Below are 115343 nucleotides of genomic sequence, written 5' to 3'. Positions count from 1 at the left end.
ATAATCCGCAAGCATGTGTTCCGCTGTTTCAATGAGCAGGATGTCGGATGGCTCTCTCTGTCCTCCGGGTGAAGGGGCAACGCCGCCGCAGTATTTGTGGAGCATGGCCAGGGACCGGCTGAAAAGATTGCCGAGGTCATTGGCCAGGTCGGAATTCTTCCGGGCGATAACGGCATCATGTCCGAAAGAGGAATCGAGGCCGAAGGACATTTCCCGCAGAACAAAATAGCGAAGCTCATCACGACCGTACTGCTCAACCAACTCTGCGGGCCGGATGACATTGCCGATGCTTTTTGACATTTTGGTATCATCGACGTTCCAGTAACCGTGAACATGAAGTTTGGCATAGGGTTTCAGGCCTATGGCCATCAGCATAGTGGGCCAGTATATGGCATGGGGCTTCAGTATATCCTTGGCGATCAGATGTTCGGCCACCTCCCAGTATTGCTGAAAATCCTCTCCGTCGGGATAACCTATTCCGGTAAGATAGTTGATCAGCGCATCAAACCAGACATAGGTAACGAAATCCCGGTCAAAGGGCAAGGGAATTCCCCATGTCAACCTGCTGGTCGGCCTCGAAATGCAAAGATCTTCGAGCGGCTCGCTGAGGAAGGAGAGGACTTCGTTGCGATATCTTTCCGGTGTAATAAACTCCGGGTTTTCCTGGATATGGTCGATCAGCTGCTGCTGATATTTGGACATCCTGAAGAAATAATTCTGCTCAGTTATCTCACGGGGCGCGGTCTGGTGGTCAGGGCAGTTGCCGTCCACCAGCTCTTTTTCGGTGAGAAACCTTTCGCACCCCTTGCAGTAGAGTCCGGAATATTCATCGAAATAGATATCACCTTGCTCATATACCTTCTGCAAAATGTGCTGAACCGTACGAATATGCACAGGATCGGTGGTTCTAATAAAATTATCTGGCGATATCTTCAACAACTCCCAGGTTTGCCTGAACATTGCGCTTACGGCATCGACATATTCCTGAGGCTGCTTGTTTTCCTTCTCAGCCGCCTCTACAATTTTATCCCCGTGTTCATCGGTTCCAGTCTGGAAACGGACGGTATCTCCGCAGAGCCTGCGGTATCTGCTGTAGGTATCGGCGACTATGGTGGTATAGGCATGGCCTAAATGAGGCTGCGCATTAACATAGTAAATCGGGGTTGTAATATATGCTGTCATGATATGTTTTGTTTATTTGGGCCGGGAACATTCCCTTTTTCTCTGCTACCAATGGGGCTTGGGGAAACGCCCGATCACCCGCGCGTTGCAGGTTCTTGGCAAGGCCTGCAAGGCAGGGGACCAAAATTTCCCGGAGCTTAAATCACTGGTTATTTTTTCTTCTTTGCCGAACCAGCACCCTTCACCTTTTCCAAAGCAAGCCACTTCTGTTCTTCCAGAACAAGCTCCTCTCCGCTCTGCGAGACAACGACCACAAGTTGCTGCAGGGGGATCTGCCGTTTTACCTTATAATCCACGCCGTCCATCTTAACTCTGCTGCCGACCTTGGGCATTTTTTTTCGCTGCTCATGATAGGTAGCAAACTCATAGGTAAGGCAGCACAGCAATCTATTGCAGACTCCTGATATTTTGGAAGGATTAAGTGGAAGATCCTGCTCTTTTGCCATTTTTATGGAAACAGAATCAAATTTCTTCATAAACGAGGAACAGCAGAGCTCCCTTCCACAGGTTCCCAGGCCACCGATCATCTTCGTCTCGTGACGTACGCCGACCTGCCTCATTTCCACCCGAGTGCGGAATTCCTGCACCAGGTCCTTGACCAGTTCCCGGAAATCAACCCTGTTATCAGCAGTAAAATAGAATATCATCTTGCTGCCGTTAAAGAACTTTTCCACCTTGACCAGGCTCATATCAAGTGAATGCTTAGCTATCTGAGCGGAGCAAACCTTGAAGGCATGATCTTCGGCCGCCGGAAGATTGGCGAATCTGTCAATCTCTTCATCGGTCAGGTATCTTGCAATGCAGTAACTGGCGCCGCGTTTTCCTTTAGAGCAACTGCATGATGGGGCCGTACCGATGATCAGCGCCGGTTCCAGTCCATGGTCGGTTTTAACCATGATCAGGTCATCCCGCGATAATCCGGCAATAGTTGCTTCCGCAGTAAACTCCTGAGAGTTTCTGCGAAAGCGGATCCTGTAATAAACCTTCGCTTCCTCAAGATCATCGGGGAGGAGGTCCGGTCGGTGTTCTGTTTCAGACATCAATACTACCTTTTCTCAATATATTATAAAATGATGGGGAAAGCTCTACCGAGGGCGCCGAAATACCTTGCGTCTGCTCAGTATATCATCAGTCAAAAAGCCGAAATGACATAAACGTTACAAGCCTGACCCGATGACCTTCCATCAGCCATCATATGTTTTCAGTGTTCACAAAATTGTCAATGAATTATTGTAACCGAAATAGTAGAATTTCGCACACCAATGAACGATTGCAGTTCCGGGCAAGTTCCTGCTCCGCCCTGTCTATCGCCTGCAATTTAGAGAATAGAGTCATAGGCCCGGCTCGCCCGGCCCCTTTCTCACCTTTATCCAGACGGGAAACCAGAAGATCCCGCAACCGAATGCGCAACAGACCAAGCAGCGGCAAGAGATTTTCCTTCAATTCCGCCATCTGCCGGGCTACATCTAAAATAAGGCCACCGTACCGGTCTTCCCTGAACTTCGGATCATCCAAAACCTCCTCAACTTTCCTCCAGGTCTCCAGCACATTGGCGTGGTGGAGCAGAAGCGCCTGCCCGGGGCTGCCCTCGGAGAGCCTTGCCAGAAGAGAGCTCTGTTCTTCATCCAGATGCGATCCATTCTGCAGAATGGACATGGTCTCTGCAGAGCTGAGCGGGAAAAAAGGTATTATCTGACATCGGGAGCTGATAGTCGGCAATATATTCTTCGAAGCTTCCGCAGTCAGAATCAGAACATTGCCCGGCGGAGGCTCTTCCAGCGTCTTGAGCAGATTATTGGCAGCCTCGGCCCGCATTGTGTGAATATCCTCGATGACGACAATGCGTCTTTCCGACTCGTAGGGGGGGTAGGAGAGCGACTTGCACAGCTGCCGCACCCGCTCAATCTTTATGGATCCCTTTTCAGGGGATTCAACAGTGTAATCAGGATGATTTCCTGAAAGAAATTTCCTGCAGGAAAGGCAGTGACCACAAGATTCTGCAGGGCCCGATGTCCGGCAATTCAGTGCTTTGGCCATGGCCTCGGCAAAAAGTTTCTTGCCCACACCGTCCGGCCCCCTGAAAAGGTAGGCATGGCCGATTCTGCCGGAAGAGAGCGACCTGCCAAGTAGCGATTTGGCCCTCTGCTGTCCAAGAAGCTCTGTAAACGGGGAGTTCACAATAATTCCGCCCTAAAAAAGCGTTTTTTGAATGTGCTGTTGTACGGCATCGTTCTTCTCCTGCCCGGCTTCCTGCTCATCAAGCGGACCAAGGAAGAGAAACCTTTCCAGCGATCTCTGATATTCGGTCCACTGCACTCCCTTGTCCTTCCGCTTTCGACGCAGTTGCTCGATGAGGTTCATTTTAGAATCAAGATCGTCGATAAAACTTAACACAAAGGCCTCCGGAGTCATGGGAACGGCCGGCGAGCCGAACTCCAGCCTACCGTGGTGACTGAGGATAAGATGTTGAATCTGGAGGAGCAACTCTTCGGGAAAATCGTTGATTTTGGCTGCTTCCTGTGCCACCATTTCGCTGCCCATCACCAGATGACCCTTCAGCCTTCCGGGGGAAGTATAGTCCACCAGCCCCACCTGCTCCTTCAGTTCCATGATTTTACCGATATCATGAAGCAGCACGCCGGCCAGTAAAATTGATCTGTCTACTCCGGGATAATGAGCCGCCAGCATGTCGGCTACCTTGGCCATGGACAGACAGTGTTCCATCAATCCGCCGGCATAGGCATGATGGATGCCTTTAGCTGCCGGCGCCGTCTGAAATTTCTCCCAGATATCGCCTTTTTTAAAAAACCTGTTAAGCAGTTTCCGCACCCAGCTATTGTCAACAGAGGCTACAGTTTTCTGGATTTGCCGGGACATCTCCTCCAGATCCAGGTTGGTGGCCGGAACAAAATCCGTCAGCGAGATATCCTCTTTGGCGACGGCAGCAACATCTTCAATGCGAAGCTGCAGTTTATCGCGATAGGACTGTACCTGTCCCTTGAGGCGAATGAAGCAGCCTGTCCGGCAGATTTCAGCAATCTCTTCAGCATTGTCCCAGACCGGACCGCCAATTTCTCCGCTCTTATCCGTCAAGTCAAGAAGGAGATAGGCCTTACCCGCCCGGGTCTCCGCCAGCCTCGAGGATTTTACCAGAAATATGTCTTCGATTCTCTCCCCTTCCTGCAGACTATCTATATATTTAATTTTCCTCATTGAATATTTCCATAAGTGCTCTTTGTCGATACTACTCCCTTCGCCGGTTCGGGCACCTTGAAAAGAAATGTAGGCCGTCAAAACCCGGGCACTTATATCCTGCTCAAGAAGCCCGGCTCCATTCGCGATTCAATCCAGCCGGAGTCAAAGTCCTGTAATATACTCTGCAGCTACCAAAAATGCCCTTTTTTTTCAACAGATTCCCCTTCCAGAGAAACGAAGAGGGCTATATCCCCAACAATACTGATACGTCGCTGCACTATTGTCAAGTATGGGTCCTTTCGTTCTAGACTTATTTATGAATGCTTCGACACTCTGGTATATTGTCAGAAATCATCTCGCAATTGACACATCTAACAATCTATAACTTCTATTTCCATATTTATCTTTGCCGCGGCTGGCTATTTTGCTGGAATATTTTTTTCAGTACAATGTCCACGATGTTTTGTTGACATTAATGTCTATCAATAAGTTATTCCATTTTATTTTTTCATATATCGAAACCTGAATGAGTTATGTTATTGACATTTAGTCAACTTACAATTTTATGCCTGACACTATTCAAGCATCGCTGGCTTTACTGCGCCAAAAAAATATGGAACAAGCCCGTTTAACCGCTTCTTTCTTCCTGAAACAGACTTCCCCACTCACATACCTTTTCGTAACAGAAAATGTATTCGGTTAACTGTTGACACCTGCCCGGCATCAAAAATAACAGTCTCCATGGAACAATCAACCGATCTGCAAAATTATCAGGGAAAGGATCGAGTAGGAGAGTTCAGCTCATCCGATTAACGGACATTTCTAAGGCTAAATTCATCAAATGAGAGGACCGCTGAAAATTTCCCGAGGAGTTGGATGATTTTTCCTCTGAGGTGGTGTATTAGTAAGCTATAGGGAAGGTATATTGATCTCGTAAAAGTCATTGAAGGTTCCCGGAATTGACTGTTCTTGCGAGTCCATCAAGTTCTGAATAATTTTTTTAAAGAGAGTTGCCGATGGACCTGGAAAGCTGGCTCCTTTTTTCATCAATTGCGCTGGTGGCTACCATAACTCCGGGCCCTGCCGTTCTGCTGGTCGCCACCCACAGTATCAGTTGTGGCCGCCAACGCACAATCTATACCATTCTCGGCAACATAAGCGGCCTCTTCATAATGTCGCTGCTCTCGGTTCTGGGGGTCGGTGCCCTGGTTCTCTACTCAGCCACGGCCTTTACCATTATCAAAGGAGCGGGCGCACTCTACCTCATCTATCTCGGAATCAGACTATGGAAACGGGGTTTCGCGACCCCCGTGGCATATGGGTGGAAGAGCTCTGCTGCAAAAAGAGCAAGCGGCATAAAGATGTACAGCCAGGGACTGATGGTCGCTCTCAGTAATCCCAAGGCCATAGCTTTCACCACAGCACTTTTTCCGCAATTTATCGATCATAACTTTGCCCTTGTGCCTCAGTTCGCCATCCTGGTGGTGACCTTCATGACCTATTCTTTTATCTGCCTCTCCGTCTATGCGCGGTTAAGTGCCGGAAGCGGGGCCGGAAGGCGGAATAGCAGGACGCAAATAATAATGAGCCGTATCTTCGCCTCACTGTTTATCGGTTCGGGTATCGGTCTCGGCCTCAGCTCATAAGGATCCCCGCTATGAATGACGTCAGCGACACCGAGCTCAAGAAGGTGATCGGCGATTTTCTCGAAATGGGCCATGCAGACAATATCGCGGCCATGTTTAGAAGAGAGCCCCGCTATTTATCCTGGACAGGAGAGTTGCTGCAGGATGAAAGATTCAACGTTCGTCTGGGACTCACCATCGTCTTTGAAGATCTTCAAGCCACCGGCAGAGAATTGATCGCCCGGGCAATTCCTTCTCTTTGCCACGCCCTCGACAGTACTTCGCCGCTGATCAGAGGAGAAGCCGTTGGAATCCTGGGAATAATCGGGACCGCAGAGGCCAAAGAGCTTATAATGAAAATGAAAAACGATGATAATTCCCAGGTAAGGGAAATGGTGGAACTGGCTCTGGCCGAATACTGATCAGGCTGCACCGGCAGACAGGTTTCTAGGAAAATATTTTAACCCAGCTGAGCTGGCAAGAACCTTTAGACAGCTTGTTTTCTGCAAAAAAAACAAGAAAACAAGCTGCAAGGTACTAAAAGAGGTACCATGTCCATACGAGCCATCGCCCAGGAAGTATACAAAAGCCAAAGCAAAGTGTATAAGCTTGAAGAACAGCTGAAGAATGCGGACTATGAGGATAAGGAAAAAATCAAGGAAGAACTCAGACATGCACAAGCCGAGCTGAATATTCTTAGAAAAATGCTGGATGGAAGGAAAGCGCAGGCGACCGTGGCAAAGCGACAGTTCCCTTTTGCCCGCTGATCGGCAAGAAAGTCTTCATCCCTCATCCCACCGCCTACCAGCTAATTTCCCCGCCAATGATCGCTATTGTTGTTTACAAGTATCACAGAGCGTGATTATAATGCCGTTCTTTTTACCTTCAACTCTTCAACACCGCAAAGATAAAGGAGAAGCACAGTATGGAGAGACAGATGATTGTATCTGTTATGTCTAAAGACAGACCCGGAATAATAGCCGACGTTACCGGAGCGATATTTGAGCTCAACGGCGATCTGGCCAATCTCGAACAGTCTATTCTCTGCGGCTATCTGACCATGATCCTGATCGCCACTTTTGACGAGGCCGTTACCCCGGAGGATGTCATCGCCAAACTCTCCCATATCAAAGCGGAGAACAAGTTTGACGTCATCGTCAAACTGATGACTTCACCTATTGAAGTCTGCCAGACCTCTTTGCCTCCAAAAACATACATCGTCACGGCTCAAGGGAAAAATCAAAGCGGTTTGGTCTTCGGCATCAGCTCCTTCTGCTATGCACGAAACATCAACATCCTCGATTTATCGACGACCCTCACAGACGGCAAATACACCATGGTCCTGCAGCTTGACCTCAGTGAGATCGAATCCATCAAGGATATGCGGGAGGAGCTAGACCGTTACGCCGAGGAAGCCGGGCTGCATGTCATGATGCAGCACTACGATATATTCAGGGTGACCCATGAAGTGACCTTGGTCTAAGACACTTACCAGCACGATACTTTTTACAGCTTTACCGGTCTCACTTATCAGGAGGATGTAGATGTTACGTTCGGATCAGATCCTTGCAACAGTTGAAATGATACAGAAGGAAAACCTCGATGTGCGTACGGTCACCATGGGCATCAACCTCCTCGACTGCCGAAGCGGTGACGTCACCACGACCTGTGCGAATATTGAAAAGAAAATCAGGTTGCTGGCCCAGGATTTTGTACCCACTTGCGACAGGATCGGCAGGAAATTGGGCATTCCGGTGGTCAACAAGCGCATCTCCGTCACTCCCATAGCCCTGGTCGGCGCCGGTTTCAACCGTGGCGGTTTTATCGAGCTGGCATTATCTCTGGAGAGGGCGGCGGGAGCGGCGGGTGTTGATATTCTCGGCGGATTTTCAGCCCAGGTGGAAAAGGGCCTCACCGAATCCGACAGAGAGTACATCCTCTCTATTCCGGAAGCACTGGCGATCACAGACAAGGTATGCGCCTCCATCAATATCGCCAGCAGCCGCAAGGGGATCAACATGGATGCCCTGGCCATGGTTGGACAGACCGTCAAGGATCTGGCCGAGGGAACCCGTGACGCAGACGGTTTTGGGGCGGCAAAATTTGTAGTGTTCTGCAATCAGCCGGGAGACAATCCCTTCATGGCCGGAGCTATTCATGGAACTGGTGAAGCCGACGCCGTTCTTAACGTCGGAGTCAGCGGCCCCGGCGTTATCGCCCGTTCTCTGGAGCGGCTCATTGCCAACAAGGGCGCGACAAATCTGCTTCTCGACGACATTGCCGAAGAAATCAAACAGACGACCTTCAGGGTGACCCGCTGCGGAGAACTCGTCGGCAGACAGGTCTCCAGAGAGCTGGGGATCGAGTTCGGCGTCGTCGATCTCTCGCTGGCCCCTACTCCAACAGTCGGCGACAGCGTCGGTGAAATCCTCCATATTCTCGGGGTCGATGCCATTGGTGCTCCGGGCTCCACTGCCATCGTCGCCATGCTCAACGACGCTGTAAAAAAAGGTGGTATCTTCGCCAGCAAATCCGTGGGGGGGCTTAGCGGCGCCTTTATTCCCGTGATGGAAGATGCAGTACTGGCCGAAGCGGTCGGGCGAGGCGAACTCTGTCTGGAAAAACTGGAAGCCATGACCTGCGTCTGCTCCGTGGGATTGGACATGATCGCCATTCCCGGATCCGTCGATGCCGATACCATTTCTGCAATAATTGCCGATGAGATGGCAATCGGCATGGTTAACAACAAAACCACGGCGGCACGCCTCATTCCGGTGCCCGGCAAGGAAGCCGGGGAACACGTCAGTTTCGGCGGATTGTTCGGCGCCAGTCCCATTATGGAAGTGCGCAATGTCGGCAAGTCGAGCCGGTTCGTGGCTTGGGGCGGCAGAATCCCGGCACCGATTCACAGCTTCAAAAACTGATAACGTCGTAAAAAGCCCGACCTCAATGCTGAAGCTGCTGGCCGCCCGAATAAAAATCCTGAAGGCCGAAGCCGCTCCCGCAAAAAGTCATCGAAGTTATCAAGATGGACTCTGCGATAAAGATTGTATCCAGCTGATTACGAGTACATCATCAATACAGCCAAGACCAGGGAAACCTCATGCTGCTGCTTCTCTCACCCTCCAAAACCCAGGAATCGGGATATCACCATGCCCTGGCAACCCAGCCGGAAATGCTCGACAGGACAGATGCTCTGGCGGCGCAGCTGAAACGACTCGATGCCGCGGAAATCGGCAAGGTGATGAAGATTAGCGAACAGCTGGCGAAAAAGACCCGTGAGCGTTACTCGCAATTCAAGATTGCGGCCGGGATGGAGAGCGGCAGCCCCGCCCTGCTCGCCTTTCGCGGCGATGTGTTCTCTGAAATCGATGCCGATGGCTACAGCGATGACGACTTTCAATTTGCTCAACAACATCTCCGCATTTTCTCGGCTCTCTACGGCATCCTCAGGCCGCTCGACCTCATTCAACCCTACAGACTGGAGATGGGCGGCAAATTTCGTCCGGAGGAAAAAAGAAGTCTCTATGACTACTGGCGTGATGATATCAACATGTTACTGAAACGCCATCTTGCCGGGACAAAGATTACTGAAATTGTCAATCTCGCTTCAAATGAATATTTCAAGGCGGTCACACCTGCAGAACTGCCTGCCTCCATCATTCATGTTTCTTTTAAACAGCAGAGAAAAGGCACCCTGAAAACCATTGCCATCCATGCCAAAAAGGCCCGCGGCGCTATGGCGAACTACATAATCAGGAACAGGTTGCAGAGCAGCGCCGAACTGAAACAATTCCACTATCGGGACTATAGATTCGCAGAAGAGCTTTCCACTGCCGGTGAATTGGTCTTTGTCGATAGAAGTACAGGCTAGAGGAGATATTTAATCGCCGCAAATCCTCCAATCAGCAGCACCAGGAAAACAACCGAGAGAATATTGAAGTAGCGGTCTATATACACTTTTACCGGTGCACCAAGATAATAGATAAAAATGGCAACCAGGAAAAATCTGGCGGACCGGGCCAGCAGTGAAACCAGCATAAACCTGAGAAAGTCCAGCTCGAACGCTCCGGCGGTGATGGTGAAAAGCTTATAGGGCAATGGGGTAAAGCCGGCAGCGAAAATTGCCAGGACATCATACTCTTTATAGAGAAACTGCACCTCATCATATTTATTGGCAAGGCCATACCAGTCAATGATCGGCCGACCGACACCCTCCATGGCCCACATGCCAAGACCATAGCCGAAGGCGCCGCCCAAAACTGAACCGACCGCACAGATTGCCGCATATTTGAGAGATTTCTTTGGCAGTGCTATGCAGAGCGCTATCAGAAAGACGTCAGGCGGCAGAGGGAAAAAGGAGGATTCGACAAAGGCAATGGCAAACAGCACATAGACGCCGTAGGGCCCCTCCAGCCACTCCATACAGACATCATACAACCGTCTTAAAACCCCTCTGCTTCTCATCTCAATCCGACCAGCCATATTTTCCTATCAAATCAACAAAACGAACCTTGTCCCGCCGTTCTATCTTGATTCCGTCTTCATTTTTGGTAAGAAGCTGAAGTTCCTGGACCTCTTGGTTGCCCACGGGGATCACCATCCTGCCGGAGTCCGCCAGCTGGTCGACTAAAGGTGATGGAATCTCAGGGCCTCCGGCTGTTATGATAATGGCATCGTAGGGTCCGTTCTCCGGCCATCCCATGGTGCCGTCATCCAGCTTGGCGATAATATTGTAATAGCGCAGAATATCGAAGACCTTGCGGGAGGAGGCGAGAAGCTGATTAATCCTCTCAACAGTATAGACGCGTGCGCACATTCGTGACAAAACAGCAGCCTGGTATCCCGATCCCGTTCCGACTTCAAGCACTTTTTCCGTACCGGAAAGACCCAGCATCTGCGTCATCAGGGCCACGATATAAGGCTGGGAGATGGTCTGTCCTGCAGAGATAGGCAGGGGATAGTCACCGTATGCCCGCGCACGCATGGCATCTTCAACAAACAGATGCCGCGGCACCTCACTCATGGCCTGCAGGGTCGGTGCATCGGTAATACCTCGGGAGACCAGCTGTTCCTGCACCATACGCTGGCGGATGGTACCATAACAGTCAATCACTCGGTTTTCTCTTGCGGGGAATAGGTATCGGACCAATCAAATTCATCTGTCCCGAATTCCCTGAATTCACAGGATTGCACGATATCATTGCTCAGAACAATTAATATCCTCTCTTGGCCCTTGCCTTTGAAATAACCACCGGCCAGTGGGACTCTCTGAAGATCAGAGGTCATTTCCTCAATATAGATCCACTCTTCTTCGCCGCTCGGCAACCGCCGCTGAATATCAGGTTCACCGAGGTAGGTGAGAACGTCATTACGGGTTGAACTGCCGGCCTCGATAAGAACGGCATCGGAAGCCAGGTGACGCACGGGCTTGTTGTAGCATCCAGTGGTGAACAGCAAAAGTCCAAGGGTGAGGATAATTGCGAATCGCGGGACAAAAGGCATATCGTACTCCAGACGAGTTTTCATGAAATCCATATACTCCTCCAGCTCTATAAACTGAAGGACCTTCTTTTTCAACCTCTAAAAGCAAAAATGGGAGAGAACATTTCGCTCTCTCCCACTGTCTTCACCTCTTATCTGATTTTGCCGACTGAAATTTCCGCAGCCGCTTATGCCTTGGTGACACGTCCGAGGATTCTGTAGTTCCGCTCCACCATTTCAAGATGGTTGACGTAAAGACCGGCCTGGATCATGGCATTGTCATATATCTGTCCGGCCACCTCCCGAGCGAAATCCTCGTCTTCCTTAATGAGCGCGGCAAGACGCCTGATCAATGGATTGGCTGGATTAATTTCCAGATTCTTCTTACTCTTTTCTTCGGGAACGCCTTTCTCCCGGCGGCTCATGGCAATCACTCTCTCCATGGAGGAGCTCATGTGCCCGTCTGGATTGACGATCATTGCAGGGGAGTCCACCAGTCTCCTGGAGACAATGACATCGGCAACCTTATCTTCCAGGGCCTTCTTCAGCCAGCTCAACAGTGATTCTTTCTGTTCCTTGTCGAGGCTTGCTTCGTCTTCCGGCTTTTCCTCAGCATCTGCTTCCGTTCCTTTCGGCAGGGAAAGATCGGCCCGGTCGGCGGAGACCAGCTTTTTACCCTCAAACTCACCCAGATGACTCAAGACAAAGTCATCGATGGGCTCCATGGTGTAGAGGATTTCGATGTCGTTCTTGGTGAACATCTCGACATATGGCCCTGATTCGATTGCCGTTCTCGAAGGACCGTTAATATAATAAATCTCTTCCTGATCCGGGTTCATTCGCGCCAGATACTCGGCAAGCCCGATAGGTTTGCCCGCCTCGGATTTGGAAGATTCAAAACGAATGAGTCTGGACAGCTCCTTCTGGAATTCATAGTCGCTGGTGGCTCCTTCCTTGAAATAGATGCCGAAGGTATTCCAGAACTCAAGGTACTTTTCCGGATCCTTTTTGGCCTCCTCATCCATATATTTGAGGAAACGTTTGGTTATCACCTTACGCAGCTTGGAAACCAGGGCATTATCCTGCAGTGCCTGTCGGGAAATATTGAGCGGCAGATCCTCACTGTCGACTACCCCCTTGAGGAAGCGGAGCCATTCGGGCAGGATATTTTCGGAGTGCTGATCAATCAGAATCCGTTGGCAGTAGAGGTTCACGCCCGGATCGACACGGCCGAATCCCATTATTTCAAAATTTTCTTTGGGAACAAAGAGCAGGGCATTGATCGCCAGAGGTGCATCGGCTGAAAAATGGAGACGGTAAGTCGGTTCGTCAAAGGCATTGGCAATGAACTTGTAAAACTCGGTATACTCCTCCTCCTTGATCTCCGCTTTATTGCGCATCCACAAGGCTTGAACGGTGTTGACTACTTCTCCTTCGAGCTTAATGGGGAAAGAGACGAAGGCTGAGTATTGTTTGATAATCGATTCCACCCGCCATTTCTGGGCATATTCATGGGCATCCTCCTTCAACTCGACGATTATGCGCGTTCCCCTGTGAAGTCCTTCTTTCTCGGTGATGGTAAAGGTTCCCGAGCCATCCGATTCCCATTCATGCCCTTCGCTGCCGTCCCACGACCTGCTCTGCACCCTGACCTTGGCGCCCGCCATGAAGGCCGCATAAAAACCTACTCCGAACTGACCTATCAAGTTGATATCCTTCTTGGCGGCCTCGGCCAGTTCCAGCAGAAAAGTATTAGATCCCGAATGGGCGATTGTGCCCAGATTGGACTCGAGTTCAACCCGGCTCATGCCGATGCCGGTATCGGTAATAGTAAAAGTATGCGCCTTTTCATCAAGAGATATGTCTATCTCAAGAGGAACATGTGCATCAAAGACATCCTCCCTGGTAAGACTCTCATGGCGCATCTTTTCCAGGGCATCGGCACTGTTGGAAATGAGCTCCCGAATAAAGACATCACGTTCGGTATAGAGCGAGTTGATTACAATATCTAAGAGTTTTTTGGTTTCAGCCTGGAATTCATGTTGTGTTGTGGTCATCTATTTCACCTCAGCTTTTTTTCATACAGAAAGTTCCGGATTTTACACCCTTTCCATTGATTTTTTTCATCAAGTCGGCGAAAATGGTAAGCACATATCATCGTATGTCAAGTATACCTCGGATGTACAATCCTTTGCCGGCAGCCAGGAGATAAGGCTATGAAAATAAAGATATACGACAGAAATCATGGCCATCTCCGCACTCTCGAGCAGATCACTGCGGCAGCGGTCAAATCGACGAATACAAGAGGGGAGAAATACCCCGGCAAAAATCACAAACATCAATCCGGGCAGGTCGATGAACTGCGGCCGGGTCACCACCAAAATCGAGAAAGCCGATACATGATGAGCTGAAATGACGCATCACACCGATACTATAATAATAGGTGCCGGCCTTTCCGGCCTGACCGTGGCTCATAAGCTGCGCACCACCTGCTATGGGCACCGTTACGTTATTCTGGAAAAGTCGGAAAGCACCGGCGGTGTAATCCGTAGCCACCATGAAAATGGATTCACCGCTGAGATAGGACCTCACGGATTTCTGGATAACTGCAAAGAAAGCAGGGAAATTCTCGAGGAATGTGGACTGGCCGGCGAATCGGTAAAGGCGCCGCTGATAAACTTTGTCCGTTATGTCCTGCTCGATGGAGAATTACGGATGATCCCGCAGACACCCCTGAAGATTCTGCTGGCACCGCTGGTGCCGTGGAGTGCCAAACTCCGGGTGCTCGCCGAATTGTGGCAGGAACCGCTCGCCGGAGAGCCGACGGTGGCCAAATGGGTTAATCACCGTTTCGGAAAAGCCCTGCTGCCTTTTGCCGATGCGGTTTTCACCGGTACCTATGCAGGCGATATCGACAGGCTCACCATCGACAGTGTCATGCCCGCCATTCGCCATCTTGAGCAGGAACATGGTTCTGTCATTCGCGGAATGCTGGCAAAAGCCCGGAGCAGCAGGAAAAACAGGAAAAAGGAACCTGCTGGCTTCTCCATGCCCGCCATGACCAGCTTTCCAGAAGGCATGGCAAGGCTGCCGCAGAAACTGAGTCAATACCTCACCGAAGATGCCGATCTCTTCCTGAACTGTGAAGTTCAGTCCCTCTCAAGGCTTGATGGCGGCTGGCGGGTGGTCACCAGCCGCGGTCGATTCGAGGCGGACAACCTCGTTCTTGCCGTGCCGACAAATACCGCCATTTCTCTGCTCCGGGAGCTTGTTCCACCACCGCTTCCCGCAGTTGCCGAAGCGGATATCCTCACCGTGGTATTCGGCTACGGTCCGGGCTCCAGCCTGCCTCCGGGGTTCGGTTATCTCATTCCGGAACAGGAGCAGCGCTTCACCCTTGGCACGCTCTTCTCTTCCAACATGTTCCCGGGACGAGCTCCTGCCGGCCACATCCTCTTCGAGACGTTGGTCGGCGGACGCAGACATCCCGAACGGCTTACACTCAGCGACGAGGAGTTGATCCGCAGAGCCCTTGATGACGTCAGGGATATTCTACCGCTTCATGGCGAACCGGTTTACACCAAAGTTCTGCGGCCCTGGGGAAGCATTCCCCAGCTGGAGCAGCACTATCCTGAACTGCTCAGCTGGCGTAATCATCTCAGGGAACATTTTCCCGGTCTTTACATCTGCGGTTTCGGCTGGGAAGGCATCGGCCTCAACGATATGATGAAGCACGGAGTTCGTACAGCCGAGGCCATTGCCACGGGTGCCGGCGCTAAAAGTCAGGAAGCGGCTGTCAAGGGAGTATATTTTTGACGGTGTCGCAAACATAGAGCTAAAGACATGGTCTAAAGGAGTCTCCATGTATTTTCCAGATGATACTCTGGCCTACCTGCAGGGCGAAGAATACTCAAACACCCTGCGGACCCGGTTTATATTTGATGAAGAAGATCATAGCTACCGAACCCGGATTGATCTCCTCTGCGAAATGGTCGCGGGGAAGAAGGTCATTCATGTCGGCTGTGTCGATCATAATATCGAAACGGTGCGCCAGAGGATAAAACGCAGAAAATGGCTGCACAGCAGACTTTGTGAAAGCGCCCTGCGTTGTCACGGTATCGACACCCAGGAAGCCGGTATCCGCTACATTAAGGACAAACTCGGTTTTCAGGACACCTCCTGTACCGATATTTTCAGCGATCAGTTTGCCGGAATCACTAGAAGTGACAACTGGGATTATCTCCTGATTCCAGAAGTTCTCGAGCATATCGAGGCCCCCACTGCTTTTCTTCGCGCCATAGCGCGGAAATATAAAAACGACTTCACCAAACTCATCCTCACTGTTCACAATGGAGTCAGCCGAGACAACTACCTGCTTGCCAGAGACGGCTGCGAGACCATTAACAGCGACCATCGTTTCTGGTTTTCGCCCTATACAACAGCGAAGATGATAATTGCCTCCGGACTGGATTTAGAAAAGATCCTGATGTGCAGGCACGGAACCATCAACCGCCGCGCCCTGTGGAGAAATCGCTTCTTTCGCAAGCATCCCCTGCTCCGCAATGATATTCTCTGCATCGCATCGTTCCGCTGAGTTGAAAACTCTGAATCGATAATAAACTGTATCGCCTGCTACTGGAAAAGTACCGCCCTAAAAAGAATTGAAAGAGAGCACAAAAACAATTTACTAACCCAGTTGAGTTGGAAAGGAACCTTTAGACAGATTATTTTCTCGCAAAATACAAGAAAAAAACCTGTAAGGGTATTTAAAGGGTCTTTAACTTCTTACTGAGAAGATTTATCTGCTCCCCTACGGAGATATTCCTGTTGGTCAGGCCGGTAACCACTTTTATGGAGTGGAGGACCGTGGAATGATCCCGGTTGAACTCTTTGCCGATTTCATTGAGAGAATTCTCGGTATGTTTGCGGCAAAGATACATGGCCACCTGACGGGGAAAGGTCAGCGCTTTTTTTCTGGAGCGGGACTGTAGTTCGTCACAGCTTACCTTATACTGTTTGCAGATGAATTCCCTGATCAGGGCGGGGGAGAGGGATTTGGGCAAGCCCACAAGCGCGGCGATAACCTGTTCGACCAGGGACATATCGACCACGCCTTCCTGTAAATGTGCCTTGGCCCGAATGCCGACTATTGCCGATTCAACCTGGCGGATATCTCCCTTGATATGTTGGGCCAGATAATCAATGTGTTCCTCTTCCAGCTTCAGATTATGCTGTTGTGCCTTATTCTTGACGATTCTGGTCCGAGTCGATATATCCGGAGGCTGGATGGCGGTCACCAGACCTGCAGCCATTCGTGAACGGAACTCCTCATCGATGCCGATAAGATCACGGGGCGGCCGGTTTGCGGTGAAGACGATCCTCTTGCCGCACTTGATCAGGGAGTCCAATAATTCATTGAGCTCCTCCTGGGTCTTCTTTTTACCGGTCAGGGAATGAACATCCTCCACCAGAAGAATATCGCATTGCTCGTGATATTTCTGTTTGAAGCTGTCCATGGTATTGGCCTTGATATTGTTCACCATCTCATAGGAAAATTGTTGCGCCGTGAGATAATGCAGCCTCGTCATTGGCGCCTCGGCCAGGATCTGATGGGCTACGGCATGTGTCAAATGGCTCTTTCCCAGTCCCGTGGAACTGTTAATATACAGGCAGGGCCCAATGGAATCATCGGCCAGGGTAATCGATCGACAGGCAGACTGTGCTAAAATGTTGCTCTCTCCCACCATAAATTCGGCGAAGGTGTAGCGGGGATGCAGGGCTCGCACCGAGGAGGAGTTGCGAGGTACGTTGGGCAGACGCAACTGCGCACTTTTGCCGCCAGCCGGAGCCTGTGCAGCCCCCCGTCCCAATGTCAGGATCACTTCCCTTCTTTGGGGGTCGACATCGCTCAGCTTTGCCTGAATGATTTCCAGATAATTTCTTGCTACATAGGCGCTGAAAAAGCGATCGGGACAGCACAGGGAAATTTTATCCTCCTGAAGCCCTGAACACTCAAGCGGATCTATCCAGAGACTATAGACGCTCTCACTTAATTCATCCCGCAATATTTCCTTCGCCTTTTGCCATACCATGTGCATGCCCCCGACTCTAAAATAGAGAGTGCCCCCTCAATAGCCCAGAGGATTATTCTCCGGACCTTACCTATCGTATTTCTCGTAAATATTCTAAGGAAACTGCCTAGCCGGAGGCCATACGCTCTTCTCTCTTCTCTCCTAACCCGGTTGAGTCGGGTTATCAATGGCTGGCTAGCGATTATATGTACGTTGATAAACTCCATTTTAAGATTTTCGTCAAAGACGATATCCTGATATTTTTCAAGATTCAGCTCATTACCCGGTGAGGCCTTCCAAATAAGCAAGGCTCGGTCTTTCCATCATCCCACCCTCTGCAAAGCCCACAAAAACATAGTCCTAACATTTTTTTAACTAAAATGTATTATTTCATGCTCTTAAACAGTTTATCAACAGGTTATTAACAAATTAAGCTTTTCGTTTATCTCAAATTTATTGAATATTTTTACATATAATTCTATTTATCTCCACTTTACTCAAAAATATGTCTTGAAACCTGCATAAATAAAGGCTTTCGGTATAGATTTGCTTTTCTCATTTTTTAGTTTTATTTTTTTTACCAGCATGATCCAGCCTCCGTTTTTTTTATCTAAATTCTCTTACCCTGGCAAACGTCAGTACCCTAACCTCAGATGCGCCGGCCCTCATCAAAGTAGCCGCACATTCCGACACGGTCGTACCTGTTGTATAGACGTCATCGACAAGACATATCTTCTTATTTATAATTATTTCAGAATGTTCTACGGAAAAAGCCGACCTTAGATTTTGCTTTCTGCCGATCGCGTCAAGTTCAGTTTGCGAACGGGTGTGATGTCTTTTGCGGAGTATCTGGGGAAAAATACAGTCGTTTCTCCCCGGGAACAACAGCTTGGCGAGAAACAGCGCCTGATTGAAGCCCCTCCTTTTCAGTCGCTGCCTGTGGAGAGGAACCGGCAGAAATATTTCGCACGAATCAAAAGCCGAAAAATCAAAGCTTCGCGCGATTTTCAGCAACGGATCGGCAGCAGCCGTGTCGTAGGAGTATTTAAGGTTATGCAGAAGCGAGCGCACCGGTTCTTCATAATAAATAATCCCTCTGGCCATGGAATATGGGGGCCTGTGACGCAAACAGCATTCACAAATATGATTTTCCGGCTGAGAGGTTATAAAATTCCCTCCGCAGATCCGGCAGATCGGTGCGACGATATAGAGGACACCGGCCAGGCATTCACAACATAGCCCTTCGGATATGGAGATTGCCCTGGCCCCGCAGCAATAGCAGCGCGGCGGGAAGAGTAACTCTACCAGAGCTTTTATCCATTTCTTGAGTTGTCTCTTGCCCGTCATTATTCTAACGTGGTATATTAAAAATTAACGCAGCACCTCTGCCTCTCCGAGATCGGGGCAGGATATTGTGAATTACCAAATACAACCCGGTCAAATACGTTTTCATGAATACTCCAAATCCCGGCAGAAAAAAATTAGGCGTTCTCATCGGCGGCTCCGGTCTTATCGGCGGTACGCTGGTCCACTATTTCAAAACCAAAATGCCTCAAGCCGTAGAAATCAGGGCACCAAGCAGCAAGAAACTCTCCATCAGGTCAGAAGAGGATATTCGCTCGTACATAGATGAAGTACAGCCCGATTTTCTCATCAACACAGCTATAACCAATTTGAATTCCAACAGCCGACTGGCTCTGGAGGTCAATTATCTTGGAGCCCTCAATCTGGCTAAGGCGGCGGCAGCACAGCAGATACCCTATATACATATCACTACGGCGGCTGTATTGCCATATGGAGATAACCTCAAGGAACATGATACCTTGCCGATAACGGCGGATTTGAATAATTACGCCAAATCGAAACTTCTGGCGGAAAAATCGCTGCACCATCTGCAAAAAACTGCGGGGCTCGATTACTCTTCCCTGCGGCTGGCCATAGTCTATGGCGACCACGATCATAAGATCCAGGGTTTTCACCGGCTTTTTTTCAGCATAGTCGAACAGTCAATGCCCTTTCTCTTTACCTCCAGAGGAGTGCAGCACTCTTACTCCAACTGCCGCAAGATTCCCTACTTTGTACACCATATGCTGGAGAACAGGGAAGAATTTTCCGGACAAACCTATAATTTTGTCGACCAGGACCCGGTCGAACTCGCCAAACTCATTCTGACCATCAAGAAATCCCTGCAGCTGAAATCGCCCAAGGAAATATATTTGCCTTATAAAGTGACACGATCGAGTAAGAAACTGCTCTCTATCCTTTTGCGCTTCTTTGCCAAAGCGGGCCTTGTTGCCAGAATGCCCCAGGAGCTCATGTTTCTAGAGAGTTTTTACAGGAATCAGACTCTTTCTTCTGAAAAACTGCGCAGCTCCAGTTTTGTCGATCCCTACCCATCGGAAACGATTTTCTCTCTTTTACCTGATCTCACCTCCTATTATCTGACACGCTGGAGTGAACAAAATCTTATCCAGGGATATCGCGACGAGCTTTGCCACAACCGGGATTATGACTGCGTCTTCCGCGAAACCCCCTCCCAACTGCTCGATATGATTCATTGCCGTTCCGAAGACACATCCCATACGGTTGCTACGCCGGAAGAATAATCAGCGGCCTTCGTTCTTGCCTTAGGAATGTAAAAACACTCAAGCCCCGGATAACTCCGACTCACAACAGGTAATATTCCCTTACTGTCCTCTTTTGCGTAGTGTTTTGATCTTCGTGCTGTTTTTCGCAGTTACTTCCTTTTCATTTTTGTTCAAACATGTCATAATGGCTGTTATTTTCAGCAGCCGAAACGGTTATCTTATATATAAACAGTAATTTAAACTACATTACACGGCGATCGGCTTTACCGTACCACGAGAAGCAGATCTTTGCTTTGTAACGCAAAGGAATTACCAGATGCAATTATTGAAGAAAAATTTAATTTTACCGCACCGGGAATTTCTCGCTTCGGCTCTTCTCCTCCTCGGTCTGCTGATTGCTTCATCCACCGTGTGGGCGGCGCAACCGCAGAAGACATTGTTTCTCCCATTCAAAGTCACTTCTCTGTCTCAAAGCATAACCCCAGCCGAGGCCGATAGAGCTTTGTCAAAGATCCTTGCCGAGAAAGGGTATTCTTTTCTCGAGAGAGAGAGGGCTGAATCGTTACTCGACTATGGAGCCGAATGGCCGCCTGATACTCAAACACTCGGAGAGATTGATTCCTTCAAAAACTATGACATTCTGGTAGCCGGCAGTATCACGGAAATAGCCGGAAATATCAGTCTGGACGCCAGGCTGGTCGACCTGCTTTCTCCAGTTGAATCGAAATATTTCTCCTTCCAGGGAGACAGTAAGCAGATAAATGCACTGTATAATGATCTGATCAGGGAAACTACGGCATTTACCTCCAGGGATGAGGTTATCGCTTCCATAGCTCCGCTGGGAAATGAAAAAATCGACTCCGGCGCCATCCTGAAAAATATTTCGACCCAGCCGGGTGATCCATACGATCCTGCCGCCCTCAGGGAGGATCTAAAGTCTATTTTCAGAATGGGATACTTCGATGATGTTCAAATTGAAGTGAGTCAGCAGCAGGATGGCAAGGCCGTGGTTTTCAGAATCGATGAGAAACCGGTGATCAGCTCCATTATTTTCGAAGGAATCGAGGAGCAAAAGGAAGAAAATGTCAAAGAAGTGGTAACCACCAGAGAACAGTCCATCCTCAACCCAACTCAATTGAACAGAGACAGTGAAGCCATTCAGCTTCTCTATAAATCAAAGGGGTTCTATAATACCGAGGTTACTCCCGAAGTAAGTCAGCCTACACAGGACACCGCCGAGGTCCGTTTTGTCATAGATGAAGGAGAGAAAATCTATATCAGGGAAATTTCCTTTGAAGGCAATACCACCTTCGACGACGATGAGCTCGAAGATGAGATAGAAACCAGTACCAAAGGCTGGTTTTCCTGGATTACCGAATCGGGTCTGCTCGACTACGATAAACTTAACCAGGATGCAGGCAGAATTTTAAATTTTTACGGCAACCATGGTTTTCTCGAGGCTAAAATCGGCGACCCCATCGTCAATCAGGAAGAAGAATGGCTGTATATCACCTTTGTCATTGAGGAGGGCACCCGTTTCAGGGTCGGCGAGGTAAATCTGGAAGGTGACACCATCGCTGACAGGGAAAAACTGCTCGCCATGCTCGATATTCCCCATGAAACGTATGTCAGCCGAAAAGTGCTCCGGGAAGATATCCTCAAAATCACCGACTACTATGCCGAAAGAGGATACGCCAACGCCAATACCCGCCCAGAGATCAAACCAGCAGAGACAGAAGATACCCTGGATATAACACTCGATATAGATAAGGGCGAATTGGTCTATATCAACAGGATCTCGATTACCGGAAATGATCGGACCCGTGACAATGTCATTCGCAGGGAACTTGAGGTTAAGGAGGGCGGCATTTTTAATGCCAAGGCCCTGCGCGAGAGCCTGCAAAACCTGCAGTATCTCGATTTTTTTGAAGAAGTCAATATCAGCCCGGAAAAATCATTCGACACCTCAACCGTGGATCTTTCCGTTGAGGTCAAGGAGAAAAGCACCGGAATGTTCACCATAGGCGCCGGTTACAGTTCTGTTGACGACCTCATCCTGATGGGCCAGATAGCTGAAAACAACTTCCTCGGACGTGGTGATACCCTGGCACTTTCCGGTAATATCGGCGGCGAGAGCAATAAGTACAACCTGCAATATAAAAATCCACGACTCTATGACTCCGAACTTTCCTGGGGAATTGACCTTTTCGATATGGAGCGTGAGTATGATGACTATACCAAGGATTCCACGGGAGGCGCGCTCAGTTTCGGCTACCCGATATGGGAAAAATGGAGAGGCTACGGCAGTTACAGTTATACCGATACAACCCTTTCGGATGTCGCCGAAGATGCCTCCTTTATCATTCAGAATTCCGTGGATATCCATATAACCAGCGCGGTCAAATTTACACTGCAGCGAGATACCCGGAACCGCCGATTCGGCGCCAGCAAAGGTTCACGCCACAGCCTGAGCCTGGGCTATGCCGGTGGGCCGCTGGGCGGAGATTCGGAATTCACCAAAATAGAAGGGTATACCTCATGGTTTTTCCCGATGTTCCTGGATACAGTCTTTCATGTCCACGGTGCTGCCGGACAGGCATTTGAAAACTCAGACAACGCACTGCCAGTATATGAGCGCTTCTACCTTGGCGGCCTGCGAAGTATTCGCGGCTTTGACTATGGCAAGGTAAGCCCTATAGATCCTGAAACCGGGGACCGTATCGGCGGTGATAAAATGTGGTTTACCAATTTTGAGTATATCTTCCCTCTGCTTGCCGAACAGGGCATCACCGGCGTACTCTTCTACGATATGGGCAATGTCCTCAATGATGATGAGGACTGGGGGTTTGACAGCTACAAGAAATCCGTCGGTGTAGGGATCAGGTGGTTTTCCCCGATGGGGCCGCTCCGGCTCGAATGGGGCTACAATCTTGATCCCGAGCCCGATGAAGATGATTCGGTCTGGGACTTTTCCATAGGCGGCGTTTTTTAGTGCCTCGGGACAGCCATAAGAATGGATATTTTCTTTAAAACTGTGACTTGGACTCCCATAACCATGGCATTTATCATGCTCAGCGGGGTTAGAACCGACCAGGAAAATACATTCAATTGACCATCCGGAGCGAAAAGAGAGGCGCTTGATGAAATGCATCGGCATGCATATACTTAATTCGGTCCTCGTTACTTTGGAGAATTGAATTTCAGGAACAATGGCAAGCGAGGTCTTTCACTTCCCACTTCTCCTCATTAACAATCAAAGTTAAAGCGGCTGCTTATTCGGCAACCGCGCGTGTTTCATGTCAACAGATTTTGTAACCTCCATCAGGCAGTCAACTGAGAAAGAATTTTTTCTCTCCGGTCTGCGAGGCAGCAGCCATGCCTGGTTCAGCTCACAACTTGCCCAAGGCACAACCTGCTGCTGCATTGTTCCGGACGAACATAGTGTTCCGCTGCTTGAGGAAGACCTGCGGCTTTTTTCCTCGGTAGAGGTACTAACCTATCCGGGATATGAAATTCCACCTTACACCCCGATCTCCCCGGACCAAAGAACAACCGCAGCCCGTCTCTCCACCCTTTTCTCCCTTCAGGAAAACCGCGCCCCATCACTGGTTGTCACCTCTATCGAGGCATTGATGCGCAGAGTTCTTCCCCGTCACATCCTTACCGACAGGGCGGAACTTATCATGACGGGAGAAGATGTCGATCAACAGGATCTGATTGCTCTGTTGATCAGCTCTGGCTATGAGCAGGCCGCATTGGTCCGCGGCGTTGGCGATTTTTCGATCCGGGGTGGCATTATAGATATTTTTCCACCACCATTCCTTCAGGAAACCGGAGAATTTCACATAGGTCCCTTGCGGCTTGACTTTTTCGGCGACACAATAGAATCATTGCGTTCTTTTGATATTTACAGCCAGAGATCGCAGGAAGAGCTCAGTGAAGCCATTCTTCTGCCGGTAAGCGATATTCTCTATGAAAGCCGCAGGTCCCACTGCTCTCCCGCAATTTTCAAGAGTTTCCGTGAGGAAGGGGAGAACCGCTCCTGGGATGAGGAACAGGCGGAATCCCTCTTTGAGAGGTTAAAGAGCATTGGTCGCTTTGCCGGTGCGGAATTTTTCCTGCCCCTGTTTTACCGGGAGAGCGATCGGAGTACCGACACCGTCTTTGACTTTCTCCCCCAGGACTCCACCGTTGTTGTTGTTGACCCCGGAGCCTGCAGACATAATGCCGAACTCGTCCATGAACGCATCCTCTCCAATTTTCGTGAAGCTGAAAGCAGTGGACAACCGGCCCTGCCGCCTGAACAGCTTTTCCTTGACAGCAATGGCATCGACGACCGTCTGCAGTCCTTCAAAAAAGTATATATTTCAGACTTTCAGGAGGATTCTCCCCGGCACATTCGCCAGACCACCGTCAATCATCGCCTCTTGAAGCAGGATATCGAACTGCAGCGGCGTCAACGGGGACTGCTTGCCCCTCTGACAGATCAGCTTCATGAATGGCAGGAGCAACGGGACCGAATTGTCATCTGCTGCCGATCAACCAGACACACCAAAAATCTTGCCGAACTGCTGAGCAAGCGTGGTTATGACATCGAAAAAATCAGTCCTCCCCTGCAGCTTGATACTATCGAGGTGAATGATCGCCTGCTGATCTGTGATCATCCCCTGCAGCGCGGCTTCAGTCTACCCGACAAGCATATCCACCTCCTTTCCGAGAGTGAGCTTTTCGGCGAGCTGCGGCTGGGTACCAAGGCCAAAAAACGGCCCAAGACTACTGATGTCCTGAACTTTGCCGAGCTCAATCATGGTGATATCGTTGTTCACCGCGACCATGGACTCGGGGTTTATGTCGACCTGGTCACCATGGAATATCAGGGCACCAAAAACGACTTCATGCTGATAGAATATCGGGATGGGGACAGACTCTACCTCCCCGTTGATCGCATGAACCTGGTCAGCAAATACGAGGGGCTTTCCGACAGAAAACCGCGTATCGACAAACTCGGTACCCAGGCCTGGAAAACGACCAAGTCCAAAATCAAGGAAGAGGTCTGGAAGGTCGCCCAGGAACTGCTCGATATATATGCCACCAGGGAGTTGAGAGAGGGCAAACGTTTCTCTCCACCCGGCGAACTCTACCATGAACTTGAAGAGTCATTTCCTTATGATGAAACTTCAGGCCAGGATCGCGCCATCTCCGAACTGATAGGCGATCTAACCTCGGATAGGCCCATGGACAGGCTGGTATGCGGAGATGTGGGCTACGGCAAAACCGAAGTAGCCATCCGCGGCGCCTTCAAGGTAGTCGAGGATGGCTTCCAGGTCGCCGTACTGGTGCCGACCACGGTGCTCTCCGAGCAGCATCTGCATACATTCCGGGAACGACTGCAGGGTTTTCCCGTGGCCATCGATTGTATCAATCGTTTCCGAACATCGGCCCAACAGCGAAAAATACTCAAAGATCTCGCCGAGGGAAAAATAGATATCATCATCGGCACCCACCGTCTTCTCTCCAAGGATGTTAAATATAGAAACCTTGGTCTTCTCATTGTCGATGAAGAACATCGATTCGGGGTTAGTCATAAGGAAAAAATCAAAAAGATCAAATCCGAGGTGGACATACTCACCCTGACCGCCACGCCAATTCCCAGAACGTTACAGATGTCGCTCCTGGGTATTCGGGACCTCTCGGTCATCTCTTCTCCACCCGAGCACCGCCAACCCATCAAGACTTTTGTGGCGCGCTTTGATGATCTGGTAATTAAAGAGGCTATCTCAAAAGAGATGCGTAGAGAGGGGCAGACCTTTTTCGTCCATAACAGGGTTAAATCGATCCAGAAGATGGCCGCTAAAATCCAGAAACTCGTACCCGGGGCACGCCTTGCCGTGGCCCATGGTCAGATGGCCGGCAAGGAGCTGGAACAGATCATGGTGCAGTTCGTCAACAAGGAGATCGATGTTCTGGTCAGCACCACCATCATTGAATCCGGTCTCGATATTCCCACAGCAAACACTATCATCATCAATCGTGCCGACATGTTGGGTCTTGCCGAAATATACCAGCTGCGCGGCAGAGTCGGCCGCTCTGCACGTCAGTCCTTTGCCTATCTCCTGGTCCCCTCCGTTGACGCACTTTCGCGTGATTCCAAAGAGAGATTACGATCACTGATGGATTACAATGAACTGGGCGGCGGCTTCAAACTTGCCATGAGCGATCTGCAGATCCGTGGCGGCGGCAATCTTCTGGGAGTGTCTCAAAGCGGCCATATAGCCGCCATCGGCTATGACCTCTATCTTGATCTGCTGCAGAGAACAGTGGCCGATCTCAAAACCAGGACAGAACTCGGCGATGAAAGTCAACGACAGGATGATATCGATCCCGAAATTAACCTGCAGGTGTCTGCCTATATCCCTGAGAGCTACATCCCCGATATCGGCCAGCGCTACATTGCCTATCGCCGCATTTCGGCTCTTGCACATCAAACGGATGAGCAATTCGAAGACCTCAAAGATGAGTTGACCGACCGATACGGCAGGCTGCCGCAGGAGACCGACCATCTCTTTGCCATCATGGCCTTGAAAAAATCTCTGTGTTTCCTCCGGGTCGGAAAACTGGAGAAAGGCAAGGACAGTCTGGTGCTGTCATTTCTGCAAGACACTCCCTTGCAGCCTCAGGCTTTATTGAGGTATATTGAGAAGCGCGCGGCCAAGGAAAAAAAATCACCTTCGAGACTGCTGCCGGACGGCAGGCTTATCGCGTCCACGGCAAAAACTGGAGAAGACGATATCTTCAAAACATGCCACAACCTGCTCACAGAACTACAACAGCTCACTCATGAATAAATCAGCCTCATACTCCGCACTGGATACACCTTATCCCTGGGACGCCATTGACACGGTCCTGCTCGATTTGGACGGCACGCTTCTGGATAAATATTTCGATGATTATTTCTGGGAAAAACATGTGCCCCAGGTTTTTGCCCGCAAGCACGGCCTTTCCTCAGCGGAGGCGGAAGAGTCCCTGCTCGCCAGATATCGCAGCGTTGAGAGCACCCTGCAGTGGACCGACCTCAACTACTGGACCCAGCAGCTCGATCTTGATATCGCCGAACTGAAGCGTGAGATCGACCATCTCATCAACGTGCACGATCATGTTCTCGATTTCTTTGATTTTGTCAAATCATTGGATAAACGACTCTGCCTCATAACAAATGCCCATTCCACCACCCTTGAGATAAAACTCGCCAAAACTGATATAGGATCTTTTTTCGACAGGATAATATGTGCAGAGGAAGTCGGAGAGGCCAAGGAACAACTGCAGTTCTGGCATGGCCTGGAAAATCTGCTGGATTTTGATAAAACACGAACTTTCTTTGCCGATGACACCGAGAAGGTTCTCCATGCCGCCAGGCAGTATGGTATTACACACCTGGTCCATGTCGCCAGACCAAGTTCGAAACTTGCCGCCCGTTACTCGCCTGACTATCACTCCATCGGCGATTTCAGCGAACTGATGACGCCATAGGTGATTGTGTCTTCAAACACCGGGGCGAGGCGAAATTATGCAAATGAGGAAAACAAAAATGAGGGACCGTGTCCTGCTGATAGCAGCTCTGCTTTTTTTTCTCCACTCCCCCCTCTGGGCAAGTCAGGAAAAACAGATTATCTACCACGGCAACCGGGGCAGCTCCTATTCCCTGCCGTCTCTGGTTATTGCCGCACTGCAGCGCCCCGATTTCATTGAGCTGCCATTGCTGCTCACCAGAGATAATATCCCTGTGGTCTTCGATGATCTCTTCCTTGATCCGCAGACCAATGTAGCCGATATATTTCCCGGACGCAGCAGACAGGACGGCAATTTCTACCTCATTGACTTTACACTTTCAGAAATACAGCAGCTTTCACTGCGCAGGCATGAGGGTGACCGAGGTGCCACAACTCATCTGACCAGTTTCGATGATGCCCTGGGTCTGCTGTCGCATCTGGGTTCGAGCTTCGGAGTCGCCCCTCGGATTTTGCCGGTTATCAAATATCCTTGGTTTCACGCCAATGAAGCCAGAGATATAAGTTCAATTGTACTTGATGCCGTTATCGCCAATTCCAACTCCGATACCGTCATCTTTCTCAAGTGTTTTGATCCGGATGAACTGCAGCGAATCAACCAGGACCTCCTGCCTGGATTGCCGTTAGAGGTCAAGCTGATCCAGGGTATAGAGGCTGCCGGCGGCCGTGAGACCATGCGCCGTGAAAAAGAGAGGTGGTCAGGTTATAGTTACGAGTGGCTCTTCACTCGCTTGGGCCTTCGGGTAGCTGTTGAATATGCCTATGCACTTATGCTCGATGATGTCGATGTGGTGGAAGAGGAAAATCTCAAACGCCTCATCGTCGACAGTCAGGGGTTGAGAATGAAAATCTTCATCACTGTACCGCAAGATTCTGTAATATCCCCTGAATCCTTTTACGAAAAGATTCTTTTTGAGTTGAATGCAGATGGCCTGGCACTTGAACATCCGGCAGGGCTACGTTCTTTCCTCAAGCAAAAGGCCTCTTCTGTGGAAAAACCACGGGATACCCCTTCGCCACAAGAAAAAAATGATGCTTCAGGCATTCTTAGCGATCCGGACGCACTCCTGGAAAGACTAAAAAGGGTTCAATAAGGACACCGGGATACAGCATAGTGGCAGAGAAATTCTTTTCCTTCGACAACACCGAAAGTCAGCTTAACGGCAGACAAACCTGCTCCCCCCGCTGGAACAACCACAGCTTCAGGGTGAAATTCCTGCATAGAGGACTGGAGAGAGGCAATTCCGCCGCCGGCCTTCTTCGTCAGTTTCCCGGATGTTTTCCGCAATGGGGCAACTGCCTCTTTACCTTTGATGTCGACGACCGGGAGTATGACTGGCTCGTTGTCTATCAGGATCTGCCACGCTCAAAGAGCTTCTTCACCGAAGAAAAACTGTGCTGCCCCCGGGAAAAAACCATTCTGATCACCGGCGAGCCATCCTCAATTTCAATCTTCGGCACCGATTATCTGAAGCAGTTCGGCCGCATTTTGAGTTTTCAGGAGCCATGGGCAATGCGGCACCCCAATGTCTTTTTTCATCATCCCGGCCTGATCTGGTATTATGGGCTCCCTTTTGGAGAGGAAGGCCGGTTCATTACCTGGGATGAATTGTCAGACACAGCGCCATTGCGAAAAAGCAGATCACTCTCCACGGTCTGCTCCCAGCGGCGCGGCGAAGTCACGCTACATTCTGCCAGGGTCGACTTCACCAAGGCCCTCAAAGCTGATATCCCCGAGCTGGATATATACGGACACGGGGTCCTGCCTATGCAGGACAAGGCCGAGGCCATTGCCCCTTACAGGTTTCATCTGGTTATTGAAAATCATGTCTATCAGCATCATCTGACCGAAAAAATGCCGGATGCCTTCCTTGGATACGCCCTGCCCTTTTATCACGGAGCGCCGAATGGTTCCGCCTACTTTCCCAAGGACAGCTTCATCCCCATAGATATCGGCAACTACCGCAAGTCTTTGGAAATCATCCGCTATCACCTTGCTAACAACGAATACCAGGATCGGCTTCCCGCCATCATCGAGGCACGAAGGCGCGTTCTCGAAGAACAGAACCTGTTCGCCATACTGCACCGTCTCATCAATGACACAAACGGGAAAATTACCAAGACCACGATGGGAAAAGTGATCCGCAACCGCTCGACTATGCGCATAAAAAATCCTGTCGCTGGTATCCGCAGCCTCAGTCAAAAGGGCGCCATAATAGCCTATCACCGTTTTCTGGCCCGCAAGCGCCGGAAGTCTCCGTAAGAGTTTTTTCCAGTACCTTTCCTTCACATCAGGTCGACCTGGACTTATGTTTCTTCACAGGGCACCGACCAAGACTTACAGCTGAAGTTGCGCCATTCATAACCGGCTTAGCCGTAGTTGCACTATCTCATCTGATATTTTATCAACCTATTCTCTCCGGGAAAGGGGTAAAATTAAAGAAATGACACCTGCGAGCATTCTCATTTACATTATTCTCACGGTAGCCTTGTTCTTTTTTATCACCGAGTGGATAAGAGCAGATGTGGTAGCAGTCCTGGTGCTGGTCACTTTAGTCATTACCAAGGTCCTGACACCTGAAGAAGCCCTTGCCGGTTTCAGCAGCAATGCGGTAATTACGATAGCTGCTCTGCTCGTCATCAGCTCTGGTCTGGTGCGCAGCGGAGTGGTCAAATGGGTGGCCGACCGGCTGATCACCATCAGCAGGGACAGCAGGTTTCTGCTGGTATTGGTTGGTACCGGGATCCCCGGTCTTCTATCCGGCTTTATCAATATCGTGGCAGCGGTGTCAATCTTCATTCCCGCAGCACTCCGCCTGGCCCGTCAAAATGGAATTGATGGTTCAAGGCTGTTGCTGCCCATGGCCGTAACCTCTCTGATGGGAGCAAACCTCTCCCTGATAGGAGCCTCCCATAACCTGGTGGTAGACAGCCTGCTGCAAAAATCCACTTCGGAAAGCTTCGGCCTTTTTGAATTTACCGCGATCGGTGCAATCCTCGTGGCACTGACCATCGGCTACACCCTGCTCGTCGGCAAAAAGATTCTGCCCGACCGCAGCAGCACCCAGGAAAAGCAGCATGAATCCGACGACGATCTTGTCAAAATCTACGATCTCAATGAACGCCTTTGGGAACTTCTGGTCAAGCCCGGATCTTCGGTGGCAGGTCAGCCGCTGCATGATCTTGGCATTGGCAGAAAATACGGCCTGAGTATCATTGCCGTTTTTCGAGGCGGCGCAGAGCTCTCAGTGGAAGATGGTGATTTTCGATTCCTGGAAAAGGACATTCTGGCCATCGGCGGCAGCAGGGAAATGATCATGCAGCTTGCCGGTGAGCACAGTGGACTGACCATTTTGGGCCAGCCCGATGCCCATGAAGAATTTTCATGGAGCCTTTTTGAGATGATTGAGGTGGTGGTTCCACCGCGCTCTACTGTAATCGGTAAGACCCTCCGGGATATTCATATGCGCGAAGAGACGGGCCTGACCTGCGTCGCCCTGTGGCGTGAGAAGCGCCCCTATCGCACCGATGCCAGAGATCGCCCTCTGCGGGAAGGCGATGGCCTCATGCTGTTCGGTACACGGGATCGGGTTCGGGAATTTGAACCGGCACCCGACTTTTTGTGGCTGCATCCTCCTCGCAGGGAAGAAGCGCCTCGGAAACTCCGGCACCTTGCCCCTGTTGCCGCTCTTCTCTTCCTGGCGGTTATTCTTAGTACCTTCTTTAACCTTTTGCCCATTGCCATTGCCGCCCTGCTGGGTGCAGCGGGGATGATTATTATCGGCACTGTCTCTCCCGGGCAGGCCTATGCAAGCATCGACTGGAGAACCATCGTCCTGATCGGCGGCATGTATCCTGTTGGTGCAGCGCTGGAAAAAAGCGGGGCAGCCTCTCAAATGTCAGAGATGATTGTCAGCACCGCAGGTGTTTTAGGCCCCCTCTACGCCTTGATTGCAGTAACACTTCTTACGGTGATCCTTACTCAGCCGCTGCATAATGCGGTAGTAGCTGTAATCATGACCCCTGTGGCAATCCAGGTGGCCAATTCTCTTGGCGCCAATCCCAAAGCATTCGCCGTTGCTGTAATCGTCGGTGCCTCGGCAAGTTTTCTCATGGCCGTGGGCCACCCCGCCCCCATGCTGGTGAAGAAGCCGGGTGGGTATACAAACGGTGATTACCTCAAGTTCGGTGTCGCTCTCATTCCGCTCATTGTAGTGGTGGTCGCCATAATGGTTCCCTTGATCTGGGGGCTGTAGGGAGGAGTCTTCCGGTGGTATCAGCGAGTGCTGCAGGCAGGGAACAGTGAAGAGCTGTCAGTTTTCTCCTCACCTTATCGGCGAATCAATTTCGCTGCTGCGAATACTTTCTAGTCCTTGTTCTTTGAGTTTATGCATGGCTTTTTCATAAGCCGGTGGATCAATGGGTTTGGTGCCGTCTTCAACCAATACTGCATTAAAGCCCAGCATCAAAGCATCGTTGAGCGTGTAGTTCACACAGAAATCTCCTGCGAGCCCTGAAACATATACTGTATCAACATTTCTTCCTTTCAGGTAGTCGCCCATACCGGTTGATTTCTTATGACCGTTATCAAAGAAACCACTATAGCTGTCTATGGCGGGCTCCATACCTTTACGGAAGATAGCTTCCACTTTGTTCATCTGCAGCTCTTTTGAGAAAGCAGCTCCTGCAGAGCCCTGTACGCAATGATCGGGCCAGAGGATCTGTGGTATTCCGTCAAGTTCGATCTCTTCCATGGCCTTTTTACCCGGATGATTCGAGGCAAAACTGGCATGATCAGGAGGATGCCAATCCTGGGTAGCGACAACCAGCTCAAAAAAATCCTGCAATCTGTTGGCTACCGGAATTACAACATCCCCCTGCGGAACTTCCAGGGCGCCTCCAGGCAGAAAATCATACTGAATGTCTACTATAAGCAGTGCTTTCATGTGGATTTCCGTTGTTTGAAGTTTCGAATCAACGTGTTGCGCATCTCATTAAGCTTTGTGCTCAAGCCCACTTTGTAGATATGCGGGTTCTCAAATCTTTTGTATTCGCCGGGCAGTCTTTTCAATCTGTTTTTTAAGTATTCATAGGACTCGGCGGGATGCTGTACCCGGTGCAGCGCTTTTCCTTTTTCCATCATTTTTTCCAGTAGTGGTTCGGATAACCAGGCCTGCAACTTCAGTGATTTACCCCCTTCGAAAGGATGATGTATCTCGCTGATCTCTCCCGGATCTTCCTCTGCCAAAGCGACGGCATCCGCCATGAACTCGCCATGATGATCGCTGAAGCGGTGTACCTGCTTCAATCCAGGAAAGGTCACTTTATGTACGGACTCCGAGAGCTTGAGCCGTGGCCTGTCCGAGGCCATTGCCAGTTTATAGACTCCGTCCAGGGCAGCATCCGGCTGCCCGGTCAGCACAGCCGTACCAATGCCGTATATATCGACCGGAGCATCCTGGTCCCGCAGACTTCTGATGACATGCTCGTCCACTTTGTTGGATGCCACGATTTTGACATAGCCAAGTCCGGCCTTATCAAGCATCTGCCGGGCATTTTTGGCCATATAGGCCAGATCCCCGCTGTCCAGTCTTATCCCGGCCAGCCGATCTCCCCTCTCCTCCATTTCATGAGCCAACCGAATTGCATTGGGAATGCCGGAGTACAGGGTATCGTAGGTATCGACCAGAACTATGCAGTTGTCTGGCCGTGCTTCTGCAAAGTGGCGAAAGGCGGTAATTTCATCATTGTAGCTCTGAATAAAGGAATGCGCCATGGTGCCGCTGGCTTTAAGGTCATACATAAAGGCCGAGTACACGTTGGAAGTGGAATCGAAGCCCCCCACGATGGTGGCGCGTGAAGCATGAATAGCCCCCAACCCATGCGCCCTTCTCATCCCAAAATCGGTCAGAATCTTGTTGTCTCCGGCAACAAGCCGCATTCGGACCGCCTTGGAGGCGATCAGCGAGGAGAGGTTAAGCATATTGAGCAACAGCGTTTCGCTAAGCTGTGCCTCTATGATGTTTCCGCGCACCTCGACAACAGGCATATTGGGGAAAACAATTTCCCCTTCCTTGACAGAGTAGATGTCGGCCCGGTACCGAAAATCCTTGAGATATGCTAGAAATTTCTTATCGAAACCATTCTCCTCAAGGTATTCAATATCATCCACCTCGAAATGCAGCCCCTCCAGGATCTGCAGCAGATCATCAAGGCCTGCAAAGACCGCGTATGCTCCCTTGAAAGGATTCTTGCGGTAGAAGTAATAGAAGGCGGCAGAATCGTCTTTTCTGCCATCCAGAAAATACGCCTGGGCCATGGATAGCTGGTACATATCGGTGTACAGGCCTGCATGTTTTTCTAAAATCCTCATCCGCTCATATCCAGTAAGGGTTGACAGTAAATATCCGGAAGATTGCTCCAGGTCTGGCAGCAGAAAGATTTTTTATTCTTAATAAAGTATAGCAGTCGGGGAGCTTTTATTCAAAAATCAGTAAGGAGTATTGCAGAAATCAATACACATCCGTGGAGTCCGGAGAGGAAAGGAAGTATCTTATAGCTGAGACCAGATTCTCTCCGAGCCAGACCCTTTTTTCCTGCCATACCCTTTTTTCCTGCCATACTTGAGGTAAGGCACGATTACATCGTTTTTCCCCCCGCCCGTACCGTCATAGATTACTGAAACCACCGGCACGCCGGTCTTCTCAGCGATTTTGCCTTTCATGGCTTCAGTTATCAACGAAGCGCAGCAGAGTGCCGGGCTGGCCTGCACAAAGAGCGAGACATCGCCGTAGTGTTTTTTGATGTAATGAATCTTGAGGATATTATCCATGGATTCACCGGTATTCTCTACGGAGATCCCATACTCCGCAAGGATGTCTTCCGCATTGTCTTCGTAACTGTGCAGCGAATGCTCAAGAATACGGTCGAAAATCATGCTGTATTTTTTTTCAAGGTGCAGCATGGTGGCCAGAATAGCCCTGTTGGACAAGAGATCGAGATATTTTCCTTCATTGAACCACTTCCTGAAATAGGTTCCGGCAATCATTTTGGCATATTCACTGTAGGGCGTTGTGATGACTTCGCCCCCGTGGCTCTCGATAAATCGGGTCAGATCCTGGTTCATCACCCTGTTGTCCCTTACATAAATATCACCGAAGATTGCCACCTTGGGACGCCGTTCATCCCTGGTTTCAATCCACTGAAACTGGGTAATGATCTCACTCAATGCCTCTTCCTTGGAACGTTTTCCCCGAAAGGCGTCGCAGAGAATGCGAATGCTCTTCTCCAGCACCCTGTCGGTTTTGCCTTTGTCCAATTCGTAAGGTCGTACGGCGCAAGCCACACGCCGCAGGAGTCCCCCGAACATGTGGGCAAAATATCCGTTCATAGCCGCACGCAAAGAGATATCGGCAAAGCTCAAATCGCCGACATAGATGCCGGCGCCCTCCATGCCGCGTTCATGCAGAATGGTTTTGATATGATGGGGATAGAGCCTGATATTGCAGGCGAGGGTAGAGCGGTTGAGCCAGAGAACAGTCTTCTCAGGTGCCAGATCATAATGATGCATGGTCGCCACGAATCCCTCGGCAACGGCATTGAGAGGGATACATTGGCCACTGTTATATTTCAGGCTCTGCCGGATAGTTTCATCCGATTCCTTCATGGCATAGGCGGTATGGCCTTCCCGCTCCAGTACCGCCGCCAGAAAAGCACAGGTTATCCTGTCCCAGTTAGGCAGGACAATGGTTTTACCTCTGAGATCATTCTCGTGCCGGGGATTGATATAGCGATAGTCCGGCAGAGCAAGGGATACAATGTCATTCGCCTGCTGATGATGATTACGAAAAGAACGGACAGCAGCCTCTATCCGCGTCTCATACCCGACACTCGAATCATGTTCGTCCAACTCGAGAATGAGATAGGGCTTATTGTTTTGCTCCATCAGCGCCTTGAAATATTCCAGGGTGAAGGAGTCCGGCGAGCATTTAAATGAAGTAACAAAAACAGGGTAGATGCCTTTTTTCTGAGCGACAACCTCGGCGACTTCCAGAATTTTTGCAGAATGCTGCCAATGAATTTCCTCCAGCAGTGGCGCTATCTTCTCAACATCAGCTTCGCTATAGGGGATCATATCCTGGAAGAAGGTATTGATGCCCTGTGATGCAAATATCTCCGGAATACCGCAGTTCATCGAGGGAGACAGAACGGAGTAGGGCCGACCCAGAAGGACCACGTCGACATCGCCGCTTTTGCCGGTGTTTTCCAGAAAAAACTCCTGTAGAGCCTGACGGTACTGTCGGTTCTGTTCCATTGCATGATCATACGCTTGGGATATCTCGATAAACCCTGGAGAATCCTTCAGGATGCCTTTAAGCATTCTGTAAATCTGGATTTTGGCATGAAAAGAGGTATAGAGATAGCGGATGACCGGCGACAGAATCCTTCCCGTGGTCCGCTCACCTATGGTGGCGATGATGCCCGGCAGGAACTGGGTATAATAGCAGAACTGCCGGCGTGCCTCACTGTTTCTGTTTTCAAGATAAAAAGGCAGAAATATGTAATCGCTGCGCTCCAGCAGGTAATCAACATGACCGTGCATCGCGGTAATGGGTACACAAAACTCCGAGAGACTTATTTTCTTACCTGCCGGCACTCTGCCTTTCTGGGCCGAACTGGAAATTGTCCGAATACCGAGAGTGGCAAAAAAATTCTGCCAGAACGGCAGATCCTCTACCATATGCACCGCTGCCGGCAGGCCGATGACCAGGTCTTCACGCGGTGGTGCCGGTTTTTGCTGAGGTAGCAGTTTTCTCCTGTGGCGCAGCAAATCCATGGCGCCGGTATCCTTGTGCACAAACGAGGTATCCTCATATTCCCTGCCGCAGAGGAATCCGTAGGCAACCTTGCCTGATGGTGTATCGGCAATGGAGATTTTGCAGCTGTTGTTACACAGCTCACAGACCTCAGAGGTCACCGGAATTTCTTTGCGGTAGAGTTCGAGTCCCTTGAAGGCGGTACTCTCGCCGGCCATCTCTTCGCGGGCGACAAGTGCTGCTCCGAGTGCGCCGGTAAGGTGGCAGAACTTCGAGACCATGATCGGCTTTCTGAGCCGTTGTTCGAATGCCGCAACCAGCGGCCTGTTTTTCGCTGTGGCGCCCTGGAAGAAAATAGTATTGCCGATATTCTTCTCCGAGGCCACCTTCATCAGATAATTTTCCCGCACCGAATGCAGAGCCGAAGCCAGTACCTCGTCGACGGTGAACCCTTCGCTGAGATGATGGTTGATGTCGCGTTCCATGAAAACTGTGCATCTGTCGCTTGCCATGGGAGCCTGAACACCTTCGGCACGGACTCCATATTCCTCGACACTACAACCCAGGCGGGTGGCCTGCTCTTCGATGAAAGAACCGGTGCCGGCAGCGCAGACATTGTTCATGGTCGAAGAAGTCACCCTACCGTTTCGCAGGGTGGTGAATTTGGCATCCTGTCCGCCGATTTCAATGATGGTGTCCACCTCCGGATCAAGCTGTATAGCCGCCCTTGCATGAGCGGTAATCTCATCGAGAATGATGTCGGCGCCGATAATCTTGCCGATGAATTTCCTTCCCGAACCGGTGGTGGAACACTGCATGATTTGAAAACGAATGTTCTTGTCCTGTTCAATCCCCGCTATGGCCTCAAAGATATGCTGCACCGCCGGCAATGGCCGTCCGGCCGTGCGGGTATAGAGGCCGACCAGCACCTCCTCCTGGTCGTTAAGCAGCACCGCCTTGGTGCTGGTTGAGCCGATGTCGACACCCAGGTAGACCTGCTCTGCCTGGTCCGGCATCCGATAGATATCAACCTCCACCGGGTTGTTCCATTGGGTGCCATGCTCATACCTCTCCAGGCTGGAGAAATCCGGATACGTCGACAGCGAAAGCTGCAGGGGCGGATAAAAATATTTTTTCTCCACCGCGGAGGAACGCAGAATATCCGCGGCCGAGTCAATAGTGATTGCGGGAAACTCCTGCTCCTCAGCAAGGAAACACAAGGCAGCCCCCAGAGCCCCATAAAGGTTTCCCTGTTCGGGCACCTTAAGTGAGACCGAGGCCAGTTTCTCGATATGATCGACAACTGCTCTGTTTCTCGAGACTCCTCCACAGAAGAGGATCTCCTGCGGCAGTCTGCCGGCGGAAAAGAGGGTATCGACTATATTTTTTGCCAGTCCGCGGCAGAGTCCGTCGCTGATCTCTTCATACTGATAGCCTTCCTGCTGGGCATGAATCAGATCGGTCTTGGCGAATACCGCACAGCGCGAAGCGATCCGGGGACAGCGACCGCTGTTACGGTTGGCGGTAAGACTGAGCTCCTCAATATCTTTCATTTTCAGCCGGGAAGCCTGCTGGTCGAGAAAGCTTCCGGTTCCTGCGGCACAGGAGGTATTACAGGTGGAACCGGCGTAATGCCCCTGATCATCGAAGGTGGAGTAAAAGAATTTTTCCCCCCCGACAACCAGCACTGCCCGCTGTTCACGATGATACTGTCTGACCGTCTCAATCACAGCTATCTGATTGTCGTACCTTTGCTGCGCTTGAACCACAGCAGGGGTAGAGCCGGTGGCGACCACATGCGTCACACCCTCAAGACCTAATTCCTCCACCATCTGCTGCAGGGTATTTTTGATGTCACCCTTATGAAAGCGGTAGTCGCTGGCCAGGAGCCTTTTGTCACCATCGAGTTTGACAACACTTACGGCAACCGATCCTGCATCTATGGAAAGAATGATTTTTGCAACAGACATCAGATCCTCTTTCTGTATCGACAATTGTGGAAAGCCAGGCCAGTACTAAAGCTTGTCTTTTATCTCTTCCCAGAATTCATGCAAACCCCTTTTCCAGCCATGGATATACATGCGGGCATAATCGTTCACGGTATCGTCATGCAGGGCCATCAGCTTGCTGCCTTCGATCTTTTCAGAAAAATAGGGCCCGAGAATCCTGTCCCAGGGTCCGTTGTCAAGATCTTTCCAGGCCAGGGCATACATGATATCATCATAAACGGCACTTTTGCTCCAGAGCACGCCGTCACGCTTGCCGGTATCAAAAAAATCTCCCTCGGATTGTGCCTTTTCCTTGCGCAACCGCTCTATGACTTCGCTAAGATCGAGATCTTCCTGAATTCTTCTCTGGAAATCCTCTTTTTTCTGGATCGCCTCCGCCACAGCATCCTGAAACATCTTCGAAAGATTGAAAGATCTTCTCCACCTTTCCATCTTTTCGTACAACATATCCGGGATGCTGACAGTCACCTTCCTTGCCATCACAATACCTCCCCTGTTACTAAGTACGTATTGCTCAATTATATACGTATCGCACCTGAAGTCAAGCATCACTTCCCGTTATTCATAGCAAGGGAGAAGGGTTTTTTCTTATGATTTTTCCAATAGATCGGCAGTCGCAGAATTCAACCGCAAGGGGAGTACGGAACAGGAGGTAAATACGGCCTCGGTTTGAAATGGCAGGAAGAGTTAAAGCTGATGGGAGTTGATCGCCAACAGACAATGCAGGGTTATAGCGGACCCGATGGCGTCATCATTGAAGTCGAATCGCGGATTATGCAGGGGGAAATCCTCCTCACCCGGCATGCCAAGTCCGAGCCACCAGAAGGCACCTGGAACATGTTCAAGATAGAAAGAAAAATCTTCCGCTCCAAGAGAAGGCGGATAGTCACATCGAATATTTTCCCGGTTGATGGTCTGCGCCGCGGTTGCGGCGACATATTCACAGCAGTGCCGGTCATTTTCGAGGAGGGGATAGCCCCCATAGAATTCTATTGTTCCCTTGGCGCCATGGGCACGTGCAGTCCCGGTGACAACCTCTCTCAGCCGCTTTTCCAAAAAGTCTCTGGTTTCACGGGAAAGAGCTCGCAGGGTTCCTTGCAGGTTCACCTCTTCCGGTAAGACATTAGGTGCCTTGGAGGCCTCAAAGGTGGGAATAGATATCAGAGCTGCTTCCAGCGGGTTGATGTTTCTTGAAACTATCGTATGGGCTGCACAGATGATCTGGCTGGCTGCCAGTACGGTGTCTATTCCCTTATGAGGCATAGCCGCATGGGTCCCCCTGCCTCTGATCCTGATGCTGAAATATCGTGAGGCCGCCATCATCGGGCCGTTGCGTAAGCCAATCGTTCCAAGAGGCAGGGAGGGGGTGCCGTGCAGCCCGAAGATGGCTCGGGGCACCGGATCTTTAAGGGCGCCGTCTTTTATCATTTCCCTGGCGCCGGCTCCATTCTCCTCTCCCGGCTGAAAGATAAATTTCACCGGTCCCGGCAGCTTCTCCACGATTTCGCCAAGGACGAGAGCCGCACCGGCGAGACAGGCGATATGACCGTCATGGCCGCAACCGTGCATCAACCCTTTTTTTCGGGAGGCGTGGGAAAAACGGTTTTGCTCCTCCATTCTCAGGCAGTCCATATCGGCACGAAGGGCGATACATGGCCCCTTCTTTTCCCTGCCCAACAGGGCAACGACTCCGGTGGTGCCCACTGCTGTCCTTAGCTCCATCCCCTTTATCTTTTCAAGATGTTCAACGATGGCAGCTGCCGTCTCAAATTCTTCATAAGCCGGTTCGGGATTCCGGTGAATCTGTCTGCGCAGTTCTTTCATTCGCGGGATAATCTTATCTATTCTGCTTTTTAGATCTTTCATTATTGTCGGATTACTGATTAATTTTTATCCTGATTACTCTTAATCCTCAGCTGCAGGCCATAAGATGCTGTTTTCTGCGGTAATCAGATTTTTTTACCGCATTAAATGACTGACCGCCTTCTCCAGCCCATCGAGTGAGAGCTCAAACATGGGAAAGATAGAACGGATAACACCGATGGTATGGGTGTAATGCCACACACTTTCTTCGACCGGATTGAGCCATACGGCATGCGGAAAGATTTTTGCTAAAAAGCGGAGACGCTCCACACTGGGTCTGCCGCTTCGTTCAAAGGCATAGATAGAACCGTCCGTTGACATCAACTCGTAGGGCGCCATGCTGGCATCCCCGACGATAATGAGCCGGGTGTCCGGATCCCTTGCCCCGATTTCATCAACGGTAACCGGCCTTCTGTAGCGTGCCGGATCCTCCCAGAGAAGATCATAGATAGTGTTATGGAAGAAATATGTCTTCACATCCTTGAACTGGCTGATCGAATGGGCAAAAAGCGCCTGGACCAGATCGACATGGGGCTCCATTGACCAGCCGCCATTGTCGATGGCCAGTATCACCTTAAGCCTGTCCACCACCGCCCGCTGATAAACAAGTTCTATCTCACCGCCGTTCTTCATGGTCTGGTCGATGGTGGCATCGATATCCAGCAGATCCCTGGCGCCACGGGGCACCAGATTGCGCAGCCGCTTCAAGGCTTCACCCATCGAGACGCGGCTTAAAGGAGCATGCATTGAATAGTTTTTATAGCGCCTCTCATTGGCAACCTTAATCGCGGTTTTGCCGCGGGACACCCCTCCCACCCGCATTCCACCTGGATGATAGCCTGCGTGTCCCACAGGTGAGGTTCCTCCGGTACCGATCCATTTTGAACCGCCATCGTGGCGGCCCTCCTGATCTTTGAGCCGCTTCTTGAAATAATCGAGCAGTTCCTCGGGAGACATGCGTTTTAATTCATTTTCATCCAGGCCCAGACTGTCGGCCAGCTCTTTGGGGTTTTTCAGCCACTCGTCCAGCATGCCCATGGCGATAAGGTCAAACTCTTCCTCTTCCCTCCCGGGGATATCGACGCCCTCGAAAATATGGGCAAACACCTGATCATAGAGATCAAAATATTTTTCACTTTTGACCAGAACCGTCCTGGCCGTAGCATAAAAATCCTCAACGGAGCCTACCAGCCCATAGGCCAGTGCTCTATGGAAGGTAAGAAAGGAGGTGGGACTTACCGGAATTCCCACTTCTTTCAGGGTATAGAAGAATTGAAGAAACATAAATTATCTAAAGAGGCTTCTTTTGGTCAATGAGTTGCCCGCACGCTGATAATCACCGCTCTTCTTGAAGAGCACACCGAGATAGGGCAGCTCCCTGGCCAGCTTTTTGCCGCTGTTAAAATCGGGATCAGCCTGCAGAGCGCGTATCCAGTTGATCAGTTCCCTGGTAGCGGGTCTTTTTTCGACCCCATCTATATTTCTCAGCTCATAAAAGGCAGCTATGGCATTTTGGGCCAGCACATCGGAAATATCACCAAAGTGAGCATCTATAATTTTACGCATCATCTTCGGTTCCGGAAAGGCTATATGGTGGAAATTGCAGCGGCCGAGAAAGGGATCTGAGAGATCTTTTTTCGCATTTGAGGTGATGATAATCACCGGTCTGTGCTGTGCCCTGACCACTTCATCGGTCTCCAGTATATCAAATTCCATCTGATCAAGTACATCAAGCATATCATCCTGGAATTCCGTTTCGGCCTTATCGATCTCGTCGATCAGCAAAACGCATCTCTTCGGGGCGACAAAGGACTGGCCTATTTTGCCCATGCGAATGTACTCGGTGATTTCACTGACGTTTCGTGTTGAATCGCCGAAACGGCTGTCATTGAGCCGGGTCAGCGTGTCATATTGATAGAGAGCCTCTATCAGTTTCATATTCGACTTGACGTTCAGAACAATCAGCTCCATGCCCAAACTGCCGGCCACGGCATGAGCCAGCATGGTCTTTCCCGTCCCGGGCTCTCCCTTGAGAAGCAGGGGCATCTCCAGTGCCATTGAGATATTAACGATTTTGGAAAGTTCCTCATCGAGGACATAATTCCGCGATCCTTCAAACCTGGTCATATCCATAATACTCATTACCTCATTTTAATACGTTTCAATATGATTCTTATGTATCTTACCGGTAAATAACACCGGAATGTTTCTTCCATAGAAAAGAGAAAGGTTCTTCAATCATTTTGCCGCATTTATACATATTTTCTCAAAATAAAGAAGAGATTACCTGCAAAAAAACTGCAGGTCGTCCGGAATTTTTTGGCATCTCCCCCCTTTTCTCCTCTCCATCGATATGGTATAAGCGACTGATATCTTGAAAATGGCTGCATGCTTTTTTCATCGCGGCATCTTCAGGAAAAGGGTACATTACATGAAGAAGAAAAACCACTCATGTAAAGTGCCAGATTGTTTTTTAGTAATTTTTCAGCTAGCCAGGGAGAAGAGTAATCCATGAAGATTTTGATAGCCGAAGATGATTATACCTCGCGTTTAATGCTGCAGGTTATTCTGGAAAAATGGAAATACAAGGTCGAAACAGCTGAAAATGGCACTGAAGCATGGGACTTGCTGCAGCACAAGGAACCACCCCAGATAGCTATCCTGGACTGGGAGATGCCCGAAATGGACGGTCTTGAAGTCTGCCAGAGGGCCAGAGCCCTGGAACTGGACACCCCCATCTACATCATCATGCTTACCGGCCGCAACACTACGGACGATATTGTCTATGGCCTTGATGCCGGTGCCGACGACTACATCACCAAACCTTTCGACGAAAATGAGCTCAGGGCGAGGGTAAGGGTAGCGGAGCGAATGGTGACCATACAGCATTCACTGAGCAGCACTGTGGAAGAGTTGCGCAGGGCGCTGGATCATGTCGATACCCTTCAGGGAATCCTGCCCATCTGCATGCATTGCCACGGCATACGAAGTGATGATGAAGCCTGGTATAAACTGGAAAAGTATATCGAAAACAACACCATGGCAAAATTCAGCCACAGCATATGTCCGGACTGCCTCTCGAAACATTACTCCGAGGAAGACTGAAGCCGGGTTCCGCCCCGTTTATTGTTCGGGTTGAGATGCTTCGGAGTGCTCTCTTTCAACACCGGAGAGCACGCCATAATTACGACTTCAAGTAGCTTATACGCGCAGCATGTCCAGGTACGTGCTGCTGCTCATCAGTTCCTCCAGCTCACTTAAATCCGCAGGTTCTATCGCAACTATCCAGTTCTCGTTGGGATCTTCATTGAGAAGCTCCGGCTCGTCCTCGAGTTTTTCATTAACTGCGACTATAGTACCGCTTATAGGGAGATACAGTTCGGAAACAGCCTTAACCGATTCCAGCCCGCCGAATTCATCACCTTTCCTGAATTCATCGCCGACGTCAGGCAACTCAACAAAGACGATATCTCCAAGCTGGTCCTGGGCATAATCACTTATGCCGATCTTGATGTGCTCCCCATCCTCCATTGCCCACTCATGGTCTTCCGTATAGCTCCGATCACCCGGAACGTGCAGCTCGCGTATTTCCTTCATAACCTTTTCCTTATAAAATATTTCTCTGGATAAAGTCCACTGCCCAACACGACAACCGTCACGAAACCTGGATTTGACCGGCAACTCCCAGGAATTTCATGCAGAGGTAAAACTATCATGGCAAACTCACAGCTCCTTTTCAAGATAATTACACCATCTATTCATTACTCAGGCACTGGAGTGTCCTCAATAGCTATTAAGCTTCCGACAACACGTATAATAATTTATCTCAGGCTTTTCGTTTTTTAGCGAAAAAAACAATCGGCCGCAAAAAAATTTGCCCCCCGACTCCTTCCCCGGATCCGCTTATTTTATCTTTTTATTTCGGCGATAAAGGCATTCGACGATTCTATAGCTGCATTCATCTGCTCGATTAAAGTTTCTATCTCTCCCTCGAGATGTGCAAATTCCCCCTGCAATGATCCTATGGCCTGTGCATTTAAATTGTGCTTGAGAAAAAGAACGTTGTCACGAAATATTCTCAAAACCGGCTCCATGCTTTTTTCGGCGCGGTGCATGCTTTGCAGCATCTGAGAATAGCGCGATTTCGTTAGGTTGAGCTGCTCTCTGCTGCTGCTCCGCAACTCCCTGTTCTGATAGAGTTCCAGTTCCTCAGCCCATTCCTCGAAAAGCGCCTCCGACACTGCTTCAACCTTATCTATTCTGTCCGAGACCTGGTCAGCCGCTTCACGGCTTGCCTCATATTCGGCATTGAGTTTGTCATAGGCCTTTTTCAAATCGGTCTCTTGCAGAGAGACCACGGCATCGAATTGTTCCAGGGCCGAGGCGAACTGCTCCTGGACGTCCTCCTGTGAATCCCTGGCTTTTTCCACGCGGTCCACCATAATGTCACGCTTGTGGATACCCACCTTTTCCATGGCGTTATAATATGTCCCGGAACAGCCGCCACTTAGCACCAGAACGACCGCCACTATGGCAGCATAGGACAATATCAGCGATACTCGCATTTCGTTCTCCTTTTTTTCTTTTTCGAGCCCGGCCAATTCAGGGGATAAGTAGAATCTTTCCGGAATTTCCGGATTCCAGAATCTGCCGGTGCGCTTTTCGAGCCTCTTCCAATGGCAACTGCTGGGCAATCTGCGGCACCAGCCTGCCGCTGCTCATCAGCTGATAGAGCCCCACCTGCGCTTCCTTCATTTCCTCATCGGAGCTGTTAAAAAGCGACATGCCCAGGATTTCGGTTTCCTTGGCCATAGTCGCTCGCGGGTCTATGGTGATCTCACCGCGGCTGCCGATGACAACGACCCTGCCCCTGGTACCGAGCAGCGCTAAATCATTAGCCAGATTCACATTAGCGAGCATCTCCAGGATGATATCGTAGCCTTTCTCACCGCAGTCGGCCACAATTTCTTCCAGATAACGCGGGTCGCTGTGCTTGTAGGTCTTTTTCGCACCGGCCTGTCTGATCTGCGCCAACCCCTTCTCGGTTCCTGCTGTACCGGATACTTCAAGGCCGGTCGAGACCGCAAGCTGGATGGCGATCATACCAACGCTGCCGCTGGCGCCATGGACCAGCAGCCGGTCGCCATTTTTACCACGGGCCCGGGTAAAGAGCGCTCTCCAGGCAGCGGCTCCGGGAATACCGATAGCCGCTCCATGGGTAAAATCCATATTCGCCGGCAAGGAGAAGACCTGGGAATGTCGGCAGACAGCATATTCTGCATAGCCTCCGCTCAGAGTCCCGGCGCTGTATACTCTGTCACCTTCCTTCCATTTTTTTACATCCTCTCCAACCTTGACGATAATGCCCGACACATCTTTTCCCGGAGTAAACGGCAGCGCAGGTATAATTGGATAATTGCCCGCACGGATATAGGCATCTACCGGATTAACTCCTATTGCCTCCACTTTTACCAGAACATCGTCACTGCCGGGTTCCGGAATGTCCAGATCAACCAGCTTCAATACCTCAGGTTCTCCAAAGGTACGTACCCGAATAGCCTTCATTATCTCCTCCATGCTATATTATAGGATAGCAGAAAAACCTCCGACCAGACCATATTGTTCCTGTAATCATTTGAGAGATATTCCGCCATTGATCCCGGAAAAATCAAGAAGTAAACAGATTGTTTCTTTTTTCAGGGGATGGCCGGTGCCGGCGGCGGATACGTTATTTTTTCTTCCAGCTTTTTTCTTCGCCTCTGAGCAGCCTGCCGATATTTTCATGATGCTTGACCCAAATCAGGCCGGCAATCACCGCGGCACAGATGATTATCAAACGGGATCCATTGAAAAGATAGAGCCACAGGGGGAAAAGTCCCGAAGCAAGAAGGGAGCCTGCGGAAACATATCCGGATACAGCAACGACAGCAACGAAGATAACCAGACTTATCAAGATTGCCAGTGGAGAAAGATACAGAAAAACACCCAGCCCGGTGGCCACTCCTTTACCGCCCTTGAAGCCCAGGTAGACTGGAAACATGTGGCCGAGAACGCTCATGATGCCGCAGCCATAGACAACTATTGCAGAAGAGGGTTCAGTGCCAAGAACTGAAGAAGCAACGGCCATGGGAATAAAACCTTTGCAAACATCAAGAATCAGAGTGACGGCGCCGAGCTTCTTGCCCAGTGTTCTGCTGACATTTGTTGCTCCGATATTTTTGCTGCCATGTTGCCGAACATCAACTCCTGCCATTTTACCAACCACCAGCCCGAAGGGGATCGCCCCGACAAGATAACTGCAAAGCAGTAAAACTATTTCCATAAACGTTTTCCCCTGATATTATCACCTGCGGCCAATCAAGATATTCCTGCGCGAATTTCTATAAAACGATGTGCTCCGGCAGGTTTCACTTGCACTTTTATGAGGATAGCACAATTGTATACTCTATGGTAGAGTAACGTGCCACCACATTTACAAGAAATTCACTACAAAATAGTACCGATATGAGTATACGAAGAATTTATCAATATCCGGAGCCGGTCCTCCGTGTAAAAGCCAAGAGAATAGAAGTTTTTAACGATGATCTGAAAGAGCTGATAGCCGACATGGCCGAGACCATGTACGATGCTCCCGGCATCGGGCTTGCCGCTCCGCAGATCGGAGAATCGATCCAGCTGCTGATCACCGATATCGGCGACGAACGGGAGGAGCAGCGCTATAAGGCTTTCATCAATCCGCAAATCATCCTGAGCGAAGGAAGCCAGATAGATGAAGAAGGCTGCCTCAGCGTCCCGGAACTGACCGCGAACGTGAAGCGCTTCAAAAAAATTACACTCGTCTATCAGGACGAGGAGGGGAACGAACACGAGCTTGAGGCGGAAGACCGTTTCGCCGTGGTCCTGCAGCATGAAATCGATCACCTCAACGGCATCCTCTTCATCGATCATCTCACCCCACTGAAGAGGAACCTGTACAAGAAGAAAATGAAAAAAACCATGGTCGCCGGAAAGGAACCGGCATGAGGACGGACGGCTTCCGCGTTATCTTCATGGGCACTCCCGATTTTGCCGTATCGTCTCTGAATGCGCTGCGGGTAAGCGAACATCAGGTCGTTGCCGTGGTGACCCAGCCCGACAAAAGAAAAGGACGCGGCAAGAAACTCTCGCCTCCTCCGGTCAAGCTGGTTGCCGAAGCGCAGGGAATTACCGTGCTGCAGCCGCAAAAGATAAAAACCGCTGAATTCCTCGCCGAACTCGCCGGCTTCAACGCCGATCTTATCGTGGTAGCAGCCTATGGCAGAATTCTGCCGGTCTCCATTCTGGAGCTCTGCCCGCTGGGCTGCATCAATGTCCATGCCTCCCTGCTGCCGCGCCATCGCGGTGCCGCGCCTATCCAATGGGCCATAATCGAAGGCGACAGCAGAGCCGGTGTCACCATCATGCAGATGAATGAAGGCATGGATACCGGCGATATCCTCCTTACTTCTGTCATCGAAATGGACGAGGACGAGACGGCAGGTTCGCTTTTTGCCAAATTATCAAAGCTGGGAGGGGAAACCCTTATTACCGCCCTGGCCAGGTTGAAAAACCGTGACATCACCCCTGTATCTCAGGATAATGACCAGGCCACCATGGCACCACCGCTGAAAAAGGAGATGGGATGCATCGACTGGAACCTGCCGGCCGTCAGGCTCCACCGCCTGGTCCGCGGGCTGGATCCGTGGCCGAGCGCCTACACATTTCTGGAGGGAAAACGATACCGGCTTTTTTCCCCCCGGATGATCCACAAGCAGGTGGATGCACCGCCTGGAACAATTCTGCTGGCAGACAGGGAAGGTGTACTCATCGCCACCGGCAGGGATGCTCTCCTTCTCCGGGAACTGCAGCCTGAAGGAAAAAAGAGGCTCAGCGTCGAAGCCTTTCTCTGCGGTCATTCACTGAAACCGGGAAGCCGGTTTAGCGACGGCTGATCACATGACATCCTCTTGCATAGCCTATGCCGACTGCTTTTCCGGGATCAGCGGAGACATGTTTCTCGGAGCCCTGATCCACTGCGGCCTCTCGGAAGAACTCCTCAACGACGAATTGGTAAAGCTTAATCTGGAAGGTTACTCCCTGACCATAGATCACACCCGGACAAACGGCATCGGCGGGATCAAGGTAGATGTCCATGGTACGCCGCAGCAGCAGTTCCGTCACCTTTCCTCCATCAAGACAATTTTGCAGAACTCCTCACTGGATCAGAGGATAATCGCCAGTTCCATCGAAGTCTTCAATGAGATCGCCAGGGCGGAAGCCAAAGTACACGACATCGATATTGAAAAGGTGCATTTTCATGAAGTAGGCGCCATCGACACCATCATAGATGTGGTCGGCACTGTTGCCGGACTCCATCACCTTGGCGTCCGCAAACTTTATTGTTCACCGGTTCCCTCTCCCAGGGGGTTTGTCGAGTGCGCTCATGGCAGGCTGCCTCTGCCGGCCCCGGCTGTCTGTGAGATCCTCACCGGCGTTCCCTGCTACGGGGTGGCGCACAGCCAGGAGCTTGTCACGCCTACAGGAGCCGCCCTGCTCAAGGTCCTGACCACGGAATTCAGAAGTATGCCGCCGATGATTATCACCTCAACCGGGTATGGCGCCGGCAGCCATATTCTGCCCGGCAATCAGCCCAATCTCTTCAGGCTCATCCTCGGCACCTCTGTGCAGCCCGAGGAACATCAGGAGGTCGAGATCATCGAAACTCACCTTGATGACTGGAGCCCGGAATCCTTTCCCTATCTCTGCGATCAACTCTTCAGGGACGGAGCTCTCGACGTCAGCCTGGCACCCATCCAGATGAAGAAAGGCCGGCCCGGTTTCCTGCTGAAAATCATCTGTCCGCTCCACCTCGCCGCCGTCCTGCGCCGATTGGTTTTTGAGGAAACCACCTCCATCGGCCTGCGCTACCACAGAGAATACCGGCAGACCCTGCCGCGCCGGATTGTGCAAGTTAAGACTCCCTGGGGAAAACTTGCCGCCAAGGAGGTCGAAACTCCCGGAGGAACGCGAGTTTATCCCGAGTATGAGGAATGCCGCAGGATCGCCGAAAAGTTCAATATCCCCCTCCAGCAGGTCTACGACCAGGTAAAAAAAGAAACGACGCCCTCATGACCCAGCTGATTATGGCCGTGGCCACCGGCATGTATGTGGGACTGCTGCCGAAATCTCCTGCCACCTGGGGCTCCCTCGCCGCCTTTTTCCCCTGGCTGCTGCTCAAGGACCTCTCTTTGCCGCTCTATCTCGCTGTCCTGCTCTTCCTCTTTATCGTCGGCTTTTTTGCCGTCGGTTCAGCGGAAAAAATTCTCGATATCCCCGATGCCGATCCTATCGTCATAGACGAGATTGTCGGAATGCTGGTTACCCTCACTCTCGCTCCCCCCCACCCTGCAGCCTGGCTTCTGGGCTTCATCCTCTTCCGAGTCTTTGCCACACTCAAACCTTTCCCGGTATCCTGGTTTAAAAACCATATTCACGGCAGCACTGGCATAATGATGGATGATGTCACGGCCGGCATCTATGCCTGTATCAGCCTGCAGCTTTTCTGGTATCTTTCAGCTCCTATTCGATAAAAACTCTATTGGGGAGGGAAAACCTTAACCCATTAGCAGCAGTCTTATATGGGAGGCACAATCATTGCATCCCCCTAATTAATCGGCAAGTAAGTAAAAATTGCATTTTTTTCAGGAGCAGCGATAGTTCCCATCTCTCCAACATCAAGGGATTATAGTTATGGAAACCCTGCATGCCTACACATCTTATTCAGCTGTAATTGTTGAGATAATTGGCGTTGTTACTATTATGATCGCCACCTTTCTTGGACTCTACAGATATTTTCACAGGACCAGGAAAGGCAGAGAAAATGCCTACCACCTTCTTCGTGTGGAACTTGGCAAAGGTATTCTTCTCGGCCTGGAGATTCTGGTGGCAGGAGATATAATCGCCACCGTGGTCACCGACGCCACCATGGACCGGGTCCTTGCGCTTGGGGTTATCGTGCTCATACGGACCTTTCTCAGCTGGTCTATAGAATTGGAAATAGAAGGACATTTCCCATGGCAGAGAGAATCGAAGAAAACCAGCTAACCCAGCTGAACTGAGTGGCAGTTTTTTTGTACCATGAGAGAGTTGTCAGCCATGAAAAATACCGGTAGGAGTCTGGAGACATACCTGAAAAGATACGTTGGCTGGTTAAAGAACCTTGAGATTACCGTACTCTTTACCCTGCTCTGTCTTGTAGCGGGTTCCTGGGTTTTTATCGAGATTGCTGACGAGATCAGGGAAACCGACCAGCTGCACTTCGACACAATACTGCTGGATTACATCCGGGCAACGTCCGCAGCAGGAGAGATAAAAGGACCTGACTGGCTGCCCGCCAGTATGGAAGAGATCACCGCACTTGGCGGAATTACTATCATCTGTGTCGCCGCAACTATAACCATAATTTTCCTTCTGGTCCTCGGCCGCTATCAAACGGCAATGGTGATGTTCTGTTCATCGTTTGGCGGCATTGGTCTTTCTTTTGCCTTAAAATATCTGTTTGCGCGGCCTCGCCCGGACGAAAGCCTTCACATGGTTATGACGGAGACCTTCAGTTTTCCCAGCGGGCACGCCATGTCATCCGCAGTTGTTTACCTCTCGTTGGCTGGATTGCTGGCCAAGGTACAGCGGCAGAGAAACGTCAAGATTTTCACCTTGGCCGTTGCCGTCTTGCTGGTTTTTCTTATCGGCATCAGCAGGATATATCTTGGCGTCCATTACCCCACAGACGTTTTAGGAGGATGGAGCGTCGGTCTGGCCTGGGCCAGTTTCTGGCTGCTCATCGACAAGATTTTCACAAAGGAACAGTAAAGCACTATCTATCGAGCTGCTCTTGTCATTTCATAAAGCTGATCATTCCCTGAGACTCTCCGTCGTAAAGTATACCAGGCTGAAATATGAGCAAATTCTTTTCTTCGATATCGAAATTCTGAAGCAGATAGGATTTTACCCTCCGTGCCCTTCTCTCTCCCAGCTCATAGAGCTCCTGCCGCTGCTTCTCGTCGAGGAGAGAGGCCTCGCCGGATTCGGAAACTTCTCCTGGCGCCACCCTCGGATATATATAGTAGGAAGCATCTTCCTGTTCTCTGACTCTTTCCGCAAGCCTCTCTCCCACCTCATTCAACGCTCTCTTATGCTCATCGGTAAGTTCGGCATTATTCTGCTCATAGATCAGCTCGGGGAGTTCGGTATTGATCAGTTTCTGCCCTATCTGGAGGCCAAGATACGCCAGAACTCCTCCTGGCCCCAGTACGGAATAAGCAAGCAGCGGCTGTACTGCCGTAGCGATGGAGTTGCTTAATGCCGTCACGATTATGTCGTTGTAATTGATATCGAGTTCGGAGAGGCTGCCTTCAATTGGAATTGTGAGCGTAACGATTCCATCTTCCTGCATAAAGCTCAAGGCTGTATCCAGTGGAATCGGTAATCTTCTGTTGAATTGCCGCAGCCGATCAGCTTCTACCGTTTTTGTGGAAATCTCGTCAATAATCAGCCTGTTGTCCATGTTGATGAAATCGCCTTGTATCTCCAGTTGCGATTCAAGTTCGAGCTTTCCGCCGGTCAGTCTGGCGCCGATAAGCTCAATGGAAAACGATGAAAGATTCTCCACCGGGTAACCCCGCAGATGCAGCTGCTGCTCCCATAACCGCGGTTCAGCCCATGGGGCTGCACTTCCGGAGGCAGTCAGTGGAGAATATTTATCGACGGAGCCAACTACTTCATAGGTCAGGGACTGCCCGGGATCAGCCAGATTTATATCGGCGATTTCCAGAGAATCAATGGTGAGCACCGCAGTAAAGGGATCAGCTTTGGTAGAATCCGAATACTTCAGCTCATTGGATCCGTTGAGCGTAACGCTGTCAATCCGCAGGGGGATCTCTGTGGGGCCCTGATCTTCCTCAGTTTTCTCCTGCTCGCCAGGGGCTTCTTCCCCAGCTTCCTCTTTCCTGGTATATTCGCCCTGCAGGCTCTCCCCGACAACCGATTGGATATGTGTTCCCTGCTCCTGAGACCAGCTCAACTCCGATACTTCAATACCGGCCAGTGAGGCCAGAGGCGCGTCATTTTCCAGTAATGGATCTGTTAGAAAACCAGCCTGCCCTCCGATGATTTGCGCAACTCTCACCTCCCTGCCTCCCTGGCCCGAAATCTGCCTTGCGGTTATATCCTCCATGGCAATGAGCCTTTCCCCGTTCAGGCTCTTGCTCAGCAGCGGCTGCTCGAACTGCACCACCTCAACGGTATACTCCTGAAGGTTTCCGCTGTTTATGGGGCCGATACTGAGTGAATCCAGGGCAAGTGCAAGCTCGCGGTCCCCTGAAGCCGGAAGGGCTATCTCCTGCATGGTGATGCCGGCAACGGCAAGATTTTCCAGATTAGTGACAATATCTGATATCTCCAGGACAGATGCCGAAAGATCAAGCCGCACTTCTCCCACAGATGGCAGGGATATATCCTCCACCCGGACAGCGCCGACCTCAATCCCCTCGAGATTCTCGCTGGCAACTTGAGATATTTCCAGCACAGAGGCGGAAAGATCGAGCCGTTCTCCACCCACAGATGGCAGGGATACATCTACCGCCCGGACAGCATCAATTGCCAGATCCTTCTGGTTTGAACCGGCAACTTCCGACACAACCACTGCAGAGGCGGCAAGGCCCAACTGCTGAGATCCCGCGGCGGGGAGATTTAATTCCTGTAAAAGGATAGAACCGATCTTGAAATTCTCCATCCTGGTGACAGTAATCTCCTCAAGACGCACAGTCTCGAGATTAAGGGAGAAGGGAATACGCTCGGAGGAATTTATGGCAAGGGGACCGCTGTCAACAGCAGGGATGCGGAGATTCCCCGAATCATCGCTCTTGATCTGCTCAATGATCAATGAATCCAGAGTAACGGCGATTTCTTCATCTTCCAGCAGTCTGCCATCTTCCATAGTCAGGGCGGCAGTGCCGGCAAAAAACTGCTCGGATTTCAATTCCACCGTAAAATCGCCGTCAACAGTTATGTTCCCCTGATTCCATCGTAGCTGCTGAGCTTTGAACCCGGTTCCTGTTTTTTCAGCAGCAAGTGAACCATCGATATACACAACAGCCGCTCCTTCCTCTGAAACTTCATAGCCGGCCACCCCCCTATACGTCATATCTGCGCTGCTCAGGGAATACTCTCCGGCTGTCAAATCAGTCTCCTCTGCTGTAGTTTCTCCATCATAGGCGACGGTAAAACCATCAGCCATAACGATCTCGGATTTGCCGACGCTGGTAAAATGCGGCAGGATTACTTCAACAGTGCCGGGCACAGCAAGAAAGAGTTCATCAACAACAATATTTCCGTCGGTGGAGAACTTTTGTTCCTTGCCATCGCCGCTGCCGCTATAATCTGCGATGCCCTGCCAGGATGCCGCGCTGCTGCTCAATCTTCCTTTTTCACCGGCAGCATCCACTTCAGAGAACGAAAGAGAGATGTCTGAGGAGATGGATACCTTTTCTGTCATTTCCAGTTGTACAGCTCCCTCTGCCGAAAATGCCTGCAAGCCGGCAGCAAGAGCCGTTTTTTTATCCCGGTAGCGCAGGGAACGAGCGGCAGCTACTCCCTTTATCCCGATTGCCGTCTTTTCTGCGGAGAATTTTTCATGGCTGATTTTTCCGTTCCAGCCGAGATCCCCCGAAACAGACAGGCCTTCACCTCCCAAGGCAGTTTCAAGAGCTTCGGCAGTGCCGTCAAAACGCCAGGAAAATCGCTCGTTATCTCTATTTTCAAAGGAAAACGAACCGGCGGTTGAGAGAGTACCATCTAATGCCGAAAGCTGTCGGCTCAGGAAACCTTCGAGGTCCTGCAGTGAGAATTCACTCAGCTTCAGCTTTCCGGAAAGCGAGAAAAAGGGTTCAAGCAAAAACCCGGAGAGTTCAACTTCCAGCGGAGCACCGTTAAGGTGCCCTGAGAGTGTGACCCGGCTTGATTCCTCGTTCGTACTGCTGCTGAATCCCCTGGCGCTGCCATTGTCGATAACCAACTGCAGATCGACCTCGTCCTGCCTGTAGCTGATGATTACATTGCTCAGGTCCACCTCTTCCGCCTGCAATGTCCATGGCGAAAAATCCTCCTCCGTTTTTTGTTTTTCCCCCGACTGGAGCCGGTATGAACCTATACTCAGAACTCCGCTGTCATCTCTATGAATGTCTATCAGCATATCCCGAAGAACGGCTTGCTCAACATGAATGTCTCTGTCGAAGAGAGAGGACATGCTGATATTGAGATGAAAGATATCATCGGAGTAAACGATTTCGCCACTCTTCTCTATGTCCACTCCGTTAAGGGTTAACCTGCCGGTAAATGGATTCAGATACATCTTCTCAATGGCAACACTGTTGGCACCATTCTCCAACAGCCATTGTCTCAAGAGATATTTCGAGCTCATCTGTAAAATGATAAAAAGCAGAGCGGCAACGGCTGCAACCAACAGAGAATAGCGGACAGTGCGTCCGAGAAGTGCTTGAACAAAAGAAGGCTTGTGCGTATCGCCCATAAATCTCCTTCGCCTGGAAAAATGACCGGATGAAAAAGGATTACTCAAGAAACGTGCCAATACCGCCATACAGGAGCACCCCGGCCTTTCCATAATCGATTTCCGGAATTTTCAGTGCAGCTATTAACGGCTGCACAACTGGCCTTGTTTATGCGTCGTGCCGACTTAATGTAGCGGAAGTAAGATGACGAATTTTTTGCAGGAGTGGAAATGAAGATGAACGAAATGCTGGAGCATCTTAAATCATGGTACAGGTTTATTTCATCCCGCATACCGCCCCTGGAATCGGCAATACTTTTGACTTCATTTCTTGCCGCGGCTGGAATCTGGGGATTTGTCGAACTTGCTGATGAAATGCTGGAGGGTGAGACTCACCATATTGATAAAGAAATTATCCTGGCGCTCCGCAATCCTGCCGATCTGTCCGATCCTGTCGGACCTCTATGGTTCGAAGAAATGATGCGGGATTTCACGGCACTGGGCGGCATCACCGTCTTAACCGCACTTTGCCTTGCCGCGGCAGGTTTTCTGATGCTGCAGAACAAAAAAGGAATGGCCCTCTTTATGACGGTTTCGGTTTTAAGTGGATTGCTGCTCAGCACAGTCCTTAAGTTCGGTTTCGACAGGCCCCGGCCCGACCTTGTTCCCCATGACCTCTATGTTTTCAGCGCCAGCTTTCCCAGTGGCCATTCGATGCTTTCCGCCATTGTGTTCCTCACCCTGGGAGGACTGCTGGCGCGCTACACCAGCCAAAAAAGATTAAAGCTGTATATTCTGGTTCTTTCGCTAATCACGACATTGCTGGTTGGCTTCAGCCGCATCTATCTCGGCGTCCACTGGCCTAGTGATGTGCTTGCCGGCTGGACGGCCGGCTCCTCCTGGGCTCTGATCAGCTGGATGCTGGCAATCCTGCTGCAGAGTCGGGGCCAAATAGAGCAGGAAAATTGATCAGGTAAAAAAGGGAGGCTTCACAAGGCTGACTAACTCGTCCGTAGCTATTATTGTATCAGTTCCCCGGCTCACCCTGTGCTGATCAATTTTGAGGCTGACTCTCCTGCACTTGATCGCTCTGTACCTGACCAGCGGATTTATCTGCCTCTACCGGCTCTGCTTCCTGCCAAACTGCCTGCGCATCTCCCGACTGTGTCTGCGTATCTTCCTGCTGCTTTACCGGCTCTTCCTCCACTATTCCCTGCATCTCCTCAACAGCCTGCCCGCGTTCCTGCCTGGCCTTTTCCAGCTCTGCCTGGGCTACCTCCTTTTCTTCCCTGGCCCTGGCCAGCTCTTCCTTAAGTCCGCGAATCTCCTCCCGTGCCGCGGAAATTTCGTCTTCGGCTTCCTGTATCCTCTGTTTTTGTTTTTCTACAACCTCATCGACCTTTTCACCTGCTTCTTCAGCCGGACCGTCGCACCCGCTTAAAGGGAAAAGCAGCAGACAGAGAAAGAGAAAACTTATAAATTTTTTGGGTCTCATCCGGACTCTCCTTTTGAATATACTTCCGTGTATTTGACATAACTGTTCATTTTCCTGATATCGTCTTTGGCAGGGATCGCCCGAAGTATGCTCAACCTTATTTTTTCAAAAGATGTCCTTGTCTTCGGCCCTAATAAGCGATGACCTGACGGTGCCTTCACTCAAGAGGCTCAGGGACAAAATTGTGACTCTTTTCTCACTACTTCAGGTCCGCTCTGGCTTTTTCAATTTCCTCCCGGCCTTGCTCGAACCGCTCTTTACTTGCGGCGATGACCTCTTCTTTGGTCCTGCCGACACTGCTGCCTACTCTGTCAATGGTGTCAGCAGCCCTGGTCGTCAGAATAGTCCGGGTTTCCTTCCCTGAACGAGGCGCCGTAAGAAATCCTGCCGTCAACCCCGCGGCAATGCCGGCCAGAGTTCCCATGACAATTTTCCCTCGCCCATTGGTCTTTTTGTGCCATCTCATATAGTTCTTATAATTTTTCATTTTTCCTCCTAACACTGTAGATTGCCATGCCGACGCTGCCTATTGTTCTCATTATTGAGCCGGTTGTCTATAGACATGTTTTTTAGTGGTTTTATTCAGGGGAGTGCGAAAAGCATGCCAGCCATGATTTACCGGAAATTCACCAATATTTTAAGAATATTAACCTTCTTGTTGAAAAACATAAAAGTTTAGAACTGCTTTCAAAGTCCGGTTCTGCTGGATATTTCCTGTTTTATCAGACAGGAGCATAATACCCGGTATTTTTCCGAGCAATCAGAATTGCCAATATACGTGACCGCATCAAAAAGACAGGAAAATAAGCTGAAAAAACTGTGCTCATTCTTCACCTGGTTTTCATTTTTTACAAACTGCCTATGGCAAAAGACAATAATCTGCATACCTTGTCCTGAAGAAGATAATGATTCATCCCAATCCTGGTAACCGATTGCGTTGAGAAAACTGCTTGCTGGAAAAAGATCTTTCGTATGGCAACGGGGACAATGAGGAGAAAAAATATGAATGATGCCCCACTTGTTATTCTAAATGGTAATGCCGGAGACAGAAATCATGATCAGATCAGGAAAGCTGCAGCACAGCGCGGCTATCGACTTGAGGAGACCAAATACGCAGGTCACGGAAAAGAAATTGCCCGCCGCGCTGCTTCCAGCGGTAACATTCTGATAGTGGCAGCCGGCGGAGACGGCACTGTCTGGGAGGTCGCCAACGGTATCATGAAAGCCGGGAAACCCGCGACCCTGGGTATCATCCCGCTGGGAACAGGCAATGACCTTTGCCGCAGCCTCGATATCGAACACGATATTGAGGCTGCTTTGCGAACCATCGAAACCGGCAGGGAGACAGATATCGACGTGGGCGAACTCACCGCCGGGAGTAGTAAAATTCTCTTTTTCAATGTTTCCTCATGCGGATTTGCAGGTGCGGTCGACAAACATCTGGAAGAGACAGATAAAGCAAACTGGAGGACACTTTCTTATATTAAATCAGGATTTACTGCTCTTAGCGAACTGGAACCCTTTCATGTCGACGTATTCTGCGAAGGCCAAAGCTGCGAAGAAGAAAAGATTAGCGCCGACGCCCTTAACGTGGTTGTGGGCAACGGCAGATTTGCGGCTTCGGGTATTCCGGTGGCCCCGAGGGCCAACCTGACCGACGGCAACCTGGATCTGGTACTTTATCTTGGACAGGGAATCTCTGATCAAATCTTTAACTCCAGGCTGATACTCAGCGGCGAGCAGGATCGTTCCGATACTATTTTATCGCTTCGTACACCGAAATTTGCTATGAAGTTTTCAAGGCCTCTCTCCATCAATTATGACGGTGAACTTCATGACGTAGAAGTCGATGAAGTTCATTACACTATTTATTCCAGACGCTTGAGGGTTATCGTTGGCAGAAATTTTTCCTGATACAGCCATAGAAGATTACCATAGACCACCGCCATACGCGGATGTGCTCATGGCACGATTCATCCGGAAACTGAAAAAGTATTCCGGTCGTCTACGTCCTTTTACCATACTGCCTTTCCACAGTTACGGCTGTGACGATACGGTGGTGATATGCGGCAGAGTCATCGAGAACCTGGAAAGCGGCTCCCCCAGGAAGGATGACCCCTGGTGGCGGAATCTTCGCAATATGACCAGGGTCTTCCTGCGCGCCAGAGCTGAAAAGGCGCACCTGACCGCAACTGTTAACGGCCAGTCCGTTTCCATAACAACCGATGACATCGGCTATTTCTGGGAAATAGTCACATTGCGGGAAAAACTGGAAAAGCCCGGTTGGGTAGATGTGCATTTTGTTCTTGAGCCGGTGAAGGGATATAGCGAAATCATGAATCAGAGCGGCGCCATCTTAAGCATGCCCTCCTCGGCGCCACTCTCGCCCGGTATCATAAGCGATATTGATGATACTATCCTGGAAACCTACGCTACTGATTTGCTCTTGAGCGCCAGGATGACCTTTATCAATAATTCCACGACACGCATCGCCATTGCAGGAATGGCGGAGTTATATAAGACCATTGTCCGTACAACTCCTCTGCTCTCTCCTGTTTTTTATATAACCAGTTCGAGCTGGAGTCTCTATGGCCTCATGAATGATTTTCTGGAACTGCAGGATTTTCCCAAGGGTCCTCTGCTGATGCAGAAAATCGGAATGGCCAACAACAAACTGATCCGCAGAGGTCATGGCCACAAAACTCAAAAAATCGAAACTGTTTTAAAAATTGCCAAAGATCTGCCCTTTTTTCTTTTCGGTGATAATGGGCAGGCCGACCGGCAAATCTACTTTGAGATTGCCAGCCGCTATCCAGAAAGAATAGCGGCCGTCTGTATCCGGGTGGCCCGGGAGAAGTCGAAGCCTTTTACGGCAGATTACAAGAGCCTGGGCATACCCTACTTCGAGTTTGAAGACGGCTTTTCCCTGCGGGAAAAATTATTTGAGAAAGGATTGCTCACTCGACCGTAGATTCCAAAATACCACCGCCTCTTCGACAGGCACTTGCTGCAGAATTTTCTTTTTCTGCTGATGAAGAAAACGTGCTTCGAGGACAGACAGCGTTTTCCGGTCCGCAGGAAAAAAGTTCTTCATCCGCCTCTTTCTCATCAGATCATACAACCAATGCGCGGCAAAGCCGAACTCGGCTTCGGTATGCATAGCTTTGGTCCTGAACTGTACCTCGAACACACCAGGCGGAGCTGTTACAGTAGTGTGCAGAGACTGATAGCCATTGCGCTTTGGCCGTAGGATATAGTCTTTCACACGTCCGGTCACCGGCTTGTATTTTTTATGCAGAACGCTTAGGGCCTGATAGCATGAGTCGATGTCGTCTACAAGAACACGCACGGCAATGAGATCATAGACTCGGGTGATATCCATGTCGTACTTACGCAGCTTCCGGTAAGTACTGTGAATTCCTTTTGACCTGCCCTGAATACCAAGAATTCCGATATTTTCCTCCTTCAGCACCTGCTCTACCGCGGCGATAATTTTAGAGACATCCATGCCGGTATCGTTCAGCAATGACTCCCGGATTTTTTTTGTGCGGCGGAATTCGATGGGGCGAAGATAGCGAAAACACATATCATCCAGTCGTCGGGACCTGAACCTGGCCAGTTCTACATTACTCTCACTGGACTGAGGCAGATGTATTCCCCGTGAATGTTTCTCCTGTATTTTTACAGGAATTTCCGCCGGCAAATGATGGAATGATGATTTTTGCATATCCTCCAACCTCTTTCAATAGGGATTGATCTTTTTTTCTATCCTAATCAAGACTGCCAGGGATACCTTGAAAAACATCGGTATGAAGGCAAGTGCCATACCGATAGCAAGATGCATACCACAGCGCAACAGAGGATGGTACATGAAGTTATAATTCTGAATATACAGCTCATTTTCAATAAAATAAAAATTTCCGCTCTGGAATCACTGGAAGTTCGATCCGCATTTTCCTGTTGATTGAGATGGTAAACGAGGTATGGGAATGAACACATTCTGTAGGCAGCAGGATAGATGCATCCCTTCGCAATAAAGAAAAAATAAAGCATCAGCAACGGGTAGTGACATTAGCCAGCTTGTCCTCCTCGGTAGGACGTATTCCTGCGGGACAGTAAAAGCGGTCACCCATCAACCAGATGGATTCCGGCAGCTCGCCAGCTTTGCGGTATCCCGGGTTGGGGATGAAGACAGTGCCGCTCCCAGTGCTGCCGGATCAGAAAGATTGACGGACCTGCGACCACGATCGGCCCGAAAAAGTAAGGTGGCGAAAGTGTGTGCCGACTAAGCGTGCTCATTTCCGGAAGAGAGACTGTTTATTACCTCGGCCAGTTCCTGCGGAGTCTTCGCAATCCTGTCAGCGCCGTTCTCCTGCAGTTCAGCCGCACCACGGAAGCCCCAGAGAATCCCAATGGTATACATGCCGGCAGATTTTCCAGTCTGCATGTCGATACTGGTATCACCGATATAAATGCACTCATCGGGAGTGCTTCCGAATCGTCCGGCAATTTCCAGCGCCCCGGCAGGATCGGGTTTTCTCGGAATTTCCGACCGTTGCCCGAAAACCTGTCCAAAGGTCCCTTCCGGGAAGAAATAATCGACACACATCAGGGTAAAATCATGCGGTTTGTTGGAAAGAATGCCAAGTTGAAAACCTTTCTTTTCCAGAAGGGCAAGAAGCTGCATCACACCTTCATAGGGTCTGGTCCTGCGGTTCCAATATCGGGAATACAAGGTTTTAAAACGATTGAAGCAGGCCTGCTTCTCTGAATCGGTTGCCGAATCCGGAGTTATCCTTTCAACCAAGGTCTGCATCCCTTCTCCTACAAAAAATTTATAGGCATCCGGCGGGTGAACCGGATAGCCTTGTTCCTCAAGTACCTGGTTGCCTGTCTCGGCCAGATCATCCAGGGTATCGAGAAGTGTGCCGTCGAGATCAAAAATCACTGCGGAATATAACATGGTCGTTTTCTCAAAGTTGAAGGTTTGCTGAAGTACCGCATGGCTGCAGAAAAACACCTGACTCTCTTCATGTATAGGGTATACAGAAACACTTTGCACTGAAAAAATACTCCGCTCTCCGGCGGAACACGCCGCGCTATCATGCAACATTAATATTGCACCTTGCGGCCTTTCCCTGGACACCATGAGCTATTCAATAATCTGAAATTATACCATTTTTACGAAATGCCTCAAATGGGTTGCAGCCTTCCGAAAATACTTTACCGAAACGGCAAGGATCATATCATAAGGAACAGCCGATTCTCCCCGGTATTGTGTACGAACTCAGCCGCATAACATGCAACACAATCGTTGCACGAAGCTGATCGAGCGTCACACCAGGGAAAACAGCTCTTCTGCACAGATGAACATATATCCCTTATACTATTCACATAAATTCAAAAAATGTTCGATATATTTGGCCCGGGCATGATTTCTGCTATTAGTGATCACATGAAGAATACGGGAAGAACATATGGATCCTTGAGATCATGCGGCGACTTCTGTAAATGCAACCCCGGCCTGCCGAGGACCTCGCGGGCGATACCGCTAAATTTATTAAAACTTTAGGAGAAACAATGACACGTGAAAAGATATACAGCGTGTGCGGCATGTGCACCGTTCGATGTCCCATAGTTGCGGAGGTGGAAAACGGAAACATCGCTTTTCTGCAGGGAAACCCTCATGCACCTAATGTCGATGGTGGCCTGTGCGCCCGCGGTGCTGCGGCGCCGGGACTGATATATGACCGAGAAAGACCCCAGACGCCGATGATCCGTGCCGGTAATCGCGGCGAGGGAAAATGGCGAAAAGTGAGCTGGGACGAAGCATTCGATTATGTCGCTGAAAAACTGCAGAAGATCATCGACGCCCATGGAGCCAGAAGCATCCTTCTCACCGATCGTGGCGGACCTTTCAGAGATCTGCACCGAGCATTCCTCAAGGGCCTGGGCTCACCGAACTACTGCAATCATGATGGTTCCTGCGCCCGAAACGTGCAGCATGCCGCACTATCCTCATACGGCTTCGGCCGCAAGGGAGTGGTTTACGATCTTAAAAACGCCAAACACGTGGTCCTCCAGTCCCGCAACATGCTTGAAGCTATCAACGTGCGCGAGGTCAGCGAACTCACCGATGCCCTGGAAGACGGCTGCAAACTCACCGTCATCGACATTCGTACCAATGTTTCGGCCACTAAGGCAGATACCTTTTTCCAAGTGCGCCCCGGCTCTGATTACGCATTCAATCTTGCCGTTCTTCATGAGATCATCACCCACAATCTCTACGATCGGGAGTATGTCCAAAGACATTTCAAAGATTTTGAACACCTTGAAAACTTCATTCAACCGTACAGTCCGGAATGGGCCGAGAATGAAACAGGAGTAAGCGCGGCATCTCTAAAAACCTTCGTACGCGACCTGGTCGAGGCGGCACCCGCCGTCATCTGGCACCCGGGATGGATGACTGCCCGTTATAAAGATTCTTTTTATATGTCCCGAGCAGCGTATCTGATCAATGCCCTGCTTGGATCAGTGGGCGCCGAGGGGGGACTGCCCATCGTCAACAAACCTGGCGATTTCGGACGGAAGGGTCTTAAGTCATTCATGGATCTTTTTGAAAAACCAGTGGACAAGCGGGCCGATGGAGTTGGCTGGAAGTATCCTCATTTCGAGGCCGGTCCCGGCATCGCTCAACTTGCCTACAAGGCCATAGAAACACAGGATCCTTATCCGCTGAAGGCGTATATCGCCTATCGCCACGATCCGCTGATGGGTTTTGCCGATCCGGACCGCCAGATAAAGGTTTTCGAAAATCTTGATCTTCTTGTGGCTGTGACCTTCTCATGGTCTGACACAGCCTGGTATTCCGATGTTGTCCTGCCGTTGTCCCCCTTTCTTGAACGCGAAAGCACCATTGCCACCAAAGGCGACCTGGTCCCCTATATGTTTGTCCGCAAAAGAGCCCTGGCGCCGCGCTACAACACCCTGGCCGACTGGGAAATCATTTCCGGGCTCTCCAAAAGAATGGGGCTCGACCAGTTGGTGTTCGACAATATCGAAGATATCTGGAAGTTCCAGCTTGAAGGAAGCGGCGTTTCCATAGAAGATTTCGATAAAACCGGGCTGGTCTACCTGGGCGAAAAGTCGAAATATCGGAATGTTGAAACCGACAAAATCTTCAAAACCGCTTCAGGCAAGGTTGAAGTCATCGACGAAAAGCTGGAGAGCCAGGGAATTCCCTCCCTGGCGCCCTATGTCGGCCCTGACAAACCTGGCAAAGGCCAGTTTCGCATAACCTTCGGTCGCGTAGCCGTTCACACCCAGGGCCACACCGTCAACAACCCCCTGCTTTTTGAATTGATGCCGGAAAACACTCTGGTGATCAATGACAAAAAAGCCGCAGAGCTGGACATCGCCAGCGGCGACCTGGTGGAAGTTTCCAACAACGGATATTCCGAGCGTATTCGCGCCGAGGTTACAGATCAGATTCACCCCGAAGCGGTATTTGTCGTTCATGGCTTTGGTCACCGTCTGCCCGTGGAGAGCCTGGCATACGGCAGAGGTCTTGCCGATAACCGCTTCATGCCCGACGGCAACGAAATCTACGACAAGGCAGGTGGAGCTGTGGCCTTTCAGGAACATTTTGTCACGGTCAGGAAAGTATCTGTCGAAGAAACTGAAGAAAACAAGGCATAGCGCATACCAGATCGTTTAAGGAGAATATCAATGAGTCAATATCATATATTTCAAGATACCAAGCGCTGCATCAATTGCCGTGCCTGTGAAGTACAGTGTAAAGTCAACAAACAGCTTCCTCCGGGTCCGAAGCCTACCCGGGTGATAACAGTCGGTCCGAAGATGGTGGGAAACCTGCCGCGGGCCTCCTATATTTTCATGCCATGCTTTCACTGCGCCAAGCCTTGGTGTGTGGCCGCATGTCCGACAGGCGCCATGCAGAAACGGTCGGAAGACGGCATCGTCTTTGTCGACCAGGAGGCCTGTGTCGGCTGCAAGGCCTGCATCCGGGCCTGTCCCTGGGGTGCTCCTCAATGGAGCAAAGAGACTCGCAAGGTGGTCAAATGCGACTACTGCATGGACCGTATCGACCAGGGACTGAAGCCCGCCTGCGTCACCATCTGCATGACCAAAGCCCTCTCCTTCGGAGATGATGTCACATCCCTCACGGCCATCCGCAGAGAGCGCTACGCCCGGGCGGTGGCTGAACTCAATTGATGGAGTCGATGAACACTGCTGAACAGGCACTGACCGGACAGCTTGATATTTAAAAACAGCCTCCTGCTGCACGGCAGGAGTGCATTCAGATATATTGGATAGACAATGAAGCAACCAACATGCCCTGTTACTGCGAGTCTTCAAGCAGTCGAACAGGCGCTGGCGGGAAACGGACTCACAACTCCCCGCGGCCGGCGCCTTACAGAAGACATCCAGTTGTTGTTAAGAGACATTGCCTCAGGACGGGCAAGTGCGGATCATCTGGCCACCGTGGATTCCCTGGTGGGAGAACTCCTCGAGTTCAGTCAAGACTCCGATATTGCCCGGCTTGGAACCCTGCTGCATGCAACCCTGGAAAACTCCCGGGAAACGTTCATCAGCCACATAGACACCCATAACTGCGCCACCGGCGACTGTCTGAAACTGGTGCCGGCCCCCTGCCAGATGACATGCCCGGCCGGAATCGACATCCCCTCGTACGTCAACCTGATTGCCATGGGTCGTGACATGGAGGCTATCGAACTCATCCGCCGGGACAACCCTTTTCCATGGGTATGCGGGCTGGTCTGTACCCGTCCCTGTGAACTGATGTGCGTTCGTGGACGGATCGACAGTCCTGTATCCATCAAGTTTCTCAAGGCCTTTTCCGCAGAAAAGGCACTTTCGGACAGACGGTATCATAATCCGAAAAAGGCGCCCGATACAAAGCACAAGGTGGCGATCGTAGGGGCAGGTCCAGCCGGCCTGACCGCCGCCTATTATCTGGCACTCAAGGGCCATGGCGTCCGAATAATCGAATCGCTTCCCATGGCAGGAGGCATGACCATGGTTGGCATTCCCCGCTACCGCCTGCCGCGCGAGGTTATCGATCTTGAAGTTGCGATGCTGCAGCAGCTGGGAATCGAATTTTGTTTCAACACCCGTTTCGGCACCGATATTGATATGGAGTCACTGAAGAAGGAAGGTTTCGATGCCTTCCTGTTTGCCATAGGTGCACATGGCAGCTATCAGTTGAATATTACCGGAGAAAAGGAATATAATGGTGTACACAGCTCCATCGATTTCCTGCGCAGGGTCGCTCTTGGAGACAGGCAACCTGTGGGACGAAACGTCATTATCGTCGGCGGAGGGAATGTAGCCATAGACGCTGCACGTACGGCTATCCGGCTGGGAGCAGAAAATGTCACCCTCGCCTATCGGCGGACGCGCCATGAAATGCCCGCCGACGAGGAAGAAGTAGAGCAGGCAGAGGAGGAAGGCGTTCATCTCTCATTCTTGACAATACCCATTGAGATTCTGGGAGAAGACGGCAAGGTTACCGCCATTAAATGCCTGCGTGCAAGAATGGAAAAACGCGAGGGGAGCGACCGCCTCTCACCCGTACCGGTGGAGGGCAGTGATTTCCTCATCCAGACCGATGCGGTCATCGCCGCCATTGGCCAGCAGATAGAGAGGGAGTGCCTGCAATCAATAGATGAACTGCAGTGGTCTCGCCGCAATACCATTATGGCCGAAATGGTAACCATGGGGACCGGCATAGCGGGAGTTTTCGCAGCCGGCGACGCCGTCACCGGACCGGCTACTGTTGTCGAGGCCATCGGTGGCGGAAAACGAGCCGCCGAGGCCATCAACCGGTATTTCGAGGGCATTCCGCAACCCACTCTGCTGCCCGTTCCCAAACGCCGCGCCCGCACGAAATGGCTTGAGGTCCCGGCAACCTCACGGATGACCCTGCGCCGCCCGGAAATGCCCTTGCTCAATATGGAACGAAGACGCATCACCTTTCAGCAGGTGGAGCTCGGCTATTCAGAGAATGCGGCCCGTGAGGAAGCACGTCGCTGCCTGCGCTGCGACATCTGCCTGCGCTGCGGAAAATGTGTGCGCACCTGCAGGGACCAGATGGGAATCGATGCCCTGCAGTTTGGCTATTTCGACTTCGACAATCCCGGACCAAGTGATTTCCGCATTACCGAAGAACGCTGCATTCTTTGCGGAGCATGCGCCGCCAACTGTCCGAATGACGCAATCCGCATCGAGGACCGGGGGAATGAACGAATCCTGTCGCTATGCGGCACCATTCTCAATCGTCAGCCGTTGGTATCGTGCAGCGGCTGCGGCACCGTTCTGGGACCTGCGCGATATCTTGATTTTGTAAAAGAAAAAACAAAATCCATTGCTCAGGTGAATCAGGTTACCGGTGCTCTGTGCAACGATTGTGCACGCAGCGAAGCAGCCCATTCCAAGGCTGACAATATCGCATTGCGCTAAAAACAAGGGAGAGCAACCATGACACAATTCAGACGTGGTCAGCATGTCGAGGTATATCGCAGCAGCGCAGATGAAAACTGGCAACCGTACATGGAGACATATATCGGCTGTCATGGGATAGTAACAGATCCAGATACCGTCATTAATGATCCGGATGCAATGATCGAAGTCAGCCTTGACGGACATGGGACGCACAGACTTCCCCAAGACTGCCTTCGTTCTATTTAGCGTCTGTCAGGAAATGATCATTTTGGGAATCTCTACGCTTTCTTGTCATGAGAGAAAACGGCAAGGGAAGTTATGAGGCTCCGACTAGTCAAAGGACCAGTGCCATTCAGGACAGGACCCTTTTTCATAATACTCAAGCAACAGGGCAGCCATGCAATTCAGGAATCTCGATGAAGCCATTGACTTCGCCATAGAGAAAGAAAGAGAAGCGGCCGACTTCTACCGCCGGATAAGTGAACAGGAATCATTGAATAATAAAGAAATGTTTTTGGAGTTTTGTCGGGAAGAAGAAAAACACGAAGAACTCCTGAAGCAGCTCAAATCTGGCAAGACAACAGGAGAGCTCGACAATTACAAATGGAAATGGATTATAGATATCAAGCGCAGCAATTATGTGGAGAAAATCGAATATAAAGCAGGCATGACCTACAGGGAAATTTTGATGCTTGCCTCCAAGCGTGAGGAACAGGCGCTGGCCATGTATAACCAATTTCTCAAGGGAGCTGAAAACGACCACGAGAAAAAGCTCTTCAAAATGCTTTGTCAGGAGGAAGCCCGCCACAAACTGGCAATCGAAGGCATGTTGGATGACTTCATGGCTGAAATGGGCGACTGAAAGCGAAAATGGCTCCGGGGAGCACCAGTGATCGCTGTCCTATTTTTGCTGCCCCCCATGCTTCTGGTATAATAATTGCTCCTTTTATGTACGTTGAGGTTTTAGCCCCGTGCCGCTGACGGGGCTATGGACCTAACCGACAGTAAAAGGAGGAGCACCATGACGGAATTGAAAGCAAGCCCGGTTCTGGATAAAATGGTTCAATCCGCCCATATCTGGGTAAAGGACATAATGTATGAACTTAATCTGAGTGATCCTGATCAGGCGTACCATGTGCTGCGCACCACACTGCAGGCTCTGCGGGACCGTCTGCCGCCTGCCGAGGCAGTGCATCTTGGAGCTCAATTGCCCACATTAATCCGCGGGGTATATTACGAAGGCTGGAAGATTGCAGACAAGCCGCTGAAGATTCGCAAAAAAGAAGAATTCTACGAACATATCTCCGAACTCTACAATGCACCGCTGGCAGTGGAACAGGAAACCGCCGCTCGTGCGGTGTTCAAACTGCTGTACCACCACCTTTCCGAGGGAGAAGTTAAAAAGATTAAAGAAATAACTCCCGTAAAACTACAGGAATTATGGCCACATAAGGTGTGACATCACGGAGAGAACAGTTGAACTATTGCTCTTCAGCTTTTGCATTCTTTCTGCACCCTGCGTTCCGTTCAGATCAAAGATGCCGGTAGCAAACGAAAAAGACTTGCCCGATTGCTGTTCTCTTCTAAACATATCCATAGCCTCACACGTCCTGTCCTGACAAGCAGGATTTGTCTCATATCGCAGGACGCCGGAATCTGTTGGCAGATTCCGGCGTAATATAAAAGAGAGCTGCCGGCTCCTTTTGCACCCTCACCTGTTATATTACCGGTCCTACGGCACAATGAGAAAAAAGATCGCAATAATACTCTCTCTTGTTCTGATGGGTTTTACTCAGAATCTGCAGGGAGAAATAATTGAAAACGGTGAAATTAACGGCCTGATTTCGGAATTTTTTCTCTTTATATCGCAGGAAAATTATACCTCTGCTGCTGAGCTTTTCCACTATCCACCTGAATATTCCCCTGAACAGCGTCAACACGACCTTGAGGGGGTAGCGCTATTGCTTAGTGCTTTTACCGGAAGCTTTGGTCAAATAAACAGAACGAGCATCAACACCAAAGAAGCGGAGATTTTCGGCCTTCAGGTAGGGGGTGGCAATCTGCAATATTGGCAAAAACATCGGCAGACTTTATCGCTTGTTTATCAGGTTGATTTTTCTAATTATGGTAACGGCTTTATAACCTTCACCATTTGCCATCTGCACCAAAAATATGAGATACGCGAGGTCAACTATGGGCTGTCTGCCTCCCAGGACAGTTCCACTCTCTTGTTTAAAGACGCATTTAATTATATTCATTTTGAACTTGGAAATTAGCTCTGAGTGATTGCCTCTTGTTTCTTTTGATTTAAATACGTTCCGGTCTGATATTTGCTCTACCTCTTATAAGATTATCAGATATTACAACCACGACAGGAGGAAAAACATGAATCGAATACAAGCATTCTTTTTCACATTTATTCTTTGTACAGTGATACCTGTTCCCGGCTTAGCCCAGCAGGATCAGAACGAAACAACAAAGAGCGTCAAGGCTTCTTTCAAAAAAACGGTAGCGGTTCTGCATCCAACCGAAGGCAATACTTCATCGGGAACAGTGACATTCACCAAAGTAGAAGAGGGAATTCGTATAGAGGCAGATCTCTCCGGACTCCGCGAAGGAATGCATGGCTTTCATATTCATGAGTATGGTGACTGCACCGCTGCCGACGGAACTTCTGCCGGAGGGCATTTCAATCCCGCAGGCAGCCCACATGCAGGCCCCGAGGACAGCCCAAGACATGCCGGCGATTTAGGGAATGTTACAGTGGGTGCCGATGGCACTGCCTCATATAGTCGTGTAGATGACATTATCTCTTTCCAAGGGGATCACAATATTCTTGGGCACGCGGTCATAGTCCATGAAAAGAAAGACGATCTCTCTTCGCAGCCGACAGGAGATGCGGGAGGTCGTCTCAGTTGCGGAGTTATCGGCATCGCCAACACTGAAAAAGAGTAAAAGACCTGCTTTTCATCATCTCCAATGGGTCATGAAATCAACCCCATCCGGTGAGTTAACCACTGTCCTCCGGAAAAATTCTTCTGCACATGTGCATGGTTAATGTGTTCGTTGATGGTGCCGCTTTCCAATTATTCCCTCTGCGGCACCATCCCGCCACCCACAGCGCGACAGCCGAAAAGATGCCGGTACGGGATACGGGAGCAGCCGAAACTCGGGTTGGAGCGAAAAAGAAATGACTCAAATTCTTCTTCTTTGCCTGCTGACTCTGGCAGCCTCCATTATCGGGACAGCGACGGGATTCGGGACATCTACGGTCATGATTCCGCTCATGGTGTTGTTGGTGCCACCCCCTGTCGCTCTGCTTTTTGTGGGCATTATACACCTCTGCGGTGATATCTGGAAGATGCTTCTCTTCAGACGGGGGTTTGACTGGAAGCTGATCATTGCCTTCGGCCTGCCCGGTATAGCGGCCAGTTTTCTCGGCGCCTCACTCTCCCTGCAGACAGAGATCATTCCGCTGCAGCGCATTTTGGGGTTTTTTCTGATTCTCTACGTTGGTTTTCTCCTGGTCAATCATCGGTGGTCCTTACCTAAGACCAGCATTACTGCTGTTAGCGGAGGCCTGCTCTCCGGTCTCTTCGCTGGTTTTTTCGGGGTTGGTGGTGCCGTTCGGGGCGCCTTCCTTACCGCTTTCAACCTCGACAAGGAGGTGTATATTTTCACTTCCGGCCTAATTGCCATGTTTATTGATCTTACTCGTGTCACTCTATATATTTCAGGAGGTACGCGGCTGCAGGAAGACTTAACGACAGCCCTTTTTCTGAGTATTCCGATTTCATTTGGCGGTGCATATCTTGCCAAAAGTTTTCTGGACAGAATGCCGCAGAGGTTTTTTCGAATATTCATTGGAATTTTTCTCGCCCTTGTCGGTCTCAAACTATTGATCTGGAATTGATATGATTTCCTGGAAGAATTGAAGTTGCAGAGATGCTAGATGAGAATCAATGAAAAGCCTGCTTTTTTGTCAGAAGGTGAAGTTGAAGCATCTGAGACACCCACGCATGCAACCTTTATGTTGCATTAAACCGCATCTTAAATGTTCATTACCTATTCGTCATCCTTTATTATCAGTAGCTTTCGCCTATCGATACATAAATGCTGCACCTTGATTTTCAGGATTAAATATTCCCTTATAGCCTTGAGCAGGCTGTTTGTCTTAGAATTATATTTTCCCAGATTTAGTATTCCGTAAACGGAGTGCAACTTTTACGTTGCCCCAGTATCTCAAAAGCTGATCCGTTGCCATGGAAAAATTACCCCAACCTCGGATACCTCTAGAGACAATATCCTGAAAATATAGAAATTATATTATTTCCTGTCCGGAGACAGGAAGAGCAGGCACGGTTACTGCTATATCCATCAACAAATGAGGACTTTATGAGAAAAATTCAAATTATACATATCAGCACATTTTTTCTGCTCATGGTTATCAGCGGTCCGGACAACGCCTGGGCATTGCAGTCTCATGGTGCACCCGAAGGTAATTATGTCCATCAGATGGCCCACCTTCTTTTCATGGTCGCACTTCTCTATCTCTATTGGCACACGAGGCGCACCACGGCATTGTCAAGCAGGGGCTGGAAATTTCTGCAGACATTCTGCCTTGTTTTTGCCTGCTGGAATATCGTCGCTTTTCTTGGACATGAAGCTTTTGAATCTTTATCTTCAGCTGATTTTCAGCAAACCGGTACGTTGAATGAACAAATTGCCGGACCAATAACCCCCGTGAAGGTTATCTATTTTTTAACAAAAATGGACCACCTCCTCTTCGTTCCCGCATTATGGGCATTGGTTATAAGTCTCAGAACATTTTATCATGACGCCCTTCGTGAGGAGAAAAGATGAGCACTCTTCCTCTTTTCCCTGCAGTCATTATTGACTTCCTGGGTTCGGCAACGGCAATTGCGCTCTCCTTTCTGGCTTTACGCTATTCCTGGTCGCTGATCAGATTGCAGCCAAACAACTTCATATGGGGCTTTCTTTTCTATTTCTGTATTGCCATGGCGGCCTTTTCTCTGTCTCGAGGTGTAGGCCATATTATCAAAATTTTACTGATCTTTGGAAATCGTAATGATATCTGGCATCTTCTTTCTCCTTTTTCCGGAGGAATCAATACCATGCTTATGATATCGGCGGCTGCGGTAACTATATATTATCACAAGGGACTACAAGCATATAAAGCCATCAGATCGGAAGCGGAAAAACTCTCAGAGGCTAACACCAGACTTTCCAACAGTGCGGAGCAGCTGCAGATGCTCAATACTCACCTGGAAGAGATGGTGGAAAAACGAACCAAAAATCTCTCCGAGTCGGAAAAGAAATTCCGCAACTTCTTCGAGAACTCAAAAGATATCATATATTTCTGCGACAATGACGGCGACATCACCAGCATCAATACCAGCGGCAGAAATCTGCTTGGTTTAGATCCAGGAACAACGAAAGTCAATTTTTATGATCTATTCTGCCATGACAGTGACTTACTGAAATATTTAGACGAATTGCACCACAATGGCTTTGTCAGCGATCTGGAAATGGAATGTAAAGGAAAAGATGGTCCCACACGTCACATTCTACTCACAGCAAACGCCATTTATAACGAGAAGGGCCAAATGATCGGTTGCGAAGGCATAGGCAAGGATATGACCCGCCTGAAAACCATCACCGAGCAGCTCATCAATCACGAGAAAATGGCGTCGGTCGGACAAATGGCGGCAGGCGTTGCCCATGAGATCAATACGCCATTGGGCATCATCCTCGGCTATACCCAGCTTTTGATGGATGATTTTGATGAAAACTCAGAGGATTACAGCAACCTCAAGGTTGTTGAACGTCAAACCAGGGCTTGCCGGAGAATTGTTGCTGATCTTCTTAAATTCTCCCGCCAGGCGGAAAGTTTCAAGACCTCCCTGGATATTAATCTCATCATCCAGGAAGTACTGGCAGTCACCGAGCATACTTTGAACATCCATGGGGTCACGGTACTTAGAAAATTTGACCAGAATCTACCGATGGTCTTTGGTGATTCCGAAAAGCTGCACCAGGTCTTTATAAATCTCTTCAACAACGCCCAATATGCCATGGTTGAAGGGGGGAAAATTATCATCATTACTTCCGCATCCAAGGAGGAAGTGGTGATCACGGTAATGGATAGTGGATCCGGTATCCCGGATGCCATTAAAAACAAAATCTTTGATCCATTCTTTACCACCAAGGATGTCGGCAAGGGGACAGGACTCGGGCTGTCGGTGTCCTACGGTATTATTCAGGAACACGGCGGCACCATCAGCGTCAAAAGTCCGGTGGAGCATCCCGAGACGAGGGAGCCGATGCAGGGAAGCGCTTTTTATATCAGGTTGCCCGCTACCGGCGTTGCCAACCATGAAAACGAGGAGAACCTATACAATGGCGGAAATACTGGCATTAGATGACGTACTGGATGCAGTTATCCTGGTCAAGAAAATACTTTCACGACAAGGTCATAATGTCCGGACCTTCACAGAGGAAGATGAGGCGATTGATTATGTTCGCGATCACCATGTCGATCTTGCTATCCTTGACATAAAACTCAAAAAAATGAGCGGCGTTCAAGTGCTCGCCGAAATGATAAAAATTCGTCCCGATATCAAGGTCATCATGCTGACGGGATATCCTACCATCGAGACGGCACGGGAGGCAATGGAACTCGGCGCCGGTGAATATTGCGTGAAACCCATTGATAAAAAGGAACTGGAAGACAAAGCGGCGGAGGTTCTGGCCCGTTGATTAACCTGTTTCAATTCTTTGAATCTGTAACCAGAGTAAGGACGCTGGCGCACCGCACCTGTCCGTCAACCCCTTCCTCTGGGATATCAACTGCACTCCGTTACGCTAGGATCGCTGGGTACCCAAGGTTGAGATCACCTTCAGCAGGGATAGTCTTGATCAGGATCTTGCACCGGCATGTGCCGCCAAGTGCTCCACCCATGTAAAACCTGTAGCATTGCAGCCTGTACACTACCATTGCAAAGAACCCGTTTAATATATTTCTACAAAAAAACATATAGATGAGCAAACAGCAACGACAGAAAGAGAAAGACTACCTGGAGGTTTTCCAGGAAGTCACCCGGCTTATCAGCAGTGTCCATGACCCCCAGGAGGTCATGGATCTGGTGGTCCGGCGTCTCCCGGTTCTGCTCGAAGTAGATGCTGCAACGATCAGGCTTCTTGATGGCGGCACCAACAGATTTGTTCTGGGTGCGGCCTGGGGAGTCTCTGATGAATACCTCTCGAGATCAACCATAGATACATCAGAGGTGATGAATGCCCTGATGAAGGGTGAACCTACGGCGCGAACGGACATAGACATAAGTTGCGATCATGACAGCTGTGCTTTTATATCCCGGGAAGGAGTGAAGAGCGCCATGTCTCTTCCTATACTTTACAAGGGCCAGGTTACCGGTCTGATGCGGCTTTTGACCAAAGATACCAGAGAATTTTCCCAATCGGAAGTAGCCTTTGCCATGTCGCTTGCGGAACAGGTCGGGATGGCAATCTCAAACAGCAGGATGTTCCAGGAGCTGAACAACCAGGTGGCTTTTTTTCGTGCCCAGCACGAAATCTCTAAACTGGTGAATTCAACTCTGGACCTGGATCGGATACTCAGTACAATCGTCGATAAGCTACCAGGAATTCTTGGAGTTACCGGCTGTACTATCCGCCTGCTCCACCCTGCCACCAACCGGCTTGAGCTGGTGGCGGCATCAGGCCTTTCCCAACAGTACCTCAACCGGGGCAGTATCAGCCGGGAAGATTCCATCTTCAAGGTGTTGAAGGGCGAACCGGTGGCGATTTACGATGCCGCCAGTGATCCGCGGGTCGACTATCACCAGGCTATTCAGGCTGAAGGAATAAAATCAATTCTGGCTATTCCCATAAAAAATCATCAGGAGATTATCGGGGTGCTGCGCCTGCTCAGCAACAGGCACCGCATATTCTCTCCAGGCGACATCAATTTTGCGGTCAACGCAGCGAAGGAGGGTGGTAATGCCATCGAAAAGGCCAGAACCCATCGCCAAACGACCCTGCTTTTCAACCAGATTGAAGAGCATGAACGTTTTCTGCAGACCATCCTCGATTCAATGTGGATGCAGCTTCTGGTCGTCGATCCGGACAAACGGGTGATAATGGCAAATAAGCATTTTCTCTCCACCCAGGGTTATAGCGAAGGTGATGTTCTCGGTAAACTGTATACCATGATTTCACCATGGCAGACCGAGGATTACGAAAACAGCCTCCTGGATCAGGTGCTTTGCAGCCTTAAGCCCATAAAGGTTGAAGAAGAAAACCGTCATGGAGACCGGGACACCTGGTATGAACGGTATCTCGCTCCCATCCTTGATGAAAAAGGCAACGTAGAATTCATTATCGAGGCGGTGCGTGACATCACCGACCAAATGCTGCTCGAAAAGGAAAAAATGGAGCGCATGAAACTTCAGGGAGTGATTGAGATGGCAGGCACCGCGGCCCATGAACTTAACACTCCGCTCTTTACCGCACTCGGCATGTCCGAACTAGTTCGTGATGAGCTGACCTCCGCGGAAACACTCAATGATATGGATATGATCATTCGCAACATGAGAAAGATGAAGAATCTTATCCAGACAATGACGGCTGTAACCGGATATGAATCACAGGAGTATGTTGGGAAAACCAAGATAGTAACTTTAAGAACCAACAATCACAGCAGAAACAAAAAGACATCACATAGAGAGGGAGTTGAAAAAGATGATTGAAATGGGCATTTCCGCAGCACAGACGACAGTTGAAAAGATGAAACATTTTGCGGCATCTCCATTAGGAATTTTCTTCTATGCCGCTGTACCCGGTATGGTAGGCATCATCATCCTGCTGGGCTTTATGGCTGCAGTGATATTTCCTTCCGATTTACCCAATACCCTGCCTTTTATCATCGCCTTCAATAGTGCCGCGAGTGGCTACGGTCTGGTTGACAAAGGCGGAGACAATTACCCCGGCAAGCGACCAACTCTGTTCATCATCGCCTTGGTAATGACGGTAACCGGCTGCAGTGCTATTACCATCTTTTGCCCGTGGGAAAGTCTGGTGGAAGGAGAGCGTTATTTCATCTGCGCCTCATCGGCGATAATATTTACCTTTTTCGGCGCCTGGCTCGGCTCTAAGAGCAAGAAGCTAAGTAAACCATCATGATCATTAATTCAAGGAGAGGAGGTATTCATTAAAAATCTTCGGTATTAGCATGTATGCACAAATCGAACACATTTAATTTTAGGGAGGAAAACAGCATGAAATTTGTGCGCATTCCATTTATTGCAGTTTTGACAAGTCTTACATTTTTATTGTTAGCAAGCTACACCTTTGCTCAAGTTGAAGTAACAACGGACGGTAAAGCCGGTGATATCGTAACTATAAAGGGCAGCATACAACCAGGGGAGGAATTGTATTTAGCCGTAGCACAGCAGGACGAGTTTCAACCCTCGGAAGCGAATATGCCTCACGAAGAAAGCAAGTTCGCGAAAGAAACACAGAAGGGAAAGTTTGGCATGGAGACATCCATTCCTCCGCTCTATTACATTCTTACCACCAACCCCACTGCCTTTGGCAAGAGAGTTGATGATACCAGATTCGGCGGCCCTTCGGTTTTTCTCGGCAAGGGAAGGACTAAAGGACTTTATTCAACTTACAGCTATCTGCTTAAAGACGATTTCGATACAATCGATGAAACAGCCAGAGCTGGCCTAGGACCTATAAGCTCCTCAGATCAGTGGAATTTTTTAAAATGGGCCAACGAAACCGCATACGGTATAAATACTATCGTCAAGGAAGGAAACCGGGTGGGCAAGATCGTTATCTTCTCCAGAACCGTTCTTCAGGACGAGTCCAGCGGCAACTACTGGGATAAAGGCACGTCTATTGATCTCGACAAATCAACCGGTAATTTTACCGCATCATTCAAGAGCTTTCGTCACACCCCTCCGGGGACCGGCTTCGACGTCTATGTTAACGGGACCAAAGCAGAATCTTTTTCACTTGAAGGCAAGGGATTCTGGCTGAAAAAAGGGTATCGCTACATGAATCCGCTGTGGATTGTCATCGGTGCAATTCTGGTCGGAACCTACTTCTCCATGATCGGCGCCGCCGGTGGTATGCTGATGGCTGCCTTCCAGGTATTGGTCGTCAATACCATGGGTCCCGTGGGAGTCAATGCCGCCAATGTGCTCAAGCCCTCCAATATGGCCTTGACTCTTTTTTCTCCCCTCGGATCGTTTTATCGCTTCGCGGTCGTTGAAAAACGGGTAGCCTGGCCGGTAGGAATCTCCTTCGGTGTGGGTATTTTCATTGGTAGCATCTGGCTCGGCAAATATGTTTCAGCATTATTGCCGATGCAGGCCTACAAGGAATGGCTGGCGGTCCTGGTGGTCATAATGGGCATCAAAACCCTGACCGAAATGACACCAAAGGCCATGAACAAGCGAAAGAACATCAAGGCCATGACCCAAAAGTTTAACGCTGCAGTGAAAAAGGCCAAAGAAACCGGCGAAGCCATGGAAATGGGCTCTATTGAGCCGGTCAAAACCGGGTTGATGGATTACCGATTCAAGTTCTGGGGCGAAGAATTTAGAATTAACCCGCTGCTCTTTGCCTTTCTCGGTATCTTAATAGGTATTGTTTCACGGTCCTTTGGTATCGGCGGCGGTTTTCTGCTGGTGCCGGCGATGACAACCCTTGGGGCACTGCCCATGTATGTCGCCGTACCTATTTCTCTGATCGGTACATGCTTTTCCAGCATCGGTTCCTTCGTGGGCTACGCCATGATCGGCTATTGGCCTGACTGGGTGCTTGCCGGAGCAATCATTATCGGCGGATTTGCCGGAGGTATGCTCGGTAGCCGCGCTCAGAAGCTGTTCAGTGAAATGCAGCTGAAGGTCGTTCTGGCCCTTACCCTATTCTTCCTGTTCTTCCGTTTCTTCAAGATTGAAGTTTGGATTTAAGGTAGTATAGGATTACAAGGTTAAGCCGGGAAAGTTTCTCTCCCGGTTTAACCGTAAAAACACCAAAAGAATGAGTTTATCACCATGGAAGCATTTCTTGACACATTGTGGGAATATCTGGCAGCTGCTATGCAGTTCGTGGGCCAGACGCTTTTTGCCCTACTGCAGAATCTGCATTTTCTCGGCCCGCTTGTGGTCATCTCCCTGCTGGCTTTGTGCACGGTTGCTATCACCAAACTTCTCAACCGGCTGATCATCACCAAACGCTATATCATGCTCGAGAAGGAATATCGCCAATGGTTTGAATTGCGGCAGGAAGCCATGAAATGGGAGGATCGGGAAAAAGGCCGAAAGCTTGCCCGAAATATCGATCAGGCTGAACTCAACCGGGCCTATTACGACTATTTTTTTGAAGGTTTCCTTCTTGGTATAGCCCGCAAGATACTGCCGATATTTTTTGTTTTCGCGTTTATCAACGAGTTTTACAGGCCAAGCCGGATGATTGAAATCTTCGGCAGAGACTATATCCTGCAGGCGGGAACAAGCAACGGGGAACCGATCCTGATCGGCGCTGTCTTCTGGTACTTTATTTCTTTGATTGGAGGTTATCTGCTCTGGTCTGTTGCGGCCCGACTGTTAAGGAACTTCGGTTGCGAGAAGCATACATCACTTTACAGACAGGCCGAGGAAACCAACTGTTAATTCGATGACCTGCCAAAAACCTGTGCCTTGTAAATCGAGCTTTTTAGCTTGTCATCTGAGAGCCTTCGCGGCAACTTTTTATGAGATTATCAGCTCAATACGTATCATTTCCTGCAAATGCGTTATACCTTATGAGATAAAAGATGCTGCTCAACACTCTTTTCAAGCACTGGAGTTATCGGATCTTTGCGCCCGGGACACTTCTACGTGAAAAATATGAGGCCCTGAAAAGACTGCTGCGCTATGACATCGACTGTCATGAACAAATGGCTGATTTCCAGGAACTTCTTCATGGCGAGCAATACCTGGATTTAGCCGGTATCCGGCTGCGATTCACCCGTTTTTCCGCAGAGGTCGCCGGTATGATCGATGCCCTCGACACCATGGCTCCCGGACGCTTTCCATCACTCAAGGACTACCATCGAAAGTTTGATTTTTATACTCGCTTTTTACTCGCTCCCCCGAAAATTGATGCCGGCCCACCTTTTGTCCTCTCCCTGCAGGAAGTAAATACCAACAGCAAAAACATTGGCAACAAAGCCAGACATCTCGGCATAGTGCAGCACAATCTCGACTGCCCCGTCCCACCGGGATTTGCCATTACCACCAATGGTTATCACTACTTTATCGAGAATAATGACCTGCGTCCTCAAATTGACACTCTGTTGGCCCAAGTTGATATAGAATCACACCACTCGCTGCAGCACGTTTCGAAAAGCCTTATGGAATTGATTCGCAAGGCCGAAGTGCCGCGCGATCTGGAAAGCGAGATCCACAATGCTGTTGATGCCTGGCAGCAAAACAACCGCCGGATCGAAGTTGCTGTGCGCAGCAGCGCCGTCAATGAGGATGCTGAATTCTCTTTTGCAGGGCAATATGACACGCTGCTTCACATCACCCGTGACAATATCACCTCAGCCTATAAAGAGGTTCTCGCCTCGAAATATTCACCGGAATCTATTTCATACCGCATCCGCAGGGGACTCGGCGATGAAGAGACAGCCATGTCTGTTCTGGTACAGGAGATGGTCAACGCCGAATACAGCGGTGTCCTATACACCAGCGGCATAATTCATGATGCGGACCAGGATCATCTCCATCTTCACGTCACCAAAGGGCTTGGTGAGCAGCTGGTTGGCGGCGCTGTGATCCCGGAGCACTATGTGATAAGCAGACACACTCCCCCGGTAATTCGCTGCCCGGAAACAGAGTCTCCATCTCTTACCGATGATCAGGTCTGCGAAATTACCCGCTGGGGCTTGGCTATCGAGAAATTGTTTGGTCACCTACAGGACATAGAATGGGCTTTGGATGGTAGCGGACAGCTCTATATCCTTCAAGCCCGACAACTGCATAATGCCACCCCCAATGAGGGTACCGCCGCCGATATCATAGAGCACGGGCATCATGAAATTATACTTGAAGGCTGTGAGCGAGGTTCATCCGGAGTAGGAAGCGGCAGGATATATCTTTTGAGCAACGGACGTCGCCTTGAGGATATGCCGATGGGTGCTGTGCTGGTTACGGATAATACTCCCGCCGATCTCGCCGGAATACTTCATCGGGTTGCTGCCGTGCTTTCCCAAAAAGGCAGCAGGGCCAGCCACTTCGCCACGGTTGCCCGTGAGTCACGCATTCCTTTTCTTACCGGTATCACCGATGCAAATAGCCGCTTTGAACATGACAGCACTGTTACCGTGGACGGCAGCCGAGGGGTAGTATACCATGGAAAGGTTGACTCACTGCTGCGGCAGGATTCAAGTTCATCATCAAAAAACACATATAACAAAACCCTTAAGGACGTATTGAAGTTTATAACTCCCCTTGAACTCATAGATCCGCAAGATGAAAACTTCTCGCCGGAAGGCTGCCGCTCAATGCACGACATTATTAGATTCTGTCATGAAAAGGCACTGCTTTCCATGTTTTCTGCTGGTCGGCCGGTCACCGGGCGCGGCGCTTTAAGACTTATAGCAGACATATCGCTCGATGTATTTCTATTTGATGTGGATGGTGGTCTTGACTTGGAAAAATTAACGAAACAGGGAGCACCGTTGGCGGCGGTAACCTGCCTGCCGTTTCAAGCACTTTGGCAGGGCTTGAGCCATCCGGACGTGCATTGGAAGCAAAAGCCTTTTGACTGGGAAGCCTATGATAAAATCGAACTTGCCGGTGGTGTGCCACCACGCAAAGACAGTTTTGCTTTTGCCAGTTATGCGGTGATAGGCTCCGACTACCTGCATTTCAATATCCGTTTCGGCTATCACTTCACTATAGTTGACGTATTGTGCGGTGAAGATAGCGATAAAAATCACTGTATGTTGCGTTTTGCCGGCGGCGGTGGTGATTATCACCAGCGATCTTTGCGCATAAATTTCCTCACCCAAATTCTTGAACAGCTTGATTTTCTGGTTGAAAAAAAAGGCGATCTGCTTGAGGCGAGGATCCTGAAAATCGAAAATGTTCTTCTCAGACGGAAGCTCGACATGCTCGGCCGTCTTCTTGGAGCTACAAAGCTTATGGACATGGTGCTCAGGGACGAAGAGATGGTTTCACAATGCGTCGATGAATTTTTTAAAGGAAACTACTCATTTTCCCAGGAAGGTTGAGAGTTGCTTGCCATTTTTCCTAAAATTATTAGAATCATATCATGTCTCATTATCCTGTCACCTGGATCACCGCAAATATAGGCGCAGGGCGAGCCCCTCAGTCCTTTGATGAACTGAAATCCATCAGGGAACAGGGGATAGGCGCCATAATCAATCTATGCGGAGAATATAGTGATCTACATGAACTGGAAGAACAATCCGGTCTTGAGGTATTGTGGATACCCGTTGCCGATGAAACTGCCCCCACCATGTCAGAAATGGAGAGGGGACTTGAATGGCTCGATGAAGCTGTCTATCTAGATAAAAAAGTGCTGATTCACTGCCGTCACGGTATTGGCAGGACCGGTACTTTTATCACCGCCTACCTCCTTCGACGCGGTTTTGATTTAAAGAAAGCCGGCAAAATCCTTAAAGCCACACAGGCAAACCCCACCAACTTTTCACAATGGTGGCTGTTGAGAAAGTTCGGTAAAAAGGAAGGACAGCTGCTATATGGGGAGCCAACTCCTGAAAACCGAAGTGGTCTGGATCTAAGCGAATTTTATGACCGTTATGAGCGCCTCATCGAAAAGGCAGAGGCTTTGTCTGCAGCAGGTTCTGCATTCCAATCTTCCCCCACATATTGCTCCGCTGCCTGCCCGCAAAACTGCCGGCCCTCTTTTTCTCTTGAACTTATCGAGGCGCTGTACCTTCATCACAAGGTAAATACCATCCTCACGACTTTGCAGCGGCAAACTGTGCTCCAAAGAACTGAGATAATGCGTAAATTCACAGACAAGAGCAGGGAGAGGACCGATACAGAGGCAGACTCTGCTGAAGATGCAGAGTTACATACCAACTGCCCTCTACTGGAAGACAAAACCTGTCTGCTTTACCGCTATAGGCCGTTACATTGTCGCCTCCAGCATTCGGACGCAAGCCCGAATGAGATTTCCGCAATGAAAGAAGAGCTGTCCCGCTTATCGAAGGAGGTGTTCTTGAATATTTTTGGTAAGTACAATGACAAAAATCCTCCCGCCGTACCTATTCAGGACAGTATATCAGGAAGATTTATCCAAAACTATTTCAGGCTACTGGTTTCAAATGGAAAAAGCGGGAAATAATATATCTCCAGATCTTACAATCATAGAGAAATCTGAAAGATTGGTAATGATCGTTGATGACGAGCCGGACATGCTCTCCATGCTGCGTCTCGTCATAGGCAAAAAATGTGCCTGTGACATAATAACAGCTCAATCTGGTCTTACCGCTCTGCAGCTTTTGGAAAAATACCGGCCGGATGTAGTTGTTACGGATATAAAAATGCCTGACCTTAACGGCCTTGAACTTCTCAAAAAAATCAGGAAGCGCGACGGAACAATCTCCATTGTTGTTATGACCGGATACGGCACTATCGACATGGCCGTTCAGGCTCTGAAAGACGGTGCTTTCGATTTTCTGGAGAAGCCGTTCGACAAAGATCGCATCGTCAGGGTCATTAATAACTGTCTGGAGCGAACCGCATTATTGCGCACCAACTTGCAGCTTCGGGAAAAACTCAACAATCTGGACCAGCCCGAAGGTTTTGTGGGCCAAAGTCCAGCTCTTAAAAAGGCTCTGGATCTGCTCGCCAGGGTGGCCGATACCGATGCCACCGTGCTTATTCGAGGCGAGAGCGGCACAGGTAAAGAACTCGCAGCCCGGGCGCTGCATAATCTCAGCAGACGCCGAGAGCAGCGGATGATCACCGTCAACTGTCCGGCTCTGCCTGAAAATGTCCTGGAAAGTGAGCTATTCGGCTACAGCAGAGGGGCCTTCACTGGAGCGATGCAGGAAAAAAAGGGGCTGTTTCTTGAAGCTCACGGCTCAACCATTCTCCTCGATGAAATCGCCGACATACCGGTATCGATACAGACAAAACTCCTACGCGTCCTGCAGGAGAAGGAAATTCAGGCACTGGGGCAGAACAAGACGATCAAGGTTGACGTCAGGGTGGTTGCCACCACCAATCAGGATCTGGAGGCTAAAATAAAGGCAGGTGAATTCCGTGAAGACCTTTTCTATCGCCTCAATGTGGTTTCCGTGGTGATGCCGGGATTGAAGGAAATGAAGGAGGATATTCCCCTGCTCATTCACCACTTTCTTGCCAAGTTTCAAAAACACTATGAACGACAGGATCTCACCTTGCCTCCGGAGATACTTCACTATCTTTATCAGCGGGAATGGCAGGGCAATATCCGGGAGTTGCAGAATATCATAAAGCGGCTCGTTCTTGTGGCCCCGCAGGGCAGGATGCAGCTCTCCGATCTGGGAATAATGGAAGAGTTCCAGGATACCTCTGCAGAAAAAAACCATTCTGCCGGGTTCAGGGATCTTCATGATTATAACTTCAATGAAGCAAAGGCTAAAATCATTCAACGATTTTCAGAAGACTATCTGCGCAACATCCTCACCATCCATGGCGGTAATGTAACTGCCGCCGCGGCCGCCTGCGGTTTGGAGCGGCAGGCTCTGCAGCGCATCATGCGCCGCTACGGCATTGCCTCCGCAGACTTCAAACAGCCCGGAAAATCCAGGTAACCAGAAAAGCCTCATACTGCACCGCGGAGGCATCCGCGGTGCATATCATTTATCCTTGAGCTGCCCGAAGAGATTGAGTAAAAAGGCCGTTTTTCAAGGTGGTCTTACAGCTTTCCTGCTTTATTCAAGGCCCAGACGCTCCCTATGTAGGACACATAGATCAGCACCGGCCAGAATATCAAAAGGACCAGATCCATTGCTATCTCCTTAAAAATCAATAGTAGTAGGTATTATCGCCGCTGACATCTTCAACGCCGATCTTCCTGGAGGCCATCTGCTTCCAGACGTAGGTGATGTAGGCGAGCACCAGCGGAATCATCAGGGCCACATAGGTCATAACCGTCAGGGTATAATGAGTCGAAGAGGCATTATAAATGGTCAGACCCGATTGCAGATCGACATTTGAGGGATAAAAGGCGGTAGCGTTGAAGCCGGCAAGGAAGAATACCGCCAGACCGACAAGAACAGTGCCGAGACCGCCGAACCAGATACCTTTAGTACTCGATTTCAGGCTGGTCAGGACGACCCCCCAGACAACCAGAAGAAGTCCGGCAATCAGCAATACCGGAATAGCCGGTACTGCCAGCATATTCTGCAGGTATTTGAAGGCGACCAGGCTTAAAACTCCATTCTGATCGGAACCATGACCATCAATGGTTAACAGCCTGAACAGAACGTAGAGAAGAAAAGGCAGCGCCCAGACGAAATTATTAATACAGGCCCTGCGCAATCTCTTTTCAAATTCCGGTAGCGAGGCAAAATCTATGCTGTTAACCAGATACATCGCTCCCAGCACTCTGGCATTGAACACAAGAAAAAGCCCCAGGGAGAGATTAAAGAGTGAAAATGCAGCCTCCAGTCCCCTGAGCGAGTTGGTCCAGGTAACCTGGTTATAGTCATTGAGAAGGAAGTTTGAGCCCGTGAAGAAGGTTCCCACGGCCGCCCCGATCAGCAGTATCCCCAGGGAACCGTTGATCAACAGAAAAAACTCATAGGTGCGTGCGCCGAGAAAATTCCCTTTCTTCCTTCGATATTCATAACTTACCGCCTGCACTATGAAGGTGAACAGTATACAGATCCAGACCCAGTAAGCGCCCCCGAAGCTTGTCGCATAGAATAATGGAAATGCCGCGAAGAAAGCTCCCCCAAAGAGAACCAGGGTAGTGAAAGTCAGCTCCCACTTATGCCCCAGCGCCGTTAATACCAGCGACTTCTCGGTTTCGCTCTTAGCGACTTGCCAGAGCAGGGTCTGGCCGCCCTGTACAAAGTTGAGAAAGAGGAAAAGGCCCCCGATAACCGAGATCAGCACCCACCAAATTTGTTGCAACTGCACAAGATCAAGACTGCCTATCATCGTATACCTCCTCCGGTCCCTTTTTTATCTGGTTCAACATGATCATGACTTCAGCGATAAGCAGTGTCGTGAAGATTGCCGCGAACATAAAAAATGTAATCTGTACATTCCCCGCTGAAATATTGGTCGCCCCGAGTGCCACGGGCATCATATCCTGAATGATCCAGGGCTGCCTGCCGACTTCGGCCACCACCCAGCCGGCCTGGGAGGATACCAATGCCAGAAAAAAGGAAAGCAGACCGACACGGAGCAGAAGCTTCTTCTCCTGCAGGGTGTCCTTCATGGCATAATAGAGATAAGCGGCAGGGATAAGGAAGAAAAAGGCGGCTAGAAAAACCATGATATGAAAGGCATAGAAGGTTGTCTGTACCGGCGGTACACTATCTTCAGGTTTTTCAAGATAGCCGTATCCCAAGTAATCCCTGTTGACGTCAAATCTGGTCAAAGATAACTCCGCCCCCTTCTGATCTTTGGCTTTAAGGGCTTCCTTGTAGGCCGACAGATCGGTTACCGCCTGTTTGCCGCGTTTCATTTTTTCTTCAACGCCGACGATATTCTCTGCTTCATTCCCCCAGATCAGATCTTCGATTCCGGGAACAAAGGCATTGGCATCATGTTTTGCCAACATAGAGAGAACCGAGGGTATCTTTATCTCAAAAAGAAACGGATCGGCAGAATCACCCGGAATCTTGTTTGGATTCAGGACACCTACCGCAACTATGCCGGCATTGCGTTCTCCCTCATACAATCCCTCGTAGGCAGCAAGCTTCATGGGTTGCGTTTCGGCGTTAAGCACTGCGGACTGATCACCGGTCATTCCGGTCAGAACGATGGACAGCAGACCAAAAACCGAGGCTATGATAATTGATTTTTTGGCCATCTCGACATGTCTTTCCTTGAGGAGGTAGTAGGAAGAGATAGTGATGACGAACATGGCAGCAACTATAAAACTGGATATCGTGGTATGGGTAAATTTGGTAATGGCGACCGGAGAGAGGAGAACCTCCCAGAAATTCTGCATCTCGAACCGTGCCGAATCGGGATTGAAGCCCATTCCCACGGGATATTGCATCCAGCCGTTTGCTACCAGGATCCAGAGGGCTGACAAATTTGCTCCGATGGCGACCATCCAGGTGGAAAAGAGATGAAACCCCTTGGAAACCCTGTCCCAGCCAAAAAACAAAACGGCAAAGAACGTGGCTTCGAGGAAAAAGGCAAATATGCCCTCAATGGCCAGAGGTGCGCCGAAGATATCGCCGACCATCCAGGAGTAGTTGGACCAGTTGGTGCCGAACTCGAACTCGAGAATGATGCCGGTGGCGACGCCTATGGCAAAGTTGATGCCGAAAAGCTTCAGCCAGAATTTGGTAATGTTCCGCCACTCTTCCTTGCCTGTGCGCACATAAATGGTTTCCATAAATGCACAGATAAATGAGAGGCCAAGAGTCAAAGGTACAAATATCCAATGATACATAGCCGTCAAGGCAAACTGAGCCTTGGCCCAGTCCACCATGCCAAGATCAATTTCGTTCATCTGGTTTCCTCCATTTCAGTCCGTCTTTGATCATTATTATTCCGTGTCAGCTGGTCCAGCACATGATCGGCCCGCTGCCGGTCTGTCTCAAAATTCGTATTAAGATAATTAGGGAAAAAGAAGAGTTTCAGTATGGCAAACATGACAATGAGTTTCAAGAGGATGATTTTCCATAAGGTTTTTCCCAGTGTCATCCGGCGAAAACCATCTACATAAAAATCGATAATGGTTTGCAGTCTTCCAAGCATCGTTTATCCCATATGAATCCTGAAGAGTTTCCCTGGAGAACAGAAAAAGCGATCGGAATTTTTGCCGGTCATAAATAATAATTTCGTAAAAAGTCGCCACGATGTCTGATGGCTGGCTAAAAAGTTCGATAAACAAGGCGCAATGTTTTTGGCAGGTCTTCGATTATACAGGTAGCAAAATCGAAGGCCGGCTAAAAACCTGCAATGCCGGAGATCGGGTTTTTTACGACGCCAGCATAAAGAACCAATTAAATAGACATACCATTTGCTTATCGTTTTTAATATAGAATGGATACATTTCCTTTGTCAATAGTAATAATTATTCGCATTAACATTTTTCATCCAGACAGCCGGCTACATCTTCATGGTTATCGATGTATCACACTGCACCCCGGTGGAAAATTCCTGGTGAGCGTAATACTCCAGGTCCTTTTCGACCTTTTAGTAAAATCATCCGCGCTGCTAATCGGATATGAAGAATGTCTCAGTGAATACTCTGGACATGGGAAACTGCCTGTCTATCACCTCAACAGCATCTCTTATCATTGCTCCATTTCCGCATAGATAAAAGGTATAGGTATCTTTTGGCAGACGCTCACGCAGGTAGGTGGTGACCCGACCACTGAATCCTTCATTCAGCTTTACCAGATTTTCTTCTTCATCCGAGAGACATGGTACATAGAGAGTTGCATTCTTCTGCAGTTCGTTCCTGTAATACAACTCGTTCACAGCGATTTCGCCATGGAGCATTATGTATCCTTTCACACCAGACAGACTATAGGAGACAAAAGGCGCCATTCCTGTCCCGGTAGCAACAAAAACTGCCCTGCCCCTGCCTGGCCGATACAAAAAATAGCCATACGGGGCGGAAATAGAAATGATATCACCCGTGTTCAATTCGGCTAGTCTGGGCGAGACAGTGCCGCCTGGAACAAGACGGATACAGATCGCCAGTGTGTCCTGCCCGGGTGAGCCCGCCAGGGAATATTCGCGGGAGAGTCCATCGATTACGCAGGATATTTTCTGACCGGGCAAAAAGGAGAAGCCGGCTGGTTTCTCCAGGTTCAATTCGAAAACACTCATGCTCAACCATCTTATCGCCTCAACACGAACACGATATTCTGTGGCGGTATGGTCACTCTTCATGCCAGGTGTAATCCGCGATTCCTTCACATTTATTAAGATATCTGGCGAGAACGAAGAAGTAATCGGATAGGCGATTGATATACCGCATAATTTCCTCCAGATTATCCGGACCCTCAGATTCAGCGCAGGTAATAATCGTTCTCTCGGCCCGGCGGCAGATGGCCCTGACCACTTGAGCCCAGGCTGCGGATTCATGGCCGCCCGGCAGTATGAAGGCATGAAGCGGGTCCAGATCCCTCTGCATTGCATCAATTTCCTTTTCCAGAAATTCGATCCGGGCTTTTTCCACATTCTGCAGAAGATGTATATCTCCTGATTCAGGGGATGTAGCCAGAATGGCACCTATGGCAAAAAGATCCCTCTGGATACTGCGCAAATTCCGCGAGAGAATATCTCTGCTGCCGTTCTGCGGGAGAACCGCCTCAATAACTCCGACAAACGAGCAGAGTTCATCAACCGTACCATACGCCTCTACCCGTATGGTATTCTTCTTCAGCCGTTCTCCCGAAAATAGGCTGGTTTTGCCGCTATCTCCCGTCCGGGTATAAATTTTCATTCAGCCTCCTGATCCTGATTGGTTGCATTAACTTTTTCCAAGTATACCCTTTTTTCACTAAAACAAAAAACCAGGAGGCAATTATGCTTTTGGAGATCATTTCACTTTATGATAATTCCGTAAAAAAGTGTCCGATATCAGATGGCTGGATAAAAGTTCGTTTATGTTTTTGGCAGGCAAGCCCTTCGACTATACAGGTCTATGTCGAAGGCGGCCTGCCAAAAACCTGCAATGCAGGAGATCGGGCTTTCTCGAAGTCGGAGTTTATGCCCGTATGGGTGCGTATCGGGACGCCATCACGCATGGGGTAATCCGCACTGGTCGATGGCGAGTTTTAAGAAGCCGCAGGATCAATCGGCCTGATCAATGGCTCGGCGGATGACATTGGAAAATTCATCAAGAGCAAGAGGTTTGAGGACAAGCTCCTTGATTCCAAGAGCCGCAATACTTTTACGGGAAATATTCGGACTGTAGCCGGTACATAGAACAATGGGCATTCCTGTTCTGATCGACAATATTTTCCCGGCAAGTTCAAAGCCTGTCATACCGGGCATGGTCTGGTCGGTAATGACGAGATCGAATGTATCCGGTGATTGCTCGAAGACATGCAGTGCATCCCTACTGCTGATGCAGGAAGTTACCTGATAGCCCATGAGCTCGAGCATATTTTTCACCATTTCCAGCAATGGTTCTTCGTCATCCACAAGAAGAATATGCTCGCTGCCGTAAGACAGCACATCGAGGGGTTCCTCTTTTTGGTCGCCCTCCCTGTTGACCAGAGGGAGGTAGACATGGAAAGCTGTTCCCTCATTATCTTTGCGATCCACATGAATTACTCCGCCATGTCCCTTGACGATACCGTGCACGATGGCAAGGCCCATTCCTGTACCCTTCCCCTTTTCTTTTGTGGTAAAATAGGGATCGAATATTTTCTCCAGATGCTCCTTATCAATACCATAGCCGTTATCTTCGACAATAAGATGGGCATACCCCCCCGGCTTGAGACCCAGGTCATGGTAGTACCGGTAATCCACATCCTCCCGGCAGAGCCCGATCATGAGTTTTCCACCTTTTTCCTCCATGGCATGAAAGGCGTTGGTACACAGGTTCATGATAATCTGATGATATTGTGTGGGGTCGGCTAAAATGGCACCGCATTGGGGATCGATATCCTGCACGATCTCAATGGTGGTCGGGATAGAAGACCGCAGCAGCTTTATGGACTCAACTAAAACCTGTGAGGGCTGCAGCACCACCTTCTCGATCTCGGCCTGACGGCTGAAGGAAAGTATCTGCTTGACCAGCTCTCTGGCTTTTCTGCCGGCTTCATGGATACGGTTAAGAAACTGCAGCTGCGGTGAACTTCTGTCGCAACTGTTTACGGCAAGATCGGCATTGCCTATTATGACACTTAAAACGTTATTGAAATCATGGGCTATGCCGCCGGCAAGTGCACCGAGAGCTTCCATTTTCTGAGCCTGCTGCAGCAGTATCTCAAGGTTTCTCTTTTCGTTTTCGGCAATAACCTTGTCGGTAATATCGTGTCCCTGGACGGTTATATACACCACTTTGCCGCTTTCATCCTTGACCGGCGACACAGAGCGATAAAGGAACCTGGTGCTGCCTTTGATGTCTGTAAAAGTAGCCTCGTCGCAGATACACTCTCCCTCGGCAGCCCTGTCTATGGCCCGGCGCAACTTCATATTTTCATCATCCTGGCCAACCCAGCAGATATTCCAGAGAAATTGACCGACAAGGCTTCCCGTGTAGATTCCACAGAGTTTCTGCGCCAATTTATTCAGTTCAATCACCCTGCCAGCCGGGTCAAGAATGGCCATGAACTGGAAGGATTGCTCAAACGCCGTTCTAAATCGCACCTCGCTTTGGCACAGCTCCTGCTGCTGCATGGAAATATGGTCGTTGGCGATCTGCAGCTCCTGTGCCTTATCCTTCAACCGCTTTCTCTGCTGGAAGAGTTCGACAAAAATCGAAACTTTGTTTCTCAATACTTCAGCAACAATAGGCTTAAAGAGATAATCGACCCCACCGCAGTCATATCCTTTGAAGACATGTTCCTGTTCGGGGTTTATTGCAGTGATAAAAATTATAGGGATCTGCCGGCTTTTTTCACGGCTGCGTATCAATTTTGCAGTTTCATAACCACCGAGCCCGGGCATCATGACATCCATCAGAATGAGTGCACAATCCACGCGCAAAAGACATTCCAGAGCTTCTTCACCTGAAGAAGCCTTAATTAAATTGATATTAAGATCTTCAAGAACTGCCTCGAGGGCGAGGAGATTTTCCGGTTTATCATCAACTCCCAGGATATTAATTTTCTTGCTCATAATTTAATTCGGCGGTCTTCGAGAGGAAAAGATCAATCAGCAACACCCGTTTTTATAATTGAATGCATTATTAAATGCCCGTTAAAAATATAATATTACACACTTTTCACTAACACAAAGGCGTAGTTTCGGTAGTGATATTGTTGAAATCCGGATAATTAAAAGGCCCAGATAAGGGGGATGAACAGCATTCCAGCGAGAATCACGAAAATATTGAGAGGTATCCCTAAGCGCAGATAATCCTTGAAACTATATCCCCCGGGGCCAAATACCATCAGATTGGTCTGGTAGCCCACAGGCGTGGCGAAACAGGCACTGGCACCGATACAGACCCCGATAATAAAAGGTTTAGGATCGACGCCTATCCCCAGCGCCGTTGAAACGGCAATAGGGAGGAGCAGGACGGCCGTGGCATTGTTGCTGACAAGTTGAGTACTGAGACTGGTAAGCAAAATCATGGCACCGAGAACAATGGTAGGTGAAAACGACGCAAAGAGACTTAAAAATGCCTCGGCATAAAGCTGACTTGCCCCGGTTTTCTGCATGGCGGCTCCCAGAGCTATAGTTCCGGCAATGAGGAGGAGGACATCGCCCTGAAGCGCCTTGTAGGCGTCGCGCATCTGGATACACCCGGTGATAATCATGAGAAAAGCCGCCGTCAGCGCACAGGTCATGATATCTGCAAGTCCCAGGGTTGCGGTGCCCACCATGCCGACGAAATTGACTATGGCCCAGATAGCCTTGCGCTTATGAACAATCTCCTCATAAACGTCCTCGATGACGATATAATCCATCTTGGTTCGTATGGATTCAAGCTTGGAACTCTGACACCAGATCAGCAGGATATCACCAACCTTAAGACGGACATCATGAATCTGCTTCTCCGACATATGCAGATTGGTTCGCTTTACCGCGATGATTTTGACCTCCGGATCTCCAGCAAGATCGGTATTGCTTAATCTTCTGCCCAGAAGCGAAGAATTGGGTGCAATTATCAGCTCCACGACAACCGGCGCATCTTTTTGTGCCCCCATGGTCAGTCCTTCTTCCTCTTTGGGTAGTTTTGCCTCCTCTTTCTGCAGAATTGCGACAAGGTCATTGAGCGAACCTTTTACCAGCAGAATATCGTCCTCCGACATCCGAACCCTATCTCGTGAAGGATGATAAATATGGGACTCCCGCACCAGCTCTATGACTTCGATATCAGGATATTTCTCCTGAAAAAACCCGGTCGGATTTTCTCCTATCAACCTACTTCCTTCGGGAATGCGCAGCTCGGATAGATATTTTCTATGTTCACTATCCTGGAGCTGGCAGATGGGATTTGCCAGAGAAGGCAGCAGCCGGGGCGCCGCAATCAATAGAAAGATGACGCCCATCAGGGCGATAGGAACGCCGATTATCGAAAGTTCGAACATCGACAGTGCGCCATAGCCGAACTCCTCGCTGAGGTCGCTGACAATAATATTGGTGGAGGTTCCGATAAGCGTGCAGGTGCCGGCAAGGATTGAAGCGTATGAAACCGGAATCAGGAATCGTGACGGACTCAGACCAAGATCACAGCACATGGTCATTACCACGGGAATAAAAAGAATCACCACCGGAGTATTGTTGATAAAAGCCGAAGCCACGGCAACTGTGAGGAGAATAACGGCAAGTGCCATGGTGAGATTGCTGCGGGCAAGCCTGACCACACGCCGGCCTATAAATTCCACTCCGCCGGTGCGCATCAGCCCCTTACTCACCACAAACATGGCGCCGACGGTTATTACGGCCGGATTGGAAAATCCCATGACAGCCTCTTTGGGCGTCAGAATCCTGAAAACGACAAGAAGAACTATGATGCAGATCGCCGTCAGATCGAGAGAAATTTTCTCCGTTATGAGCAAGTACAGGGTCAGCAGCAATATAGCTGAGATAATCCAGATATCCATCTCATCATTCCTGGCAGAAAGAGGTATTTTTAAGGAGAATCTATTACTTACGCGTCCCTAAAACTGTTAAGTCAACTATTCAACACCTGAAGATATTTTACAAGAATAAAATTACAGAAGCTCATTGATCGGGAAATAACACTTCCGGGTTTTTCCAAATGTTTGCCCATTTTTATCGTTTTTCTTTGACACAGCCGACATCATTACGTATATGATGCCTTATAAACTTTCAAATGATATATTAAGGTATTAATTTTTCACCAGGAGGATAAAAGAATGCGCATTATCAGGATTTTGCTCACAGTGGCCCTGACTCTGGGCTTTTGCGGAACAGTATCCGCAGAGGAGATGAAGGTCGGTTTTGTCTATGTATCGCCTATTGGCGATGCCGGCTGGTCCTACGCTCATGACTTAGGCCGTCAGGCAATAGAAGAGATGGAAGGTGTTACCACATCCTATGTCGAAGCTGTGCCGGAAGGACCGGATTCCGAGCGTGTTATCCAGAACATGGCCAGGAAGAACTTCGACATCATATTCGCCACAAGTTTCGGATATATGGATCCGATGCTGAAAGTTGCCAAACAATTTCCGGACAGCGTGTTCATGCATTGTTCGGGGTTCAAAACCGCTGAAAATATGGGCAACTATTTCGGCAGGATGTATCAGGCCCGCTACCTCTCTGGCATGGTAGCCGGAGCGATGACAAAATCCAACACTCTCGGTTATGTCGCTGCCTTTCCTATTCCCGAGGTTATCAGGGGGATCAACGCCTTCACCCTGGGAGCGCAGGCTGTAAATCCCGAAGCACAGGTGAGAGTTGTCTGGACCAAAACCTGGTATGATCCGGCCACCGAGAAAGAAGCGGCGAAATCACTGCTCGATGTCGGCGCCGACGTTATCGCTCAGCACCAGGATTCACCGGGTCCGCAAGAAGCAGCCCAGGAAAAGAATGTATACTCGATTGGCTACAACTCCGACATGTCAGCCTTCGCTCCGAAAGCACATCTTACCGCACCAATCTGGAACTGGGGACCATACTATGCATCCGTTGTAGAAAGTGTTCAGGAAGGTACCTGGAAATCTGATGCAGTATGGCTCGGCATGGAAACAGGTATTGTTGATCTGGCTCCTTTTGGTTCCATGGTGCCGCAGGAAGTTCAGGATATGGTCAACGCCAAAAAAGCCGAGATCGTCAAAGGCGAAGCCTCGGTTTTTACCGGTCCAATAAAAGATCAGGACGGCAATGTCAAAATTGAAGAAGGCGTTTCAGCCGACGACCAGTCCCTGCTTGGCATGACCTGGTTTGTTGAAGGTGTAATCGGCACCACAAAATAAAATCGTAACTATTCAGCAGCACCCCATTTGCACACGATCAGCCCGAAAGGCATAGGTACACTATAGTTTTTTGGGCTGCCTCTGCACATCCGGAGTCGAAGTTTATGCCCGTCAGGGTGCTACCTCTGGACAGTTGCAGTTCAGGGCAAACAGCCGGTTTTTAGCTTCTTGCTGAAGAGTTACATAAAATCTACCACTCACTTATCGGATGATCCATCTGAGAGTCACAAAAAGACAGGAGCCCCTTGGCTGGAGCTCCTGTCTTGTTTTATTTGGAGCAATCCTGTTGTCGCTCTTTTTCAGCGGACTACTGCTCGCCCTGCGCGGTACACCGCCTCTCGAAGGAATTGCTGTATTGTTTCAGGGGGCTTTTGGTTCCCGATGGGCCATCGAAGACAGCCTCATCAAAGCCATTCCCATTTTTCTCGCCTCCCTTGGTGTTGCCATTGCCTTCCGCCTGCAAATCTGGAACATCGGAGCCGAAGGCCAATTTTGCCTCGGCGCCATGGGCGCCACCTGGATAGCGCTCTCCTTTCCGGACCAACCCGCCTGGATTCTGCTGCCGGCAATGATAGTCATGGCGGTATTAGCCGGCGGCTTCTGGGGTCTGATACCGGCGCTGCTTCGCCAGAAAATGCAGGCTAATGAAATCATCGTCAGCCTGATGATGAATTATATCGCCATCCTGATTCTCGATTTTTTAGTCTATGGGGTCTGGAAAGATCCGACAAGCTTCGGCTTTCCAATGACACCAGAATTCTCGCCTGCGGCAATAGTAGGCAAAATAGGCAGCACCGGCGTCAACTGGGGGCTTTTTCATTGTGTGGCTCTCGCTGTCATCTTCTGGATTTTCTTCCGCTACACAACCCTGGGGTTTGCGCTTAAAGCCAGCGGCGACAGCGTCAAGGCCGCCAAATATGCCGGTCTTCCCTATGACAGGCTGGTTTTCCTGGTCATGGTATTAAGCGGCGCCCTGGCAGGATGGGCGGGATTCATCGAGGCCTCCGCCACCGTCAACCGGTTGCAGCCCAGCATCATGGTGGGCTACGGGTATACTGCCATCGTCGTTGCCTGGCTGGCCAGTCTCAATCCCCTCTATATCGGTCTTGCTTCTTTTCTGCTTGCGGGCCTGCGTGTCGGTGTGGAAAATCTTCAACTCGACCTTCAGGTTCCTGCGGCTTTCGGCGGCATTATGGAGGGTATGATCCTGCTTACCGTCCTTGCCGGCAGCTTTTTTATCCGCTATAGAATCCTTGTGGTGAAAGAAAAATGATGATGGAACTGGTCATACCGCTGCTGGCGGCAACAGTCCAGTCGGGCACTCCTATTTTATATGCCACTCTCGGTGAAATCATCACCGAAAAATCCGGTGTCCTTAATCTCGGTGTTGAAGGTATCATGATTGTCGGTGCCCTGGCCGGATTTATCGCGGCCAAATTCACCGGCAACCCGGCTCTGGCTTTTTTTCTCGCAGGGATGGCCGGTGTGGCGGCGGCTTCCCTCCACGGTATTGTCTGCCTGATATTCCAAGGCAATCAGGTGGTCTCGGGACTTGCTCTGACCATTCTGGGCACAGGCTTCGCCAACTATCTGGGAACCTCCTACGTCGGCCAGTCTGCCCCGGGATTTTCCCCCTACGCAGTACCGTATCTCTCCGAGATTCCAGGAATAGGACCTATTTTTTTTAATCACGATCCGCTGGTTTACATAACCTACCTGATACCCCCGTTACTCTGGTACTTCCTCTTTTTCAGCCGGCATGGCCTGGGGATCAGGGCAGTCGGCGAAAACCCTGCTGCGGCAAAGGCTGCCGGACTGAGTGTCACCTTGTACAGATGGGGGGGAATTCTGACAGGAGGATTTTTCATGGGACTTGGCGGCGCCTATCTTTCCCTGGCCTATACTCATTTGTGGACCAACAACATGACGGCAGGCCGCGGCTGGATAGCCGTTGCTCTGGTCATATTCGCCTTCTGGCGGCCGGGGAGGGCTGTCTTCGGTGCCTATCTGTTCGGCGGGATCATGTCTCTCCAGCTTCGTTTACAGGCTGCCGGCACCGAGCTGCCCTCATCACTCTTGCTGATGCTGCCCTACCTGCTCACCATTATCGTACTGGTATTCTCCTCCTGGAGAAGAGGGAGATCGGAGGCACCCGGCGCCCTGGGAGTCAATATGGAACCAACGGATTAACCTATATCGAAATTGATAACCAACCCAACTAGTCTGATCAAAGAAACGAGAACAATCTCTAAGGTACTAAAGAGGTGAACAATGAATAATTCCAACGACTATCAGCGAACCTACCCTATTTCCTGGGATCAACTGCACAGGGACTCTAAGGCCCTTGCCTGGCGTCTCCTGAGTGATCATTATTTCAAGGGAATAATTGCCATCACCCGGGGCGGCCTGGTCCCCTCGGCAATTATCGCCAGGGAACTCAATCTTCATACAGTTGATACCATCTGCGTCTCCAGCTATGACTGGCAGGACAAGAAAGGTGAAGCCGAGGTCCTCAAGGATTTCCATGGAAACGGTGAGGGCTGGCTCCTGGTGGATGATCTTGTCGACACCGGCAGAACCGCGAAGCTGGTGAGGGAGAGAATACCTAAAGCCCACTTTGCCACGGTATATGCCAAACCTGCAGGGCGCCCCCTGGTGGATACCTTCATCACCGAAGTGAGCCAGGACACCTGGATTCTTTTTCCCTGGGATACCGAGTCACAGTTTGTCCATCCCATTGCCGGACTGTAGAACTCGTAATCAACCGTTATCCTTTTTAATGAAGCAGCAAACCTCAATGGCACATGTTCCAACCATACGGCTCGAAGGCATCAGTAAATCTTTCGGCAAGGTCAAGGCCAATCACAATATCTCCTTAGATATTCATAAAGGCCGTATCCTTGCTCTGCTCGGAGAAAACGGTGCCGGAAAATCTACGCTCATGTCGATTCTGGCCGGCCAGCTGCAGCCTGATTCCGGCACCATTCTGCTCGACAGTGAAGAGGTTCGTTTTACCTCGACCGACAAAGCCATTAATGCCGGCATCGGCATGGTCTATCAGCATTTCAAACTGGTGGAAGCCATGACCGTGATGGAGAATGTGTTCCTTGGAAAAACAGGATCGTTTTTCCTCAACACCGGGAAAATGAACGAAGAGGTAACCACTCTCAGCAGCAGATATGGGATGAAACTTTTACCCGGCATGAGAATCAGTGATCTCTCCATGGGTGAAAAGCAGCAGGTCGAAATCCTCAAATTGCTGCACAGGAAAAGCAGTATTCTCATTTTCGATGAACCCACCGCAGTGCTCACCCCGGAGGAAGCCCGTGGTCTTTTCGCCACCATGCGGCTTATGGCGGACCAGGGCAAGGCCATCGTCTTTATCAGCCATAAACTCGACGAGGTCATGTCTATAGCCGATGACATCGCCATACTCAGAAGGGGTGAAGTCGTCGATACCATGAAAAAGACAAATGTGTCCTCAACCTCGGAACTCGCTGAACGCATGATCGGCCGGGAAGTCCTGCTTAAGGTGGACAGGGTGCCGAGTGAGCCCAGGCAGATGGTTCTCAAGGTTGAGAAACTCAATCATGCCACCCTGCAGGAAATCTCTCTCACCGTCAGACAAGGTGAGATACTGGGCCTTGTCGGAGTCGCCGGCAACGGCCAGAAACCTCTGGTCGAGGTGATCTGCGGACTACAGCAGCCCTCTATAGACAGCGTCTATCTGCTGGGTCTTGAGTGGAGACGTTTTTATGCCGCGAGGAACTGGAAAAACGCGCTGAGCTATATTCCCGAGGACCGGCAGGGCCTGGCGACCTGCCAGGGCCTCGATCTGCTCGACAACTTCCTGCTGACCACCCGGGATGGCTTTCGCAGTGGAATCTGGCTATTGCGGGAAGAGGCCCGGGAAAAGGCGGATAATCTTCTGCATGAGTTCGACATCAGGCCCCCGGACCTGAATATCCTGGCTTCTCAGTTATCAGGCGGCAATCTGCAGAAAATGGTGCTCTGCCGAGAATTTTACAGACAGCCGCGCCTGATAGTAGCCGAACAGCCAACCCAGGGACTTGATATCGCCGCCATTGAAGATGTCTGGAAACTCCTCCTTAAGGCTCGGGAAGAAGCGGGCATTCTTCTTGTTACCGGGGACCTCACCGAAGCCCTCACTCTGTCAGACCGCATTGCCGTAATGTTCGGCGGTAAAATCGTGGACTGCTTTTCTTCGGCCAATGGAGAAAAGCTCGAGCAGATCCCGCAGATGATGGCCGGAACTTACCGCAGCTGAAAGATTTTCAGACCAACGACCGACCATGGCGGAAAGGGCAGCCTGCAGGTGATGGTGCTTCAAGGAAGTTAATAATAGCTGCTGCCATCCCAGCAATGTGTGCACAACCGTTCCTTGGGCAGGCCGATGGCGGCCACCAGATCATCAAGGTGCTGGTATTTGAGGGATGTCAGATGCAACTTGCTGCAGATGCTCTCAATCATCGCCAGGTTTTTGCTCGAACCGGACTCGGCATACTCGCGTAAATCCTTATCTTCAGCCCCTTCCAGTTCCTGAATAGTTTTGCGGCCAATCAGATCCAGGGTTGAACGCGAAGAGGAGAAATTGAGAAATTCGCAGGGATAAATGAGGGTGGGACAAGCCGTGCGCATGTGCACCTGGCAGGCGCCACAGTCGAAGAGGATCTGCACATTTTCCCTGAGCTGGGTGCCGCGCACGATCGAATCGTCGCAGAAGAGCAGACGCTGCCCCTCGATGAGCCGGCGCACGGGAATCAGTTTCATTTTGGCGACCAAATCACGCATCTCCGGGTTCTGGGGCATGAAACTGCGCGGCCAGGTCGGGGTATACTTGACGAATGGCCGGCCGTAAGGGATTTTTTTATGGTTGGCATAGCCGAGCGCATGGCCGATACCTGAATCGGGAATCCCTGCTATTAAATCCACCTCCGTATTGTCCTGGCAGGCCAGTGCGGCCCCACAGTTATAGCGCACCCGCTCCACATTAATGCTTTCGTATTCGGAAGCCGGGTAGCCGTAATATACCCAGAGAAAAGAGCAGATCTGCATGCGTTCACCAGCGGGAAGCCGCTGTTCCCAGCCGTCGGCGGTCAGGAAGACAACCTCGCCAGGGCCCGGGAAATATACCGTCTCGAACCCCAGATTCGGAAAAGCGCTGGTTTCGAAAGTGACCGCCGTGGCGTCGGCGCGACGGCCCACCACCAGGGGGGTCCGCCCCAGGCGATCGCGGGCCGCATAGATTCCCTTGTCGGTAAGCAGGAGCAGGGAACACGAGCCCTGAATGGCCTCTTGGGCGGAGCGGATACCGGCCTCGAAACTCTCCTCCCGGCATATCAGCATGGCCGCCACTTCGGTAGGATTGGTGATGCCGTCGGAGGTGCTCGAGAAATAGTCTTTTCTGGCAAAGGCCTTGTCGATCAGATCGGCAAGATTGTTGATCCGGCCCACGGTAACGATGGCGAAGGTGCCCAGGTGCGAATCGATGACCAATGGCTGCGGATCGGTATCGCTGATCACGCCAATGCCCTGCAGGCCGTGAAACTCGGCCAGCTCGGACTCAAACTTCGAACGGAAGTACGAATTCTCGATATTATGGATGGCGCGATGGAATCCGTGCGTGTTGCGCACAGCCATGCCACCGCGTTTTGTTCCCAGATGCGAGTGATAGTCGGTGCCGTAATAAAGATCCGCCACACAATCCGTTTTCGATACTATTCCAAAAAAACCGCCCATTTAAAAACCCCAAAAAATTGAATTCACACGTTCGCTTAGCTGATCAGAGCAAAAATGCCTGCTCCCGGACAACCTCCTAACGCTCATTCTCTTATCTCTTCCTCCGCTCGCTCAAGTCCACCTTCAGCGGATGTCCCCGTGATAGCTCTGCAGGGAGCGCACCTTCGCCTCTCCTCCACCTATCGCGGCGATGCCTTTGGCGGCGGCGATGGCGGCCGCCGTGGTGGTAATATAGGGAATTTTATACTTGATCGCCGTCTTGCGGATATTGGAGCTGTCGGCGGAGCCTTTTTTGCCGCTGGGGGTATTGATCATCAGATGTATCTGTCCGCTCTTGATGGCGTCCACCAGGTTGGGTCTGCCCAGGCCCAGTTTATAGACCGGCTGGGTCTCGATCCCTTTTTCCTTGAGGAACTGATGGGTGCCTTCGGTGGCCATGATCGTGAAACCCAGTTCGCGGAAGCGGCGCACCGGCTCCAGGGCCGCCTGCTTGTCACGATCGGCAATGGTGAACAGCACGGCACCCTGCAGGGGTAGAATAGCCTGGGTTGCCTCCTGAGCTTTGAAAAAGGCGCCGCCGAAGGAGCTCGCCATTCCCAGAACCTCCCCGGTTGAACGCATCTCCGGACCGAGCACCGGGTCCACCTCGGGAAACATATTGAAGGGAAACACCGCTTCCTTCACGCCGAAATAAGGAATCTGGGTTTCGCGCAGATCAAGGTCGTCCAGAGTTTCTCCGAGAATGATCCGGGTGGCCAGGCTCGCCATGGAAAGCCCGCATACTTTGGAAACAATCGGCACGGTGCGTGAAGCCCTCGGATTGGCCTCCAGCACATATACCGTATCGTTCTGAATAGCATACTGGATGTTCATCAGACCGACCACCTTCAATTCGATGGCGATGCGGCGCGTGTATTCGCGGATGGTATCCAGTTCCTTGGGGGCGATACTGATCGGCGGGATGACGCAGGCTGAATCGCCCGAATGAATACCGGCCAGCTCGATATGCTCCATAACCGCCGGTACGTGGGCACTTACACCATCGGCGATAGCATCGGCCTCGGCCTCGATGGCATTGTCGAGGAACTTGTCGATCAGTACCGGCCTCTCGGGCGAGACCTCCTCCACGGCCACATTGAGATAATGCTTGAGCATCTGGTCGTCATGGACGATCTCCATGCCGCGTCCGCCGAGAACGTACGAAGGGCGCACCATCAGCGGATAACCGATGTCGGCGGCGATGCTCAAAGCCTCCTCGGCACTGCCGGCCATGCCCGATTCCGGCTGGGGAATGCCCAGGCGGCTCATGATCGTGTTGAAGCGGTCCCGGTCCTCGGCCAGATCGATGGCCTCTGGCGAGGTGCCGAGAATATTCACCCCTGCCGCGGCCAGCTCCCTGGCGAGGTTCAGGGGGGTCTGGCCGCCGAACTGCACGATGATGCCTTCCGGTTTTTCCTTGTGGTAGATGCTGAGCACATCTTCAACGGTCAGAGGTTCGAAATACAATTTGTCGGAGGTATCGTAGTCCGTGGAGACCGTTTCGGGATTGCAGTTGACCATGATCGATTCCAACCCCGCCTCGCGGATGGCCATGGCGGCGTGCACGCAGCAGTAATCAAACTCAATGCCCTGGCCGATGCGGTTCGGACCTCCTCCCAGCACCATGATCTTGCGCTTGTCGCTGACCGCCACCTGGTCTTCTCCATTGTAGGTCGAGTAATAATAGGCCGCATTCTCCACTCCGCTGACCGGCACCGGCTCCCAGGCCTGGACGACGCCCATGGCTGTTCGCCGGTCGCGGACGGCCTCCTCGGCCACGCCCAGTAATCTGGCGAGATAACGGTCGGCAAAGCCATCTTTTTTTGCCTGGCGCAGCAGATCGTCCGGCGGGAGCCGCCCCTTATACTTCAGTATCTCCTCTTCCAGGAACACCAATTCCCGCATCTGCTCGATAAACCAGGCCTTGATATGGGTGAGGGCCTGCAGCTTCTCGATGGTGGCGCCTTTGCGCAGAGCTTCATACATCAGAAACTGGCGCTCGCTGGTGGCAAAAACCAGCCGATCCAACAGAGTTTCCAGGGGGAGAGTGTTAAAGTCCTTAGCGAATCCGAGGCCGTAGCGGTTGATCTCCAGGCTGCGGATCGCTTTTTGCAGCGCTTCCTTGTAGTTCTTGCCGATGCTCATGGCCTCACCCACGGCCCGCATCTGCGTCCCGAGACGATCCTCAATCCCGGCAAATTTTTCGAAAGCCCAGCGGGCGAATTTTACCACCACGTAATCGCCGGAGGGGGTGTATTTTTCCAGGCTGCCGTCGCGCCAATAGGGAATCTCATCCAGGGTCAGACCGCCGGCCAGCAGCGCGGAAACGCGGGCAATGGGCAGGCCGGTGGCCTTGGAAGCCAGGGCCGACGAGCGGGAGGTGCGTGGATTGATTTCGATAACCGTGATTCTGCCGCTCTTGGGATCATGAGCAAACTGAACATTGGTGCCGCCGATCACCTCAATGGCCTCGACGATGGCATAGGAGTAATCCTGCAGCTTTTTCTGCAGGGCCGGCTCGATGGTGAGCATAGGGGCTGTGCAATAGCTGTCGCCGGTGTGCACTCCCATGGCATCGACATTTTCGATGAAACACACGGTGATCATCTGGTTTTTGGCATCGCGCACCACTTCCAGTTCCAGTTCCTCCCAGCCGAGCACCGATTCTTCCACCAGCACCTGGTTGATCATGCTGGCCGCCAGTCCGCGCGGCACGATGGTGCGCAACTCTTCCAGATTGTAGACCAGCCCGCCGCCGGTGCCGCCCATGGTGTAGGCCGGACGGATGACCACGGGATATCCCAATTCCTCGGCCACCTTTTCGGCAGCCTCGAGGGTGGTCACTGCGGTGCTGCGCGGCATGTCGATACCCAGGCCTTCCATGGCAGCCTTAAAGGCGATACGGTCCTCGCCGCGCTCGATGGCTTCGATGTTGACACCGATCACCTTCACCGCGTATTTTTCAAGAATGCCCTGATGATACAGCTCAGAGGAAAGATTCAGCGCCGATTGTCCCCCTAGGTTGGGTAAAATCGCATCGGGGCGTTCGGCGGCGATGATTTTTTCCAGCACCTTGACATTGAGGGGCTCGATATAGGTCGCATCGGCCATACCCGGATCGGTCATGATGGTTGCGGGATTGGAATTGACCAGCACGATTTCGTAACCGAGAGCACGCAGAGCCTTGCAGGCCTGTGTTCCGGAATAATCAAATTCGCAGGCCTGACCGATGACGATGGGTCCGGAACCGATGATCAGAATTTTACGAATGTCGTCGCGTCTGGGCATACGCTGCTCCTTTTTGAAGGTGGGGAGGTGTCCCCCATGGATTTTATGGACGAATGCGTTCACGACAGGTCAACGCAACGATCTTCCAATCGGCCAGTGAACTTTCTTTGTTAAATGAAGCCACACTTAAAATCAAGGGTTAGTTTTTTCTTGATCTGAAAAAGGATCCTCTCAAGAGGTAATCATCACTCTATTGTTGCGCAGTTTTTTTGAGAAAATGCACGCTCAGGGGAAGAGAGCCCACCTAAGTCCTCCTGAAAAACCAGGTATGGCCTATGTAAGAGATATAAAAATCAGGCAACAGTATCCAAGTGACCTTTCTTTCTATTTACGACAAACAATATCCTCTTGTTTCAACCTGAAGCGTCTTGTATCACAGACGGTAGGCCAGCACCGAAATGAACAAATGGCCGGAAGCTAGAGCGGTAAGTTGATGGTGAACAGGGCGTAACAACCTCCGCGATATCATCGTGTGAGCCACAGAACCAAGTTCCACCATGCCTCCGGTCAATCGAAGATTCTGCAGGCTTGATAGCGCCCGCCTATTAATGGACGACGATTCTCCCGCAATGGCCGTTTTTCTTTCCAAATCATCTCCCGGAAGTCTGAAATACACTCAAACCCCAGCCAAAGATTGTGATTTAATGGATCAAGGCGCACTCTTTCTTGATTTTATATTATTTTTCGCGCATTCTTTTAAATAGAAGACCATCCAGAAAATTATAAAGTATTTGAATCGTTCAGGCTGGCGATACTCTTTACCCAGCGAAATAGCAGAGCAGTTTCTCTTTTATAGCCGAGTTACGAGGAAGCGATGACCTTTATCCAGACAGCCACGTTCTTTTCAGCCGCTTTTCTCCTCTGCTCCTGCGCCAATATAGATCAGCAGGTCGTTCAGACCGATAAAGACGCGTACCAGACAATAGCGAATGCTCAAATCGAGGGATTGGGCCAGGCCGAACCTTTTACCATTGAACGCCCGTCCGAGACCCTGCGTAATATCCTTTTCCGGGATCAGGAACTGCCCGCGCACAACAGCTCATTCTCTCTCACCGACGCAAATTATGAGCAATCCGGAAGAGATTATTTTTCATCGGCTCCAAAAGCTTCCCCTTACGTCCTTACCCTCCTCGATGCCATTCAAGTCGGAGCACAAAACAGCCGGGAATACCAGACCCGCAAGGAAGCAATTTTCAGGACTGCACTGGCGCTGGATCTGGAAGCAAACGAATTCCGCCATTCCCTTACCGGCTTGCTGGGATCGCTGTTCGATTCCGGTAACTTCGACGGAGACAGGATAAATTCACTGTTTAACAATGCCGAATTAAGCTTGACCCAAAAGTTCATGACCGGCATGGAACTCACCACCCGGATAGGCATCGATCTGGTCAAACTGCTCACCCAGGGAGAATCATCCTCCCTAGGAATATATGGCGATGCCTCCATACTTGTGCCATTGTTGCGAGGAGCGGGCAGAGATGTAGTCCGGGAACCCCTGACGCAAGCGGAAAGGAATATCGTCTATGAGATCTACGGCTTCGAACAGTACAAGGCCGATTTTATAGTCAATATTATTCGAAGCTATCTGCAGGTGTTGCAAGCCATTGATCAGGTGCGCAATACCGAGGAAAACTATCGCAAGTTGGAGGAGGCACTGGTGCGGGCCCAACGTTTGGCAGAGGCCGGCCGTTTACCCGAAATCCAGGTTGCGCAGGCGATTCAGGACAGCCTGCGGGCCAAGGACAATTGGCTCAGGTTAAGTCAAGGGTATGCAAGAGAACTTGACAGGTTCAAGGTTCAGCTGGGTCTGCCACCCGATGCGATAATCCGTTTGGACTCTGAGGAACTGAGACGGATTGCCATGGAGGGCTTCCAGGATCTTCCCGGTGAGCGCCCCATTTCCGAGCAGGACCCCGATCAGTTATTTCTCTCTCCGGATGACGAGCAGGATGAATTTTTTCTCCAGGATCACTATTGGATTGCTAAGGCGATGGAGAACCGCCTGGATTTACGCATACCCGAAGGCAGGGTCTTCGATGTGCGACGTAAGTTGCTCGTCGCAGCCAACGATTTTCTGCCGGGTCTGTACCTGCAGCTATCAGGCGCTGTGGGTGGCAGGCGACCAATAGGCACTTGGAATCTCAACGATGCCGAATTGAGACTTGACGAAGGGCGGTATGGTGTTGGCCTCTTCCTTGACTCCCCTTTCAACAAGACGCCGGAACGCATCGTCTATCGCGCATTTTTACTGCAATTGGAAGAGGAAATCAGAAACTATCAGCGTGCCGAAGACAGCGTCAAGCTCGAGGTCAGAGATGAGCTTAGAAACATGGAAGAATATCAAGAACAGATAGCCATCCAGGAAAAGGCGCTGGAGGTAGCCCAATGGCGTGTGGATGCAACCGAAATGCTTTTGCGGAGCGGCCGTATCGAAATCCGCGATTTACTGGAAGCCCGAGACTCCTTGGTATTTGCAAGTGACAGTTTGATGAACGCCAAATTAAATTACAGGCTTTCGGAACTGGACTTGATGAAAGCTGCAGGTATCTTGAAGGTAACTCATCAGGGTCTGTTTACCGGCCCTCGAAGAGAGGAGAGCGACAAAAGTGCCCTGGAGACAATACATGCACACGTCAATAATCTCAGCGAAGAACCAATGTTATGAATGCGGCAGCGCGTAAAAAAATGCGAGGTTCGTTATCGAGTAAGATGGCAACTTTCCTCCTAGTCCTTGCTATCTTCACCGGGATTGTATTCTTCCGCTCCCCGGGGGCCTCGATTGACGATGATCCGGAAATCCGCGAGTATTTTCAAATTAAAAATGGGCCGCTTGAAATCACGGTAAGCGAAGCCGGTGTCATCAAGGCCAGAGAGAAGGAGATTATCAGGAGCGAAGTGGAGGGCAGCACAACGGTGTTGTGGGTCATTGAGGAGGGAAGAGAGGTTAATAAGGGGGATCTATTACTGGAGTTGGATTCCAGCAGGCTACAGGGTGAAATTGTCAATCAGGAAATCGCAGTCGATAACGCCGAAGCCGCTTGGGTCAACGCCAGGGAAAAGCTTGATGTCGTCAAAAATCAGGCCAAAAGCGATATTGAGCTGGCTGAACTCCAACATGAGTTCGCCAAACAGGATCTGACCAAATACACCGAAGGCGATTACCCAAACTCACTGAAAGAACTCCAGTCAAATGTGATTCTCAAAAAGGAATCCCTGCAGAGAAGCGAAGAAAAGCTGGAGTGGTCTAAGAAACTGCGCGGTCAAAAATTTCTCTCCGGGTCAGAACTGAACAGCGACGAACTCGCGGCCCAAAAGGCCGGAATCGAACTCGATCTAGCATTGGAGAATCTCGCCCTCCTGAAAAATTATAGCTACAAACGTACGATTGCCGAACTGGAGAGCGCTGTTCACCAAAGCCTCATGGCCTCCAAAAGAGCAATCCGCAAAGCAGCGGCGGATATAGTCCAGGCCGAGGCCGAACTGCGAGCCAAGGAGTCTCAATTCCAGCAGGAAAAAAACAAGCTCGGAAAACTCGGAATGCAGTTAAAAAAAACCCGGATCATCGCCCCGACCAATGGTTTGGTTGTCTATGCAACCACTGCCAAAGGATGGATGAGAAACAGATCCCCACTGGAGGCCGGACAGGATATCAAAGAACGACAAGAACTCATCTACTTGACGAAAAACTCCACGATGCTGGCCGAATTGAGAGTTCCTGAAGTGCGCCTCCACATCATGGAAATTGGTTTACCGGCAAGAGTGCGCGTGGATGCTCTTCCCGGGAAAGAATTTTCGGGCAGGGTTGCAGCCATCTCACCTCTTCCGGATGCGGAAAGCAACTGGTTCAATTCCAACCTTAAATACTATACAACCATGATTTACCTCGACGGTAATGCTCGTGCTCTACGCACCGGCATGAGTTGTCAGGTTGAAATCCTGGTTGAACGTTTCGCAGAGACCCTGTATGCCCCAATACAAACCGTGGTCAGGAGAAACGGACATTCTGTTGTCTATCTTGAGGGCCGCGAGCGGCCGGTCGAGGTGGAAACGGGCATGGACAATGATATCATGATCCAGATCATCAGCGGGGTACGGGAGGGGGATCGCCTGCTGCTCACCCCTCCTCTCTAATGTCATGAAAAGTTCCAGCGATTACGCCTGCCGTTTAGACAACGTCAGCCTGATTTATCAAACAGATGCACAACGCGTTGCAGCCCTGGACGACATCAACATAGCTTTTACCAAAGGTTCATTCTGGGCCATCATGGGTGGCAGCGGTGCGGGCAAATCCAGTCTGCTTAACGTGCTTGGCTGCCTGTGCAGGGTCAGCGCCGGACGTTACCATATTGAAGAACAGGAGGTGTCCGGACTGAGTGACGACCAGCTCAGTGACCTGCGACTGCGCCATCTTGGTTTCATCTTTCAGAGTTTCAATCTCATCCCCCAACTGACGGTGCAGGAGAACATAGAGCTCCCCCTGTCCTATCTTGGAAAAGATCGGTTGGCCGCTTCGCGAAGGGCCAGGGAGTTGGCGACCCAGGTCGGGTTGGCCGACAGGCTGGACCACCGCCCCGGAGAATTGTCGGGAGGCGAGCAGCAGCGCGTGGCAGTGGCTCGAGCTATGGCCAATAGCCCCCTCCTTCTTCTGGCCGATGAACCCACCGGTAACCTTGACAGTGCTTCGAGCAGGCAAATCATGCAACTGCTAAGCACATTAAACGCCCAGGGCACCACGATTTTGGTGGTGACCCATGACCAGCACACCTCATCCTGGGCCTCCAATAAGCTCCATCTCCGGGATGGCCGGATCGACAAAATTCTGACGTGACATGATGCTGATACGCGAAATCCATCTTGGTATTAAGAATCTCATGATGCACGGCCTGAGATCATTGCTGACCATATTGGGCATGGTTTTCGGGGTAGGCAGTGTCGTGGCCATGCTGGCGGTGGGTGAGGGGGCAAGCCACCAGGCCATGGAACAGGTCAAGATGTTGGGCAGCAACAACATTATCGTCAACAGCATCAATCCTGCCGAGACTGCCATTGCCCAGGAACAGTTGGTCAACGTTTATGGTCTCCTCGCAAAAGATGAAAAACGCATCCGTCAGAGTTTCGAAACAGTCGTGCGTACTGTTCCGGTTCGCCTGCAGAGAGAGATCGGCAGAGTTGGCAGCCGCTCCCTGGAACTGAGACTGGTGGGAACCACACCGGACTGGGTTCATTTAGTCAAACGACCGCTGCTGACGGGCAGATTTCTGCTGCCGCGAGACCTTGAAGGAAATAATAATGTAGTTGTTCTCACTGAATATGCCGCCCGGAGAATGCTGTCAGGGGGAGAATCCATTGGAGCGAAAGTACGCATTGATGGCAAGCTTTTTACAATCGTCGGTATTGTAAAAAGCCATTTGATGCTCTCGGAAGGTATCCAATTTCCCGATCGGCGCGAGGATGCCTACATTCCTCTGACCACTCTACGCCAACGTTTTGGCGACATCATCACCCGAAGATCTTCAGGTACCAATGAACGAAATCTGGTTGAACTGCACCAGATCCTAGTAGAGGTGAACCAGGCTGACCGGGTGGAATCCACCGCCCATGCCATAAAAACCATGTTAACAACGTTTCATGAGCGGGTGGATTATCAGTTGCAGGTTCCGTTAACCTTACTGCGCGAGGCCAAGAGGACCAAGCGAACGTTCAATGTCGTTCTGGGCAGCATAGCGGCCATCAGTTTGCTGGTCGGCGGTATCGGCATAATGAATATCATGTTGGCCAATGTGACGGAGCGCACCCGGGAAATCGGCATCCGCAGGGCCATTGGTGCCAAGCGCCGTCAAATTCTCCGGCAATTCGTAATCGAGACCGTGGTTCTTTCCATGCTCGGAGGGCTTCTCGGCATAGGCCTGGGGCTCTTTATTCCATGGCTGGTTACCCGCTATAGTGGGCTGCCGACGCTGGTTACCCCTGCCAGCATAGCACTTTCTCTGTTCATCAGCATGACAATCGGCATTATTTTCGGCATCTATCCAGCCAAACGCGCCGCACAGCTTGATCCAATCGAAGCCCTGCGGCATGACTAAAGACTGCCTTAAAAAAAATATAAGCACCATTAGACAGCTTGTTTTTCTTTAAGGACAACAAGAAAGCAATCGACAAGAACTAAATCAAGGCGTGTGAGAGAATTTTGCCATAGGCACACAACTGATATACGGGAAAAGTTATTTTCACGCAACGCTGAGCTAGGGCAAATAGACAATTTTTGAAGATAGCTTAAAGGCTGTGGTCACAAAGGTGGCGGGCTACTTGCAAATTCCACGTATGTCTCCAGTATCTTATCCATCCTATCCGGCAAGATTACTCGCAATTCGGCACAACAGCTTCACAGGTATTCAATAAATAGGCCGCAAGTTCCCGGTTTTCCTTTACCCTGCCAAGTCCACCGTCCTCTGGACTGAGCATGTCCAGCAATACCGCATCGGAGAAAGTATCACCGCCGCACTGCTCTCCGAACCATACTTCAGTGTGGTTTTTCCAGTACCCCGGAGTACATTCATTGGCCGGAGGCGGTGGTGGCGGCGGCGGATCCGGAGCAGGCGGAGCCGTCACATTGACTGAGTAAACCAATAATACTGCTACGATTAGAGCACCAAACATACCTATTAACTTTTTCATAGTGTTATCCTCCGCATTTGAATCTGTTAGAGATATCTACAAGTAGCCTTTCCTGATTTTTTTTACCTCGTTGTCCACCTTCATTTACCTCGTTGTCCGCCTTCATTATCCTTCTAAATGACAGTCTTTCGGTCTGAAGGGGAAAATCGATTGAATCCCCTTTTTCACCAGGCATTGTGTATTGAATAATGGTGCCGCTGCAAACCGTCGGCATGTCATGGCAATGTCCAATTCGACGTTTTGTATATATTCATAAATCAAAAACTAAATACTGGTTTTGCAAAAAGCGCTCCATACCTGCTTCACTATGTTAACATATGGAAATGTAATATTTTTCCAAAACGTAAACGCCCATTAAAAATGAGATTCTGGATAGTGTTCATTAATTATGAATTATTTTTCCTTTTTTCCGGAAAAGTTACCCCCCGATCATGAAAATTATTCGGATTATCAGGAAATGTCCTGCTTGAAGCAGGTAAACTCGGGGTCGTCGTTATTCTGTCAATCAGATAGGCAAAAAAACAAAATTTCGTTTTGGCCTGTGCCTTCATTGTTCAACTGCAACTCGTTATTATATTAAAAGCATTGGTTTTTGGCGTTGAGATTATCTACGTGCAGGCCGAGATAACTGGAATCCCGGCCTCACTCAAAGTCCGATGATTTTGGCGAATCGTCGATGGGTTTTGCAGACAATCGGATAAAGTTATGCCCAGTTTCCTCTCTAAACAGGCTATGCCTCGATTACTTCTTTTCATAACGGTGCTTTTACTGTTTTCCGCAATGAGTGCTATTAAGGTGATGAACAGGGATATAAAAAAGGCACGTATTTACAATCAAATCAATGGGCATTCTTTCGCTATCGAGATTATTGGAAGTGACGAATTTATCGATAAAACGAAACAGGCGCTGGATCTATTGCAGAAAGGCAGTCCCGATGCATTCCTCAAGGTACATAAATATATAGGAATCATCGAACAGGGAAAGCGCAGTGCCATGTGGGCATTCGAAGAGCCGCCGAGGTTTGAGGTGAATGACGTAACCGCTTATTACTCAGCAACGTGGTATGCGGGTGTACTTGCCCATGAATCTGTTCATTCGGAATTATTTTATCAATATCTGGCCGGCGGCAAGTCCCGGAAGGCGGTACCTGACCAGGCCTGGAAAGAGCGTGAAGCTGAGATTTTATGCATGAAGTATCAAGAACAAGTACTATTGCAAATTGGCTCTCCCAAGCACGAAGTGGATCATGTTACATTACACAGTGGTGATGGAACACATAGCGATATTGATAAAGATGGTGATGTTGACTGGTTGGATTATTTGAGAAGGGACTGGTGAGCCCCGGGCAAAGTGAACATTTGCTCATGCAGCCACAGCGTATTTTATTCGACAGAACACGTATTATAGCAACAGAAAGGTTTATCGACGGCTGCGGAGCAGAAATGCAGAGCAGAAGCCTTTTGGAGAAAGATGCTCGCCGAACAGTTGCACGCGCCAGACTCGGGGTGCCAACGGCTATTGAAACCAGCGCTGGCAGCATCGGGTTATAAAACAATGTTTTATAAGGCTGCCCTGATTTTTATGTAGATTCCTTTCCTTCTGCAAGACAAAGAAAATAACCGCTCCCCAGAAAAAAACCGTCGGCACCAGAGCATGGAGGTGGGGGTGTACCGACGGGCATAGACGCCAACAAATTGCCTTTCGCGTGAAAGAGCGGGAATTGGCAAAGCGATACCTTTCATCAACCCGGCAGCTGACGGAGTGATATCTCTGCCAGTTATATCAACACCAGGCAATAGTATCCAAGTGACCTTTCTTTGTATTTACGATAGAATATCAATAAACTTATTTTCGGACAGGTGACAAAGAAAATTCTCACCGACCGACAGACGTCTCCATTCCTCATAATCGGCGGCAACATCATGACAACTCCAGGTATTGAATGCCCTTTTTTCCTCATATTATGAAACATCTGACTGGAAAAATCTTTTTTGACAAAAACGATCACCAGCTTCTCCATATCGTCAATGATGTCCTGGAACGAGGAAACAAGTCCCAGACCCTGCGTACCCTGTTGAGCGTTCATATGCATCCACAGGGAATAAAGGAGATGGCGGCACCGCAGGGCCTGCGCATAGCCTATGCCATTGCCAGCCTTCTCGGTACCTTTGAAAAAGGACAAGCCGCTGATCGCATAAAGGCCCTGCGCTCGCTCCGCGATGAGGCATTTCTCTCTTCCACTACCTTTTTCCGTAAAAACACGGCACGCGTTCTGCTGCAGATCATGAAGGATCTGCTGCGCAGCGAAGACAATACTCTGCATCGCCTCAAACTGGCACATGATTTCCGCATGGTTTCGACGGGCAATCCCAGACTGGTACGAGCGGAGCTTGCCAAATATCACCTTCTGGAGATGCCGGAGGAATGGAATCAGTATGCCTTTGACGATCATGTTCATGATGCCAATACCAAAGGACGCAAATCACCGACACATTTGGTAATGGACGCCTGGATCAAGGGCATCAGACACCTGACGGTCGTCTATTACAACTTTGTCAAAGCCGAGGTGGTGGAAGAGCTTCTAGAGGCAAGTGCAATTCTCGACGTACGTATTCAAGTCGGTATCGATATGTCAGCAAGATTCCGTGAAAAATACGTGCGCTTCACCTGGCGCCCTCATGGTCTGGACGATGAGTCATTCCTCAAGTTTCTCAGAGAAGAAGCGGTTATGAAGCTGATGGAAGAAGGCCGCAAGGTTTCCCGTTATCAGCAGCGCTATGTTTTCGATGTCATAGAGGTGTTCAATGCGAGACACCGCAAGGAGATCAATGAAACCCTGCAGCTCTCACTCGAGCCTCTCTCCGTTGAGAATTTTATGGATTTTGTCGGCTCCGGCCAACCTTCTATTCTCCATCTGGCCAGATTTATCTACAATGAGGTGGCAGCCCATCTGCATAAGGAAATGTCTGAAGATCAGAACAGGGTTCATTTCCACCAGCGGCTTGAGCAACTCAGGCAACTCAACATCGAATCAATAATTCAACGATACCTCCTTGCCGCCAGAAATCCCGAAGCCCACGATCCAAACCATCCCCAGGACAGCCCCGACACTCCCGATCTTCTTCAGCTCAGCCCAAAAGAGCTGCTTGCCCGGCTCCTCTCCCTTCATTCCAGTTCCAGGTTCACGCTCAACCTGAGTAATCTTTCTATTCAGGACACCATGGAGATCCTCTATTCATCTGAGGGTATGATCAGCCATATCGAGTCCTACAATCTCAAGGATGCCGCGCATGGCATCACCTCGGGTCCGGCTACCGGGATACTGGATTATGACGGAGAAGCAGTCGATTTACAGAGCCCGCAAATACATTACAGCCTGATAAGCAACCTGCAGAAAGCTCTGAACGAGGACAATGTCATCAGCCTCAAACGAGTAATACATGAGATTATATGGGATTTTGAAGAGCAGCACCATCGGCTGGTTAAAAATGTCGAACTCATGCCCGATGGCGGCCAGGAAGAACTGCAGGAAGAATTTCAAGAAATGATACAGCGAAAACGTGATCTGCTTGATATTCTCTACGATCTTGAGAAATTTCACAACTATTATAAAAACAGGACACTTGGCTCACATATCGGCTCGGGTTCTACAGGACAGTCCGAGCATCAGTACGGTATGGGACTGGTTGTCGTCGACACCCTGCCTGCCCGGGCTGCAAGAATGGCGAAAAGAGAGGCAGCCGGCAACAATAGAAGCCTGATTCCGGTAACCGCCTATCTCACCATGCACAAACACAGCCGCAGCCTCTACACCTTTGAACTCGATGAGAAAATCACTATTCTCGGCAGGTTGCCTTTCTTTACCAATCCGCGATATCAGCAATGGAAGGACTGGAGCCTGGAAGGCTTCCAGGTTCACCCGCAAACCACCGGCAATATTTCGACGCTTGGAGGCATTGGCCGTAACGGCGACTTCGACAAGTCCCCGGCTCAGCCGGACGAGGAAGAACGGCTTGGTGATCCCTGGAAATACCTCAATACCAACCTGAAAAACAGTCTGAAGGTTCTTTTGGGTCTCATTCCTGCCTTTCTCACTTTCTATCTGACTAAAGACTGGTGGCTGCTCGCCTATTTCGGTGCATTTATCTGGTTTGGCATCACCGGTTTCCGCAATATAATTCAATCGGTGCTGGGCGGCGGAGGTCTGCGCCGATCTCCCCTGCTGCCGTGGAACTCCCTGATTAGCTGGAGCCGTATTGCCGATTCTCTGCTGTATACCGGATTTTCTGTCCCCCTTCTCGACTATTTCGTCAAAACGCTCCTCCTCGACCAAACTCTCGGAGTTACCACGGCAACCAACCCGATACTCCTCTATACTGTTATGGGACTGGCCAACGGTATCTATATTTCCAGTCATAATAGCTATAGAGGCCTGCCGAAAAGCGCCGTTGTCGGCAACTTTTTCCGTTCCATCCTGGCTATTCCCCTGGCCATTGTCCTCAACTCATTAATCGGATCGATTCTGGTTGTCGGTGGAGCGGTCAATGTGAGTGGAGAACTGCAGAAATGGGCAGCAATCATCTCCAAACTCGCCTCGGATTTCGTCGCTGCGATAATTGAAGGACTGGCCGACAGGCAGGCCAATATCAGAGCGAGGCTCGCCGGCTATCGTCTTAAAATTTCCCAACTTTTTGCCGTCTTCTCGCGCCTTGACCTGTTTTTCCCCGAAGAAGACGTCCTCGACATCCTGCAATCCCCCAAGGTGATGATGGAGACCCTCAATTACGAGGCAAGAGAACAGGAGAAATACCTTATCGTCAACGCCCTGGACCTCATGTATTTCTGGATGTATCAGCCGCGTGCCGGCAAGGCATTGAAGATCATCTTCGAGAATATGTCACGGGAGGAATGGTTGATTTTCTATCGCTCCCAGCTGGTGCTAAAACGGCATCGTGAAATAAGTCAGGTATTTGTAGATGGACTGGTGGGAAAAAATTTCTCGCGGGCACTGTCCTTTTATCTCGATCGATCAGAAGAATATCTTCACGACCTCGAAAAAATCGGCTCAACCAAAAAGTGGCTGTAGCCTGGAGCCTGCGATGCAGGGGATGAATTTACGGCTGAGAATAGCCGTTGCAGCCTTTATTCTCAGGGGGTATGATCTTCTTTGGCAATGACAATATATACCATGAATTTGCGGTTAGTTGAGATCCTCTACAAAGATCTTTCCGCACCAATATAGAATCCAGAAAGAAAATGAAAAAAAGATTTAA

At 50.1% G+C, this 115343-nt stretch carries 93 protein-coding genes (2 of these 93 running past the window's edge); 57 read left to right on the top strand and 36 right to left on the bottom strand.

Annotated features, from left to right (window positions below):
• From metG to JWG88_RS12435, 4 genes are all read right to left on the bottom strand, one after another.
• Positions 1-1182 carry the 5' portion of a methionine--tRNA ligase gene (metG, locus tag JWG88_RS12450; protein WP_205234098.1) on the bottom strand. It extends 750 nt beyond the left edge of the window, so the window shows 1182 of its 1932 coding nt (coding positions 1-1182); it begins with the start codon at positions 1180-1182; the stop codon falls past the left edge of the window.
• 149 nt (positions 1183-1331) lie between these two features.
• Positions 1332-2222: a PSP1 domain-containing protein gene (locus JWG88_RS12445; protein ID WP_205234097.1), complete on the bottom strand. Its 891-nt coding sequence runs from the start codon at positions 2220-2222 to the stop codon at positions 1332-1334.
• Positions 2223-2409: 187 nt separating this feature from the next.
• Complete coding sequence (gene holB / locus JWG88_RS12440) at positions 2410-3360, bottom strand: DNA polymerase III subunit delta' (protein ID WP_205234096.1); 951 nt, start codon at positions 3358-3360, stop codon at positions 2410-2412.
• A 12-nt stretch (positions 3361-3372) separates the two neighbouring features.
• The gene (locus tag JWG88_RS12435; RefSeq protein ID WP_205234095.1) at positions 3373-4395 is read right to left on the bottom strand and encodes a 3'-5' exoribonuclease YhaM family protein; all 1023 of its coding nucleotides are present in this window, start codon (positions 4393-4395) and stop codon (positions 3373-3375) included.
• A gap of 998 nt (positions 4396-5393) precedes the next feature.
• Between JWG88_RS12435 and JWG88_RS12430 the strand changes: the two genes are divergently transcribed.
• From JWG88_RS12430 to yaaA, 6 genes are all read left to right on the top strand, one after another.
• Positions 5394-6023: a LysE family translocator gene (locus JWG88_RS12430; protein WP_205234094.1), complete on the top strand. Its 630-nt coding sequence runs from the start codon at positions 5394-5396 to the stop codon at positions 6021-6023.
• A gap of 11 nt (positions 6024-6034) precedes the next feature.
• The gene (locus tag JWG88_RS12425) at positions 6035-6424 is read left to right on the top strand and encodes a HEAT repeat domain-containing protein (protein WP_205234093.1); all 390 of its coding nucleotides are present in this window, start codon (positions 6035-6037) and stop codon (positions 6422-6424) included.
• A 129-nt stretch (positions 6425-6553) separates the two neighbouring features.
• Positions 6554-6769, top strand: coding sequence for a hypothetical protein (locus JWG88_RS12420; RefSeq protein ID WP_205234092.1), 216 nt, complete (start codon positions 6554-6556; stop codon positions 6767-6769).
• A gap of 170 nt (positions 6770-6939) precedes the next feature.
• Positions 6940-7485, top strand: a complete 546-nt coding sequence (locus JWG88_RS12415; RefSeq protein ID WP_205234091.1) for a glycine cleavage system transcriptional repressor — start codon at positions 6940-6942, stop codon at positions 7483-7485.
• Positions 7486-7546: 61 nt separating this feature from the next.
• Positions 7547-8926: a PFL family protein gene (locus JWG88_RS12410; RefSeq protein ID WP_205234090.1), complete on the top strand. Its 1380-nt coding sequence runs from the start codon at positions 7547-7549 to the stop codon at positions 8924-8926.
• A 179-nt stretch (positions 8927-9105) separates the two neighbouring features.
• The gene (yaaA, locus tag JWG88_RS12405) at positions 9106-9876 is read left to right on the top strand and encodes a peroxide stress protein YaaA (protein ID WP_205234089.1); all 771 of its coding nucleotides are present in this window, start codon (positions 9106-9108) and stop codon (positions 9874-9876) included.
• On the opposite strand, the gene JWG88_RS12400 is transcribed toward yaaA, so the two are convergent.
• From JWG88_RS12400 to htpG, 4 genes are all read right to left on the bottom strand, one after another.
• Positions 9873-10487 (bottom strand): YqaA family protein, encoded by a 615-nt coding sequence (locus tag JWG88_RS12400; RefSeq protein WP_240194419.1) that lies wholly within the window; start codon positions 10485-10487, stop codon positions 9873-9875. The two genes, yaaA and JWG88_RS12400, sit on opposite strands and share 4 nt — an antisense overlap.
• Positions 10471-11085 (bottom strand): protein-L-isoaspartate(D-aspartate) O-methyltransferase, encoded by a 615-nt coding sequence (locus JWG88_RS12395; RefSeq protein WP_205234223.1) that lies wholly within the window; start codon positions 11083-11085, stop codon positions 10471-10473. Before JWG88_RS12395 ends, JWG88_RS12400 begins: the two co-directional genes overlap by 17 nt.
• A gap of 29 nt (positions 11086-11114) precedes the next feature.
• The gene (locus JWG88_RS12390; RefSeq protein WP_205234088.1) at positions 11115-11540 is read right to left on the bottom strand and encodes a hypothetical protein; all 426 of its coding nucleotides are present in this window, start codon (positions 11538-11540) and stop codon (positions 11115-11117) included.
• 134 nt (positions 11541-11674) lie between these two features.
• Positions 11675-13543 carry a molecular chaperone HtpG gene (gene htpG / locus JWG88_RS12385; protein ID WP_205234087.1) on the bottom strand — a complete coding sequence of 623 codons (1869 nt, stop codon included), beginning with the start codon at positions 13541-13543 and terminating at the stop codon, positions 11675-11677.
• A gap of 159 nt (positions 13544-13702) precedes the next feature.
• Here htpG and JWG88_RS12380 point away from each other — a divergent pair, with 159 nt between their 5' ends.
• Genes JWG88_RS12380 through JWG88_RS12370 form a run of 3 tightly spaced genes read left to right on the top strand, consistent with a single transcriptional unit; the run spans position 13703 to position 16080 of the window.
• The gene (locus JWG88_RS12380) at positions 13703-13897 is read left to right on the top strand and encodes a hypothetical protein (RefSeq protein WP_205234086.1); all 195 of its coding nucleotides are present in this window, start codon (positions 13703-13705) and stop codon (positions 13895-13897) included.
• Position 13898: 1 nt separating this feature from the next.
• On the top strand, positions 13899-15302 hold the full coding sequence (hemG, locus tag JWG88_RS12375) for a protoporphyrinogen oxidase (protein ID WP_205234085.1): 1404 nt from the start codon (positions 13899-13901) through the stop codon (positions 15300-15302).
• Between the two features lie 46 nt (positions 15303-15348).
• On the top strand, positions 15349-16080 hold the full coding sequence (locus JWG88_RS12370; protein WP_205234084.1) for a hypothetical protein: 732 nt from the start codon (positions 15349-15351) through the stop codon (positions 16078-16080).
• Positions 16081-16252: 172 nt separating this feature from the next.
• Here the strand turns inward: JWG88_RS12370 and dnaA are convergent, their stop codons facing one another.
• Together dnaA and JWG88_RS12360 are read right to left on the bottom strand one after the other, a co-directional pair.
• The gene (dnaA, locus tag JWG88_RS12365) at positions 16253-17578 is read right to left on the bottom strand and encodes a chromosomal replication initiator protein DnaA (protein WP_205234083.1); all 1326 of its coding nucleotides are present in this window, start codon (positions 17576-17578) and stop codon (positions 16253-16255) included.
• 585 nt (positions 17579-18163) lie between these two features.
• Positions 18164-18904: a ComF family protein gene (locus tag JWG88_RS12360; RefSeq protein WP_205234082.1), complete on the bottom strand. Its 741-nt coding sequence runs from the start codon at positions 18902-18904 to the stop codon at positions 18164-18166.
• Positions 18905-19008: 104 nt separating this feature from the next.
• Here JWG88_RS12360 and JWG88_RS12355 point away from each other — a divergent pair, with 104 nt between their 5' ends.
• The 7 genes from JWG88_RS12355 to JWG88_RS12325 all read left to right on the top strand — a co-directional run bounded on the left by JWG88_RS12355 (position 19009) and on the right by JWG88_RS12325 (position 31966).
• Positions 19009-20163 carry an NAD-dependent epimerase/dehydratase family protein gene (locus JWG88_RS12355; protein ID WP_205234081.1) on the top strand — a complete coding sequence of 385 codons (1155 nt, stop codon included), beginning with the start codon at positions 19009-19011 and terminating at the stop codon, positions 20161-20163.
• 298 nt (positions 20164-20461) lie between these two features.
• A complete protein-coding gene (gene bamA / locus JWG88_RS12350; protein WP_240194418.1) occupies positions 20462-23137 on the top strand; it encodes an outer membrane protein assembly factor BamA in 2676 nt (891 codons plus the stop codon).
• A gap of 304 nt (positions 23138-23441) precedes the next feature.
• A complete protein-coding gene (gene mfd, locus JWG88_RS12345) occupies positions 23442-26990 on the top strand; it encodes a transcription-repair coupling factor (RefSeq protein WP_205234080.1) in 3549 nt (1182 codons plus the stop codon).
• Positions 26983-27672, top strand: coding sequence for an HAD-IA family hydrolase (locus tag JWG88_RS12340; protein ID WP_205234079.1), 690 nt, complete (start codon positions 26983-26985; stop codon positions 27670-27672). The genes mfd and JWG88_RS12340 overlap by 8 nt, the downstream gene beginning before the upstream one ends.
• A 58-nt stretch (positions 27673-27730) precedes the next feature.
• Positions 27731-28804 (top strand): glycerophosphodiester phosphodiesterase family protein, encoded by a 1074-nt coding sequence (locus JWG88_RS12335; RefSeq protein ID WP_205234078.1) that lies wholly within the window; start codon positions 27731-27733, stop codon positions 28802-28804.
• A gap of 20 nt (positions 28805-28824) precedes the next feature.
• Positions 28825-29973 carry a glycosyltransferase family 10 domain-containing protein gene (locus JWG88_RS12330; protein WP_205234077.1) on the top strand — a complete coding sequence of 383 codons (1149 nt, stop codon included), beginning with the start codon at positions 28825-28827 and terminating at the stop codon, positions 29971-29973.
• Between the two features lie 181 nt (positions 29974-30154).
• Entirely contained in the window at positions 30155-31966 is a 1812-nt protein-coding gene (locus JWG88_RS12325; RefSeq protein ID WP_205234076.1) for an SLC13 family permease, read from the top strand.
• 69 nt (positions 31967-32035) lie between these two features.
• Here JWG88_RS12325 and pncA read toward each other — a convergent pair whose 3' ends face one another.
• From pncA to JWG88_RS12290, 7 genes are all read right to left on the bottom strand, one after another.
• A complete protein-coding gene (pncA, locus tag JWG88_RS12320; protein ID WP_205234075.1) occupies positions 32036-32656 on the bottom strand; it encodes a bifunctional nicotinamidase/pyrazinamidase in 621 nt (206 codons plus the stop codon).
• Positions 32653-34083 (bottom strand): nicotinate phosphoribosyltransferase, encoded by a 1431-nt coding sequence (locus tag JWG88_RS12315; RefSeq protein ID WP_205234074.1) that lies wholly within the window; start codon positions 34081-34083, stop codon positions 32653-32655. Before JWG88_RS12315 ends, pncA begins: the two co-directional genes overlap by 4 nt.
• A 180-nt stretch (positions 34084-34263) precedes the next feature.
• Complete coding sequence (locus tag JWG88_RS12310; RefSeq protein WP_205234073.1) at positions 34264-38496, bottom strand: acyl-CoA dehydratase activase; 4233 nt, start codon at positions 38494-38496, stop codon at positions 34264-34266.
• A 45-nt stretch (positions 38497-38541) separates the two neighbouring features.
• A complete protein-coding gene (locus JWG88_RS12305; protein WP_205234072.1) occupies positions 38542-39015 on the bottom strand; it encodes a hypothetical protein in 474 nt (157 codons plus the stop codon).
• Between the two features lie 207 nt (positions 39016-39222).
• The gene (locus tag JWG88_RS12300; protein WP_205234071.1) at positions 39223-40401 is read right to left on the bottom strand and encodes a M20 metallopeptidase family protein; all 1179 of its coding nucleotides are present in this window, start codon (positions 40399-40401) and stop codon (positions 39223-39225) included.
• Between the two features lie 93 nt (positions 40402-40494).
• On the bottom strand, positions 40495-41682 hold the full coding sequence (locus JWG88_RS12295; RefSeq protein ID WP_205234070.1) for a vWA domain-containing protein: 1188 nt from the start codon (positions 41680-41682) through the stop codon (positions 40495-40497).
• A gap of 3 nt (positions 41683-41685) precedes the next feature.
• Entirely contained in the window at positions 41686-42540 is an 855-nt protein-coding gene (locus tag JWG88_RS12290) for an AAA family ATPase (RefSeq protein ID WP_240194417.1), read from the bottom strand.
• Between the two features lie 369 nt (positions 42541-42909).
• Between JWG88_RS12290 and JWG88_RS12285 the strand changes: the two genes are divergently transcribed.
• Complete coding sequence (locus tag JWG88_RS12285) at positions 42910-43503, top strand: response regulator (RefSeq protein WP_205234069.1); 594 nt, start codon at positions 42910-42912, stop codon at positions 43501-43503.
• Positions 43504-43599: 96 nt separating this feature from the next.
• Here JWG88_RS12285 and gcvH read toward each other — a convergent pair whose 3' ends face one another.
• The 4 genes from gcvH to plsY form a co-directional block, all read right to left on the bottom strand.
• Complete coding sequence (gcvH, locus tag JWG88_RS12280; protein WP_205234068.1) at positions 43600-43995, bottom strand: glycine cleavage system protein GcvH; 396 nt, start codon at positions 43993-43995, stop codon at positions 43600-43602.
• 311 nt (positions 43996-44306) lie between these two features.
• The gene (locus JWG88_RS12275; protein ID WP_205234067.1) at positions 44307-44963 is read right to left on the bottom strand and encodes a DUF2959 domain-containing protein; all 657 of its coding nucleotides are present in this window, start codon (positions 44961-44963) and stop codon (positions 44307-44309) included.
• A 37-nt stretch (positions 44964-45000) separates the two neighbouring features.
• Positions 45001-45963, bottom strand: a complete 963-nt coding sequence (locus tag JWG88_RS12270; RefSeq protein WP_205234066.1) for an NADPH:quinone reductase — start codon at positions 45961-45963, stop codon at positions 45001-45003.
• A 163-nt stretch (positions 45964-46126) separates the two neighbouring features.
• Complete coding sequence (gene plsY, locus JWG88_RS12265) at positions 46127-46720, bottom strand: glycerol-3-phosphate 1-O-acyltransferase PlsY (RefSeq protein ID WP_205234065.1); 594 nt, start codon at positions 46718-46720, stop codon at positions 46127-46129.
• A gap of 182 nt (positions 46721-46902) precedes the next feature.
• Here plsY and def point away from each other — a divergent pair, with 182 nt between their 5' ends.
• The 6 genes from def (at position 46903) to JWG88_RS12235 (ending at position 51285) form a co-directional block, all read left to right on the top strand.
• Positions 46903-47421, top strand: coding sequence for a peptide deformylase (gene def, locus JWG88_RS12260; RefSeq protein WP_205234064.1), 519 nt, complete (start codon positions 46903-46905; stop codon positions 47419-47421).
• Positions 47418-48368 (top strand): methionyl-tRNA formyltransferase, encoded by a 951-nt coding sequence (gene fmt / locus JWG88_RS12255; protein ID WP_205234063.1) that lies wholly within the window; start codon positions 47418-47420, stop codon positions 48366-48368. The genes def and fmt overlap by 4 nt, the downstream gene beginning before the upstream one ends.
• A 4-nt stretch (positions 48369-48372) precedes the next feature.
• The gene (gene larC / locus JWG88_RS12250) at positions 48373-49548 is read left to right on the top strand and encodes a nickel pincer cofactor biosynthesis protein LarC (protein WP_205234062.1); all 1176 of its coding nucleotides are present in this window, start codon (positions 48373-48375) and stop codon (positions 49546-49548) included.
• Positions 49545-50006 carry a phosphatidylglycerophosphatase A family protein gene (locus tag JWG88_RS12245; protein ID WP_205234061.1) on the top strand — a complete coding sequence of 154 codons (462 nt, stop codon included), beginning with the start codon at positions 49545-49547 and terminating at the stop codon, positions 50004-50006. Before larC ends, JWG88_RS12245 begins: the two co-directional genes overlap by 4 nt.
• Before the next feature lie 160 nt (positions 50007-50166).
• Positions 50167-50520, top strand: coding sequence for a DUF1622 domain-containing protein (locus JWG88_RS12240; RefSeq protein ID WP_205234060.1), 354 nt, complete (start codon positions 50167-50169; stop codon positions 50518-50520).
• Between the two features lie 51 nt (positions 50521-50571).
• Positions 50572-51285, top strand: coding sequence for a phosphatase PAP2 family protein (locus JWG88_RS12235; protein ID WP_205234059.1), 714 nt, complete (start codon positions 50572-50574; stop codon positions 51283-51285).
• Between the two features lie 25 nt (positions 51286-51310).
• Here the strand turns inward: JWG88_RS12235 and JWG88_RS12230 are convergent, their stop codons facing one another.
• Positions 51311-55000, bottom strand: coding sequence for a DUF748 domain-containing protein (locus JWG88_RS12230; RefSeq protein WP_205234058.1), 3690 nt, complete (start codon positions 54998-55000; stop codon positions 51311-51313).
• A 210-nt stretch (positions 55001-55210) separates the two neighbouring features.
• Between JWG88_RS12230 and JWG88_RS12225 the strand changes: the two genes are divergently transcribed.
• Positions 55211-55948 (top strand): phosphatase PAP2 family protein, encoded by a 738-nt coding sequence (locus JWG88_RS12225; protein ID WP_205234057.1) that lies wholly within the window; start codon positions 55211-55213, stop codon positions 55946-55948.
• 85 nt (positions 55949-56033) lie between these two features.
• On the opposite strand, the gene JWG88_RS12220 is transcribed toward JWG88_RS12225, so the two are convergent.
• Both JWG88_RS12220 and JWG88_RS12215 read right to left on the bottom strand, forming a co-directional pair.
• A complete protein-coding gene (locus JWG88_RS12220; RefSeq protein ID WP_205234056.1) occupies positions 56034-56474 on the bottom strand; it encodes a hypothetical protein in 441 nt (146 codons plus the stop codon).
• A gap of 199 nt (positions 56475-56673) precedes the next feature.
• Positions 56674-56961 carry a YtxH domain-containing protein gene (locus JWG88_RS12215; protein WP_205234055.1) on the bottom strand — a complete coding sequence of 96 codons (288 nt, stop codon included), beginning with the start codon at positions 56959-56961 and terminating at the stop codon, positions 56674-56676.
• A gap of 515 nt (positions 56962-57476) precedes the next feature.
• On the opposite strand from JWG88_RS12215, the gene JWG88_RS12210 reads away from it, so the two are divergent.
• Both JWG88_RS12210 and JWG88_RS12205 read left to right on the top strand, forming a co-directional pair.
• Positions 57477-58388 (top strand): diacylglycerol/lipid kinase family protein, encoded by a 912-nt coding sequence (locus JWG88_RS12210; RefSeq protein WP_205234054.1) that lies wholly within the window; start codon positions 57477-57479, stop codon positions 58386-58388.
• Positions 58389-58437: 49 nt separating this feature from the next.
• On the top strand, positions 58438-59445 hold the full coding sequence (locus JWG88_RS12205) for a phosphatase domain-containing protein (RefSeq protein ID WP_205234053.1): 1008 nt from the start codon (positions 58438-58440) through the stop codon (positions 59443-59445).
• Here JWG88_RS12205 and JWG88_RS12200 read toward each other — a convergent pair.
• Together JWG88_RS12200 and JWG88_RS12195 are read right to left on the bottom strand one after the other, a co-directional pair.
• Positions 59413-60201, bottom strand: a complete 789-nt coding sequence (locus JWG88_RS12200) for a RelA/SpoT-related domain-containing protein (RefSeq protein WP_205234052.1) — start codon at positions 60199-60201, stop codon at positions 59413-59415. The genes JWG88_RS12205 and JWG88_RS12200 overlap by 33 nt on opposite strands.
• Positions 60202-60759: 558 nt before the next feature.
• Complete coding sequence (locus JWG88_RS12195) at positions 60760-61437, bottom strand: HAD family hydrolase (RefSeq protein ID WP_205234051.1); 678 nt, start codon at positions 61435-61437, stop codon at positions 60760-60762.
• A 617-nt stretch (positions 61438-62054) separates the two neighbouring features.
• Here JWG88_RS12195 and JWG88_RS12190 point away from each other — a divergent pair.
• From JWG88_RS12190 to JWG88_RS12100, 19 genes are all read left to right on the top strand, one after another.
• Positions 62055-64172, top strand: a complete 2118-nt coding sequence (locus JWG88_RS12190; protein ID WP_205234050.1) for a molybdopterin-containing oxidoreductase family protein — start codon at positions 62055-62057, stop codon at positions 64170-64172.
• 30 nt (positions 64173-64202) lie between these two features.
• Positions 64203-64709, top strand: a complete 507-nt coding sequence (locus JWG88_RS12185; RefSeq protein ID WP_205234049.1) for a 4Fe-4S dicluster domain-containing protein — start codon at positions 64203-64205, stop codon at positions 64707-64709.
• Between the two features lie 105 nt (positions 64710-64814).
• A complete protein-coding gene (locus JWG88_RS12180) occupies positions 64815-66977 on the top strand; it encodes an FAD-dependent oxidoreductase (protein ID WP_205234048.1) in 2163 nt (720 codons plus the stop codon).
• 18 nt (positions 66978-66995) lie between these two features.
• The gene (locus JWG88_RS12175) at positions 66996-67205 is read left to right on the top strand and encodes a hypothetical protein (protein ID WP_205234047.1); all 210 of its coding nucleotides are present in this window, start codon (positions 66996-66998) and stop codon (positions 67203-67205) included.
• A gap of 151 nt (positions 67206-67356) precedes the next feature.
• Positions 67357-67821, top strand: a complete 465-nt coding sequence (locus tag JWG88_RS12170; protein ID WP_205234046.1) for a ferritin family protein — start codon at positions 67357-67359, stop codon at positions 67819-67821.
• A gap of 159 nt (positions 67822-67980) precedes the next feature.
• On the top strand, positions 67981-68418 hold the full coding sequence (locus tag JWG88_RS12165; RefSeq protein ID WP_205234045.1) for a DUF2267 domain-containing protein: 438 nt from the start codon (positions 67981-67983) through the stop codon (positions 68416-68418).
• 283 nt (positions 68419-68701) lie between these two features.
• Positions 68702-69235, top strand: coding sequence for a hypothetical protein (locus JWG88_RS12160; protein WP_205234044.1), 534 nt, complete (start codon positions 68702-68704; stop codon positions 69233-69235).
• A gap of 109 nt (positions 69236-69344) precedes the next feature.
• Positions 69345-69914 carry a superoxide dismutase family protein gene (locus JWG88_RS12155; protein WP_205234043.1) on the top strand — a complete coding sequence of 190 codons (570 nt, stop codon included), beginning with the start codon at positions 69345-69347 and terminating at the stop codon, positions 69912-69914.
• 235 nt (positions 69915-70149) lie between these two features.
• Positions 70150-70872 (top strand): sulfite exporter TauE/SafE family protein, encoded by a 723-nt coding sequence (locus tag JWG88_RS12150; protein WP_205234042.1) that lies wholly within the window; start codon positions 70150-70152, stop codon positions 70870-70872.
• 482 nt (positions 70873-71354) lie between these two features.
• Positions 71355-71822 (top strand): hypothetical protein, encoded by a 468-nt coding sequence (locus JWG88_RS12145; RefSeq protein WP_205234041.1) that lies wholly within the window; start codon positions 71355-71357, stop codon positions 71820-71822.
• Positions 71819-73405 carry a two-component system sensor histidine kinase NtrB gene (locus JWG88_RS12140; RefSeq protein ID WP_205234040.1) on the top strand — a complete coding sequence of 529 codons (1587 nt, stop codon included), beginning with the start codon at positions 71819-71821 and terminating at the stop codon, positions 73403-73405. The genes JWG88_RS12145 and JWG88_RS12140 overlap by 4 nt, the downstream gene beginning before the upstream one ends.
• Entirely contained in the window at positions 73380-73739 is a 360-nt protein-coding gene (locus JWG88_RS12135) for a response regulator (RefSeq protein ID WP_205234039.1), read from the top strand. Before JWG88_RS12140 ends, JWG88_RS12135 begins: the two co-directional genes overlap by 26 nt.
• A 281-nt stretch (positions 73740-74020) precedes the next feature.
• Positions 74021-75748: a GAF domain-containing protein gene (locus tag JWG88_RS12130; RefSeq protein WP_205234038.1), complete on the top strand. Its 1728-nt coding sequence runs from the start codon at positions 74021-74023 to the stop codon at positions 75746-75748.
• The gene (locus JWG88_RS12125; RefSeq protein ID WP_205234037.1) at positions 75741-76181 is read left to right on the top strand and encodes a hypothetical protein; all 441 of its coding nucleotides are present in this window, start codon (positions 75741-75743) and stop codon (positions 76179-76181) included. Before JWG88_RS12130 ends, JWG88_RS12125 begins: the two co-directional genes overlap by 8 nt.
• A gap of 95 nt (positions 76182-76276) precedes the next feature.
• Positions 76277-77983 carry a sulfite exporter TauE/SafE family protein gene (locus JWG88_RS12120; RefSeq protein WP_205234036.1) on the top strand — a complete coding sequence of 569 codons (1707 nt, stop codon included), beginning with the start codon at positions 76277-76279 and terminating at the stop codon, positions 77981-77983.
• Between the two features lie 84 nt (positions 77984-78067).
• The gene (locus tag JWG88_RS12115) at positions 78068-78685 is read left to right on the top strand and encodes a hypothetical protein (protein ID WP_205234035.1); all 618 of its coding nucleotides are present in this window, start codon (positions 78068-78070) and stop codon (positions 78683-78685) included.
• A gap of 143 nt (positions 78686-78828) precedes the next feature.
• The gene (locus JWG88_RS12110) at positions 78829-81294 is read left to right on the top strand and encodes a PEP/pyruvate-binding domain-containing protein (RefSeq protein ID WP_205234034.1); all 2466 of its coding nucleotides are present in this window, start codon (positions 78829-78831) and stop codon (positions 81292-81294) included.
• Between the two features lie 41 nt (positions 81295-81335).
• Complete coding sequence (locus tag JWG88_RS12105; protein ID WP_205234033.1) at positions 81336-82397, top strand: protein-tyrosine phosphatase family protein; 1062 nt, start codon at positions 81336-81338, stop codon at positions 82395-82397.
• Positions 82398-82443: 46 nt separating this feature from the next.
• On the top strand, positions 82444-83853 hold the full coding sequence (locus JWG88_RS12100) for a sigma-54-dependent transcriptional regulator (RefSeq protein ID WP_240194416.1): 1410 nt from the start codon (positions 82444-82446) through the stop codon (positions 83851-83853).
• A 214-nt stretch (positions 83854-84067) separates the two neighbouring features.
• Here JWG88_RS12100 and JWG88_RS12095 read toward each other — a convergent pair whose 3' ends face one another.
• From JWG88_RS12095 to JWG88_RS12065, 7 genes are all read right to left on the bottom strand, one after another.
• Positions 84068-85207, bottom strand: a complete 1140-nt coding sequence (locus tag JWG88_RS12095; protein WP_205234031.1) for a cytochrome d ubiquinol oxidase subunit II — start codon at positions 85205-85207, stop codon at positions 84068-84070.
• Entirely contained in the window at positions 85191-86741 is a 1551-nt protein-coding gene (locus JWG88_RS12090; RefSeq protein WP_205234030.1) for a cytochrome ubiquinol oxidase subunit I, read from the bottom strand. Before JWG88_RS12090 ends, JWG88_RS12095 begins: the two co-directional genes overlap by 17 nt.
• Positions 86738-86989: a DUF4492 domain-containing protein gene (locus JWG88_RS12085; RefSeq protein ID WP_205234029.1), complete on the bottom strand. Its 252-nt coding sequence runs from the start codon at positions 86987-86989 to the stop codon at positions 86738-86740. Before JWG88_RS12085 ends, JWG88_RS12090 begins: the two co-directional genes overlap by 4 nt.
• 462 nt (positions 86990-87451) lie before the next feature.
• Positions 87452-88135: a ferredoxin--NADP reductase gene (locus JWG88_RS12080; RefSeq protein WP_205234028.1), complete on the bottom strand. Its 684-nt coding sequence runs from the start codon at positions 88133-88135 to the stop codon at positions 87452-87454.
• Positions 88125-88691 carry a cob(I)yrinic acid a,c-diamide adenosyltransferase gene (locus tag JWG88_RS12075; RefSeq protein WP_205234027.1) on the bottom strand — a complete coding sequence of 189 codons (567 nt, stop codon included), beginning with the start codon at positions 88689-88691 and terminating at the stop codon, positions 88125-88127. Before JWG88_RS12075 ends, JWG88_RS12080 begins: the two co-directional genes overlap by 11 nt.
• 350 nt (positions 88692-89041) lie before the next feature.
• Positions 89042-91039, bottom strand: coding sequence for an ATP-binding response regulator (locus JWG88_RS12070; RefSeq protein WP_205234026.1), 1998 nt, complete (start codon positions 91037-91039; stop codon positions 89042-89044).
• 158 nt (positions 91040-91197) lie between these two features.
• The gene (locus tag JWG88_RS12065) at positions 91198-92973 is read right to left on the bottom strand and encodes an SLC13 family permease (protein WP_205234025.1); all 1776 of its coding nucleotides are present in this window, start codon (positions 92971-92973) and stop codon (positions 91198-91200) included.
• A gap of 276 nt (positions 92974-93249) precedes the next feature.
• Here JWG88_RS12065 and JWG88_RS12060 point away from each other — a divergent pair, with 276 nt between their 5' ends.
• From JWG88_RS12060 to JWG88_RS12040, 5 genes are all read left to right on the top strand, one after another.
• Positions 93250-94308: a BMP family ABC transporter substrate-binding protein gene (locus JWG88_RS12060; protein ID WP_205234024.1), complete on the top strand. Its 1059-nt coding sequence runs from the start codon at positions 93250-93252 to the stop codon at positions 94306-94308.
• 208 nt (positions 94309-94516) lie between these two features.
• Positions 94517-95581: an ABC transporter permease gene (locus tag JWG88_RS12055; RefSeq protein WP_205234023.1), complete on the top strand. Its 1065-nt coding sequence runs from the start codon at positions 94517-94519 to the stop codon at positions 95579-95581.
• Positions 95578-96498 (top strand): ABC transporter permease, encoded by a 921-nt coding sequence (locus tag JWG88_RS12050; protein WP_205234022.1) that lies wholly within the window; start codon positions 95578-95580, stop codon positions 96496-96498. Before JWG88_RS12055 ends, JWG88_RS12050 begins: the two co-directional genes overlap by 4 nt.
• An 81-nt stretch (positions 96499-96579) precedes the next feature.
• On the top strand, positions 96580-97059 hold the full coding sequence (gpt, locus tag JWG88_RS12045) for a xanthine phosphoribosyltransferase (RefSeq protein ID WP_205234021.1): 480 nt from the start codon (positions 96580-96582) through the stop codon (positions 97057-97059).
• Positions 97060-97105: 46 nt separating this feature from the next.
• A complete protein-coding gene (locus JWG88_RS12040) occupies positions 97106-98596 on the top strand; it encodes an ABC transporter ATP-binding protein (protein WP_205234020.1) in 1491 nt (496 codons plus the stop codon).
• Positions 98597-98664: 68 nt separating this feature from the next.
• Here JWG88_RS12040 and JWG88_RS12035 read toward each other — a convergent pair whose 3' ends face one another.
• Both JWG88_RS12035 and carB read right to left on the bottom strand, forming a co-directional pair.
• Positions 98665-100068: an amidophosphoribosyltransferase gene (locus tag JWG88_RS12035; RefSeq protein ID WP_205234019.1), complete on the bottom strand. Its 1404-nt coding sequence runs from the start codon at positions 100066-100068 to the stop codon at positions 98665-98667.
• A gap of 123 nt (positions 100069-100191) precedes the next feature.
• A complete protein-coding gene (gene carB, locus JWG88_RS12030) occupies positions 100192-103395 on the bottom strand; it encodes a carbamoyl-phosphate synthase large subunit (protein WP_205234018.1) in 3204 nt (1067 codons plus the stop codon).
• 814 nt (positions 103396-104209) lie between these two features.
• Between carB and JWG88_RS12025 the strand changes: the two genes are divergently transcribed.
• Genes JWG88_RS12025 through JWG88_RS12010 form a run of 4 tightly spaced genes read left to right on the top strand, consistent with a single transcriptional unit; the run spans position 104210 to position 109478 of the window.
• On the top strand, positions 104210-106060 hold the full coding sequence (locus JWG88_RS12025; protein WP_205234017.1) for a TolC family protein: 1851 nt from the start codon (positions 104210-104212) through the stop codon (positions 106058-106060).
• Positions 106061-106104: 44 nt separating this feature from the next.
• Positions 106105-107526 carry an efflux RND transporter periplasmic adaptor subunit gene (locus JWG88_RS12020; protein WP_205234016.1) on the top strand — a complete coding sequence of 474 codons (1422 nt, stop codon included), beginning with the start codon at positions 106105-106107 and terminating at the stop codon, positions 107524-107526.
• A gap of 4 nt (positions 107527-107530) precedes the next feature.
• Entirely contained in the window at positions 107531-108223 is a 693-nt protein-coding gene (locus JWG88_RS12015) for an ABC transporter ATP-binding protein (protein WP_205234015.1), read from the top strand.
• A 1-nt stretch (position 108224) separates the two neighbouring features.
• Positions 108225-109478 (top strand): ABC transporter permease, encoded by a 1254-nt coding sequence (locus tag JWG88_RS12010; RefSeq protein WP_205234014.1) that lies wholly within the window; start codon positions 108225-108227, stop codon positions 109476-109478.
• 274 nt (positions 109479-109752) lie between these two features.
• On the opposite strand, the gene JWG88_RS12005 is transcribed toward JWG88_RS12010, so the two are convergent.
• Positions 109753-110070 carry a hypothetical protein gene (locus JWG88_RS12005; RefSeq protein ID WP_205234013.1) on the bottom strand — a complete coding sequence of 106 codons (318 nt, stop codon included), beginning with the start codon at positions 110068-110070 and terminating at the stop codon, positions 109753-109755.
• A gap of 705 nt (positions 110071-110775) precedes the next feature.
• Here JWG88_RS12005 and JWG88_RS12000 point away from each other — a divergent pair.
• The 3 genes from JWG88_RS12000 to JWG88_RS11990 form a co-directional block, all read left to right on the top strand.
• Positions 110776-111408 (top strand): hypothetical protein, encoded by a 633-nt coding sequence (locus JWG88_RS12000; RefSeq protein WP_205234012.1) that lies wholly within the window; start codon positions 110776-110778, stop codon positions 111406-111408.
• A gap of 625 nt (positions 111409-112033) precedes the next feature.
• Complete coding sequence (locus JWG88_RS11995) at positions 112034-115156, top strand: hypothetical protein (protein ID WP_205234011.1); 3123 nt, start codon at positions 112034-112036, stop codon at positions 115154-115156.
• Between the two features lie 170 nt (positions 115157-115326).
• On the top strand, positions 115327-115343 hold the 5' end (the start) of the coding sequence (locus JWG88_RS11990; RefSeq protein WP_205234010.1) for a prephenate dehydratase. The gene runs 832 nt beyond the window's last position; only the first 17 of its 849 coding nucleotides appear in the window; its start codon is at positions 115327-115329; the stop codon falls past the right edge of the window.

It is taken from the genome of Desulfopila inferna, from assembly GCF_016919005.1.
Classification (GTDB): domain Bacteria; phylum Desulfobacterota; class Desulfobulbia; order Desulfobulbales; family Desulfocapsaceae; genus Desulfopila_A; species Desulfopila_A inferna.
Note: the sequence above shows the minus strand (reverse complement) of the source record. Positions and strands in the feature narration are given on the sequence as shown.

Excerpts from the sequence above, each read along its gene's own strand:
- JWG88_RS12445 (WP_205234097.1), bottom strand. The coding sequence starts at position 2,222 with ATGTCTGAAACAGAACACCGACCGGACCTCCTCCCCGATGATCTTGAG.
- JWG88_RS12435 (WP_205234095.1), bottom strand. The coding sequence starts at position 4,395 with ATGAGGAAAATTAAATATATAGATAGTCTGCAGGAAGGGGAGAGAATC.
- JWG88_RS12430 (WP_205234094.1), top strand. The coding sequence starts at position 5,394 with ATGGACCTGGAAAGCTGGCTCCTTTTTTCATCAATTGCGCTGGTGGCT.
- JWG88_RS12425 (WP_205234093.1), top strand. The coding sequence starts at position 6,035 with ATGAATGACGTCAGCGACACCGAGCTCAAGAAGGTGATCGGCGATTTT.
- JWG88_RS12420 (WP_205234092.1), top strand. The coding sequence starts at position 6,554 with ATGTCCATACGAGCCATCGCCCAGGAAGTATACAAAAGCCAAAGCAAA.
- JWG88_RS12415 (WP_205234091.1), top strand. The coding sequence starts at position 6,940 with ATGATTGTATCTGTTATGTCTAAAGACAGACCCGGAATAATAGCCGAC.
- JWG88_RS12410 (WP_205234090.1), top strand. The coding sequence starts at position 7,547 with ATGTTACGTTCGGATCAGATCCTTGCAACAGTTGAAATGATACAGAAG.
- yaaA (WP_205234089.1), top strand. The coding sequence starts at position 9,106 with ATGCTGCTGCTTCTCTCACCCTCCAAAACCCAGGAATCGGGATATCAC.
- JWG88_RS12400 (WP_240194419.1), bottom strand. The coding sequence starts at position 10,487 with ATGGCTGGTCGGATTGAGATGAGAAGCAGAGGGGTTTTAAGACGGTTG.
- JWG88_RS12395 (WP_205234223.1), bottom strand. The coding sequence starts at position 11,085 with ATGGTGCAGGAACAGCTGGTCTCCCGAGGTATTACCGATGCACCGACC.
- JWG88_RS12390 (WP_205234088.1), bottom strand. The coding sequence starts at position 11,540 with ATGGATTTCATGAAAACTCGTCTGGAGTACGATATGCCTTTTGTCCCG.
- htpG (WP_205234087.1), bottom strand. The coding sequence starts at position 13,543 with ATGACCACAACACAACATGAATTCCAGGCTGAAACCAAAAAACTCTTA.
- JWG88_RS12380 (WP_205234086.1), top strand. The coding sequence starts at position 13,703 with ATGAAAATAAAGATATACGACAGAAATCATGGCCATCTCCGCACTCTC.
- hemG (WP_205234085.1), top strand. The coding sequence starts at position 13,899 with ATGACGCATCACACCGATACTATAATAATAGGTGCCGGCCTTTCCGGC.
- JWG88_RS12370 (WP_205234084.1), top strand. The coding sequence starts at position 15,349 with ATGTATTTTCCAGATGATACTCTGGCCTACCTGCAGGGCGAAGAATAC.
- dnaA (WP_205234083.1), bottom strand. The coding sequence starts at position 17,578 with ATGGTATGGCAAAAGGCGAAGGAAATATTGCGGGATGAATTAAGTGAG.
- JWG88_RS12360 (WP_205234082.1), bottom strand. The coding sequence starts at position 18,904 with ATGACGGGCAAGAGACAACTCAAGAAATGGATAAAAGCTCTGGTAGAG.
- JWG88_RS12355 (WP_205234081.1), top strand. The coding sequence starts at position 19,009 with ATGAATACTCCAAATCCCGGCAGAAAAAAATTAGGCGTTCTCATCGGC.
- bamA (WP_240194418.1), top strand. The coding sequence starts at position 20,462 with ATGCAATTATTGAAGAAAAATTTAATTTTACCGCACCGGGAATTTCTC.
- mfd (WP_205234080.1), top strand. The coding sequence starts at position 23,442 with ATGTCAACAGATTTTGTAACCTCCATCAGGCAGTCAACTGAGAAAGAA.
- JWG88_RS12340 (WP_205234079.1), top strand. The coding sequence starts at position 26,983 with ATGAATAAATCAGCCTCATACTCCGCACTGGATACACCTTATCCCTGG.
- JWG88_RS12335 (WP_205234078.1), top strand. The coding sequence starts at position 27,731 with ATGAGGGACCGTGTCCTGCTGATAGCAGCTCTGCTTTTTTTTCTCCAC.
- JWG88_RS12325 (WP_205234076.1), top strand. The coding sequence starts at position 30,155 with ATGACACCTGCGAGCATTCTCATTTACATTATTCTCACGGTAGCCTTG.
- pncA (WP_205234075.1), bottom strand. The coding sequence starts at position 32,656 with ATGAAAGCACTGCTTATAGTAGACATTCAGTATGATTTTCTGCCTGGA.
- JWG88_RS12315 (WP_205234074.1), bottom strand. The coding sequence starts at position 34,083 with ATGAGGATTTTAGAAAAACATGCAGGCCTGTACACCGATATGTACCAG.
- JWG88_RS12310 (WP_205234073.1), bottom strand. The coding sequence starts at position 38,496 with ATGTCTGTTGCAAAAATCATTCTTTCCATAGATGCAGGATCGGTTGCC.
- JWG88_RS12305 (WP_205234072.1), bottom strand. The coding sequence starts at position 39,015 with ATGGCAAGGAAGGTGACTGTCAGCATCCCGGATATGTTGTACGAAAAG.
- JWG88_RS12300 (WP_205234071.1), bottom strand. The coding sequence starts at position 40,401 with ATGAAAGATCTAAAAAGCAGAATAGATAAGATTATCCCGCGAATGAAA.
- JWG88_RS12295 (WP_205234070.1), bottom strand. The coding sequence starts at position 41,682 with ATGTTTCTTCAATTCTTCTATACCCTGAAAGAAGTGGGAATTCCGGTA.
- JWG88_RS12290 (WP_240194417.1), bottom strand. The coding sequence starts at position 42,540 with ATGAGTATTATGGATATGACCAGGTTTGAAGGATCGCGGAATTATGTC.
- JWG88_RS12285 (WP_205234069.1), top strand. The coding sequence starts at position 42,910 with ATGAAGATTTTGATAGCCGAAGATGATTATACCTCGCGTTTAATGCTG.
- gcvH (WP_205234068.1), bottom strand. The coding sequence starts at position 43,995 with ATGAAGGAAATACGCGAGCTGCACGTTCCGGGTGATCGGAGCTATACG.
- JWG88_RS12275 (WP_205234067.1), bottom strand. The coding sequence starts at position 44,963 with ATGCGAGTATCGCTGATATTGTCCTATGCTGCCATAGTGGCGGTCGTT.
- JWG88_RS12270 (WP_205234066.1), bottom strand. The coding sequence starts at position 45,963 with ATGAAGGCTATTCGGGTACGTACCTTTGGAGAACCTGAGGTATTGAAG.
- plsY (WP_205234065.1), bottom strand. The coding sequence starts at position 46,720 with ATGGAAATAGTTTTACTGCTTTGCAGTTATCTTGTCGGGGCGATCCCC.
- def (WP_205234064.1), top strand. The coding sequence starts at position 46,903 with ATGAGTATACGAAGAATTTATCAATATCCGGAGCCGGTCCTCCGTGTA.
- fmt (WP_205234063.1), top strand. The coding sequence starts at position 47,418 with ATGAGGACGGACGGCTTCCGCGTTATCTTCATGGGCACTCCCGATTTT.
- larC (WP_205234062.1), top strand. The coding sequence starts at position 48,373 with ATGACATCCTCTTGCATAGCCTATGCCGACTGCTTTTCCGGGATCAGC.
- JWG88_RS12245 (WP_205234061.1), top strand. The coding sequence starts at position 49,545 with ATGACCCAGCTGATTATGGCCGTGGCCACCGGCATGTATGTGGGACTG.
- JWG88_RS12240 (WP_205234060.1), top strand. The coding sequence starts at position 50,167 with ATGGAAACCCTGCATGCCTACACATCTTATTCAGCTGTAATTGTTGAG.
- JWG88_RS12235 (WP_205234059.1), top strand. The coding sequence starts at position 50,572 with ATGAAAAATACCGGTAGGAGTCTGGAGACATACCTGAAAAGATACGTT.
- JWG88_RS12230 (WP_205234058.1), bottom strand. The coding sequence starts at position 55,000 with ATGGGCGATACGCACAAGCCTTCTTTTGTTCAAGCACTTCTCGGACGC.
- JWG88_RS12225 (WP_205234057.1), top strand. The coding sequence starts at position 55,211 with ATGAAGATGAACGAAATGCTGGAGCATCTTAAATCATGGTACAGGTTT.
- JWG88_RS12220 (WP_205234056.1), bottom strand. The coding sequence starts at position 56,474 with ATGAGACCCAAAAAATTTATAAGTTTTCTCTTTCTCTGTCTGCTGCTT.
- JWG88_RS12215 (WP_205234055.1), bottom strand. The coding sequence starts at position 56,961 with ATGAAAAATTATAAGAACTATATGAGATGGCACAAAAAGACCAATGGG.
- JWG88_RS12210 (WP_205234054.1), top strand. The coding sequence starts at position 57,477 with ATGAATGATGCCCCACTTGTTATTCTAAATGGTAATGCCGGAGACAGA.
- JWG88_RS12205 (WP_205234053.1), top strand. The coding sequence starts at position 58,438 with ATGGCACGATTCATCCGGAAACTGAAAAAGTATTCCGGTCGTCTACGT.
- JWG88_RS12200 (WP_205234052.1), bottom strand. The coding sequence starts at position 60,201 with ATGCAAAAATCATCATTCCATCATTTGCCGGCGGAAATTCCTGTAAAA.
- JWG88_RS12195 (WP_205234051.1), bottom strand. The coding sequence starts at position 61,437 with ATGTTATATTCCGCAGTGATTTTTGATCTCGACGGCACACTTCTCGAT.
- JWG88_RS12190 (WP_205234050.1), top strand. The coding sequence starts at position 62,055 with ATGACACGTGAAAAGATATACAGCGTGTGCGGCATGTGCACCGTTCGA.
- JWG88_RS12185 (WP_205234049.1), top strand. The coding sequence starts at position 64,203 with ATGAGTCAATATCATATATTTCAAGATACCAAGCGCTGCATCAATTGC.
- JWG88_RS12180 (WP_205234048.1), top strand. The coding sequence starts at position 64,815 with ATGAAGCAACCAACATGCCCTGTTACTGCGAGTCTTCAAGCAGTCGAA.
- JWG88_RS12175 (WP_205234047.1), top strand. The coding sequence starts at position 66,996 with ATGACACAATTCAGACGTGGTCAGCATGTCGAGGTATATCGCAGCAGC.
- JWG88_RS12170 (WP_205234046.1), top strand. The coding sequence starts at position 67,357 with ATGCAATTCAGGAATCTCGATGAAGCCATTGACTTCGCCATAGAGAAA.
- JWG88_RS12165 (WP_205234045.1), top strand. The coding sequence starts at position 67,981 with ATGACGGAATTGAAAGCAAGCCCGGTTCTGGATAAAATGGTTCAATCC.
- JWG88_RS12160 (WP_205234044.1), top strand. The coding sequence starts at position 68,702 with ATGAGAAAAAAGATCGCAATAATACTCTCTCTTGTTCTGATGGGTTTT.
- JWG88_RS12155 (WP_205234043.1), top strand. The coding sequence starts at position 69,345 with ATGAATCGAATACAAGCATTCTTTTTCACATTTATTCTTTGTACAGTG.
- JWG88_RS12150 (WP_205234042.1), top strand. The coding sequence starts at position 70,150 with ATGACTCAAATTCTTCTTCTTTGCCTGCTGACTCTGGCAGCCTCCATT.
- JWG88_RS12145 (WP_205234041.1), top strand. The coding sequence starts at position 71,355 with ATGAGAAAAATTCAAATTATACATATCAGCACATTTTTTCTGCTCATG.
- JWG88_RS12140 (WP_205234040.1), top strand. The coding sequence starts at position 71,819 with ATGAGCACTCTTCCTCTTTTCCCTGCAGTCATTATTGACTTCCTGGGT.
- JWG88_RS12135 (WP_205234039.1), top strand. The coding sequence starts at position 73,380 with ATGGCGGAAATACTGGCATTAGATGACGTACTGGATGCAGTTATCCTG.
- JWG88_RS12130 (WP_205234038.1), top strand. The coding sequence starts at position 74,021 with ATGAGCAAACAGCAACGACAGAAAGAGAAAGACTACCTGGAGGTTTTC.
- JWG88_RS12125 (WP_205234037.1), top strand. The coding sequence starts at position 75,741 with ATGATTGAAATGGGCATTTCCGCAGCACAGACGACAGTTGAAAAGATG.
- JWG88_RS12120 (WP_205234036.1), top strand. The coding sequence starts at position 76,277 with ATGAAATTTGTGCGCATTCCATTTATTGCAGTTTTGACAAGTCTTACA.
- JWG88_RS12115 (WP_205234035.1), top strand. The coding sequence starts at position 78,068 with ATGGAAGCATTTCTTGACACATTGTGGGAATATCTGGCAGCTGCTATG.
- JWG88_RS12110 (WP_205234034.1), top strand. The coding sequence starts at position 78,829 with ATGCTGCTCAACACTCTTTTCAAGCACTGGAGTTATCGGATCTTTGCG.
- JWG88_RS12105 (WP_205234033.1), top strand. The coding sequence starts at position 81,336 with ATGTCTCATTATCCTGTCACCTGGATCACCGCAAATATAGGCGCAGGG.
- JWG88_RS12100 (WP_240194416.1), top strand. The coding sequence starts at position 82,444 with ATGATCGTTGATGACGAGCCGGACATGCTCTCCATGCTGCGTCTCGTC.
- JWG88_RS12095 (WP_205234031.1), bottom strand. The coding sequence starts at position 85,207 with ATGATAGGCAGTCTTGATCTTGTGCAGTTGCAACAAATTTGGTGGGTG.
- JWG88_RS12090 (WP_205234030.1), bottom strand. The coding sequence starts at position 86,741 with ATGAACGAAATTGATCTTGGCATGGTGGACTGGGCCAAGGCTCAGTTT.
- JWG88_RS12085 (WP_205234029.1), bottom strand. The coding sequence starts at position 86,989 with ATGCTTGGAAGACTGCAAACCATTATCGATTTTTATGTAGATGGTTTT.
- JWG88_RS12080 (WP_205234028.1), bottom strand. The coding sequence starts at position 88,135 with ATGAAGAGTGACCATACCGCCACAGAATATCGTGTTCGTGTTGAGGCG.
- JWG88_RS12075 (WP_205234027.1), bottom strand. The coding sequence starts at position 88,691 with ATGAAAATTTATACCCGGACGGGAGATAGCGGCAAAACCAGCCTATTT.
- JWG88_RS12070 (WP_205234026.1), bottom strand. The coding sequence starts at position 91,039 with ATGAGCAAGAAAATTAATATCCTGGGAGTTGATGATAAACCGGAAAAT.
- JWG88_RS12065 (WP_205234025.1), bottom strand. The coding sequence starts at position 92,973 with ATGGATATCTGGATTATCTCAGCTATATTGCTGCTGACCCTGTACTTG.
- JWG88_RS12060 (WP_205234024.1), top strand. The coding sequence starts at position 93,250 with ATGCGCATTATCAGGATTTTGCTCACAGTGGCCCTGACTCTGGGCTTT.
- JWG88_RS12055 (WP_205234023.1), top strand. The coding sequence starts at position 94,517 with ATGATCCATCTGAGAGTCACAAAAAGACAGGAGCCCCTTGGCTGGAGC.
- JWG88_RS12050 (WP_205234022.1), top strand. The coding sequence starts at position 95,578 with ATGATGATGGAACTGGTCATACCGCTGCTGGCGGCAACAGTCCAGTCG.
- gpt (WP_205234021.1), top strand. The coding sequence starts at position 96,580 with ATGAATAATTCCAACGACTATCAGCGAACCTACCCTATTTCCTGGGAT.
- JWG88_RS12040 (WP_205234020.1), top strand. The coding sequence starts at position 97,106 with ATGGCACATGTTCCAACCATACGGCTCGAAGGCATCAGTAAATCTTTC.
- JWG88_RS12035 (WP_205234019.1), bottom strand. The coding sequence starts at position 100,068 with ATGGGCGGTTTTTTTGGAATAGTATCGAAAACGGATTGTGTGGCGGAT.
- carB (WP_205234018.1), bottom strand. The coding sequence starts at position 103,395 with ATGCCCAGACGCGACGACATTCGTAAAATTCTGATCATCGGTTCCGGA.
- JWG88_RS12025 (WP_205234017.1), top strand. The coding sequence starts at position 104,210 with ATGACCTTTATCCAGACAGCCACGTTCTTTTCAGCCGCTTTTCTCCTC.
- JWG88_RS12020 (WP_205234016.1), top strand. The coding sequence starts at position 106,105 with ATGGCAACTTTCCTCCTAGTCCTTGCTATCTTCACCGGGATTGTATTC.
- JWG88_RS12015 (WP_205234015.1), top strand. The coding sequence starts at position 107,531 with ATGAAAAGTTCCAGCGATTACGCCTGCCGTTTAGACAACGTCAGCCTG.
- JWG88_RS12010 (WP_205234014.1), top strand. The coding sequence starts at position 108,225 with ATGATGCTGATACGCGAAATCCATCTTGGTATTAAGAATCTCATGATG.
- JWG88_RS12005 (WP_205234013.1), bottom strand. The coding sequence starts at position 110,070 with ATGAAAAAGTTAATAGGTATGTTTGGTGCTCTAATCGTAGCAGTATTA.
- JWG88_RS12000 (WP_205234012.1), top strand. The coding sequence starts at position 110,776 with ATGCCCAGTTTCCTCTCTAAACAGGCTATGCCTCGATTACTTCTTTTC.
- JWG88_RS11995 (WP_205234011.1), top strand. The coding sequence starts at position 112,034 with ATGAAACATCTGACTGGAAAAATCTTTTTTGACAAAAACGATCACCAG.